The organism is Roseovarius maritimus (assembly GCF_043355895.2).
GTDB classification, from domain to species: Bacteria; Pseudomonadota; Alphaproteobacteria; order Rhodobacterales; family Rhodobacteraceae; genus Roseovarius; species Roseovarius maritimus.
Genome location: NZ_JBHFPF020000004.1, coordinates 1 through 112,336, shown reverse-complemented (window position 1 = coordinate 112,336; position 112,336 = coordinate 1). Strand labels below are relative to the sequence as shown.

106 protein-coding genes, 1 tRNA gene and 5 pseudogenes (1 of these 112 cut by a window edge) are annotated in these 112,336 nt (G+C 60.8%); 46 read left to right on the top strand and 66 right to left on the bottom strand.

All coding sequences use genetic code 11. The features are described 5' to 3' along the window. The 3 genes from ubiB to ACEWPM_RS10125 all read left to right on the top strand — a co-directional run. On the top strand, positions 1-725 hold the 3' portion of the coding sequence (gene ubiB, locus ACEWPM_RS10135; RefSeq protein WP_393962121.1) for a 2-polyprenylphenol 6-hydroxylase. 811 nt of this gene lie to the left of the window's left edge; 725 of the gene's 1,536 nt are visible here — the last part of the coding sequence; its start codon lies beyond the left edge, outside the window; it ends in the stop codon at positions 723-725. A gap of 116 nt (positions 726-841) precedes the next feature. Further along, on the top strand, positions 842-3,037 hold the full coding sequence (locus ACEWPM_RS10130; protein ID WP_393962122.1) for a YjbH domain-containing protein: 2,196 nt from the start codon (positions 842-844) through the stop codon (positions 3,035-3,037). After that, the gene (locus ACEWPM_RS10125) at positions 3,034-3,717 is read left to right on the top strand and encodes a YjbF family lipoprotein (protein WP_393962123.1); all 684 of its coding nucleotides are present in this window, start codon (positions 3,034-3,036) and stop codon (positions 3,715-3,717) included. Before ACEWPM_RS10130 ends, ACEWPM_RS10125 begins: the two co-directional genes overlap by 4 nt. Positions 3,718-3,833: 116 nt before the next feature. Here the strand turns inward: ACEWPM_RS10125 and ACEWPM_RS10120 are convergent, their stop codons facing one another. From ACEWPM_RS10120 to ACEWPM_RS10110, 3 genes are all read right to left on the bottom strand, one after another. Beyond that, a complete protein-coding gene (locus ACEWPM_RS10120) occupies positions 3,834-4,031 on the bottom strand; it encodes a hypothetical protein (protein WP_393962124.1) in 198 nt (65 codons plus the stop codon). Between the two features lie 258 nt (positions 4,032-4,289). Further along, positions 4,290-4,970: a flagellar hook capping FlgD N-terminal domain-containing protein gene (locus ACEWPM_RS10115; RefSeq protein ID WP_393962125.1), complete on the bottom strand. Its 681-nt coding sequence runs from the start codon at positions 4,968-4,970 to the stop codon at positions 4,290-4,292. Positions 4,971-4,982: 12 nt separating this feature from the next. After that, the gene (locus ACEWPM_RS10110) at positions 4,983-6,638 is read right to left on the bottom strand and encodes a flagellar hook-length control protein FliK (protein WP_393962126.1); all 1,656 of its coding nucleotides are present in this window, start codon (positions 6,636-6,638) and stop codon (positions 4,983-4,985) included. Positions 6,639-6,750: 112 nt separating this feature from the next. On the opposite strand from ACEWPM_RS10110, the gene ACEWPM_RS10105 reads away from it, so the two are divergent. The 6 genes from ACEWPM_RS10105 (at position 6,751) to ACEWPM_RS10080 (ending at position 10,122) form a co-directional block, all read left to right on the top strand. Further along, entirely contained in the window at positions 6,751-7,041 is a 291-nt protein-coding gene (locus ACEWPM_RS10105; RefSeq protein WP_393962127.1) for a rod-binding protein, read from the top strand. Beyond that, the gene (locus tag ACEWPM_RS10100) at positions 7,034-7,387 is read left to right on the top strand and encodes a flagellar protein FlgN (RefSeq protein WP_393962128.1); all 354 of its coding nucleotides are present in this window, start codon (positions 7,034-7,036) and stop codon (positions 7,385-7,387) included. The genes ACEWPM_RS10105 and ACEWPM_RS10100 overlap by 8 nt, the downstream gene beginning before the upstream one ends. 207 nt (positions 7,388-7,594) lie before the next feature. Next, entirely contained in the window at positions 7,595-8,470 is an 876-nt protein-coding gene (locus ACEWPM_RS10095; protein ID WP_420768017.1) for a flagellin N-terminal helical domain-containing protein, read from the top strand. Between the two features lie 73 nt (positions 8,471-8,543). After that, positions 8,544-8,921: a flagellar biosynthesis regulator FlaF gene (flaF, locus tag ACEWPM_RS10090; RefSeq protein WP_393962129.1), complete on the top strand. Its 378-nt coding sequence runs from the start codon at positions 8,544-8,546 to the stop codon at positions 8,919-8,921. Further along, positions 8,918-9,322 (top strand): flagellar biosynthesis repressor FlbT, encoded by a 405-nt coding sequence (flbT, locus tag ACEWPM_RS10085; protein WP_393962130.1) that lies wholly within the window; start codon positions 8,918-8,920, stop codon positions 9,320-9,322. The genes flaF and flbT overlap by 4 nt, the downstream gene beginning before the upstream one ends. Beyond that, positions 9,319-10,122, top strand: coding sequence for a DUF1217 domain-containing protein (locus ACEWPM_RS10080; RefSeq protein WP_393962131.1), 804 nt, complete (start codon positions 9,319-9,321; stop codon positions 10,120-10,122). The genes flbT and ACEWPM_RS10080 overlap by 4 nt, the downstream gene beginning before the upstream one ends. A 72-nt stretch (positions 10,123-10,194) precedes the next feature. On the opposite strand, the pseudogene ACEWPM_RS10075 reads toward ACEWPM_RS10080, so the two are convergent. Both ACEWPM_RS10075 and ACEWPM_RS10070 read right to left on the bottom strand, forming a co-directional pair. Then, positions 10,195-11,430: pseudogene (locus ACEWPM_RS10075) on the bottom strand (IS3 family transposase). 143 nt (positions 11,431-11,573) lie between these two features. Next, positions 11,574-12,998, bottom strand: a complete 1,425-nt coding sequence (locus ACEWPM_RS10070; protein ID WP_393962132.1) for a FliI/YscN family ATPase — start codon at positions 12,996-12,998, stop codon at positions 11,574-11,576. Positions 12,999-13,083: 85 nt separating this feature from the next. Here ACEWPM_RS10070 and ACEWPM_RS10065 point away from each other — a divergent pair, with 85 nt between their 5' ends. The 9 genes from ACEWPM_RS10065 to ACEWPM_RS10025 are packed head-to-tail and all read left to right on the top strand — an operon-like array spanning position 13,084 to position 17,689. Then, positions 13,084-13,470 (top strand): FlgB family protein, encoded by a 387-nt coding sequence (locus ACEWPM_RS10065; protein WP_393962133.1) that lies wholly within the window; start codon positions 13,084-13,086, stop codon positions 13,468-13,470. A 12-nt stretch (positions 13,471-13,482) separates the two neighbouring features. Then, positions 13,483-13,872, top strand: coding sequence for a flagellar basal body rod protein FlgC (gene flgC, locus ACEWPM_RS10060; protein WP_393962134.1), 390 nt, complete (start codon positions 13,483-13,485; stop codon positions 13,870-13,872). Between the two features lie 41 nt (positions 13,873-13,913). Beyond that, the gene (gene fliE, locus ACEWPM_RS10055; RefSeq protein WP_393962135.1) at positions 13,914-14,204 is read left to right on the top strand and encodes a flagellar hook-basal body complex protein FliE; all 291 of its coding nucleotides are present in this window, start codon (positions 13,914-13,916) and stop codon (positions 14,202-14,204) included. Positions 14,205-14,208: 4 nt separating this feature from the next. Beyond that, a complete protein-coding gene (locus ACEWPM_RS10050; RefSeq protein ID WP_393962136.1) occupies positions 14,209-14,478 on the top strand; it encodes a flagellar biosynthetic protein FliQ in 270 nt (89 codons plus the stop codon). A 3-nt stretch (positions 14,479-14,481) separates the two neighbouring features. Beyond that, a complete protein-coding gene (locus ACEWPM_RS10045) occupies positions 14,482-15,201 on the top strand; it encodes a flagellar hook-basal body complex protein (protein WP_393962137.1) in 720 nt (239 codons plus the stop codon). A 10-nt stretch (positions 15,202-15,211) separates the two neighbouring features. Further along, complete coding sequence (gene flgG, locus ACEWPM_RS10040; RefSeq protein ID WP_393962138.1) at positions 15,212-15,997, top strand: flagellar basal-body rod protein FlgG; 786 nt, start codon at positions 15,212-15,214, stop codon at positions 15,995-15,997. Then, positions 15,997-16,413 (top strand): flagellar basal body P-ring formation chaperone FlgA, encoded by a 417-nt coding sequence (gene flgA / locus ACEWPM_RS10035; RefSeq protein ID WP_393962139.1) that lies wholly within the window; start codon positions 15,997-15,999, stop codon positions 16,411-16,413. The genes flgG and flgA overlap by 1 nt, the downstream gene beginning before the upstream one ends. Positions 16,414-16,424: 11 nt before the next feature. Further along, on the top strand, positions 16,425-17,153 hold the full coding sequence (gene flgH, locus ACEWPM_RS10030) for a flagellar basal body L-ring protein FlgH (protein WP_393962140.1): 729 nt from the start codon (positions 16,425-16,427) through the stop codon (positions 17,151-17,153). An 11-nt stretch (positions 17,154-17,164) separates the two neighbouring features. Continuing rightward, the gene (locus ACEWPM_RS10025; RefSeq protein ID WP_393962141.1) at positions 17,165-17,689 is read left to right on the top strand and encodes a flagellar basal body-associated FliL family protein; all 525 of its coding nucleotides are present in this window, start codon (positions 17,165-17,167) and stop codon (positions 17,687-17,689) included. Here ACEWPM_RS10025 and ACEWPM_RS10020 read toward each other — a convergent pair. The 10 genes from ACEWPM_RS10020 to ACEWPM_RS09975 all read right to left on the bottom strand — a co-directional run bounded on the left by ACEWPM_RS10020 (position 17,661) and on the right by ACEWPM_RS09975 (position 27,561). Then, positions 17,661-18,095: a hypothetical protein gene (locus tag ACEWPM_RS10020; RefSeq protein WP_393962142.1), complete on the bottom strand. Its 435-nt coding sequence runs from the start codon at positions 18,093-18,095 to the stop codon at positions 17,661-17,663. The two genes, ACEWPM_RS10025 and ACEWPM_RS10020, sit on opposite strands and share 29 nt — an antisense overlap. Continuing rightward, complete coding sequence (locus tag ACEWPM_RS10015) at positions 18,092-19,177, bottom strand: EscU/YscU/HrcU family type III secretion system export apparatus switch protein (protein WP_393962143.1); 1,086 nt, start codon at positions 19,175-19,177, stop codon at positions 18,092-18,094. Before ACEWPM_RS10015 ends, ACEWPM_RS10020 begins: the two co-directional genes overlap by 4 nt. After that, the gene (locus ACEWPM_RS10010; protein WP_393962144.1) at positions 19,177-19,950 is read right to left on the bottom strand and encodes a flagellar biosynthetic protein FliR; all 774 of its coding nucleotides are present in this window, start codon (positions 19,948-19,950) and stop codon (positions 19,177-19,179) included. Before ACEWPM_RS10010 ends, ACEWPM_RS10015 begins: the two co-directional genes overlap by 1 nt. After that, positions 19,947-21,971: a flagellar biosynthesis protein FlhA gene (gene flhA, locus ACEWPM_RS10005; protein WP_393962214.1), complete on the bottom strand. Its 2,025-nt coding sequence runs from the start codon at positions 21,969-21,971 to the stop codon at positions 19,947-19,949. The genes ACEWPM_RS10010 and flhA overlap by 4 nt, the downstream gene beginning before the upstream one ends. A gap of 56 nt (positions 21,972-22,027) precedes the next feature. After that, positions 22,028-22,840, bottom strand: a complete 813-nt coding sequence (locus ACEWPM_RS10000; RefSeq protein ID WP_420768016.1) for a transglycosylase SLT domain-containing protein — start codon at positions 22,838-22,840, stop codon at positions 22,028-22,030. A 79-nt stretch (positions 22,841-22,919) separates the two neighbouring features. Beyond that, positions 22,920-25,163 carry a hypothetical protein gene (locus tag ACEWPM_RS09995; protein ID WP_393962146.1) on the bottom strand — a complete coding sequence of 748 codons (2,244 nt, stop codon included), beginning with the start codon at positions 25,161-25,163 and terminating at the stop codon, positions 22,920-22,922. Continuing rightward, entirely contained in the window at positions 25,163-26,032 is an 870-nt protein-coding gene (gene motA / locus ACEWPM_RS09990; protein WP_393962147.1) for a flagellar motor stator protein MotA, read from the bottom strand. Before motA ends, ACEWPM_RS09995 begins: the two co-directional genes overlap by 1 nt. A gap of 72 nt (positions 26,033-26,104) precedes the next feature. Then, positions 26,105-26,689, bottom strand: a complete 585-nt coding sequence (locus ACEWPM_RS09985) for a MotE family protein (protein ID WP_393962148.1) — start codon at positions 26,687-26,689, stop codon at positions 26,105-26,107. Then, complete coding sequence (locus ACEWPM_RS09980) at positions 26,686-27,051, bottom strand: hypothetical protein (protein WP_393962149.1); 366 nt, start codon at positions 27,049-27,051, stop codon at positions 26,686-26,688. Before ACEWPM_RS09980 ends, ACEWPM_RS09985 begins: the two co-directional genes overlap by 4 nt. Positions 27,052-27,060: 9 nt before the next feature. Next, the gene (locus ACEWPM_RS09975; protein ID WP_393962150.1) at positions 27,061-27,561 is read right to left on the bottom strand and encodes a flagellar basal body-associated FliL family protein; all 501 of its coding nucleotides are present in this window, start codon (positions 27,559-27,561) and stop codon (positions 27,061-27,063) included. A gap of 122 nt (positions 27,562-27,683) precedes the next feature. Between ACEWPM_RS09975 and fliF the strand changes: the two genes are divergently transcribed. Genes fliF through fliP form a run of 4 tightly spaced genes read left to right on the top strand, consistent with a single transcriptional unit; the run spans position 27,684 to position 30,893 of the window. After that, the gene (fliF, locus tag ACEWPM_RS09970; protein WP_393962151.1) at positions 27,684-29,285 is read left to right on the top strand and encodes a flagellar basal-body MS-ring/collar protein FliF; all 1,602 of its coding nucleotides are present in this window, start codon (positions 27,684-27,686) and stop codon (positions 29,283-29,285) included. Next, positions 29,285-29,872, top strand: a complete 588-nt coding sequence (locus tag ACEWPM_RS09965) for a FliH/SctL family protein (RefSeq protein ID WP_393962152.1) — start codon at positions 29,285-29,287, stop codon at positions 29,870-29,872. Before fliF ends, ACEWPM_RS09965 begins: the two co-directional genes overlap by 1 nt. After that, entirely contained in the window at positions 29,869-30,168 is a 300-nt protein-coding gene (locus tag ACEWPM_RS09960; protein WP_393962153.1) for a FliM/FliN family flagellar motor switch protein, read from the top strand. The genes ACEWPM_RS09965 and ACEWPM_RS09960 overlap by 4 nt, the downstream gene beginning before the upstream one ends. Beyond that, complete coding sequence (gene fliP / locus ACEWPM_RS09955; RefSeq protein ID WP_393962154.1) at positions 30,165-30,893, top strand: flagellar type III secretion system pore protein FliP; 729 nt, start codon at positions 30,165-30,167, stop codon at positions 30,891-30,893. Before ACEWPM_RS09960 ends, fliP begins: the two co-directional genes overlap by 4 nt. Here fliP and ACEWPM_RS09950 read toward each other — a convergent pair. After that, entirely contained in the window at positions 30,890-31,657 is a 768-nt protein-coding gene (locus ACEWPM_RS09950) for a DeoR/GlpR family DNA-binding transcription regulator (protein ID WP_393962155.1), read from the bottom strand. The two genes, fliP and ACEWPM_RS09950, sit on opposite strands and share 4 nt — an antisense overlap. A 244-nt stretch (positions 31,658-31,901) precedes the next feature. Between ACEWPM_RS09950 and glpD the strand changes: the two genes are divergently transcribed. From glpD to glpK, 3 genes and pseudogenes are all read left to right on the top strand, one after another. Beyond that, complete coding sequence (gene glpD, locus ACEWPM_RS09945) at positions 31,902-33,497, top strand: glycerol-3-phosphate dehydrogenase (protein WP_393962156.1); 1,596 nt, start codon at positions 31,902-31,904, stop codon at positions 33,495-33,497. Between the two features lie 259 nt (positions 33,498-33,756). Continuing rightward, a pseudogene (locus ACEWPM_RS09940) lies at positions 33,757-34,548 on the top strand (DDE-type integrase/transposase/recombinase); the annotation flags it as partial. 87 nt (positions 34,549-34,635) lie between these two features. Next, on the top strand, positions 34,636-36,135 hold the full coding sequence (gene glpK, locus ACEWPM_RS09935; RefSeq protein ID WP_393962157.1) for a glycerol kinase GlpK: 1,500 nt from the start codon (positions 34,636-34,638) through the stop codon (positions 36,133-36,135). A 21-nt stretch (positions 36,136-36,156) separates the two neighbouring features. On the opposite strand, the gene ACEWPM_RS09930 is transcribed toward glpK, so the two are convergent. From ACEWPM_RS09930 to ubiA, 8 genes are all read right to left on the bottom strand, one after another. Continuing rightward, on the bottom strand, positions 36,157-37,215 hold the full coding sequence (locus ACEWPM_RS09930) for a flagellar basal body P-ring protein FlgI (RefSeq protein ID WP_393962215.1): 1,059 nt from the start codon (positions 37,213-37,215) through the stop codon (positions 36,157-36,159). A 53-nt stretch (positions 37,216-37,268) separates the two neighbouring features. Continuing rightward, a complete protein-coding gene (locus tag ACEWPM_RS09925; RefSeq protein ID WP_393962158.1) occupies positions 37,269-38,279 on the bottom strand; it encodes a flagellin in 1,011 nt (336 codons plus the stop codon). Then, a complete protein-coding gene (gene flgK / locus ACEWPM_RS09920) occupies positions 38,279-39,733 on the bottom strand; it encodes a flagellar hook-associated protein FlgK (RefSeq protein WP_393962159.1) in 1,455 nt (484 codons plus the stop codon). Before flgK ends, ACEWPM_RS09925 begins: the two co-directional genes overlap by 1 nt. A gap of 65 nt (positions 39,734-39,798) precedes the next feature. Further along, positions 39,799-41,103 carry a flagellar hook protein FlgE gene (locus ACEWPM_RS09915; RefSeq protein ID WP_393962160.1) on the bottom strand — a complete coding sequence of 435 codons (1,305 nt, stop codon included), beginning with the start codon at positions 41,101-41,103 and terminating at the stop codon, positions 39,799-39,801. A 117-nt stretch (positions 41,104-41,220) separates the two neighbouring features. Next, the gene (locus ACEWPM_RS09910; RefSeq protein WP_393962161.1) at positions 41,221-42,048 is read right to left on the bottom strand and encodes a flagellar motor protein MotB; all 828 of its coding nucleotides are present in this window, start codon (positions 42,046-42,048) and stop codon (positions 41,221-41,223) included. Between the two features lie 113 nt (positions 42,049-42,161). After that, complete coding sequence (locus ACEWPM_RS09905) at positions 42,162-42,485, bottom strand: hypothetical protein (RefSeq protein ID WP_393962162.1); 324 nt, start codon at positions 42,483-42,485, stop codon at positions 42,162-42,164. Further along, positions 42,472-44,388: an OmpA family protein gene (locus ACEWPM_RS09900; RefSeq protein WP_393962163.1), complete on the bottom strand. Its 1,917-nt coding sequence runs from the start codon at positions 44,386-44,388 to the stop codon at positions 42,472-42,474. Before ACEWPM_RS09900 ends, ACEWPM_RS09905 begins: the two co-directional genes overlap by 14 nt. Before the next feature lie 61 nt (positions 44,389-44,449). After that, positions 44,450-45,421 (bottom strand): 4-hydroxybenzoate octaprenyltransferase, encoded by a 972-nt coding sequence (gene ubiA / locus ACEWPM_RS09895; protein ID WP_393962164.1) that lies wholly within the window; start codon positions 45,419-45,421, stop codon positions 44,450-44,452. A 12-nt stretch (positions 45,422-45,433) separates the two neighbouring features. Between ubiA and ACEWPM_RS09890 the strand changes: the two genes are divergently transcribed. The 3 genes from ACEWPM_RS09890 to ACEWPM_RS09880 all read left to right on the top strand — a co-directional run bounded on the left by ACEWPM_RS09890 (position 45,434) and on the right by ACEWPM_RS09880 (position 48,134). Further along, complete coding sequence (locus ACEWPM_RS09890) at positions 45,434-46,159, top strand: 16S rRNA (uracil(1498)-N(3))-methyltransferase (RefSeq protein WP_393962165.1); 726 nt, start codon at positions 45,434-45,436, stop codon at positions 46,157-46,159. Next, entirely contained in the window at positions 46,156-46,686 is a 531-nt protein-coding gene (locus ACEWPM_RS09885; protein ID WP_393962166.1) for a hypothetical protein, read from the top strand. The genes ACEWPM_RS09890 and ACEWPM_RS09885 overlap by 4 nt, the downstream gene beginning before the upstream one ends. Before the next feature lie 77 nt (positions 46,687-46,763). After that, positions 46,764-48,134 carry a glutamate--cysteine ligase gene (locus tag ACEWPM_RS09880; protein WP_393962167.1) on the top strand — a complete coding sequence of 457 codons (1,371 nt, stop codon included), beginning with the start codon at positions 46,764-46,766 and terminating at the stop codon, positions 48,132-48,134. A gap of 6 nt (positions 48,135-48,140) precedes the next feature. Here the strand turns inward: ACEWPM_RS09880 and ACEWPM_RS09875 are convergent, their stop codons facing one another. The 12 genes from ACEWPM_RS09875 to ACEWPM_RS09820 form a co-directional block, all read right to left on the bottom strand. Next, positions 48,141-48,614, bottom strand: coding sequence for a flavin reductase family protein (locus tag ACEWPM_RS09875; RefSeq protein ID WP_393962168.1), 474 nt, complete (start codon positions 48,612-48,614; stop codon positions 48,141-48,143). 120 nt (positions 48,615-48,734) lie between these two features. Continuing rightward, the gene (locus tag ACEWPM_RS09870) at positions 48,735-50,993 is read right to left on the bottom strand and encodes a TRAP transporter permease (protein ID WP_393962169.1); all 2,259 of its coding nucleotides are present in this window, start codon (positions 50,991-50,993) and stop codon (positions 48,735-48,737) included. A gap of 97 nt (positions 50,994-51,090) precedes the next feature. Further along, the gene (locus tag ACEWPM_RS09865; RefSeq protein WP_393962170.1) at positions 51,091-52,074 is read right to left on the bottom strand and encodes a TAXI family TRAP transporter solute-binding subunit; all 984 of its coding nucleotides are present in this window, start codon (positions 52,072-52,074) and stop codon (positions 51,091-51,093) included. Between the two features lie 214 nt (positions 52,075-52,288). After that, on the bottom strand, positions 52,289-53,620 hold the full coding sequence (locus tag ACEWPM_RS09860) for a sigma-54-dependent transcriptional regulator (RefSeq protein WP_393962171.1): 1,332 nt from the start codon (positions 53,618-53,620) through the stop codon (positions 52,289-52,291). After that, on the bottom strand, positions 53,617-55,392 hold the full coding sequence (locus ACEWPM_RS09855; protein WP_393962172.1) for an ATP-binding protein: 1,776 nt from the start codon (positions 55,390-55,392) through the stop codon (positions 53,617-53,619). Before ACEWPM_RS09855 ends, ACEWPM_RS09860 begins: the two co-directional genes overlap by 4 nt. 60 nt (positions 55,393-55,452) lie before the next feature. Next, the gene (locus tag ACEWPM_RS09850; RefSeq protein WP_393962173.1) at positions 55,453-56,841 is read right to left on the bottom strand and encodes a M20 family metallopeptidase; all 1,389 of its coding nucleotides are present in this window, start codon (positions 56,839-56,841) and stop codon (positions 55,453-55,455) included. Further along, on the bottom strand, positions 56,838-58,415 hold the full coding sequence (locus ACEWPM_RS09845) for a gamma-glutamyltransferase (protein WP_393962174.1): 1,578 nt from the start codon (positions 58,413-58,415) through the stop codon (positions 56,838-56,840). The genes ACEWPM_RS09850 and ACEWPM_RS09845 overlap by 4 nt, the downstream gene beginning before the upstream one ends. Positions 58,416-58,434: 19 nt before the next feature. Beyond that, entirely contained in the window at positions 58,435-59,424 is a 990-nt protein-coding gene (locus ACEWPM_RS09840; RefSeq protein ID WP_393962175.1) for an ABC transporter ATP-binding protein, read from the bottom strand. After that, the gene (locus ACEWPM_RS09835) at positions 59,421-60,428 is read right to left on the bottom strand and encodes an ABC transporter ATP-binding protein (RefSeq protein ID WP_393962176.1); all 1,008 of its coding nucleotides are present in this window, start codon (positions 60,426-60,428) and stop codon (positions 59,421-59,423) included. Before ACEWPM_RS09835 ends, ACEWPM_RS09840 begins: the two co-directional genes overlap by 4 nt. A 4-nt stretch (positions 60,429-60,432) precedes the next feature. Beyond that, complete coding sequence (locus ACEWPM_RS09830; RefSeq protein WP_393962216.1) at positions 60,433-61,329, bottom strand: ABC transporter permease; 897 nt, start codon at positions 61,327-61,329, stop codon at positions 60,433-60,435. A 22-nt stretch (positions 61,330-61,351) separates the two neighbouring features. After that, positions 61,352-62,269, bottom strand: coding sequence for an ABC transporter permease (locus ACEWPM_RS09825; protein ID WP_393962177.1), 918 nt, complete (start codon positions 62,267-62,269; stop codon positions 61,352-61,354). A 95-nt stretch (positions 62,270-62,364) separates the two neighbouring features. Then, the gene (locus ACEWPM_RS09820) at positions 62,365-63,855 is read right to left on the bottom strand and encodes an ABC transporter substrate-binding protein (RefSeq protein WP_393962217.1); all 1,491 of its coding nucleotides are present in this window, start codon (positions 63,853-63,855) and stop codon (positions 62,365-62,367) included. 211 nt (positions 63,856-64,066) lie between these two features. Here ACEWPM_RS09820 and ACEWPM_RS09815 point away from each other — a divergent pair, with 211 nt between their 5' ends. The 4 genes from ACEWPM_RS09815 (at position 64,067) to ACEWPM_RS09800 (ending at position 67,700) form a co-directional block, all read left to right on the top strand. Beyond that, positions 64,067-64,843 carry an IclR family transcriptional regulator gene (locus ACEWPM_RS09815; RefSeq protein WP_393962178.1) on the top strand — a complete coding sequence of 259 codons (777 nt, stop codon included), beginning with the start codon at positions 64,067-64,069 and terminating at the stop codon, positions 64,841-64,843. A 107-nt stretch (positions 64,844-64,950) separates the two neighbouring features. Next, entirely contained in the window at positions 64,951-65,937 is a 987-nt protein-coding gene (locus ACEWPM_RS09810; protein WP_393962179.1) for a TRAP transporter substrate-binding protein, read from the top strand. A 4-nt stretch (positions 65,938-65,941) separates the two neighbouring features. Then, positions 65,942-66,451: a TRAP transporter small permease gene (locus tag ACEWPM_RS09805; protein WP_420768015.1), complete on the top strand. Its 510-nt coding sequence runs from the start codon at positions 65,942-65,944 to the stop codon at positions 66,449-66,451. 1 nt (position 66,452) lies between these two features. Then, on the top strand, positions 66,453-67,700 hold the full coding sequence (locus ACEWPM_RS09800) for a TRAP transporter large permease (protein ID WP_393962181.1): 1,248 nt from the start codon (positions 66,453-66,455) through the stop codon (positions 67,698-67,700). Here the strand turns inward: ACEWPM_RS09800 and ACEWPM_RS09795 are convergent. Continuing rightward, positions 67,697-68,686, bottom strand: a complete 990-nt coding sequence (locus ACEWPM_RS09795; RefSeq protein WP_393962182.1) for a KpsF/GutQ family sugar-phosphate isomerase — start codon at positions 68,684-68,686, stop codon at positions 67,697-67,699. The two genes, ACEWPM_RS09800 and ACEWPM_RS09795, sit on opposite strands and share 4 nt — an antisense overlap. Before the next feature lie 245 nt (positions 68,687-68,931). Between ACEWPM_RS09795 and ACEWPM_RS09790 the strand changes: the two genes are divergently transcribed. The 4 genes from ACEWPM_RS09790 to ACEWPM_RS09775 all read left to right on the top strand — a co-directional run bounded on the left by ACEWPM_RS09790 (position 68,932) and on the right by ACEWPM_RS09775 (position 73,691). Beyond that, a complete protein-coding gene (locus ACEWPM_RS09790) occupies positions 68,932-70,353 on the top strand; it encodes a mannose-1-phosphate guanylyltransferase/mannose-6-phosphate isomerase (RefSeq protein WP_393962183.1) in 1,422 nt (473 codons plus the stop codon). A gap of 118 nt (positions 70,354-70,471) precedes the next feature. Next, on the top strand, positions 70,472-71,587 hold the full coding sequence (gene gmd, locus ACEWPM_RS09785) for a GDP-mannose 4,6-dehydratase (RefSeq protein ID WP_393962184.1): 1,116 nt from the start codon (positions 70,472-70,474) through the stop codon (positions 71,585-71,587). Beyond that, complete coding sequence (locus ACEWPM_RS09780; protein ID WP_393962185.1) at positions 71,584-72,528, top strand: GDP-L-fucose synthase family protein; 945 nt, start codon at positions 71,584-71,586, stop codon at positions 72,526-72,528. The genes gmd and ACEWPM_RS09780 overlap by 4 nt, the downstream gene beginning before the upstream one ends. Continuing rightward, the gene (locus ACEWPM_RS09775; RefSeq protein WP_393962186.1) at positions 72,525-73,691 is read left to right on the top strand and encodes a DegT/DnrJ/EryC1/StrS family aminotransferase; all 1,167 of its coding nucleotides are present in this window, start codon (positions 72,525-72,527) and stop codon (positions 73,689-73,691) included. The genes ACEWPM_RS09780 and ACEWPM_RS09775 overlap by 4 nt, the downstream gene beginning before the upstream one ends. 31 nt (positions 73,692-73,722) lie before the next feature. Here the strand turns inward: ACEWPM_RS09775 and ACEWPM_RS09770 are convergent, their stop codons facing one another. Genes ACEWPM_RS09770 through ACEWPM_RS09755 form a run of 4 tightly spaced genes read right to left on the bottom strand, consistent with a single transcriptional unit; the run spans position 73,723 to position 77,990 of the window. Further along, positions 73,723-74,334, bottom strand: coding sequence for an ABC-type transport auxiliary lipoprotein family protein (locus ACEWPM_RS09770; protein ID WP_393962187.1), 612 nt, complete (start codon positions 74,332-74,334; stop codon positions 73,723-73,725). A gap of 4 nt (positions 74,335-74,338) precedes the next feature. After that, positions 74,339-76,054 (bottom strand): MlaD family protein, encoded by a 1,716-nt coding sequence (locus ACEWPM_RS09765; RefSeq protein WP_393962188.1) that lies wholly within the window; start codon positions 76,052-76,054, stop codon positions 74,339-74,341. Beyond that, on the bottom strand, positions 76,054-76,845 hold the full coding sequence (locus tag ACEWPM_RS09760) for an ABC transporter ATP-binding protein (RefSeq protein ID WP_393962189.1): 792 nt from the start codon (positions 76,843-76,845) through the stop codon (positions 76,054-76,056). The genes ACEWPM_RS09765 and ACEWPM_RS09760 overlap by 1 nt, the downstream gene beginning before the upstream one ends. After that, positions 76,842-77,990: an ABC transporter permease gene (locus ACEWPM_RS09755; RefSeq protein WP_393962190.1), complete on the bottom strand. Its 1,149-nt coding sequence runs from the start codon at positions 77,988-77,990 to the stop codon at positions 76,842-76,844. The genes ACEWPM_RS09760 and ACEWPM_RS09755 overlap by 4 nt, the downstream gene beginning before the upstream one ends. Before the next feature lie 293 nt (positions 77,991-78,283). Here ACEWPM_RS09755 and ACEWPM_RS09750 point away from each other — a divergent pair, with 293 nt between their 5' ends. Continuing rightward, positions 78,284-78,598 carry a TraR/DksA family transcriptional regulator gene (locus ACEWPM_RS09750; protein WP_393962191.1) on the top strand — a complete coding sequence of 105 codons (315 nt, stop codon included), beginning with the start codon at positions 78,284-78,286 and terminating at the stop codon, positions 78,596-78,598. 144 nt (positions 78,599-78,742) lie between these two features. Here ACEWPM_RS09750 and ACEWPM_RS09745 read toward each other — a convergent pair whose 3' ends face one another. Further along, positions 78,743-79,636 (bottom strand): LysR family transcriptional regulator, encoded by an 894-nt coding sequence (locus ACEWPM_RS09745; RefSeq protein ID WP_393962192.1) that lies wholly within the window; start codon positions 79,634-79,636, stop codon positions 78,743-78,745. A gap of 81 nt (positions 79,637-79,717) precedes the next feature. On the opposite strand from ACEWPM_RS09745, the gene ACEWPM_RS09740 reads away from it, so the two are divergent. The 5 genes from ACEWPM_RS09740 to ACEWPM_RS09720 all read left to right on the top strand — a co-directional run bounded on the left by ACEWPM_RS09740 (position 79,718) and on the right by ACEWPM_RS09720 (position 85,296). Next, positions 79,718-80,893 (top strand): CaiB/BaiF CoA transferase family protein, encoded by a 1,176-nt coding sequence (locus ACEWPM_RS09740; RefSeq protein WP_393962193.1) that lies wholly within the window; start codon positions 79,718-79,720, stop codon positions 80,891-80,893. Next, positions 80,890-82,026, top strand: coding sequence for an acyl-CoA dehydrogenase family protein (locus ACEWPM_RS09735; protein ID WP_393962194.1), 1,137 nt, complete (start codon positions 80,890-80,892; stop codon positions 82,024-82,026). Before ACEWPM_RS09740 ends, ACEWPM_RS09735 begins: the two co-directional genes overlap by 4 nt. A gap of 79 nt (positions 82,027-82,105) precedes the next feature. Then, positions 82,106-83,191, top strand: coding sequence for a TRAP transporter substrate-binding protein (locus ACEWPM_RS09730; RefSeq protein WP_393962195.1), 1,086 nt, complete (start codon positions 82,106-82,108; stop codon positions 83,189-83,191). Positions 83,192-83,251: 60 nt separating this feature from the next. Next, positions 83,252-83,749 carry a TRAP transporter small permease subunit gene (locus ACEWPM_RS09725; RefSeq protein ID WP_393962196.1) on the top strand — a complete coding sequence of 166 codons (498 nt, stop codon included), beginning with the start codon at positions 83,252-83,254 and terminating at the stop codon, positions 83,747-83,749. Next, a complete protein-coding gene (locus ACEWPM_RS09720; RefSeq protein ID WP_393962197.1) occupies positions 83,746-85,296 on the top strand; it encodes a TRAP transporter large permease in 1,551 nt (516 codons plus the stop codon). The genes ACEWPM_RS09725 and ACEWPM_RS09720 overlap by 4 nt, the downstream gene beginning before the upstream one ends. A 68-nt stretch (positions 85,297-85,364) precedes the next feature. Here the strand turns inward: ACEWPM_RS09720 and ACEWPM_RS09715 are convergent, their stop codons facing one another. From ACEWPM_RS09715 to ACEWPM_RS09695, 5 genes are all read right to left on the bottom strand, one after another. Next, positions 85,365-86,486: a C45 family autoproteolytic acyltransferase/hydrolase gene (locus tag ACEWPM_RS09715; protein WP_393962198.1), complete on the bottom strand. Its 1,122-nt coding sequence runs from the start codon at positions 86,484-86,486 to the stop codon at positions 85,365-85,367. A 5-nt stretch (positions 86,487-86,491) separates the two neighbouring features. Further along, positions 86,492-87,577 carry an extracellular catalytic domain type 1 short-chain-length polyhydroxyalkanoate depolymerase gene (locus ACEWPM_RS09710; protein ID WP_393962199.1) on the bottom strand — a complete coding sequence of 362 codons (1,086 nt, stop codon included), beginning with the start codon at positions 87,575-87,577 and terminating at the stop codon, positions 86,492-86,494. A 30-nt stretch (positions 87,578-87,607) separates the two neighbouring features. Then, on the bottom strand, positions 87,608-88,024 hold the full coding sequence (locus ACEWPM_RS09705; RefSeq protein WP_393962200.1) for a CopG family transcriptional regulator: 417 nt from the start codon (positions 88,022-88,024) through the stop codon (positions 87,608-87,610). A 786-nt stretch (positions 88,025-88,810) separates the two neighbouring features. Beyond that, complete coding sequence (locus ACEWPM_RS09700; RefSeq protein ID WP_393962201.1) at positions 88,811-89,917, bottom strand: DegT/DnrJ/EryC1/StrS family aminotransferase; 1,107 nt, start codon at positions 89,915-89,917, stop codon at positions 88,811-88,813. After that, positions 89,914-90,327, bottom strand: a complete 414-nt coding sequence (locus ACEWPM_RS09695; protein WP_393962202.1) for a sugar 3,4-ketoisomerase — start codon at positions 90,325-90,327, stop codon at positions 89,914-89,916. Before ACEWPM_RS09695 ends, ACEWPM_RS09700 begins: the two co-directional genes overlap by 4 nt. Before the next feature lie 141 nt (positions 90,328-90,468). Between ACEWPM_RS09695 and ACEWPM_RS09690 the strand changes: the two genes are divergently transcribed. Further along, positions 90,469-90,906: a sulfotransferase gene (locus tag ACEWPM_RS09690; RefSeq protein WP_393962203.1), complete on the top strand. Its 438-nt coding sequence runs from the start codon at positions 90,469-90,471 to the stop codon at positions 90,904-90,906. Here the strand turns inward: ACEWPM_RS09690 and ACEWPM_RS09685 are convergent. From ACEWPM_RS09685 to ACEWPM_RS09660, 6 genes and pseudogenes are all read right to left on the bottom strand, one after another. After that, positions 90,903-91,052 (bottom strand): annotated as a pseudogene (locus tag ACEWPM_RS09685) (transposase); the annotation flags it as partial. The gene ACEWPM_RS09690 and the pseudogene ACEWPM_RS09685 sit on opposite strands and share 4 nt — an antisense overlap. 112 nt (positions 91,053-91,164) lie before the next feature. Then, on the bottom strand, positions 91,165-92,640 hold the full coding sequence (gene tnpC / locus ACEWPM_RS09680) for an IS66 family transposase (protein ID WP_420768019.1): 1,476 nt from the start codon (positions 92,638-92,640) through the stop codon (positions 91,165-91,167). A gap of 123 nt (positions 92,641-92,763) precedes the next feature. Then, complete coding sequence (gene tnpB / locus ACEWPM_RS09675) at positions 92,764-93,117, bottom strand: IS66 family insertion sequence element accessory protein TnpB (protein WP_393964071.1); 354 nt, start codon at positions 93,115-93,117, stop codon at positions 92,764-92,766. Then, entirely contained in the window at positions 93,114-93,503 is a 390-nt protein-coding gene (locus ACEWPM_RS09670) for a transposase (RefSeq protein ID WP_393964070.1), read from the bottom strand. The genes tnpB and ACEWPM_RS09670 overlap by 4 nt, the downstream gene beginning before the upstream one ends. A 554-nt stretch (positions 93,504-94,057) precedes the next feature. Next, positions 94,058-95,167 (bottom strand): o-succinylbenzoate synthase, encoded by a 1,110-nt coding sequence (menC, locus tag ACEWPM_RS09665; protein ID WP_393964069.1) that lies wholly within the window; start codon positions 95,165-95,167, stop codon positions 94,058-94,060. A gap of 200 nt (positions 95,168-95,367) precedes the next feature. Further along, a complete protein-coding gene (locus ACEWPM_RS09660) occupies positions 95,368-96,882 on the bottom strand; it encodes an ABC transporter substrate-binding protein (protein WP_393964068.1) in 1,515 nt (504 codons plus the stop codon). A gap of 289 nt (positions 96,883-97,171) precedes the next feature. Between ACEWPM_RS09660 and ACEWPM_RS09655 the strand changes: the two genes are divergently transcribed. Then, entirely contained in the window at positions 97,172-97,975 is an 804-nt protein-coding gene (locus ACEWPM_RS09655) for an IclR family transcriptional regulator (RefSeq protein ID WP_393964067.1), read from the top strand. Positions 97,976-98,151: 176 nt separating this feature from the next. Here the strand turns inward: ACEWPM_RS09655 and ACEWPM_RS09650 are convergent, their stop codons facing one another. From ACEWPM_RS09650 to ACEWPM_RS09615, 8 genes are all read right to left on the bottom strand, one after another. Next, positions 98,152-98,646, bottom strand: a complete 495-nt coding sequence (locus ACEWPM_RS09650; protein WP_393964066.1) for a GNAT family N-acetyltransferase — start codon at positions 98,644-98,646, stop codon at positions 98,152-98,154. Positions 98,647-98,940: 294 nt separating this feature from the next. Continuing rightward, positions 98,941-99,309, bottom strand: coding sequence for a RidA family protein (locus ACEWPM_RS09645; protein WP_393964065.1), 369 nt, complete (start codon positions 99,307-99,309; stop codon positions 98,941-98,943). A gap of 14 nt (positions 99,310-99,323) precedes the next feature. Beyond that, a complete protein-coding gene (locus ACEWPM_RS09640) occupies positions 99,324-100,619 on the bottom strand; it encodes an NAD(P)/FAD-dependent oxidoreductase (protein WP_393964064.1) in 1,296 nt (431 codons plus the stop codon). Between the two features lie 54 nt (positions 100,620-100,673). Then, complete coding sequence (locus tag ACEWPM_RS09635; protein WP_393964063.1) at positions 100,674-102,233, bottom strand: ABC transporter substrate-binding protein; 1,560 nt, start codon at positions 102,231-102,233, stop codon at positions 100,674-100,676. Then, a complete protein-coding gene (locus tag ACEWPM_RS09630) occupies positions 102,214-103,593 on the bottom strand; it encodes an MmgE/PrpD family protein (protein ID WP_393964062.1) in 1,380 nt (459 codons plus the stop codon). The genes ACEWPM_RS09635 and ACEWPM_RS09630 overlap by 20 nt, the downstream gene beginning before the upstream one ends. Positions 103,594-103,600: 7 nt before the next feature. Next, positions 103,601-105,391 carry an ABC transporter ATP-binding protein gene (locus ACEWPM_RS09625; RefSeq protein ID WP_393964061.1) on the bottom strand — a complete coding sequence of 597 codons (1,791 nt, stop codon included), beginning with the start codon at positions 105,389-105,391 and terminating at the stop codon, positions 103,601-103,603. Further along, complete coding sequence (locus ACEWPM_RS09620; RefSeq protein WP_393964060.1) at positions 105,391-106,275, bottom strand: ABC transporter permease; 885 nt, start codon at positions 106,273-106,275, stop codon at positions 105,391-105,393. The genes ACEWPM_RS09625 and ACEWPM_RS09620 overlap by 1 nt, the downstream gene beginning before the upstream one ends. Continuing rightward, positions 106,272-107,213 carry an ABC transporter permease gene (locus ACEWPM_RS09615; protein ID WP_393964059.1) on the bottom strand — a complete coding sequence of 314 codons (942 nt, stop codon included), beginning with the start codon at positions 107,211-107,213 and terminating at the stop codon, positions 106,272-106,274. Before ACEWPM_RS09615 ends, ACEWPM_RS09620 begins: the two co-directional genes overlap by 4 nt. A 239-nt stretch (positions 107,214-107,452) precedes the next feature. Here ACEWPM_RS09615 and ACEWPM_RS09610 point away from each other — a divergent pair, with 239 nt between their 5' ends. Both ACEWPM_RS09610 and ACEWPM_RS09605 read left to right on the top strand, forming a co-directional pair. After that, on the top strand, positions 107,453-108,238 hold the full coding sequence (locus ACEWPM_RS09610; RefSeq protein ID WP_393964058.1) for an IclR family transcriptional regulator: 786 nt from the start codon (positions 107,453-107,455) through the stop codon (positions 108,236-108,238). 104 nt (positions 108,239-108,342) lie between these two features. Beyond that, positions 108,343-108,501, top strand: a complete 159-nt coding sequence (locus ACEWPM_RS09605; RefSeq protein WP_393964057.1) for a hypothetical protein — start codon at positions 108,343-108,345, stop codon at positions 108,499-108,501. A 185-nt stretch (positions 108,502-108,686) separates the two neighbouring features. Here ACEWPM_RS09605 and ACEWPM_RS09600 read toward each other — a convergent pair whose 3' ends face one another. The 5 genes and pseudogenes from ACEWPM_RS09600 to ACEWPM_RS09580 form a co-directional block, all read right to left on the bottom strand. Then, the gene (locus tag ACEWPM_RS09600) at positions 108,687-110,360 is read right to left on the bottom strand and encodes a flavin monoamine oxidase family protein (protein WP_393964056.1); all 1,674 of its coding nucleotides are present in this window, start codon (positions 110,358-110,360) and stop codon (positions 108,687-108,689) included. A 240-nt stretch (positions 110,361-110,600) separates the two neighbouring features. Then, positions 110,601-110,870: pseudogene (locus ACEWPM_RS09595) on the bottom strand (IS5/IS1182 family transposase); the annotation flags it as partial. After that, positions 110,827-111,389 (bottom strand): annotated as a pseudogene (locus ACEWPM_RS09590) (IS256 family transposase). The pseudogenes ACEWPM_RS09590 and ACEWPM_RS09595, both read right to left, overlap by 44 nt. A gap of 521 nt (positions 111,390-111,910) precedes the next feature. Then, positions 111,911-112,102, bottom strand: a complete 192-nt coding sequence (locus tag ACEWPM_RS09585; RefSeq protein ID WP_420768014.1) for a hypothetical protein — start codon at positions 112,100-112,102, stop codon at positions 111,911-111,913. 55 nt (positions 112,103-112,157) lie between these two features. Next, a tRNA-Met gene (locus tag ACEWPM_RS09580) sits at positions 112,158-112,234 on the bottom strand. Positions 112,235-112,336: the final 102 nt, after the last annotated feature.

Below are 112,336 nucleotides of genomic sequence, written 5' to 3'. Positions count from 1 at the left end.
ACCGGGTGCTGCAGCTTTTTCTAAGCCATGCGCTGCGCGACGGATATTTTCACGCCGACATGCATCAGGGCAACCTGAAGGTCGCGGCAAACGGCAACATCATTATCTATGATTTCGGCATCATGGGGCATATCGACGAATATACCCGCCGCGTCTATGCCGAGATCCTCTACGGCTTCATCAAGCGCGATTATCGCCGTGTCGCCGAGGTGCATTTCGAGGCGGGCTATGTCCCGCCCGACCGCGATGTCGATGAGTTCGCCCGCGCCCTGCGCGCAGTGGGCGAGCCGATCTTCGGCATGGATGCCAGCCGGATCAGCATGGGCAGCCTGCTGAGCTATCTGTTCGAGGTCACTGAACGCTTCGGCATGGAGACGCGGACCGAGTTGATCCTCTTGCAACGCACGATGGTGGTGGTCGAAGGCGTCGCGCGCTCGCTGAACCCGCAGATCAACATCTGGCAGGTCGCCAAGCCGGTGGTCGAAGATTACATCCGCAAAAGCCTGGGCCCTCGCGCCGCTGCGCAAAGCCTGGGCAAGACGTTGGCCGTGCTGGCGCGATTTGGCCCACGCCTGCCCCAACTGGTCGAGGTGGCGCTGGCGCGCAGCGCCTCCACCCCCCCGCCCGAGCCGCCTCGCAGGCGGCGCAGGGATCTGGCGCTCTGGGGCATCGGCGGAATTGTGCTTGGCGCGGCTATGACATCAATCCTAGTACAGCTTGGCTGATGTTGCAGTTGCGGAACTCGCGCCTGTTTGCGGGAGAACCGCAGGGAAAACTCCTGTTGTTCGCTTTCCGGGTTGCGTATGGTTTTCAAAAACAAAACGCCGCACGAGGGACATCCGTGACCAGTAAACAGCCCATCGCAGCCGCCTTGGCCACCTTGATGCTTGGCACAGTGCCCGGCGCCGTCGCGGTAGCCCAGACCGCGCCTGATGTGGATGCCAGCATCGCGCCGCCTCGGCCCGCAGGAAACCTGGTAACCGACCGAAGAAACATCTACGGCACCCCCGGCGGCCTGATCGACATGCCGACCGCAGAAATGGCGCCCGACGCCGAACTGTCGACAACCGTCTCCGTCTACGGTTCGGGCAGCAACATGACCACGCGCACGACGCTCAGCTTTCAGGTTCTGCCGCGCCTCTCGGCCAGCTTTCGCTATTCCGGCATCGGCGGCCTTATGCCCGACCCCGGCCGGCCAACCTTCAGTACGCTCTATGACCGCAGCTTCGATTTGAAATACCGGCTGGTGAACGAAGGGCGCTATATGCCCGCCATCGCTATCGGTCTTCAGGATTTCATCGGCACCGGGGTCTATGGCGGTGAATACCTGGTCGCGACCAAATCCCTGGGCGATCGGGTGCGCCTCTCGGGCGGCATCGGCTGGGGCCGTTTCGGCAGTCACGGATCATTCGGCAGCACCGGTACCCGGCCAACCTCGCTGCTGGGCGAGGGAGGCATTCCGACCTATGACCGCTGGTTCCGCGGCGATGTGGCGGCCTTTGCGGGCCTTTCTTACGCAGCGACGGACAAGCTGAGCTTTGGCGTCGAATACTCGTCGGATGGCTATGACCGCGAAGTGCGCGACGGCGCGTTCAGCCGCGACTCGTCTTTCAATTTCACGGCCAGCTACCGGGCCAGCGACGCGCTCAGCTTCAGCGCCTATTCGCTCTACGGCTCGGAAGTGGGCGCGTCGGTCACGATATCCCTCAATCCGCGCACACCGGCCATCAAGGGCGGAGCCGAAGGCGCGCCCCTGCCGATTGCACCCCGCCCGGTGGGCAGTGCCTCGGATCTGGGATGGACCACCGATGTCGCGCGCCAGAGCAGCGCGCGTGCGACCCTCGCCTCGCTTCTTGAGCGCGATGGGATTGCACTCCATGCGATGGACCTCAATGCAACCAGCGCGCATGTGCAGATTCGCAATCAGCGCTATGGCCAGCGCCCGCAGGCCTTGGGCCGCACCGCCCGCGCGATGACCCGCTCGCTGCCCGGCTCGGTCGAGACGTTCATCGTTACCCAGATGGTCGAAGGTCAACCGGCAGGGTCGGTCACCTTCCGTCGGTCGGATCTGGAGCGGCTCGAAAACGCCCCTGCAACCGACATGCTGGCCGTGACGTCGATCAGCGACGGCCTGAGCTATGCCGACGGCGTCACCCTGGCCGAAGATGCCTATCCCCGGTTCGAGTATGGTATCGGCCCCTTCCTGCGCTTCAGCGTGTTCGATCCTGATAATCCTGTGCGCTTCAACGCAGGCATCCAGGCGCGGGCCCAGTACCATATCGCGCCGGGTTGGGTGGCCTCCGGCTCCGTCTCGCAAAAGGTGTTCGGCGATCTGGATAGCGTCTCGCTGCCCGGTGAGTCAGGCTTGCCCCGCGTTCGCTCGAACGTGTCGCTCTATTCCCAGACCGACACGCCCACGCTGGATCATCTGACGCTGGCCAAATACGGCCGCCCTGCCAAGAACATCTACAGCCGCTTTACCGTAGGCTATCTGGAACGGATGTATGCAGGCGCCTCTGCCGAGATCCTGTGGAAGCCAGTGGATAGCCGTCTCGCCCTCGGCGCAGAGGTCAACTATGTGCATCCGCGCGATTACGATCAGCGGTTCGGCCTGCGCACGCGCGACACGTCGTCGGGCACGATCCCCGAGTGGAACGGGCATGTATCGGCCTATTACGATATTGGCCACGGTTTCCATGGCCAGCTGGACGTAGGTCAGTATCTGGCCGGAGATTTCGGCGCAACCGTCTCGCTGGACCGCGTCTTCGCCAACGGCTGGAGTATCGGGGCGTATGCGACCAAGACCGATGTCAGCTCCTCCACCTTCGGAGAAGGCTCATTTGACAAGGGTATCCGGATCGAAATTCCGCTCGCCTGGGGCGTGGGTACGCCGACCATGCAGAAATCCAAGACCGTCCTGCAATCGCTGTCCCGCGATGGCGGTGCGCGCCTTGAGGTGGATGGTCGCCTTTACGACAAGGTCAAGGAAACCCATGCGCCGTCGCTGGCCAAAACATGGGGGAGGTTCTGGAGATGAGTGTGACCGTTACCGCATTGCGCCGCGCCGCTATTGGCCTTGCCTGCCTAGCCGGCGTTTCGGCCTGCTCGAACGCACCCGACCGGCAGGTTTCGGCGCTGTCGATCGGCAAGTCCATTTTCTCGGGCCGCAAACAACCGCAGATGCCCAGCGCCTCGCAAATCGCAAATGACGTCGCCAAGGCGTTGACCGCCACGGACGCGCCCCTGATCCTGCTGACCGTGCCCAACCGCAAGGCAGTAACCGTAATGCAGCAATTGGAGCAAAACAGAGGTTACAAGACTTTTGGCACGGCAGATCGCCGCAGCTTGACGATGCACGCCGGGATGATGACGGCGACGCGCGGGCTGGGTAACGACATCATGTCTTCGAGGCTGGGGGCGCTGCCTTCGCTGATTACGTCGCGCAACAGCGGCACGGCTGAACGCGAGATGCGGTATCTGGACGGCGAAGAGCTGACTCGCACTCAGATCACCACCTGCACGGTACGGATCGAAGGAATTGACCGCGTGGATCGTGGCTCAAACAGCATTGCAGTGACGAATGTCAGCGAAACCTGCCGCGGCGATGGGGCTCAGTTCACGAACACCTACAAGGTCGGATCGAGTGGCCAGATATTGCAATCGCGACAGTGGCACAGCCCGTTGAACCAGTACTTCCTGATACAGTCCTTGCGCTGATATCTTTTTGGCAGTCATCTCTGGATGCACTCAAGCGCGTCGGATTATGATCATCCAAAGTAAAAGGCGGCCGATGGGCCGCCTTTAAAATTATCATCACCAAAAAGGTGGGAAAATCAGGTGTCGTCGCTGGAGTCGATTGCCGCGATGGCAATGACACCGACCGCGATGCCCGCAGCAATAAGGCCCGGCGAAACTGCCATGGCACCCTGCGAGGAGACGAACGGATCAGCGTTCACATCCTGTGCAACAGCAGGAACTGCGGCGGAAACGGCGAGAGCAGCTGCTGCTGCAAAAGTCGAAATCTTCTTCATGATTATCTCCATTCTGTCTCATGTTCATGCACAAGTACATGTACTATGAGAGATCATCGCACAGCCTGTTCCGAAACGAAACATTTTTTCAGGTCAAATGGGGGATATTCGCTGATCGCGTGTGCAGATCGACTTAAACGCTCAAGTCACTGTTTTTACACGCCTGAAATCACGGGCAATTGTTGCCGTTTTGCAACCTGAAGCGAAACGCCCCAAGCCTGCGGGTCTTCGCCGAGCCATGAAGGGCCGCGGCGGCCATCACTCCGTTTCGGCCTTGCGCAATCCCAATACATCCCGCGCCGCGAGAACCTGCCCCCCCTCCATGACCAGCATCGTCTCGCCTCCGGAAAGCTGCGCCTCGATCACGCGCGACTGGCTTTGAACCGGATCGGATCCCAGAACGTCCTCGCCCTGAAACGAGTCGACGCTCACGTCATACATGCCTTTCGATAGCGCGCGTCCCGCCTCATCTTTTCCGGACCACAGATAGGCGCCGCCTTGCGGGGAAACATCCAGCTCCTGAACGATTCCACCAGAGGCATCCCGCACGACGAGCCGTGCCAAGTCTGCACCTCCTCGCGTACTCAGTGTCAGCGGAACGGGAGAACCATCAAAGGCGACGGGCATCACGGCCCGCGCATCCATCCCGACCCAGCCTTGCAATTGCCCCATGCCCAACACCCCCATTTGTGCGCCCAATCCTGTGAGAAGGTCGTTGGTCAGCACCTGCTGCTCGACCGTCGAAAAGGCTGCGAGTTGTGATGCAAATTCGGTTGAATCAACAGGATTCAGCGGATCCTGATTTTTCATCTGCGCCGTCAGCATTTTCAGAAAGGTCTCAAAATCGGAATTCAGCGTCGTCTTCCCAGCGCTACTTGCTGATCCCGCCGTGATGCCAGCATTCGAAATTGGGTTGTTTACTGTAGAGAGAACGTCCATTCCATGTCCTTCCTAAAAGCGCACGTCAATGCGATCGGCAGCCATGATCGCTACCTGCCCGGCGACTTGAGCCACGGTGATCGGCATTGCGGGCTGCTCGATTGTGATTGTTTCTGAAGGCTCCGATGGTGCACGGCCCTCGTTGGCGCGATCATCCTGCGCGAAAGAGAACTCTGTGCCCTCATGGCCTGCTCCGTCAAACTCTTGGCCGAGCAGATCCTCGTGGCGCCGCATGAGGTCGAGCGTCTCGGCGCGCTCTGCGGCCACGTTCACGATCATTCCCGTCTCGCCTTGCGATAGCGTAATGCGCACTCGGCCCAACTCAGATGGATTGAGGAGAACGTCGATCGCACGCTCCGCGCCACGCCCGATCACCTCAGCGATCTGAGCGGCAACCTGACGGGCGACCTGCGGCGCGGCATCTTGAGTCACGCCTCCGACCCGCAACTCGACATTCGAGAATGGCCTCAGCTCCCCTGACGTCCCGATGTCCTGGGAAATGGCCGACGGTAGTCTTTCGTGACCCGCCGTGTCGCGCAAGACGCAGAGCGACCCCACCATCGACGCCAGTCGCCTTTCGGCCGCACTTTGCGCTCCTGCAGGCAGCGATGCAGCTGGGATGGCCGAGAGGTTGGATTGTATCCTTGCGTTCATATCAACCACTTGCCCTGACAGGAACGAGGGCGATGCGGCCCCCCCGCCAGGGTCAGAAACGTCGTGCGCCCGGCCCATATCCGAATTTGATTGCGGTGTTTTTCCTGGCGGCGATGGATCAGCAACCGGACTCTCCTGCTCCGCCCGGCGGGTGAGTTCACCGTGCAAACCAAGCTGAGACCCTATCGTTTCGGCCCCGCGCGGCGTGGCACTGGTGTCGGACTGACCGCCAAGCGGCGCGCGCGCCGGTTCCGCCCAAACCCCATCGCAGCTTGCGACGGTTCGAAACGCTTCTTGCGTCCCGCCTTCGGCTCGGTCGCGCGCGGTTCCAAGGACCGCCTCAGAAATGACATGAGGCGACAGCGTGCGGGCTGCTACTGATGGCTCTTTACCGCTTTCTTTCCCCGGACGCGCTGTCTGGCCAATACTCAAACCCGCGGCATCACAATCGGCGGCCTCCTCTGAACTAGTCATTTTGTCGTAGGCATGCAGCCCGCCGTCGGAGGCGACCATTCGACCCACAGCGTCTGCCCCATTGTGGTCTCCGACCACGATTGCGGCACTTCCGTTTGGGCCAGCTGCAATCCCAGTTGGCAATTCAGCGCCGCTGGACACGGAAAAACGCAAATTGTTCTTTTGAGACGAGGTTAACCCCACATCAGTTGCACCTGATGAGCCGCTGAGTTCGTTATCTTCACCGACGTCTGAGCTTTCCCTATCCAATGGATCAACACATCGGCAAGACGGTTCATCCTGCGAGGCCGCTGAAATCGTCTCTCCATTCTCATCTTCAACGTCATCGTCTCTGGCCTTTGACCCGCCCGATAGCAATTGCCCCCGGCAGTCGAGCGGTGCGGATCCTGCATTCCGCGATCGGCCCTCGGCCTCACGCTCCTGAAGAATCGACGAGAAACTACGCGCTGCAGAATCGGGCTTGGACCGCATGTCTGCCCAAGCCCCATCGATGCCACGTCCGGCAGCAGTCGAAATTGAATTGGTCACTAAACCGAGCATCTACGCCTCCGGATTTTCTGTTGTCGAATGTCACAATGGCAGCATCTGGTTACCGCTTCTTTACCGGTTTGGGCTCAAATGCTTCGGAGTTCGATAAATTGGAGGTATTCTCGTGACGGATTTTTTACCCGTTTCCCAAACGCTCAAATCAGCACGCCATGGACCGGCGGCGGCTCCGGATCGCGCCCGCGATGCAGCGCAAAGACTGGAGGCAACTTTCCTCGCAGAAATGCTGAAATCTGCAGGCTTCGGGAAAAGCGATGGCTTCGCGGGCGGCATCGGTGAGGAACAATTCGCTTCGTTTCAAAGACAGGCTATGGCGGACGAAATGGTCAAATCCGGTGGCCTCGGGCTTGCCGACACGTTCTACCAATCCATGATGGAGGCACGGCGCGATGCATGATTCAACTCAGAAAATCATAGACGAAATGGACACGCTTCTGGAGGAAGAGCGCAAGGCGCTTCTGAAAGGTGACCTGGAGTCAATCCGTGTGCTCTTGGCCCGGAAGGAAGCGCTGATCGATGAATTGAACGCACTTGCACTGAACGCGCAAGACCTCAAGCATCTTCAGCGCAAGGTTTTGCGGAATCAGGCACTTCTGGATGGCGCGCTGCAGGGAATTCGCACAGTTGCCGGTCGGCTGACGGCCCTGCGGCGCATCCGCCGGACGCTCGAGACCTATGATGGGCGCGGCCAGAAATCGACGATCCTGGACGTCATCGAGCATCAGGTCGAGAGGCGCGCCTGATCCGAATTTGTCTAAAATGCCAACGACATAGAAGGGCGCCCTTAGCATTCCATTAGCACAAATCGCGCCATGATGTCCTTGCATCCGATCTGGATGGCGCAGCGTCGGCTCCTGGCCTGCTGCACTGGTCAGAATGACGTTTGAAACTGCCCCCAGCGGGCGGGATTTGTAAATGGCGCAAAGCGCCGCAAGCCAAAGGAAAATGCTATGTCCAGCATTCTGACGAACAACAGCGCAATGGTTGCATTGCAAACTCTGAAATCGGTCAACAGCAATCTGGCCAAAACCCAAGATATGATCTCGACCGGCCAGGAAATCGGCAAGGCCAAAGACAACTCCGCCATCTGGGCCATCTCCAAGGTCATGGAATCGGATGTCAGTGGCTTCAGCGCGGTCTCCAAATCGCTTTCGCTGGGCGAATCGACCGTCGAGGTTGCATCGGCGGGCGCCGAGCAAATCACCAACCTGCTCAACGAAATGAAGGAGAAAGTCGTCGCCGCCACCGGCGAAAACGTCGATCACGCAAAACTGACATCCGATGTCGACGAGTTGAAAGAGCAGATCGGGTCGATCATTCGGGGCTCTCAGTTCAATGGCACAAACCTTCTCGATGCGGCCGGCGGCGGTATCAACGTGCTGTCGTCGATCAACCGGGCTGCCGACAACAGTGTCAGCAATGCAAACATCGTCGTTGCCAGCGCGGACCTTGAGACCGGTCTTTTGGGCGGCGCGACCGCGGCCACTGCTGGCGCAACCATCGCAGCAGCCAATATCCTGGGCGATGTTGATGTGAGCTCTGCCGCTGCGGCCGCCACATCGCTGACCGCGCTCGAGACGCATATTCAAACTGCCGTTGACGGTGCCGCAGCGCTCGGTGCATCCGCCAAGCGGATCACGGACCAGAACGATTATGTCAGCAAGGTCACCGACGCGATGAAGTCGGGCATCGGCGCGCTTGTCGATGCAGATATGGAAGAGACGTCGGCCAAGTTGCAGGCTCTGCAAGTTCAGCAACAGCTGGCGACACAGTCTCTGACGATCGCCAACCAAGCGCCGCAAGCAATCCTCTCGCTGTTCCGCTGATGAAACCTTCAGGGGTGCTTTCATAGCACCCCTGAGCTTTCACTTCATCTAGTACTTCCAGAAGGATCAGAATGTGAATGCCATTCTCAGGGCGCAAAACGCCTACGGACTGTCCAATCAATCCGCCCGCACGCCGCGCAGCACCGAATACGACGTCGTCGCGCGGATCACGCAAAAACTGAAATCGGCGGCCGAGCAAACACCCATCAATATGCCGGCACTTGCAGCCGCCATCAGCGAAAACAGAGAGCTTTGGACGCTGTTCGCCATTCACGTGGCCGATGGAGACAATGCCCTGCCGAAAGATCTGCGCGCCAGCATCTTTTACCTTTCAGAATTCACCGACGTACAGAGTCGCAAGGTTCTGGCGCGCCAAGCGACCGCAGATGCGCTGATCGAAATCAACACAGCCGTCATGCGAGGACTGCGAGATGGCGGGACAGCCAAATGAGCGGCCTCGTTCTGAAGCTCGCCCCGAAAGAGCGAGTGCTAATCAACGGGGCCGTGATCGAGAACGGCGACAAGCGTTCGCGCCTGTCCATCGTCACGCCGCAGGCCAACATCCTTCGACTTCGCGATGCGATCCATCCCGGCGAAGCGACCACTCCGGTTCGGCGTGTTTGCTACTCGGCGCAACTCGTCCTATCGGGAGATGCCGATGCCGAAGACGCGCGCCTGCCCCTCCTGCGTCACATCGAGGAACTCAGCCAGGTTCTGATTGATCCTGACAGCCGCAGTCATTTGGCCATGGCGACGCAAGCCGTCATGGACGGGCAATTCTATCAATGCCTCAAGGCGCTGCGACATCTGCTTCCTCGAGAAGAACACCTGTTGGCGCGGGGGCCAAGATGAGCTTTCAGCCCATCGTGCCAGCTACCGGGCTGATTGGCTGGAACTACCTGTCCCGCACGCTGGAGTCGCAATCTGAAAACCACTCGAAAACTCCAGAAATCCGGCGTGATACCGAGTATTTCGAGCAGAACATCAAGAGTGTCAACTCGGCCGAGGACTTGGTTTCCGATCGACGGCTGTTGCGTGTGGCGCTTGGTGCATTCGGGCTGGATGCCGATATCGATAGTCGGGCCTTCATTCAAAAAGTACTCGAAGGAGGCACGGAGGAGACGACGTCTTTGGCAAATCGCCTGTCCGACGACAGGTATGAGGATTTCGCAAATGCTTTCGGCTTTGGCAACTCAGGCGGCGTGAGAACAAGCAGTACCACTTGGACCAAGGACATCGTTGCGAAATTTCAGCGCCAACAGTTTGAAGTGGCCGTCGGAGACCAGGATGAAAGCATGCGCTTGGCCATGGATGCCAAGCGCAATTTGCCCGACGTAGCGGATGTTTCGGGCTCGGACGAAACCCGCTGGTACAAGATCATGGGTAATACCGTTCTCAGGCAGGTGTTCGAGACGGCTCTCGGGTTGCCCGCCAGCTTCTCCCAAGCTGATCTCGACACGCAAGTCGCCGAGTTTTCCGATCGCGCGCGTCGCCAGCTTGGGCTGGACGATCTATCCAGCCTAGCCGATCCGGGTGTTCAGGAGTCAATTATTGAACGTTTTCTGCTGCGCGATCAGGTTCAGGCGATTTCCGTGCAGTCGTCAGGAGCCGTCGCGTTGACGCTATTGCAATCGGCACCCAGGTTGTATTGACGGAACCGCTCGCCGGCAATTTGTGAGAAAGAATGAGCTACACCCCATCTCCTAGACAGGATCTGGCCTAATTTAAGCTACTCGTTGCACCTGCTGACCGGGATTGTTGATATCATTTATCTGCCAATAGACCAGCGCCGGTGGCTTGCCGCCGAGAGCTGAGTGAGGGCGCTGGTGGTTGTAGAAGGTCATCCATTTCCTGATGGCCGCTTTCGTTTCTGATCCGGTCTCCCAGCCATGCAGGTAGACGCACTCGTATTTCAGGGTTCGCCAAAGCCTCGCGATGAAGATGTTGTCGAGGAACCAGTCCTTTCCGTCCATCGAGATGCGCAGGCCGCTCCGGCGCAAAAGGTCGGTCCAGGCGAAGGAGGTGAACTGGCTGCCCTGATCGGTATTCACTATCTCGGGCGGGCCGAACTTGTGGATGGCCTCGGCTCAGTGCCTCGACTTAGAAGTCGGCCTCCAGCGTGTTTGAGATGCGCCAAGCCAGCACCTTGCGCGTGTGCCAATCCATGGTCGTCACGAGGTAGAGGAATCTGCGCCGCATGGGCAGGTAGGTAATGTCCGAGCACCAGACCCGGTTCGGACGATCCATCCGTAGACCTCTCAGCAGGTAGGGATATGTCTTGTGCCCCTTCTCTGGCCTGCTGGTGTTGGGCTTCTGATAGAACGGCATGAGCCCCATAAGGCGCATCAGCCGCCGGATACGCTTCTCGTTCACGAGGTGGCCGGCGTTGCGCAGATGCCAGGTCATCCGCTGCCTGGCAGGGCATTGCGTAGCAATGTCCCGAGAGGGTGCCGGACACCGAAGAACGGCGTCTCCAGGAACTGCTCATCGATCCGCCGCATCAGACCGAGGTTCTGTTCGGTCTCTCCCCTCGGCTCGTAGTAAAAAGACGAACGCGAGATCGACAGCAGCTTACACTGCTGACCGATGGACAGCTGGGGGTGGTTGGGCTCGATCATGTCGTACTTCACTTTCCGCCTCAGGGCTTCAGCTTTCGTTCCAAAAAAAAGAGTTGCCCACCGCAGGGGCGGTGTCTCTCGGACCATTGGTGTTCACCCGCCCATTCACCCGATCTTGGCGTGGCGCTCCTTCACCTGCTCCTCGTCGATCTCGGGCTTTTTCCGCGCCCCGCACTCGAACACACCAGAAGCGCCTTCGAGTAGCGCCCGCTTCCACTGATGGATCATCGTAGGATGCATCCCGAACCGGCTCGCCAGCTCGGCCGCCGTTTCCTCACCCTTCAGGCCTTCCAGCGCGACCTTCGCCTTGAACTCCGGCACGTGCTGCTTGCGTTTCGATATCTCTGATCTCCTTCTCGTCGAAGGTCGACCAGACTGCAAATTGTAGCTTATGTGAGTGTCCGAATTTCGCGGGGTAGCTCAGAAGGTCCACGCAAGGAATAGTCTAGTCGCGCCAAAGCAGCGACGTGGGTGCAACTGCAACGTTATTGCAGCCTTACGCCGCTGCTGCGGCTCGGTCCGCCGGCTGTCCGGTCTGGTGTTGTCAGGATCGCCGGACTCTTTGTCTTTCGCGAGCTGCTCTGAGACGCCTCGGCGCGGCGCAAGATCAATCCGAGCTTGTCAAAGCTGTTCTTCGACCCACTCATCTCCTCCTCCGCCAAATAACGGTCAATCTCTGGCCAGGCACGGATCGCGGTGTCGAGCTCTGGATCGCTGCCCGCAGCGTAGAGCCCGGCGCGAATCATCGTCTCGGACCGGTCATAGGCCCCCATAAGACAGCGCGCGCGCCTGAGCAGATCGTTCTCATCATCGCTGGCCGCGCGCGGCAGGCTACGCGAGACAGAGCGAAGAACATCTATGGCCGGATATCGGCCCCGCTCGGCAATTGCGCGGTCCATCACCACATGCCCATCAAGAACGCCGCGCAGGATATCCGCCACGGGCTCATCCATATCCGACCCCGCGACCAGCACGCTGAAAATGCCGGTGATGCTGCCCTCCCCTTCGACACCGGGCCCGGCCCGTTCGCAGAGCGACATGATCATGTGCGAGGTCGAGGCCGGAAAGCCGCGCAGGCTCGGCATTTCGCCGCCAGCGGTCGCAACCTCGCGATGCGCCTCGGCAAAGCGGGTGATCGAGTCTGCCAGCAACAGGACTTCGAGACCCTGAGCCCGAAAATGCTCGGCCACCGTCATGGCCGTCCAGGCGCAGCGGCGCCGCACCAGGGCCGACCTGTCGGAGGTCGCTGCAATGACGACAGAACGGGCCATGCCTTCCGTACCCAGCACGGTTTCGACGAAATCGCGCAACTCGCGCCCCCGCTCACCGATCATGGCAAACACCACCACGTCTGCCTGCATGTGCCGCCCGAGATGCGCAAGCAAGCTAGACTTGCCCACGCCAGACCCGGCAAAAAGCCCGATGCGTTGCCCGCGCACGATGGGCAGGAACGTGTTAAAGACCGTCATCCCGGTTTCCAGCCGCGCGCCGAGCGGCCGCCGCTGCGCGGGGGCCGGCGGATCCGCGCGCAGTGGTCGCGCAACGGGGCCGCGCAGCAACGGCCGCCCATCCATGGGTTGGCCGAACGGATCAATGATGCGCCCGATCCATGCATCGGAAGGCGCAATCGTCCCTGCCCCGCGCAGCGACACCCGATCCCCCAGCGAGACGCCCATAGGCGCCTCGTCAGGCAACATCACGACCCGACTCTGCGCCAGTTCCAATACTTCGCCCCATAGCTCAGTGCCATCACGGCGCCCGATGCGCAGCCTGTCCCCAAGGCTCGCCTCACCGGATAGGCCCGCGATCTCGATCGTGGCGCCCGAAACCGCGCTGACACGTCCGACCGCGTGCACCGCATGCAGTCCGGCGATTTCGGCCCCAAGGCCACCAAGGTCGTTTGCTCGCATCGAACTCTCCAAAAATCTTCTGAAAACAATTTCTAAAGGAATCAGAGTTAATCCTTGGTTGAAGACGACGAGAAAGAGGCAGCCGATGTTCGAAAACCTTCAGATATTCAAAATGGCCCATGCCATGGCGCAGCATGCCGGCGCACGGCAATCTGTCCTGGCCCGGAACATCGCGAATGCGGACACGCCCGGTTACACCGCGCGCGACGTCGCGCCCTTTGCCGAAACCTATTCAGGCACCGCAAGTTTTGCCCAGCGCGCCACACGGCCCGGCCATATCAGCGACAATGCCGGGGGGTTCGCCATCGAGACGCGTGACAGCGAAGCAGGCCAATCCGATCCAAACGGCAACTCGGTCGCGCTTGAGCAGGAGATGCTCAAGGCAGTCGACGCCAAGCGCCAGCATGACCGCGCGCTCGCCATCTACAAATCGTCCCTCACCGTTCTGCGCGCCGCTACCGGGCGCCGTTAAAGGAGACATGTTATGAGCGATTTTTCCGATTCCCTGTCCGTATCGTCGTCAGGATTGCGGGCACAATCGGCGCGTCTGCGCCACCTGTCCGAGAATATCGCCAATAGCGACACGCCCGGCTACCGGCGCAAGACGGTTGCCTTCGAGACCGTGATGCATGGCGGCACGACTGGCGCTGTCGAAACCGGGCGTGTTCACCTTGATCAGAGCGAGCTGGAGGAGATTTACGATCCCTCCCATCCGATGGCGGATGAGAGCGGAAATTACGCCGGCTCGAACGTCGAGCTGATCATCGAAATCGCCGACGCTCGCGAGGCACAGCGCAGCTATGAGGCAAACCTCAAGATGTTCGATCAGGCGCGGCAGATGTCGTCCAGCCTGATGGATCTCTTGCGCCGCTAACCCCCGATTTTATTCACACTCACTCGGAAAGGACTTCCAGAATGGAACTCACAGCACTCAGCGCAGCCGGTCGATACGCCGCCGCCCGCCCTGCCACGGAACCCACGGCAGGCAGCGGCGGCCCATCGCAACTGGCCACGAACCTCGCCCGCGATTTTGCCGCGACCCTGCAGGAAAGCGAGGCGATATCCACTGCCGCCATGACCGGCGATGCCGACCCGCACGCCCTTGTGCAGGCCCTCGCCCAGACCGAACTGGCGGTCGAAACTGCCGTGACCGTGCGCGACAAGGTGGTCGAGGCCTACCAGGAAATCCTGCGGATGCCGGTCTAGGCCCATGCATAACGAAGTGATTTTCTACGACACGCTCAGGCAGGGGCTTTGGGTGGCCGTCGTCATCTCGATCCCCATCTTGACCGTGGCGCTGGTAGCTGGCCTCGTTGTCGGCCTCTTTCAGGCGCTGACCTCGATCCAGGAGATGACGCTTACCTTCGTGCCCAAGCTGGCGGCGATCGTCGCTGTTTTCTGGGTCACGATGGGCTTCATGACCACGGCGCTGGTGTCGTTCTTTCAGGATCGGCTGATACCGCTGATCATAGGAGGGTAGGCTATGGAAAATGCAGGATATACAACGCTGACACGGCAGTCGGGCCTCTTGCGCGAAATGCAGGTTGTCGCCAACAATATCGCAAATGCCGCGACCACCGGCTATCGCCAGGAGGGCCTGGTCTTTGCGGAGCATGTCGCGCGTATCGAGAACGGCCCGTCGCTCTCAATGGCGACGGCGAATGTGCGCAACACCTCGATGCTGCAGGGTGCGATCACGCAAACCGCCGGTACGCTGGATTTCGCGATCGAGGGCGACGGCTTTTTCCTGATCGAAACGCCGGCGGGCGAGCGATTGACGCGCGCCGGCAGCTTCTCGGTCTCGGCCGAAGGCGACATGGTGACCAATGACGGCTACCGCGTGCTGGATGCGGGCGGAGCGCCGGTCTTCATCCCGCCCGATGCCACGGCGCTCAGCGTCTCGCCCGATGGAACGATCAGCGATGATGGCCGCCCGCTAGCCCAGATCGGCCTGGTCACCCCGCTCGACCGGGTCGGCCTGACCCGAGAGGATGGCGTCATGTTCCGCTCGGGCGCAGGCTATGAGCCCGCCGAGAATGGCCGCATCCTGCAAGGCTTTTTAGAGGGCGCGAATGTCGATCCGATCAGCCAGATGGCCCGTATGATCGAAATTCAGCGCGCCTACGAGATGGGGCAGAGCTTCCTCGAAAGCGAGGACAAGCGCATTCGATCCGCCGTCCAGACCTTTATCCAAACCAGATAGGAGACACCTTATGCGTGCCCTCAAAATCGCGGCCACAGGCATGGCGGCTCAGCAAATGCGGGTCGAGACGATCTCGAACAACCTCGCGAACATGTCGACCACCGGCTACAATGCGCGCCGCGCCGAGTTTGCCGATCTTCACTATCAACAGCTTAGCCGACCGGGCAGTGTGAATGCCGCGGATGGCACCATCCTGCCCACCGGCGTGCAATTGGGACTCGGGGTACGCCCCGCTGCCGTATCGGTGCACCTGTCGCAAGGCTCGCTCTCGGCGACGAATGGTGATCTGGATCTGGCCATCGAAGGCAACGGCTACCTTGAGATACAACTGCCGTCGGGCGAAGCGGGCTACACGCGGGACGGCGCGCTCAAGCGCTCGGCGGATGGTGTGATTGTCACCTCCGACGGCTTTCCAGTTGCCCCCGAGATCGTCATTCCCGACGATGCGCGCAGCATCTCGATCAACGCCGATGGCGAGGTATACGCCTATTTTCAGAACACGCCCGAGGCGCAACTCCTGGGCCAGTTCACTCTCGCCAATTTCACCAATCCCAAGGGTCTCGAGGCGCGCGGCAGCAACCTCTTTACGGAAACCGAGGCCTCAGGCCCGGCGCTCAGCACGACGCCGGGTCAGGACGGGCTTGGCACATTGCGGCAGGGCTATCTTGAGGACAGCTCCGTCGACCCCGTGCGCGAGATCACCGAGCTGATCGAGGCGCAGCGCGGGTATGAGCTGAATTCCAAGGTTATTTCCGCCGCCGACCAGATGCTTGGCGCAACGACGCAGGTGCGCTGATGATACGCCTCGCCTTTGCCGCCTGCCTGACGGCCGCACCCGCCGCCGCCGATACCGTTCTTGCGGCGCGCACCATCCGCGCCCAAAGCCTCATTTCGCCGCAGGATCTGGTGGTGAAGAATGTCGACGTAATCGGCGCCATCTCCGACCCGGCGCTGATCGCCGGCCAGGAAGCGCGCGTCGCACTTTATGCAGGCCGGCCAATCCGGCCTGGCGATGTCGGCCCGCCCGCCCTGGTTGAGCGCAACCAGATCATCTCGCTCATCTATGACCAATCTGGTCTCAGCATCACCGCGGAGGGCCGTTCATTGTCGCGGGCAGGGCCGGGGGAAATGGTGCGCGTCATGAACATGTCGTCGCGGGTCACCGTCTCGGGGCAGGTTCTGCCCGACGGCCGCGTTCTCGTATCCCATTAGGAGGCTCACACATGCGTCCCTATCTCACCAGTTTTTGCCTTATCCTGGGCGTCGCCGCTTGTGGCCGCGCGGGCCATATCGGCAAGCCGCCCGAATTCACCCCGCTTAACGACTCGGTCGAGCAGGCCGCGATGTTCAGCTCCGGCCTGCCGGAGACGACGACGTATCGACGCCGCGCCGATCAGGCCTCACTCTGGACTGCCGGCCAGCAGTCACTCCTGGGGGATCGGCGCGCGATGAAGCGCGGCGACATCCTGACCGTTGTCATCGAGATCGATGACGAGGCCGAAATTTCCAATTCGACATCGCGCTCGCGCTCTGGCTCGGAAAGCCTTGGGATTCCGCAGCTTTTCGGCCTGCCGCAACGCGCCGATGAAAAATTGCCCGATGGAGCCAGCATGGCGGATGCGGTGTCGATCAACTCGGCCAGCAAATCCGGGGGCGACGGCTCGGTCAGCCGACGGGAGGAACTGACGCTGCGCGTCGCCGCCACGATCATGCAGGTCCTGCCCAATGGCGTTCTGTCGATCCAGGGCAGCCAGGAGGTGCGCGTCAATTACGAGATGCGCGAGCTGCTGGTCACAGGCTACGTGCGGCCCGAAGACATCTCGCGGCAGAATGAGATCACCTACGACAAGATCGCATCGGCCCGCATCTCGTACGGCGGGCGTGGACAGATCACCGACATGCAACAGCCGCGCTACGGCCAGCAGATCCTCGATGCCGTTCTACCCTTCTGAAAGGTTCTCTAATGAAAAAACTCCTTCCTCTCGTTTTCATGTTGGTCGGGATCGGCGGCGGCGTCGGGGCGGGCCTGGCGCTGCGCCCCAATGCCCCACCGCCTCATGCCGAGGCCAGCGCAAGTGACTCGGAGCATGCGCCAGCAGAGCAAACCGAAGCGGCTGGCGATACCAGGCATGCCGCCGCCGATCGCAGGCACGGCGGAACGGGCGATGTGGACTATGTCAAACTGAACAACCAGTTCGTCGTGCCGGTCGTCGATCGTGATCGGGTCGAGGCGATGATGGTCATGTCTCTCAGCCTCGAGATGGCGCAGGGACAGGCAGACGCCGTGTATCAGCATGAACTGAAGCTGCGGGATTCGTTTCTGCAGGTGATGTTCGACCATGCGAATATGGGCGGCTTTGCAGGCGTTTTCACCGACACGGCCAAGCTCGATACCTTGCGCAACGGGCTGACCGACGTCGCCAACGGAATTCTGGGTGAAAGCGTGAAGAGCGTCCTGATTACGGATTTCGCCCGGCAGCAGATGTAGCCCGGAGCAAAACCAAAGACTGATCGCGCTCTGCGTCGCGGCCCTGTGCACGTTTGCACCGGGCCGTTTTCTCGTGCGCAATCAGTTTGCTGACCGCTTCCGCCTTGCCGAAGGCCTGGCGTAGCGCGTTCATCTTCTCTGCCTTGCGCACCAGCACCTGTGCCAGCTGGATGTTCAGCTCTTGCCGTGTGCGCTGCGTCCAGCCCTGCCACAAAAGGTCTGCTCCGATGGCCCTCGGCGCTGCCAGCTCCTTCTGGGGAAGCGCGCGCGCGGCGACACGCTTGACCTCCAACTCGGAAAGTTCCTTTCGAAGCTCCGCCTCCTGCCGGACGATGTCCTGAACCGTGGCCTGCGCCGCCTGATAGGCCGCATCCATAGCGCGTTTTAGCTGGTGCAAATCGCTCATGGCCGTCCTTTTGCACGGCGGCGCATGGTTTCGGCAAAACGGATGGCCGCGGCGACGGCCCGGTAGTGGTTCGGATCGATCTGCTCGCCAATGCGCGTCGTCGCATAGAGCGCCCGCGCGGTTGGGGGATCATGCCGGATGGGCACGCCATGTTCCGCCGCGATCTCGCGAATCGCCAGCGCCATATGATCGACGCCCTTCGCGACACAGTGCGGTGCGGCGCCCGGCTCGCGGCTCCATTTCAGCGCAACGGCGTAATGGGTCGGATTCACCAGTATCACATCTGCCTTGGGCACATCGGCCATCATCTGTTCGGATGCAATCTGGGCCCCGCGCGCGCGCCGCTCGCCTTTCATGTGCGGGTCACCCTCTTGCTGCTTGGCCTCGTCCCGAAGCTCCTGATGCGACATGCGGTTTTTGCGAAGATGATCGAAATGCTGCCACATAAAATCGATGCCCCCGATCACAAGCGCCACGATGCAGACGACCAGCATGAATTCGATCAGCACTTGGCCAAGCAGCGCGCCGATGCCGCCAGGCTCGGCATAGAGCGAGCCTTCCAGGTCAGGCAGTCGCCCCTTGAGGAAAACGCCGAGGACGATGGAATAGGTGATGAGCTTGACTGCGCTCTTGGCAAACTCGAACAGCCCGCTCGTTCCGTACTTGTTCTTGGCGTTCGAAATCGGATTGATACGCGACAGCTTGAACGCCAGCTTGCCGGGTGAAAACACGAGGGTGCGTGTGGCGAAGAGCATCAACAGCGCAAAGGCCGCTGGCAGGATAAACCATGCGGAGAGGCCAGCGAAGAGCGCGCCCATCATGCCGCCGATGGGTGCGGCGGCATGCCCTGAAAAAATTAGCTGCGACAGACCATCGGCCTGATCTATCATCACCATCAGCTGCGTGCTGACATGTCCAACCGAATAGGCGCCCGCGATCAGGCCCGTTATAAGGAAGCCCCAATAGGCACCCGCCGCAGTCAGGTCCGCCGAGCGCGCCAGCTCGCCCTTCTTGCGCGCCTCATCCAGTTTGTGCTGAGTCGGCTCGTGCGTCTTGTCGCTATCGTCCTCCTGCCCGGACATCAGCGCAGCCCGAATGGGTTGGCGATATACGCCTGAAACGCCGCAGCCCAGACCCCCAGCATGATCGGCGCCAGCAAGAAGAGAAGGACCAATCCGCCCGCCGTGATCACCGGCGCGCCGACAAAGATTACCATCATCTGCGGCATCGCGCGGTTAATGATTCCCAAGGTCAGGTTATAGAGCACCGAGATCAGCACGAATGGCGCCGCGAGACTGAACGCGAGCGAAAAAGCTTGTGAAATCTGTGATATACCCCATTGCGACATGGCAGATGCCGCAGGCAATTGCCCCACGGCGAAGATCTTGTAGGTCGCGATGACCATGGCCGCGACATTCACGTGAAGATGAAGAATCATCGCCAGCGCGATCCCACCCATGGTCAGCAGATGGCCGATAGCCGGAAGCGGGGTCGCACCGGCCGAACCGAGGATTTGCGACAGCGACGTGGCCTGTGCCGCCATTGACCCCGCCATTTGCAGCGCCAGAAGGAACATACGCAAGCCGATGCCGATCATAAGGCCAATTGCCGTCTCGGTGATGATGACCCACGTAAACGAGAACTGCGGACCCGTCATATACGGCATCTCAGACGCTGCGGCGGGAGCTACGATCACGGTAAACGCAAGCGTGGCGACCAACTTGATCCGGACCGGCACATACTGTTCGCCAAAGCCGGGAAAGAGGGCAATGATCGGGCCGACGCGGAGGAAGACGAGCGCATGGAGCCACAGGATGTCCTGGCTGATCTGCAGGAGCTGCGCCAGCCCGTTCATGCCGCGACGACGCCGACCAAGGAAGGTTGAGCATCCACACCAATCTCCTCGAATGACAGCACCGGATTTGCGATATTGCGCGCCGCAAGGACTGTGCGCAGGAACCTGCGCCGCGCCGTTGAGGTCACGATAGCAGGAAATACCCCCATATCGGCCGCACGCGCCACTTCGCTCGACACGGACGCGGTTAGCGAGTTGAACAGTTCCGGCGGCAGCGCCACGTCGAGCCGCCCGCGATCCGAATCCATCTGATAGGTTTGAAACGTATCCTCCCATTCGGGCGCCAACTGGATCAGTGGCAGCGTGCCGTCCTCCCGCTGGAGATTTGCCACCAACTGGAAGCCCAGCCTCTGGCGCACATGCTCGCAAATCGCATCGGGCCCTTGTACGATCTGGCGCGCTTCGGCGGTCGCTTCGATGATCAGAGGCAGGTTTCGCACCGACACCTGCTCGGCCAGGAGGAGCCGCAGAACCGCGTGCAAGAGGTCAGCGGGAACGCGATCCGGGATCATTTCGTCTAGAAGTTTGCGATTGGCCTCTGAGCGCGTGGGATCACTTAGATTGATCATCTCGTCGAGCAGCCTGCGCATCGCCTTCATCGTCAGGAGCCGGCTCAAATTACGCCTGATGATCTCAAGAAGATGTGTCGCCAATATCTCGGTCGGGGCGACAATGGTCGCACCGGAAAGCGCCGCGGCCTCTTGATCCTGCGCGGAGATCCATCGTGCGGGAGCACCGTAAACGGGTTCCGTCACTTTCTCCCCCGGGGGCAGATCCTTGACTGACCCTACGTCAAGCAAGAGCATCTGATCAATCCTCAGACGCGCTTGCCCCTGCTCGACACCCTGAATACGAATGACGTAGCTACCGCTCGGCAAGGAAGGATCATCGGTCAGCCGAATTTCCGGCAGGATCAATCCATATCGGGTGGCAACATGCGTGCGCATATTGGCGATCCTTGCATCCAGACCTGTTCCGGGGTCGAGAACAAGGTTAACGAGGTCCGGCGCAAACTCGACGTGTACATCGTCAAGTTCCAGAATATCGCCGAGGGACTTCTCACGCGGTTTTTCGGCCGTCACGGCCGCTGTATCGATGCCGGGATCGGCAGCTGCCTTTTTGTAATTGAAATAGGCAATCAGTCCCAATGCAACGCCGCCAATCATGAACGGTATGAAGGGAAGCCCAGGCACCAGCGCAAACATTATCATCAGGACCGCTACCGTTCCCATCGCTGCCGGATGGCGACCCAGTTGTGCCGTCAGGGCAAGATCCGTTGCTCCCGTGCTTCCCCCACGCGCAAGCAAGAGCGCGGAGGCAATTGAGATGATGACCGCCGGTATCTGAGTCACCAATCCATCGCCGACCGTTAGGATCGTATACGTCTCAAAGGCCGTTCCCAAGGGCATGTCGTGCACAACGATTCCCATGATCAGCCCCATTACGAGATTCAGCAACGTAATGAGAAGTCCCGCAACTGCATCACCTTTGACAAATTTTGAGGCACCATCCAGCGACCCAAAAAAGGTGGTCTCCTGTTGCTCGCGTTCGCGTCTTTCGCGCGCCTGGCGATGATCAATGGCGCCGGCAGACATATCGCTGTCGATTGCCAACTGCTTGCCCGGCATGCCGTCCAAGGCAAATCTGGCACCGACTTCAGCCATCCGTGCGGCACCTTTGGTTATGACCATGAAGTTGACGATTAGCAGCACACCGAAGACGACGAGGCCTAGGAAGACACTCCCGCTCATCACGAAGCTTGCAAAGCCCTCAATCACGTTGCCGGCCGCATCCGTGCCTGTATGGCCTTGCCCGATGATCAGCTTGGTCGACGATACGTTGAGGGAAAGTCGTAGCATCAACGACGCGAGGAGAATTGTTGGAAACGCCGAGAAATCAAGAGGTCGCTCGATGAAAAGAGTCACCGTGAAAATCAGGATCGCCAATCCGAAGGAAGCCGCAAGCCCAACATCAAGCACCCAGGAGGGCACAGGCAGAATCATCATCACGATGATAGCCATAAGCGCCAAGGCCAGAAGCACAGTTGGCTGAAAGACGTCGCGCACTGAAAAACGGCTCACTTAAGTGCCTCCATTTCTGCAAAAAGATGTCCGCCCGTACCGGCCGCAGCCAAAGGCACCAGCGAGCCAAAGCGCGTTTCGACTTTGGCAACTTTCAAAAAAGGATAGGGGTTCCGGCGACTGGGCTGCGGCTGATTGGTGGTCGAATCCGCCTCAGAGTCTTTCAGCCGAGGTCGAATTACAGCATTCATCGGGCCCGGATTCGGCAATGAAGCCAAAACTTCGTCAAAACGGGCGCGGTACCCGGTCGCGTGCGCTGGTGTCCTGGAATGATAGGCACCCGCCGCTTTTGACCAATCGCCCATCTCGTCCTGGAGGCGCTTCAGGAAACCGGCGGCATAAAGAGCGTTCTCTTCAGGATCGAACATATGATTGATCGAATTAAAATTCTGACCGTGCCACCTGTAATTCACCTGAAAGCAACCGACATCGAAACTGCGCGCTCCTTTTCCATGATTTGAAAATACGTAATTCAAGGCGTCGGTTCGCGTCGAAAACCATTTCCCTACGCCCTCCATATTGACCGTCCATGGCCACGGCTGGAGTTCGCCTGCAACAGTGCGCCCGGTCTCACTCCGCGTGATGGCGCGCAAGACGTCAAGAGGGACACCAGTTCGGCGGGATGCGCTCTGAGCCGCCCGATCACATATTTCTGATGTATTTACTGCAAAGGAGGGCGATGAATGGATCGAAATCAGAATGCTGATAACGCTGGAGCAGTATGGAATACCTAACACCACGGCATGCAGCCGAAGCGCCACTTTCTTCCCAGCGCAAGTAACTCTGGAGAGACGTTTGGATAAGGTCAAAATAAGATTCCCACTTCTACATTGTGCAGTCATGGATCAAATTAGTGGTGATACATTTAAAAAGTGTAAGCAAATTTACTCATCGTGAGGCAGCGGCATCGACAGGTAGTGAACCACTCAAGAGTTGCGAAATTTTATCGCGTGCATTGTTGCTTTGCTCCAGAAGTCGCACGGCGCCCTGCAGCTGCCCATCCTCTGCGCGTTGAACGGTCTGATCCTCTTCAAAAATCACATCCGCCATTATCGGGTCGGCAATATTTCTTGCATCCTTCCAAGCTTCCGCAAGCAGCGCCTCTCTCAGGCCATCTTTTGTATTACCGGCGGCGATGTAAGCTAGATGAGCCGCTCGATGATCACCAGCAAGACTGTGTGCCTGCGCCCGTAGAGTATCTGCTTCAGAGCCACCCACTTCCACAAGGCTACGCAACGCCGCATCAGGATTCGACGATGCGATATGAAGGCTGGCTTGTAATAGCCGGTGAGCAGCCAAGGTTTTATCTTTTGAGCGATCTAGATACAGTTGAGCTTCTTCACGAAATCCCAGACGGAACAGGCGTTGAGCCATCTCAAGTGATGCACTCAATGGTGCCCTTGGCATTTTTGTTGTTTCCTCTATCAGTGCGTATTTCAAGAACACCATGTCGCTGGCATCTTTGACTAGGTTGGCAGTCAAGACTCTCTCCATCCTGTCGCTGCCGTTCGCGACAGACCCTGAACGGCCTTTCAACAGATCGAAAGCTTTTTCAAACTGCCCCAACTCGGCCAAAGCTGCGATCTGAGCATCGAGTAAATCGTCACCAATATCTGCGTCCCTATTTTCTCGGATGTAGCTCTCGATTAGATCAATGATTCTAGGCTCTAGGGGCTCCTCAGCGTCCAAACGTGCCCAGATCATATCAACCAAAGCTTCCACAGAATGTTCACTGTTTTTAGAAACTATATTCTCATACGCCTCTGCTACAGATTCTGAATGTTCAGCGTCCCGCAGCGTTTCAGCGTGTGCCATTTCATAAGCGTCTGTCGCATCATCTGATCGTTGGCTCAGAACACGCAAGATGCGAGTGGAATCATCCTGTCGCCCACGGGCTGAAAATGCTCTCGCAAGACGAGGACCGATCAAAGACCGCAAATGTGACGGATACCCTGTCAGAGTACGCAGCATCGCATTGACGTTTGGCGATTGTTCGAAAGCCTGTTCTGCACTCACCAGCGCGGACCAAAGAGACACCTGCGCATCGCAATCAATCTGATGTGCGAAAGCGTCGCCCCCGCCGGCCTCCTGTTCGATCACTCGGGCCAAAGAAAGCACGGCATCTGCAGCTGGACCTTTCAGGCCAGAGACATCAATGACCTGCATGGCTTCCTTTCCAAAACCAAAATGCAAGTAAAGACGCGCGAGGTGCAGCATTTCTTCAGGCAGGAAACGGTCAAATTCGCCCATGGACCGAATACGCGCATTTCCAATTTGATGCGCGAAAGATGAATTATCACCCCAGTCCTTCAAACTTATCAATTTGTCATCGATACATTGAGTGCCATTTATCGTATGATCGGTTTCCGAGGCGCTGTTCTTTGAATTCAACTCGGCTGCGCTTTTTACGCCATAATTCACTTGGTTATGAGCAAAGGGACTCGAGGAGTCGACATTGGGCTCAGAACTGCTCGATGTGCTTGATATGGAACTCGCGCTTTCTTCCGCATTATCGAGATTACCATCCAGATTGAGCAAGCCCATCGTTGCTGCCTCGGAAAGATCTTGAGCAATAGACGCCCGGATCTCCTCCATAGATTGAGTTGCGCCGGCTGACTTTGGAAAGTCCAGCGAGTAGAACCAGTCCCGCCAGAGTTGATCTGACGTATGTGGCAGCCTACTCGGCGACGCAAGCTCCGGCCCCTCGTCGAAATTTAAGACCTTCAAAGCACCAAGGTCCTGGCCTGAATGTTCTTCTACACGCTCGGGATCAGCGAGGATATCGATTACAAACATTCCAAGACCGTGCCATGCCACATCGGCGATGCAGTCACATGACATTTCCAAAGCGAGCCCCAGCCCATCCGGCAAAGGATCCACAGCCACAATTCGATTATTGGAGAGCCTATCAAAAACCTTATCGACCTTGATTTTACCTGAAACATCTTCAAAACGAATCTCAAGGCGGTTGCCATCTTCACTCATTGTCCACGGCACACGTTTGGGCATATCGACGACAATACGTGAGAAGCCATCATGCTCACCAGATCTGACCATGATATCTTGAGCCAAGGCCGGCGTCATTGCCAAAACAAGGCTGAATAGAACAGCAAATTTATAGCGCGCTGACATCACGCAGCATCCTGCTTCACGGATTTCAAAGCTTCTTCGAGGTCAGCAAAAGAGGGTCGACAATGAGCCGGTGTATTTTGTCGACCGACTTCTATGCAAATGTTGGTCGCATGATTGTGCAAGTTCGCCGCCAAGACTTCACGGATCAAATGATAGAAATGCGCATCTTCTTCGATAACCGCTTTCACCTTGGCGGCGAACGGGCCGACCAAACCGTATGCCAGAAAAACGCCAAGAAATGTTCCGACAAGAGCTCCGCCAATCATTTTTCCCAGAATCTCCGGCGGTTGATCAATTGATGCCATCGTCTTGATTACCCCAAGAACAGCCGCGACAATCCCGAGGGCCGGAAGGCCGTCCGCCATGGTCTGTAGTGCGTGACTGGAGTGCAAAGCATGGTGCAATGTCGCATCCATGCGCTTTTCAAGCACCTCCTCCACCTGGTGCGGGTCATCATAATTCATGGAGGCTGACCGCAACGTATCGCTAATCAATGCGACCGCTTCCTTGTCAGCCAATATCCGAGGGAACTTGCCAAATATTGATGACGTCTCCGGCACTTCGATATGTTCTTCAATGGCAACGGGGTTTTGACGCGCGAGCTTCACCAGCTCGAACAGCAGGCAAAGCAAATCGCGGTAGTCGGACTGCTTCCACTTCGCCCCTTTGAAAACCTTGCCGATATCCTTGATCGTGTGCTTGACACCCGCCATGTCATTGCTCAGCAGAAATGCCCCGGTTGCAGCACCGCCAATCATCATCATCTCGAACGGCAACGATTTCAGAATGATCCCCAGCTTGCCACCGGCAGCAAGATAGCCACCGAAGACCATCACGAAAATGACGACTATCCCGATAAGACCGATCATGTTTCTCTCCGAATTTGGATTCCGATGGCAATTTGCCCGGCGCAGGTTAATATTCGCTGAGTGATCGTCCGATCACTGCTTTGGAGCACCGGCATTCCGGCCTGCCAGAACCACGGAAAATCTGTGCGCGGCCTGCGGGCTGAGCCCGGCAAGAATGCCGGCAGCCGCATCCGGTTTCATCCGCCCTAGAAAACCGGCCGCAAAATCCGGATCCATCTCCTCAAAGAGAGCCGCCGCCTCTTTCGACTTCATGCTCTCATAAACCTTGGTCAGTCGCTCGATATCACTTTCGGCTGCGGTATCCGCGATGGTCAGGGTGCGGCGCAGCTTTTCTTCAGCCGCCTCCAATTGGGCCAGCTTGCTTTCGATCTGACGATCGGCGACAGTCAGCGCCTGCTGGCGGTCCATGATCGCCGCCTCGCGCTGTTTTATTTGCGCTTCGCGCGCCTGAAAACTTTTCAGCATGCCATGGAGATCGTCTTCGGTGGTGCATTCGGATCCGAGCGCCACCTCGCGCTCCGGAGCATCGGACGCCTTGGCCCAGGCCCGCCCCGCATCACCACCAATCCTCAGCACTGCAGACAGTACCATTAGCGACGCCACCAGTGTCAGCGCACCGCGCATGGTCTTGCGGCGCCCTTTCACAGACCGGCTCATTGTGAAAGGCCCGTCGAATCGTGACGGCGAAAGACCGGGCCTAACGGCGATTTCGGCTCGGGCTCGGGCGGCGTCTGAGACGGTAGATCATGCATTGACGCGACCATGAGCTCCAACCGCTTGGCGACGGTTTCCGCGCGCTCCGTCAGCGTCTCAAGCGCCTCACCCGACGCACCTGCCGTGTTGCGCGCAGCTTCCAATGTCTTGGTAAGATCGTCCACCTGAACGGACAAGACCGCGACGGCGCCACCCACGCCTGTCTCGAGATCATTGAACCGGCTCAGCCGACGCCCAAGAACAAAGCAATAAAATCCGGCGCCCAATGCGCCCGCTACCAGCAAGATGTCAGCGATCAGTTCCATGTCAGGTCCTCAATTCAGTACAAATTCCATGATGAGCAGATCTTTGATCCGCCCGTCTCCAGTGACGATCTGCAGACGGCGCAACATATGGGCGCGCAGCCGCACCAGCGCCGCCTTGTCTGTCAGATCAGCCAGTTCAAGCGCGCGTAGATATGAGTTCAGCACATCAACGACGCGCGGCATCAGATGCTCCACGTCAGCGCGGTATGCTGGCACGACTTCAAGCTGCGCGCGAAATCTCAGATGCTTGCCGGTTGCCCCATCCCCCAGAGAGATTACCAGCGGTTCGATGGGCACATAGGCCACTTCGGGAATGGCACTGGTAACAGGATGATCATCCACCTTGTCCGGCGAGTGATCCCCCGCTGATTCGGGCGCGAGGATCAGCCCCGACCAAACGGCGTAGAACCCCCCGCCGCCCCCGGCGAGTGCCAAAACAAGCCCTATGATAATAGGCAATTTCGACTTTTTCGCAGGCGTGTCGCCCGTGTCCTCTTTGGTCTTGGCCATAATGCGAACCTCTTTGCTGTCCCCGGCAACATAACCATCAGGCACTAACCGATTGTTAAGGCTGATGAGCCAAACATGACCTCAACGTCCGGCAGAACGCGGGACTTGAGGAGGCAAAGAAATTGCAGAATATCGCGACCCTTTGGACCGCTCTGGATCCGCGCAAACGCACCATCATCATACTGGCCGCCATCGCGATGTTCGCGGCTATTCTGGGCCTGTCGCGTATGGCGGCATCACCCAGCCTGAACCTGCTCTATGCAGGCCTCGAAAGCGGTCCCGCCGGTGAGGTCGTACGCGCCCTCGAGCAGCGCGGCGTGACATATGAGGTGCGCGGCGGCGCCATCTTCGTCGATTCGGCTCAGCGCGATACGCTCCGCATGACGCTGGCGAGCGAGGGGCTCCCCAGCAATTCCAGCCAGGGGTACGAGCTGCTTGATACGCTTTCCGGCTTTGGCACCACATCCCAAATGTTTGACGCCGCTTATTGGCGCGCCAAGGAAGGCGAGCTGGCGCGTACCATCGTGGCCAACCCGGCGATCATCGCCGCACGCGTCCATATCGCCAACACCGGCTCAAACCCGTTCCAACGCGATGTGCGCCCGACGGCCTCCGTCATGATCACATCGTCCGGCGGCGACCTTCCGGCAAAACAGGCGCAGGCGCTCAAGTTTTTGGTGGCAAGCGCGGTGGCGGGCCTGACGGCGGATGACGTGTCGATTATCGACAGCACTGGTGGCCTGATCGGCGGAGCAGAAGAAGCGCCGACCAATCTCGGCGAAGACCGCTCGGATGCCCTGCGGCAACGCGTTCAACGTCTGCTGGAGGCGCGCGTCGGCCCCGGCAACGCGGTCGTTGAGGTCAGCGTCGATACCGTCAAGACGACGGAACTGATCCGCGAGAAAACAATCGATCCGGACAGCCGCGTTGCGATCAGCACGGACACAGAAGAGCGTACCAACTCGGCCTCTGACCAGGGCGGCGGTGACGTCACGGTCGCATCGAATCTGCCCGATGGTGATGCGGCTGGCGGCGATAGTTCCAACAGCCAGACGAACGAGACGCGCGAGCGCGTCAATTACGAGGTTTCGCAGACTGAGCGCGAGATCACCCAGGCCCCGGGCGCAATCAAGCGTCTGAGTGTGGCCGTTCTCGTCAACGGCACCATCGGTCTAGATGAAAGCGGCGCCGAAACCTACGCAGCTCGACCCGAGGCCGAAATGGAAGCATTGCGGGATCTAGTCGCTTCTGCCGTCGGCCTTGACGAGGCGCGCGGCGACGTCATCACCCTGAAATCGCTTCAGTTTGAACCGTTGAGCATCTCCGGCACCGCGGCCAAGCCCTCCCTCTGGATGACAATGGGCCTCGACATGATGTCCCTCATTCAAGCCGCCGTTTTGGGGATCGTCGCCCTGGTGCTGGGCCTCTTCGTCATCCGACCGATCGTGTCGCAATCGCGAGATGCGAATGTCCCTGCCCTTGAGGCGCCGCGCAGCGGGGCGCAGTCCGAGCCAGCCGCTCGGCCCGCTCTGACGGGTGAGATCGACACCTCCGACATGGACGAAGCCAGCTTGCCCGTCGTTTCAGGCCGAAGCGCCATCGCCGCCAGTCGTGAGGCCGGGGAGGACCCGGTGGCAAAACTGCGGGGCATGATCACCGAGCGGCAGGAAGAAACGGTCGAGATCCTACGCAACTGGTTGGAAGGCGAAGAGGAGAACGCCTGATGAGTATCGCGCATCTGCTGCAAGATTTCACCACCGAGACCGGCGCGCAAAGCCTGTCGATCAGCGACGCCTCGCTCGAGGACGAGAGGCTCGAGGCCTTCGAGACAGGCTACAAGGCGGGGTGGGAGGATGCGGTCAAGGCGGCGCAGGAAGAGGCCGACCGTGTGTCGTCGGATTTCGCGGGCAACCTGCAGGATATCTCATTCACCATGGCCGAGGCGCAGCGCGACCTTCTGGCCGCCTTGCGTCCCTTGATGACTGGCATGGTCAAAAGCGTCCTGCCCAAGATGGCCCACCACACGCTGGGCGACCGAGTCGTCGAAACGCTCGAGGCCATGGCCGGAAACGCAATAGCCGGCCCGATTCGGATCATGACCGCACCGATCAATGCCGAAGCGCTTGAGACGTTGATCGGCGATCGGGAAATCACCGATGTCACGGTAGAGGTCGAGCCGTCTTTAGGCGACGGGCAGGTCCACGTTCGCGCAGCAGGCAGTGAGCAGGAGATCGACCTCGATGCCGTGCTGAAACAGATCGATTCCGCGGTCAGCGGATTTTTCGACGATCACAAAAAGGAGACAGCATGATGGATGCCCCCACCAGCGCGCAGCCGCGCACAACCGAGCAGCCGAACCCGTTTTCATCCGTCCCGATCGAGATCACGATCTCCGTGGGAAAGGCACGCCCGCTCATCCGTGACCTGCTCAAATTGGGCAAGGATGCGGTCCTGCCGCTTGACAAGAGGGTCGATGACCCGGTTGAGCTTTATGTCGGAGATCGCCTGATCGCCCGCGGCGAGCTTGAGGAATTGGAAGGCGATCAGAAAGGCCAGCTTGCGGTGCGCCTCACAGAAGTGGTCGACCTTCAGGATGGTCTCGCATGATACGCGCTTTCGCGCTGGCAGCGACCGGATTGGTGATTCTGGCCGCCCCGGCGGCGGCGCAGGACATCTCCCTCTCACTCGGAGATGATGGATCCCTGTCCGCGCGTACATTGCAGCTTCTGGCCCTGATCACGGTGCTCAGCCTAGCGCCCGGTCTTGCGATCATGATCACCTGCTTTCCTTTCATGGTGACCGTGCTCGGCATCTTGCGTCAGGGCATCGGTCTGCAGCAATCGCCGCCCAACATGCTGATCGTCAGCCTCGCGCTTTTCTTGACCTATTTCGTCATGGAGCCGGTCTTCATGACCGCCTGGGAGCAGGGCATCAGCCCCCTTCTGAATGAGACGATTGCCTTGGAAACCGCTGTGCCGCGCACGCTGGAGCCGTTCCGCACCTTCATGGCCGGTCGCCTTGACGGCGATACCTTCGCCGCGATGGCTGCCCTGCGCCCGGATGCAGCCGGTATCGCGCCCGGACCCGAGGCACCGCTTTCGGTGCTTATTCCCAGCTTTCTTCTGTCGGAAATCGCCCGCGCGTTTCAGATTGGATTTCTCGTCTTCCTGCCCTTCCTCATCATCGACCTGGTCGTCGCGGCGATCCTGATGTCGATGGGTATGATGATGGTGCCACCCGCCATCGTCTCGCTCCCGTTCAAGCTCGCCTTCTTCGTGATCGCGGATGGATGGTCGCTCATCGCAGGCAGCTTGGTGCGCGGGTATTTCTAGTCGCCCGCGCCCAGAATGACCTCAGTCTGCCACGCTTGGCAGTGATCCCGCAGACCCGCGTCAATCGGTCGGTCCGTGAACAACATATCAATCTCGGCAAGGGATGCGATCCGCGCCGGGGCAATTCGCTTGAATTTGCCATGATCGGCAACCAGCATCCGATGGCGGGACCGGCGAAGGATGGCCTGGCTGACACCTACCTCCTGAATGTCAAAGTCGAGGATGTCACCATCCGGGTCAATGGCCGAGCAGCCTATGATACCGATATCGAACTTGAACTGGTTGATCGCTGCCTTGGTGATGTCTCCGGTAAGCCCGCCATCGGAAGGGCGCAGGCGACCGCCCGTGACGACGACTTCGCATTCGCGATTCTGCGCCAATATGTTGGCTACGTTTATGTTGTTCGTCACCACCAGAAGGCCGCGGTGATGGATCAACTCGGCCGCAACGGCCTCGGTACTCGTCCCGATATTCAAGAAGATAGCACTGGAGTCGGGAATACGGGCGGCGCAGGTTCGAGCAATGGCGCGCTTTCGATCCGCGTTAGTCCTGCGCCGCTCCTCATAACCGATATTGATTGTTCCTGAGGGCAGGACAGCGCCACCATGCACCCTTTCCAACCTGCCCAGATCGGCGAGGTCCGATAAATCTCGACGAATTGTTTGCAGGGTGACCCCGAAGCGATCCGCCAAGGCTTCCACCGTCACCTTCCCGTCACGCCGGGCCAGTTCAAGGATTTCAGGATGTCGAAAAGTTTGGGACATGAACCATCCATGAAAAGTGCAAACCGCATACCTGCCGTGCGTTGCGGCTCGCTGCACTCGACTCCTTGTGCCGAGGCAACGCTAACTTACTGACGATCTCCGATTCTGCACAAACAGCCTATCCACTTTTCAGGAAACCGCCACCAAAAATAGAACAAGAAGGAAAGCAGGATATGTTCTTTTTGCGGCGTTTTGCTAATGTGTGCGCGAGGCGCGAAAGCACCTTTAGATGGGAGAGTCAAATATGCCGCACGATGACGATGTTCAGGATCTGCTTGTGATTGGCGGCGGCATCAACGGGTGCGGCGTCGCGCGAGATGCGGCAGGGCGCGGTCTTCGCGTGATGCTCGCCGAGATGTCGGATCTGGCCTCGGCGACCTCCTCGGCCTCAACCAAGCTTTTCCATGGCGGATTGCGATATCTGGAATATTTCGAGTTTCGCCTCGTCCGCGAAAGCTTGATCGAGCGTGAAACCCTCCTTCGTGCCATGCCACATATTTCCTGGCCCATGCGGTTTGTCCTTCCTTATCATAAGGAGATGCGGTTCGAGAGTGACACACCGACGTCCCGGCTCCTGAGTATCGCAATGCCGTGGATGAAGGGTCGGCGCCCGGCATGGCTGATCCGCTTGGGACTGTTCCTCTATGATCACCTTGGCGGCCGCAAGATATTGCCCGGCACCTCGACGCTGGATCTCACCTCCTCTGCCGAGGGCCGCCCCCTGCAACAGCGGTTTACCAAGGCATATGAGTATTCTGACTGCTGGGTCGAGGATTCGCGGCTGGTCGTGCTGAATGCCCGCGATGCCGAAGCGCGCGGCGCGACCATTCTTACCCGGACTCGCGTTATCTCGGCGCAGCAAGAGAAGGGCATCTGGGCCGTCACGCTGCAGGATACCGCCACGGGCGAGATCCGATTGATCTACGCGCGCATCATCGTCAACGCAGGCGGTCCTTGGGTCGGCGACGTGATCCGCGACGCGATCCATTCGCGCAGCAAGGATAGCGTGCGGCTTGTCCGCGGCAGCCATATCGTCACCCGCCGCCTCTTTGACCACGATAAAAGCTATTTTTTCCAAGGCACCGACGGGCGCATCATGTTCGCCATTCCGTACGAGACAGATTTCACGCTGATCGGCACCACCGATCAGGAGCACGAAGACCCAGAGATACCGCCCGTCTGCACTCCCGCTGAGCAGGCCTACATGATCGATTTCGTGAACGCCTACCTAAAAACCCCCATTACCGTCGATGATGTGGTCTGGAGCTATTCCGGCGTGCGTCCGCTTTATGATGATGGCGCCTCTTCAGCCACCGCTGCCACGCGCGACTATACCCTCAAAGTTGATCGCAGCGCAGGCGCACCCGTCATCAACATCTTCGGCGGCAAGATCACGACTTATCGTCGTCTTGCCGAAGGCGTGATGGATCTGGTTGCGGTCGAAATGGACGAGGTGCCACCGAAATGGACCGCCGGCGTGCCTCTACCCGGCGGGGACTTCGCCGTTGCGGACGTCGAAGCCCAGATTTCACGACTGATTGGGAAATACCCGTTTCTGAGCGGTTCTTGGGCAAGGCGATTGATCCGCGCCTATGGCACCGAAGCACACGAAATTCTCCAGGGCGCGCAATGCAAGTCGGACCTGGGCGAGGATTTCGGCGCCACTCTGACCTCCGCCGAGGTCGACTGGCAGATGTCATACGAATATGCCTGCAGCGCCGAGGACATCCTGTGGCGCCGAACCAAACTGGGCCTTCGCTTTAAGGCGGCGCAGATAGATGCACTGCAAAGATACATGGCAGGGCGCCTATCACGTAACGCGGACCCGATGAATGGATGAAAATCAACCTCGCTTGTTTGAGGGGGCGCTCCGTTTGAAAAGTGGAGCCGGTATCCCAAGACATTTTTCATTTGGTCGCATATGAGCGCTTGGGACCACCGACTAAGAGCTAAGCAGAACGTCCTCCAGCGTGCATATAAACTGAGATACCCTTAATTTTGTAGACGCTCTGCTTGGTAGTTTTGGAAGCCAAGGAGGCGCGAGGATCTCATCGCAAAATCGGTTTACGAACGAGTTCAAAAGGGATGCTGTGGCGTAAATTGGTGATTGTGGCTACCCGGTCAGCGAGGTGGCCGAGCGGCCCGGTGTGAGCGCCGACTCGCTCGGCATATGGAAGGCTGGGTTATCGAAGCCCGCCAAAGTCCATAATGCGGAGGCTGATTGGGCGGTTGAGCTCGGCCGGCTGAAAAAGAAGCTCGCCCGTGTCACCGAGGAGCGCGACATCTTGAAAAGGCCACAGCATACTTCGCGCGAGAGTTGCGTTGAAGCATGGTTTCGTTTGTCACCCCGCTAGGCATCGTTGAGGCAACGTTCCGAAACGGGCAAGCGTGCCGACGATCGGCGCGATCAAGGCGAGATACGTTTGAAGAACCCTGAAGGCTGGCTCTATCTCTCTGTCGTGATCAACCTTTTCTCGTACCGTAGCGTCGGGTAATCGGCTCAATCGCGGGTGACGACCGACTTGGCATTGCAAGCGCTGCTGGCCGCCGGCTAATGTCGCAAGCCCAAACACCAGGTCATCGTGCATTCGGACCAGGGATCGCAGTTCATGTTCCGCGAATGGCAATTGTTTCTGCGTCAGCGCAATCTGGATGCCAGTATGAGCTGCGTAAGAATTATCATGACAACGCGGTAGCCGAGAGTTTCTTTTCAGCTCTTGAAACAGGACCGGGTCCGGCGACGGACATAAATAACACGCTAGGCCGCATAGCAGGACGTGTTCGAATGCGTAGAAATATTCTACAATCCGAATCGAAGGCACACGACCAATGGCATGCTGTCGCCCGTTGACTTCGAGATCAGACGGCAGACACTGAAGAAGGCGGGCGTCAAGGAAACCAGGAGCACCTTAGCCCTTAGTTCAGCGACCGCGTCTTGCGGCGCCCCTGAAATTCTGCATCCGTAGCTTCGAGGCTCCATGACCTACATCCTCGCGATCGACCAAGGCACCACCTCCAGCCGCGCCATTCTATTTGACAAGGCGCTGCAGGTGACCGCTGTCGCCCAGGAGGAATATCCGCAACTATACCCGCAGTCCGGCTGGGTCGAACACGACCCCTCCGATTTGTGGTCGACCGTCGCCGGCACGTGCCGGCAGGTGATCGAGCGTGCCGGCATCACCGCAGGCAAAATCGCCGCCATCGGCATCACTAATCAGCGTGAGACGACAGTGGTCTGGGATCGCAAGACCGGCGCGCCGGTCCATAACGCCATTGTCTGGCAGGACAGACGCACGGCAGCGATTTGCGAAGCGCTGCGCGAAGCCGGCCATGAGCCTATGGTGAGCGCGCGGACGGGACTTCTACTGGATCCCTATTTTTCCGGAACCAAGATTAAATGGATACTCGACAACGTCGAGGGTGCCCGCGCCAAGGCCAAGTCGGGTGATCTGCTTTTCGGCACGGTCGACAGCTACCTGATCTGGAAGGCAACGGACGGTATCGCGCATGTCACCGATGCCACGAATGCCGCGCGCACCCTTCTCTATGATATCCATGAAGGTCGGTGGAGTCAGACGATCTGCGACCTCTTGGACATTCCCATGGGGGTGCTGCCCGAGGTTCGCGACTGCTCGGCTGATTTTGGCGTCACGCGAAAAGATTTGTTCGGCCGGCCAATCCCCATCTACGGCGTTGCCGGCGATCAACAGGCTGCCACCATCGGGCAGGCTTGCTTTGAACCAGGTATGCTGAAATCGACCTATGGGACCGGGTGCTTTGCCCTCCTGAACACGGGGACCACGCCTGTGAAATCAAGCAATCGTCTCCTGACCACCATTGGCTACCAGTTGAACGGGCAAACCACATATGCGCTTGAGGGATCCATCTTCGTTGCCGGGGCTGTCGTTCAATGGCTTCGCGATGGCCTCAAGATGATCCGCGCCGCCAGTGAAACCCAGCCATTGGCACAGAGTGCGGATCCGAACCAGAATGTAGTGCTCGTTCCCGCCTTTACCGGCCTTGGGGCACCTTACTGGAACGCCGATTGCCGAGGCGCGATTTTCGGCCTGTCGCGCAATTCCGGACCTGCGGAATTGGCCCGAGCGGCGCTCGAGTCGGTGGGATACCAGACACGCGATCTTCTGGAGGCCATGCATCTGGACTGGGGTGCGTCAACCGATGGCGGCGGCAAGGCTGCAACCTTGCGCGTCGATGGCGGAATGAGCGCCTCTGACTGGACCATGCAGTTCCTCTCGGACATCATCGGCGCGTCGGTTGACCGGCCCGCAACGCTTGAGACTACGGCGATGGGTGCTGCTTGGCTGGCGGGCCAGCGTGCCGGACTTTACCCGGAGCAGGAGGGCTTCGCCCGCATGTGGACCCTGGAACGCACATTCACGCCGAAGATGCCGGAGCCGATCAGAGACACCAAGTACCAGGCCTGGCGGCGCGCTGTCGCAGCGGCGCAGGCCTTCTGAGGGAAGTATCGGCGACCAGGCTCACCGCACCACGAACTCCGCATGAAGGGCCCCGGCCGCCTTGATGCTTTTCAGTATATCGATCATGTCTCGCGGCGCGACGCCGAGCGCAATGAGCCCTGCGACCACCTCGGAAAGGGTTGTGCCGGGCGGCACCTCGGCCAGACCAATGCCGGGCTCTTCATTAATTTCGGCGGCGGTACGCGGGACAATGACAGTCTCGCCTTCTGCAAACGGGTTGGGCTGGACGGCGATGGGTGTCTCGTCGACACGCAGAGTCAAATTGCCTTGGGAGACAGCAATCCGGCTGATCCGCACGTCCTGGCCAATCACGATCGTCCCAGAGCGCTGATCCACGACGACTCGCGCCTTCCGTTCGGGTTCGACCAGCAAATTCTCGATTTGCGCCAAGGCGTGAGCCGGGGAGGGCGCACGTGTGCGCGCGATATCCAGTTGAACCGTGCCGCTGTCAAGCATGACCGCGACGGCCCTACCAAAGCTGCCATTGATGACGCTTTCAATCCGCCCGGCCGTGGTAAAATCGGGCTCCCTCAAAGCCAGTCTGAGCTGATCGAGCGAGTTCAGCTCGAAAGCGATCTCGCGCTCGACCCGCGCCCCTGACGGAATGGTCCCGGAGGTAGGGACGCCTTGCACAACCGTCGCCGCATCGCCTTTGGCCGCAGCCCCGCCCGCGATAATCGTGCCTTGCGCCACTGCATAAATCTGGCCATCAGCCGCGTTAAGAGGGGTCATGACCAGCGTGCCGCCAAGAAGACTGTCTGCGTCTCCGATAGCAGACACAGTGACATCAATCTGTCCTCCTGCACGCGCGAATGGTGGCAGACTCGCGGTCACGAGGACGGCCGCCACGTTCTTGGGGCGAAACTGCTCGCCCGCGACGTTGACCCCCAAGCGTTCGAGGATATTCGACATGATTTCCTCGGTAAAGGGCGCGTTTCTCAGACCGTCGCCCGTCCCGTTAAGACCGACAACCAGACCGTAACCGACCAGGTCATTGCCGCGCACACCGTCAAACTCAACCAAGTCCTTGATCCGAATTGGGCTGGACGCGACCGGCATCGCAAATGTCAGGGTCAGCGAAAAGAAGCAGACAAACCATTGGACCACATGTTTCACAGGAAGTTCACCAAGCTAAGGCGCGAGGATCGCGCTGTGAGCGTATAAATCATCTCGAGTCGCAATTGCGCTTGTTCGAGAGCACTGGCGGTTTCGAATGGATCGACAGCCAATAAATCATTGCGGGCGATTTTCAGGGACGACTGCTCGGCCGCGTTGCGCGTCATGGATTGATCTATGCGCTCTTCCGCCGTGCCAAGATCGGCTCGTAATCCGATCAGCTCGTCGACGCCAACAGACATCGCGGTCCCCGAAGCGCGCATGAGGGTCATGCGCTCATCATCACTCAGCGCGAGCGTGTTGTCTCCGGAGAGTGCAGCCATAACTGTGTTTTTTAACGCCGTCCGTATCTGCGTGTCGTCAGCTCTGATCGCAAGGCTGACTTCTTCGCCATTCCCAAGACGGTGGGGCGAAAGATCATCCGTTCCTCCGAGGTAAATCATCGTCTCGAAACCGCCTCCCGCGGAATCGAAAAAACCATCGAGGGCGGCCATCACGGCGCTTGCATCTGTGGATCCCGCTACCGCGAGCCGCGCCGCGTCCATGATCTGCGCCGAGCTTGCAAGCGGCGCCGTCCTCACAGAACTACCTGCGAAAACCGCACGGCCGGCGACGGTAGTATTGAGTGCCGAAACCATAGTGCCAAGGACCTCCTGTGCACCGTTCGAGACGACGCCAAGTGCCGCTCCTCCGCCGGTGAATCCGGTCTGCATGGCTTGTCCGGCCAAACCCGTCATTTGAATCTGAACTATTTCCAGAGCGCTTTGCATCATCGCGGCCTGCGTGGAAGCCAAGGTGCCGGCGGTACGATACGCCTGCTTCAACGCCAGCTGCGTCTCCATATCCGCCAACTGCCCGAAGCTGCCGCCGAGATGCTGCGAGACATTGGAGGTCTTCCCGGAAGAAAGCTCTTTCGTCAACCGCATGACATCCGACTCGGCCGACGCACTTTGGCGGCGGATGGAGATCGATTGTGCAAGATCGCCTATCGCATGAAACATCATCATCAAATTCCCAGTAGCGTTTGCATCATCTCATCAAGAGTCTGAATCATACGGGCATTCGCGGTATAGGCTTTCTCGATCAGCAGAAGGCGGGCGGTTTCGTCGTCAGAATTGACACCGTCGGCAGCCAACCTTTCGCCCAGGCCGGACTGGCGTACAGCTGCAAAACTGACGGCGCGGCCTTCTGCCAGAGCACTCTGTGCAAGTTGAGAGACCATGCTGCCGACATGCTGCGATAACGATCCAACGCCCCCCCCAAGATCACCGGAGGCCATCGTGCCGCGTGCTGACAGCGCATCGCTCAGCCCCTGCAGGATCGCCGCATTGCCCGTCGGGCCGGCAACCGTTGCGGCCAAACCATCGCGCAGCTTGGCTGGATCGCCGCCCTGCGCCAGATCGACCGCCGCGTTCAGCGTCATCCGGCCTGCTATACCTACCTCATCTGCGGGAGCAAAACGTGCGCCCGAATCAGTGAACAGACCGGCATCCGTGCTGGCGACCGTGGTATCCCAAGCCGGATCCTGAAAACGCTCGATCATGTCCCGCGCCAACGCATCGATTTGCCGTTGCGTATCGACCGCAAGCGAGTCGCGCACCTCGAACAGAGCTGAAAGACGCCCCCCCGCGACGGGACTGCGCATGCCCGATGGAGTAACCTCCCTGCCATTCAGTTGGAGCCCAGAGAGCAAACCGTTTTCGAGGGTCATGTGCGGCGCGATGACGTTGGAGCGCGTGAAGTCCAGCTTCATACTTGAGCTGTCGACCAGGAGCGCACCGGCTGGTGTCATCAGTGCAACGGCGCCATCGTCGCGCGGCACCTCTCGAACCGGCACCATTTCCGCGACACGATCAATGACGACTTGTCGATGGTCAAGCAGGCCGGACGCATCCGCGCCTTTGCGCTGCGCATCCTGGATTTGGATATTGAGCTTGTGAACCTGCTCAAGATCAGCGTTCAGAGCTTTGACGGCGAGAGATATCTCTTCTTCGGCGCGCATGCGCTGGGATTGAATATCGCCGGATATGTCGTTGAAAGCCGTGCTAACCTCCGCCGCGCGCAGGCTGACCTGCTGCAGTCGGTCGGTTGCCTCGGGTTGACTGGCCGCGGTGACGAGAGATGCCTCCAGCGCAGCGATCCGCGCCGAGAGCGAGCCCGTCTCCCCCGGCGTGCCGGTGCTGGTCTGCACTTCTTGCAAGAATTGTGCGCGGGTCTGTGTATGCGCCACTTCACTATCGGCAAGCCGGCGATCAGACAGGACGGCGCCATCGACGTGCCGTGTGATGCCAGTGACGCGCACGCCTCCAAGTCCGGCATATCCGTTGGGCGAAAGTTCAAGTTCCCGCCGCCCGTATCCATCCGTCTGCATATTTGCCAGGTTGGCCGACACCACCCCCGCGGCGCGCGAGTTCGCGGCCAGACCGGACAGGGCGCTAGAGAGGGCGGAGGAGATGCTCATCGGGATGACTTTCTATCAAGATTGGAGAGCCGGGCGCAGGACCTGAGCCCGGGAAACACGGCCTATCAGCGCTTGATGTTGGTGGTTTCCTGCAGCATTTCGTCGACGGTCTGAATGACCTTCGCATTTGACGAATAGGCGCGCTGGGTCTGGATCATGTCAGTCAATTCGCCCGCCACGTCGGTTGCGCTTTCCTCCCGAGCAAAGGCCACCACGTCCCCTGTCGGTCCTTCGCCCGCATTCCACAGGAAGAACGAGCCGCTATCCGGGGAAGGCATATAGGTCTGCTGATCCATCGACACGAGTCCGTTCGGGTTAGGCAGGTCGACAAGGGGAACCTGATAGATGACGCGGGTGATGCCGGTGTCATAGGACGCGTGGACGAAGCCGTTTTCATCCACCTCGGCGGCCGTCATGTTGCCCACGGGCGAACCATCCTTTGAGATCGACAGCGGAGCAAAACTGTCCGAAAGCTGTGTCACCCCGTCGGGTGATCCCAGTTCGCCGATGTTCACTTCGATCGGGCCGCCCGCGACGGTCACGATCAGCGAGCCCGTCGCCGCGTCGTAGGCACCTCCGGCACCTGCCGAAGCCACGCCCAGAAGTGTGCCGCCGGACGCGCGCGAATCATCAAAGTTCAACGTGTATTCACCGATAACGGCGTCACCTTGTGCTGAATCCCGCAGCGTCATTGTCCATTCATTGGAATTTCCGGCCCCCGGGATGGTTGGCGCAAATTCGATCTGCACAGTCTCGGACTTGCCCAGATTGTCGAAATATTCGATCGACAATTGCTGCGAAGCGCCATCGGACTCTGCGTTCGTTTCCGTAGCTGGCAGGTTGAGACCAAGGTTGATCGACGTGGTCGGTTCTCCGGTCAACTGGTTCACGTTGATGCGCACAGGCTCAAGCCCATCCGCGGTGTCGCGCGGAAATTCGGGCACGGTCCCGTCCGGATTGGCGGGCCAGCCAAGCAGGACAAGGCCGCTCTCGGTCTTGAGGATGCCGTCGGCATCTGTGCGAAAAGATCCCGTCGTGGTCAGCAGCATCTGTTGACCGCCATTGCCCAGAGCGACCTCGCTGGCGCGCGCCACGGGCAGCATCCCGCGGCCTCGCACCGCCAGATCCGTCGCGTTGGATGTCGTGGTGAGCGAGCCGCCCTGGTCGATCAAACGCTGCGTCGACGACCGCACTCCACCAGCAGAATAGCTTCCGCCCGATCCGCTGATGACCATCGATTGGAAATCCGTCTCGACCCGCTTGTAGCCGTAAGTCGCCGAGTTGGCGATATTGTCCGAAATAGCCGCCAAGCGGTTTGCGTTCGCGGCAAGCGCCGCGACACCCGCATTGAGCGAAGAAGAGATTGTCATGGATACGCCTTTCTGCTGCATCGACTTTCATCGGTGACCAGACTTACGCGCGCTCCTTTAACATCCGCCTAACAGATAAAATCCAATTTAATCCGTCCCGCAGTTTTCGCAGGATCTTCAGCTTGGCCTGCGCAAGAAGACCATCTTGACCCGATTGTTTCGCACGGCCATCGGATTTCGTACCGCAGGGTCCCGGTCTGCATGGCCGGTCACACGCGACACTCGCTCCGGCGCAAAGCCGCTATTCATCAATAGCCCCCGCATGACCTGCGCCCTCTCGGTCGAGATGTCCCAGGCCCGGTTTTCCCTGAGGACAACCGGCGCGGCGCGCAGATGCGCCTCAACCGCGACGGGATTGGTGACCATCCCGCCGACGTCCACCAGCAGATCCGCCAGTTGCCGTAATGTCGATGTCGCGTTCGCTCCGCCCTCGTCGAAGAGTGGCGCGTCCGCGATATCGAACAACTCGACCACTAGCCCCTCGTCGGTCACGCGGGTGATGATGTGCCGCTTCAATTCCGGCGAAACCATGCTCTCACCATTGGTCGCAGTAAGAGTTTGGTCGATCTTTTTCTGCAGATCCTGCAGGTCCGTATCCACCCCCGTCCGACCACGCGCCATATGCGATTCGGTGGCGCGCATTGCCGATGCGCCAAAGCCCTCACTGGACAAGGTATCCTCGGACATGACGCTTTCGCCGCCAAAATGTCCGTCGCCGCCGCCCGAGATGCGGCTGATTGGCACGACCGGACTGAAATAGTCCGCTAGGCCCTTGCGTTGTTTTTCCGTTGTCGCGTTCAGCAGCCACATCAACAGAAAGAATGCCATCATCGCCGTGACAAAGTCCGCATACGCGACCTTCCAGGCACCGCCATGATGCCCGCCCCCAGCGACGATTTTCTTTCTCTTGATGATGACTGGCGCCGCATTGCCTCGCGCGCTCATCTCACCACCTCTTGTCTCACCCGAGACCAGAGATATCAGTCCGGCTCTTACCGCGCCGTTAACACTTCAACTTGTAACGGTTTTGGTCGGCCAGGATGCGGAAAAGATCAGCTTCAGCCTTGTTCACGCTCGATATGGGCGCGCATGTGCTCGGCCTCCTGCCGCGCCTCGCGCAGCCCGTCCATCGTGGCGGCGAGCTCGGCCTCGGTCTGGACCAGCTGATTGGTCAGCTCCGCCTCGCGCTGCTGCAGATAGGTGATCGCCTGATCGCGCGTCTCCTCGGCCTCGTGCAATTCTTGCGCCATGCGGTCCAGCTCGCCGACATCGGAGTGAGAGACGCGGATGAACCTGTGAACCAGCCAATTGGCGAACCAGCCAAGCGCGAAGGCAACGAAGAGGATGATCGCCGTGGCGATGATAAACTCAGTTCTGTTCATCGCCCGAGCCTTCTGCCGCTTCACCTGTCTGCGTCTCTTCCTGCCCCTCTTCCTCGGAGCTTTCAAGCCCCGAGTTGTCCGGATCGGGCGCGGGTTCGGCCTTGATCAGCTTGAACTCGATGCGCCGATTGGCCTCGCGGCCCTCCTCGCTGTCATTTCCGGCGATGGGTTGGCTCTCGCCATAGCCCCTGGCGGTAAAGCTTGAGGTCAGCACCCGTCGAGCGCGCAGCGCGTCGAGGACGGCATTGGCGCGGCCCTGGCTCAGTTCTTCGTTCATCTCCTCGCGGCCCTGGCTATCGGTGTGGCCGCCGATCTCGATCTGGATCTCGCCGCATTTCCCCAAGATATCGGCGATGTCATTCATGATCGCCGCGCCATTGCCGTCGATATTGGCCGAGCCTGGCTCGAAATTGATCTTGCGCTGATCCTGAATGGCAGCGATCTGCGCGACGCATTCCTCGGGTGTCGGCAGGCCTGCCACCGGATCAAGCGCCTCTTTATAATCAACGTCGATACTGAACTGCGCCGCTTCGCCCAGCTTGTCCGCCAGAAGGCCTGCGATCTGGGCGCCCGCCTCCTTGCGGCCGGTCTGGCCGGTAACGGTCAAATCGGTCGGCGTGACAACAACCGCCCCTTGCGCCAGAAACCCCAGCGCCTCCAGTCCGGTCAGGACACGCACGGGCCATTCCGCCGGCAGCCCCTCGACCACGCGCGCCCGGTTATAGACCGCGTCCGAGCGGAATCGCGCCTTGGCAAAGCTGTCGACCGTGTCGCGCAGGCGCTGGCTGCCCAGCTTGCCGCGGAGCTGAACCAGACCTTCGGGCGACAGGGTGGCGACGAACTCGGGGATGATCGGTGCGCCTTCGGTCTCGGGCGGGGGCAGAACGGCATGGAGGGCAAAGACATCAGGCAAATCGCTGTTAAGACCACCGACGACGTCGTCGAACTTGCCCTCGGGCGTGCCCTGAGCCGCAATCAGCGCGATATCGGCATCGGCGAAGGTGATGCTGCCGCCGCCCAGCTCGCCCAGCGCCTTGATGGCCAGCGCACCGGCCTTGCCCCATTCGGGCGTCGGCACACCAAGGCCGATGGTGCAATCGGCCTCGCCTTCAAGGCCGGCGGCGCGCGCCGCTTCGATGAGGCGGCGCTGCGCCTCGGGTGTATCGGCAGAACAGGCATCAAAGCGTGCGACGCCGTCCTCGATCAGAAAGCGCAGCGTGAACGGCGTGATCACCGGGCGCGGTGCCGAGACATCGACAGACACGCGCAGTCCCGATGGCACCCGGCGCTGCAGGCTTTGCTCCAGCGCGATTTTCTCTTCGGGGCTGTCGGCCATGGTGATGATCGCCACCCGCCCTGCATCGACAGAGATCTTGGCGCGCGGCAACTGGCCCAGCGCGCGCACAGCATAGCTGACGGCCGCATTCCAGCCGCTGGCAACTGGGTAGTCAGCGGCCTCCAGTAGATCGGTCACCTCGGCGCCGTCCGCCGCGTCCTGCAATTCCTCGAGAAACTCCTCGCGATCCATCTCGGCCGGAATGAGGCCGATCAGTGAAATGCCGTGATCGTTTCGCAATATCTCGACCGAAAAGCGCGGCGGCGCGATCTCAGCGCTGTCCTCGACCAGCATCTGGTCGATCACGCGCGCCGCATCCACGATGCGCCCCGCAACACTCAGCGCGGTAAACCTCTTGGCCTCGCTCGGGGCGACGCCCGCCAGGAACACCTGCAGGCCATCGGCATCCACCTCGGTCCAGGTCATGCCTTCCTTGTCCAGCTCGCTGCGCACGGTGTGGCGAGCGTTGTCTTCGATCACACGCACAGAGAACCCGGCGGCAACAAGGGAGAGGATCGCGGCAAGGAAGAACGTTCCGGCAATCGCGAATATGGAAGAAAGGCGCATGAACGGCCCGATCATTGTGAAACCTGAGCCTTTGTTTATGCCTCCGCCCCCCGTAATTCAATCACAGCAGCAGCGCGACGGCGAAAAACGGCAAGGGTAAAAAGCCCGCATCCCGGTTGGACCGAAAGAGGGTCAAAAGGCCCTGCATGTCCTGTGTATCAAGGCGCGTCATCTGCCACAGCAGATGCAGCCCCAGCGCCCATGGCCCCAGAAGTGCGACCAATAGCGCCATCGGATCGCCGCCCTTCGCCGCCAGAATCACCGCCACAGACATCAGCGTCACGGTGGCCACCAGAAACCGGCGCAGCCATATGGGCGAGCGGTCGCCAAAAAGGCGCGCGGTGGATTTCACCCCGATCAGCGCGTCATCCTCGGCATCCTGATAGGCATAGATGGTGTCATAGAACAAAGTCCACGCGATGCCCGCGAGGTAGAGGATCACCGCAGGCCATTCCAGCCGCCCGGTATGGGCCGTCCATGCCAGAAGAGCGCCCCAGTTAAACGCAATTCCAAGGAAAACCTGCGGCCACCATGTGAACCGCTTGGCAAAGGGATAGACCGCAACAGGCGCTAGCGCGAGGATGCCAAGGCCGATGGCCATGGCCGGAAAGGTCAGCAGGATCAGAAAGGCGATCAGCGCCTGCAGCGTCAGCCAGACCATCGCCCCCATCACGCTGACCTGACCCGACGGGATGGGCCGCGAGGCGGTGCGCGCGACGCTGCCGTCGATATGCCGGTCGGTGATGTCATTCCATGTGCAGCCCGCGCCGCGCATCAGAAAGGCACCAATCGCGCAACCGCCAAAGATCCACAGATCGAACCAGCGCGCCTGCCCGTCATGCAGCATGGCCAGCACGAGACCCCACCAGCAGGGCAGCAGCAAAAGCCACGTGCCGATGGGCCGGTCCGCCCGGCTCAGCCGCAGGAAAGGTCTTATGGGAGCGGGGGCATAGCGGTCCACCCAATTGCCGCGCACGGAATCCGCGACAGAATCGCTCGCGGTGCCCTCTGGTCTCGTATCGCCGTCAGTCATATGGTGCGCCCCATGAATACCGCCAAGATCAGATTGTATGTAGAGCAGCCACTGGGGCCGGGGCAAACGGTTCGTCTGGACCAGGGGCAGGCCCATTACCTTTTCGGGGTGATGCGGCAGGGCATCGGCGCGCCCGTCGCGCTTTTCAACGGGCGGGATGGCGAATGGCTGGCCGAGGTCAGCGAGGCCGGGAAAAAGGCGGGCGCGCTGGAGTGCCGCGATCAAACCCGCCCCTTGCAGATGCCGCCCGACCTTTGGCTGCTTTTCGCGCCGATCAAGAAGGCCCGCACCGATTTCATCGTCGAAAAGGCGGCCGAAATGGGTGCCGCGCGCATCTGCCCCGTGCAGACCGACTTCACCAATTCCGAGCGGATCCGGCAGGACCGCCTGCAAGCCCACGCCGTTGAGGCCGCCGAGCAATGCGGCGGCACCTTCGTGCCGCCCGTCGATGATCTAGCCAAGCTGGGCACGCTGCTCGACGGCTGGGATCCCGCCCGCCGCATCATGTTCTGCGACGAGGCGCTGGCAGGCGGCGGCGCGCTGGACCTACCTAAAGGCGCTGGCCCCTGGGCCATCCTCATCGGCCCCGAGGGCGGCTTTTCCGAGGCCGAGCGCGCGCGCCTCGCCAACCTTCCCTACGCCCATGCCGCCCGCCTTGGGCCCCGCATCCTGCGCGCCGATACCGCCGCCGTCGCCGCGCTGACCCTATGGCAAAGCGCGATGGGCGACTGGGCATGAGCCGCTTCATGCGCCCCGAGGCGATGCAATCCCTCAGCCGTTGGCAGGGCGTCCTGATCAGCCTCGGCATCATCGCCATCGGCGTCATGGTCGCGCTTGGCAGCTATGGCATCACCTTCTGGCTGGGCTGCGCCATTGCATTGCTGGGCGCCGTGTCCCTGATCGCCGCGGCACAGCGCATGCGCTTTGCGGGTGGCGCGGGCGGGCCGGGCGTGGTGGAGATCGACGAGGGCGCGATCGGCTATTTCGGCCCGCTGGGCGGCGGGGTCATCGCGCGCTCGGAAATGACGGCGCTGGCGCTGGACCGCACGGGGCAGCCCGCGCATTGGGCGCTTAGCCAGCCAGGGCAGGACGATGTCATGATCCCCCTGACGGCCAGCGGGGCGGATGCACTTTTCGACGTTTTTGCCGCACTGCCGGGCATGAAGACCGAGCGGATGCTGGCCGAAATGCGCCGCAAGGATGCGGGCCGGACCCTGTTGTGGCGGCGCCCCGGCACCGCCGCGCCGCATCTGCGCCTCACCTGAACTTGCGCGGCGCGGGTTGACACCCCCTTGCCCGCGCGCCACCTACTGGGTTCTGAAATTCAGCGGAGGCTCTGCCAATGTCCATTCCACAATCCGGCGGCGGGCCGATCGAGAACCACAGCCAATTGGCCGAATATCTCGAGGCTGGAAACAAGCCCAAGGAAGACTGGCGCATCGGCACCGAGCACGAGAAGTTCGGCTATTGCAAGGACACGCACCAGCCTATCCCATATCACGGTGAGCGCAGCGTTTTGGCCGTGCTTGAGGGTCTGCGCGACGCGCATGGATGGGCGCCCGTCACCGAGGACGGAAACCTGATCGGGCTGGAAAAGGACGGCGCGAATGTCTCGCTTGAGCCGGGCGGTCAGCTGGAGCTCTCGGGCGCCCCGCTTGAGACGATCCACGCCACCTGCGATGAGGTGAACAGCCATCTGCGCGAGGTCAAGGATGTGGCCGACCGCGTCGGCGTCGGCTTCATCGGCCTTGGGGCCGCGCCCGAATGGATGCATGAGGACATGCCGCTCATGCCCAAGGGCCGCTACAAGCTGATGGACAGCTACATGCAGAAGGTCGGCACGATGGGCCGGGTCATGATGCGCCGCACCTGCACCGTGCAGGTTAATCTGGATTTTTCGTCCGAGGCCGACATGGTCAAGAAATTTCGCGTCGCGCTGGCGCTGCAGCCGGTGGCGACCGCGCTTTTCGCCAATTCGCCCTTCTTCGAGGGCAAGCCGAACGGCCACAAATCCTGGCGTAGCCGCGTCTGGCGTGATCTCGATCCGGACCGCACCGGAATGCTGCCCTTCGTCTTCGAGGATGGGATGGGCTTCGAGCGTTATGTGGATTACGCGCTCGATGTGCCGATGTATTTCGTCTACCGCGACGGCAAATACGTGGACGCGCTGGGCCAGTCCTTTCGCGACTTCCTGCACGGCGAGCTTCCCGCTCTACCCGGCGAAAAGCCGACCCTGTCTGACTGGGCCGATCACCTGACCACCATCTTTCCCGAGGCGCGGATCAAGAAATTCATGGAGATGCGCGGCGCCGATGGCGGCCCGTGGCGCCGCCTTTGCGCCCTGCCTGCCTTCTGGACCGGCATCATGTATGACTCAGGCAGCCTTGATGCCGCATGGGATCTGGTGAAGGGTTGGAGCGCCGAGCAGCGCGAGGCCCTGCGCGTCGCGGCCAGCGTCGATGCGCTGCAAGCCAAGACCGATGGGATCGACATGCATGATCTGGCGCAGGAAGTGCTGAACATCTCCGAGGCCGGACTAAAGGCCCGCGCGCGCCCCGGCGCCGAAGGCCTCATCCCGGACGAGACGCATTTCCTCAACGCCCTGCGCGAAAGCATCCAGTCAGGCCAGACGCCCGCGGATGAGCTTCTGGATCGTTATCACGGTGAGTGGAACGGCGATCTCAGCCGAATTTACGGCGAATACTCCTACTGACCGCACTCAGATCGTGATGAACTCGCCCCGGTGATAGCCGAGGGCGGGGCCATCACTGATGGCGGTTTCCAGAACCTCGCCGATCAGGATCACATGATCGCCGGCCTCCACCAGCTTGTGCTGCGCGCAGATCAGCGTGGCGAGCGTGCCGTTCAGCAGCGGCACGTCATGGGTGCCGGCATACCAGTCGGCCTTTGCGAACTTGTCATCGCGGTGCGAGGCAAAGAGCACGCCCATATCCTTTTGCGCGCCCCCGAGGATGTTGACCGCAAAATGCGGCGCCGCGCGAAAGGCGGGGCCGCTATGCGCGTTGTTCCCGATGCAGACCAGCACCAGGGGCGGCTCAAGCGATACCGAGCTGAAGGAATTGGCCGTAAAGCCGCGCGGCGTGCCATCGGCCTCGCGGGTGGTCAGCACTGTGACGCCGGTGGCAAACCGGCCAAAGGCAGCACGCAGCGCGCGGGTATCTGTAACGGTCATGAACGCTCCGGCAAGTGTCGGTGATTAGATAGGGCGCGCGCCGCATTTGGCACGCGCCCCTTCTATAGCCAGGTTCCCGGCGATGCACCCCCTTCCGGTGCACGGCGCGCCGGGCGTGGGTCAATCGCTGCCGCGCACCGCAATCTGCGCATCTGCGGCAGGCGCGAACCGGCGCTGCACGAGATAAAGCAGCACGGTCAGGCCGATACCGACCAGATCCGTAATCAGCCCGCCCGAGATCATGCAGAGTGCGGCCAGAACCAGCCCAACACGCATGAACCACGCCACCCGCGCGCCCGCGAACCAGCCCTGCACCCCCGAAGACAAGAGGAACACTCCGAAAATGGCCGTCGCGCCCGCGCGGATCACCTCAATCCATGTCCCGTCCATCAGGATCGCGCCGTTGTAGAAAAACATGAAGGGCACGATGAAGGCCGAGATGCCGATCTTGAACGAGGCGACCGACGTCTCCATCGGGTTCGCGCCCGATATGCCCGCCGCCGCGTAACTGGCCAGTGCCACCGGGGGCGTGATGGCCGACACCACCGCAAAATAGAAGACGAAGAAATGCGCCGTCAGATGCGGAATGCCCAGCTGCACGAGGCCCGGCGCGACGACCGAGGCAGCCACCGCATAGGCCGCCGTGGTCGGCATCCCCATCCCCAGAAGGATCGAGATGCACATCGCAAAGAAAAGCGCGATGAACTGGCTGGTATCCGCGAGGTTCAGCAGCACCGAGGAAAAGCGCGCGCCGACGCCCGTCAGGCTGATGACGCCCACTATGATGCCCGCACAAGCGCAGACCGCGATGATCTGGATCGACATGATGCCGGCCAGTTCGAACGCACGTGCGATGCTGCGCAGCCCCATCCGGTAGGGCGTCAGCCACGACACGACCGCAGCCGCCGCCGTTGCCAGCGTGCCCGCCCGGATCACCGAATAGCCCATGAAGAGCGCATAGATCAGGATGATGATGGGCAGGAACAGGAATATGCGGCGCACCATGTCGCGGAACTTCGGCAGCTCATCCTCGCGCATGCCGCGCATGCCCAGCTTGGCCGCCTCGAAATCGACCATGAAGTAGATCGAGACGAAATAGAGGATGGCCGGGATGATCGCCGCGATGGCGATGTCGGTGTAGGGAATGCCCGTGATCTCGGCCATGATGAAGGCGCCCGCGCCCATGATGGGGGGCATGATCTGCCCGCCGGTGGATGCCGCGGCCTCGACCGCGCCCGCCGTCTTCTTGTGATAGCCGACCTTCTTCATCAGCGGGATCGTCAGCGAACCGGTGGCCACCACGTTGCCCGCCGAGGTGCCGTTGATCATGCCCATGAGGCCGGAGGCAAAGATCGCCACCTTGGCCGGACCGCCGCGCGCGCGCCCGGCAGCGGCAAAGGCAAAGTTGACGAAATAGTCGCCCACCTTGGACGCCTGCAGAAAGGCCGCGAAGATAATGAAGAGGATGATGTAGGTCGAGGACACCGCCGTGGTCGGCCCCAAGATACCCGCATCGGTATAGACTTGGCTGAAGAAGCGCGTCCACTGGATGTTGGGCGCATTCAGAAAGCCGGGAAGCATGTCGCCCGTGAACACATAGATCAGGAAAATGCCCGCGATCACAATCAGGGCAAGGCCCGCGACGCGGCGCGTCATCTCCATGATCAGGGCGGTGCCCGCCACCGCGGCAAGGCTGATCCCGATGGGCGCAAACGGCGTGCCGGTGGAGTTGCGCATCAGCGTGCCATAGATCGTGATCAGGTAGACCGCAACGGCGACCGCGCAGAGCGACAGCAGCAGATCGGCAATCGCCACCTGCCCCCGCTCGCGGCCGCGTACCCCGCCGATGATGATCCCGGCGGCGGTGGCGACGATCAGCGGCAGGCCGTAGTGATAGATTTCCTGAGACTTGAACTCGGCGCTCATCCCGTTCCACATCACGCCGCTGGCGATCTGGTTGGCGATGCTGAAGGCCGTCCAGATGGCATAGAGAGCCGGCACCATCGCGACGGCGGCCAGTATGTCGAGCGGATGGCGCGCGGACCCGCCACGCCCCTCCTCCAGAAATCCGCGCGCAGAATAGAGCGTGAAACCAAGGATCAGCGCGCCGGCAATATGTACGATCCGGAAATTCCAGGTCTCCATCGGAAAGGTCGGCAGAAGCGGCACATTGATGCCGGTCCATTCGTAAATCGACAGACCGTTCAGCGCCGCGACGTGGAAAAACGCATAGATCGCCGACATGGCCGCAACGATCAAATAGCCCTGCCCCGCGAATATACGCCGGTTGCTCTCGATCGGCTCATCATCGACTCCCTCGACGACGATGGGCCCCTGCGGATCGATCTCTTCGGCTTCGGTGCTGCGTTGGTCTGACATGGAACCCCCTCCCCGGAGTTTTGCAGCCGCAAACGCGGCACGCAAGAATGGCATGCCGCCCCCGGTGGAGGGGCGGCATCCTGTCGATCTGCCAGCGTCAGTTGCCGTAGATCATGTCATCGGGGATATCCGCGCCCGCGTTTTCCTTGAACCACGCGGCGGCACCGGGGTGCCACTTGAGGACTTTGTTCTTGTCCCAGTTCTCGGGCAGCGTGGACCCGGCGGCCTTGTGGATGCCGGTCATGCGCTCGTTATCCGACATCACTACATCGACAGCCGCATTGACGAAGGACGCGGGCAAATCGCAATTCGCGATGGCGAAGTTCCACATCGAGACCGAGCGCGCGTCCTTTTCGAGGGTGCTGTAAGTGCTTGCCTTGATCGAGAAATCCGACACGGGAAAGGCTTCCAGCAGCTGTGCCTGCTCTTCCTCGGTGAACTCGATGATGTTCACGTCGGTCTGCACTTCCAGCTGGCTGACGGCAGGCACGGGCACGCCGGCGGCGAAGGCTATGACGTCCAGAAGGCCATCCTGAAGCTGACCGCCCAGATCGCTCCACCCGCCGTTACGGCGCTCGTAATTCACGCCCAGCGTGTCCATCATGCGCGGGAAATAGGTATCCGATGTGGACCCTGCGGGACCAAAACCGATCTTGGCGCCATCCGGGATTTCGCTGACCGCGGTGATGCCCGAAGACGCCAGCGCCGTTACCGAGAAGGGCGTCTGGTACATCGGGAACATCGCGCAGGCCTGCGTCATCTCAAGGCCGGGGGCGATGGGGTTGGTGCCTGCCAGCGATTCCGCCGCCGGGCCCATCGTGGTCATGCCGAACGCGGCCTCGCCGGTGTGGACCAGCGCCATGTTCTGCATCGGCCCGCCCGTGACTTCGCCGCCGCCGGTCAGGCCCAGCTCTTCGGCCACCAGGTTCGCCCAGCCCGAGCCATACGCGAAATACGTGCCGCCCTGGCTGGCTGTGCCGACGGTAAAGCTGCTGGGCCAATCGGACTTGTCGACATCCTGCGCGAAAGCCGCGCCCGCGGCCATGAGCGTGGTGGATGCAAGAATTGCGGTGAATTTCATGTCTCTCTCCCTTAGGTCCATGAGATATGCGCAGCCCCCTCCCGGTGCCGCGACCATGCGCGACTAGATCGGAGCGCAGAGGCGCGCAGCAAGCGGAATGAGCGGGCAGATGACCGCAGCGTAGCAGAAATTGACCCGCGATGGGTCGAAAAGGGGACATTGGCGCCATGCGGCGTGTCGATTGGCACACATTCCGGCACCGCTCGGCGGGCGCTCAGGTGAATTCGCCCCGGTCCAAACCATGCTTCTGCATCTTCTCATAGAGCGCCTTGCGGCTGATCCCCAGTGCCTCATAAGTCGGTTTCAGCGCGCCGCCATTGGCCCCGAGCGCAGCTGCGATCAGCGCGCGCTCATGCGCTGCGACCTGCGCGGGCAACGACCCGGAGACGTTGCTCTCGGCCGCTGGCAGCTCCTCGGCAGGCAGGCCCAGAACGAAGCGGTCGGCGGCATTGCGCAGTTCGCGCACATTGCCGGACCAGTCTCGCGCGGAGGCCTCGGCCAGTGTCGCAGGCTCCACCTCGGGCGCAGGTCGCTTGTAGCGGGCCGCCGCCTCGCCCACGAGATGCACGAAGAGCAGCGGAATGTCCGGACGCCGTTCCCGGAGGGGCGGCGCGCGCAGGGTCACGACATTGAGCCGATAGAAGAGATCACTGCGAAAACGCCCCTCCTCCACCGCATCTTCCAACCGGTCCTTGGACGCTGCGACAAAGCGCACATCCAGATCGATCGGATCGTTCGAGCCCAATGGCGTGATCTGCCTGCTCTGGATCGCCTGCAGGAACTTGGCCTGCACGCCGGTATCGAGGCTGTCGATCTCGTCAAGGAAAACGGTGCCGCCCCGCCCATGCTCCAGCTTGCCATACCGCGTGCGATGCGCGCCGGCGAAGGCGCCGGCGACATGGCCAAAGAGCTCGATCTCGACCAGATCGCGGGGCAGCGCGGCGCAGTTGATATGAACGAAGGGCTTGCCCTGCCGGGCCGAGGCACGATGCAGCGCGCGTGCGATCACCTCCTTGCCAGTCCCCGTCTCGCCGGTGATCAGCACGTCGGCCTCGGTCGCGGCAACGGCGCGAACTTGTTCGCGCAGGCGCACCATCACGTCCGAACGCCCAATCAGCCGCGCCTCGATCACGTCGCGGCCGCCCACCTGGTTGCGCAGGGCGCGGTTCTCCAGCGTCAGGCGACGTTTGTCGAGCGCGCGCCGCACCACCTGCACCAGATGCGCCGGATCATAGGGCTTCTCGAGGAAATCATAGGCCCCGTCCCGCATCGCCTGAACGGCCAGTTCAACATCGCCGTTGCCGGTCACGATGATGACCGGCAGCGCCGGGTCGATCTCGAGCGCGCGGCGCATCAGCGTCATGCCGTCCATGCCGGGCATGCGGATGTCGGTGATCAGAACGCCCGGAAAATCGCGCGCCAGCCGCGCAAGCGCCAGCTCGGCCTCGCCCACCGCCGAGGCGCTCAGCCCCGCCAGTTTGAGCGTCTGGGCCGCGGAAAACCGCAGTTCCTCCTCGTCATCGACGAACAGCACCTCGTCGGTCATTCGGCTGCCTCCTGCGCGGGCGCCTCGGCTGCGATAAGATCAACGCCGAAAATCGCGCCCCCCTCAGGGAGGCTCTCGCCCCAGAGCATGCCGCCGAAGTCCCGCACGATATTGTAGGAAATGCTGAGGCCCAGCCCTAGGCCCTGCCCCATCGGCTTGGTGGTGAAGAACGGGTCGAACATCTGCTCGGCCGCGCCTTCGGGCAGGCCAGACCCGTCATCGCGCACCGTCACACGCCAGCCACCCCCGTGCCGCGCAACGGCGATGCGCAGCACTCCGCGCCCCGCCATCGCATCGACGGCGTTCGAGATCAGGTTCACCAGCACCTGCTGCAATCGAACATGACCGCCGATCACCCAGGGCGCAGCCTCGGCGGGCGTGTAGACCAGCGTCACCTCGCTCGCCTTCAGCTTGGGCGCGCTGACCGCGAGCGCGTCGTCGATCACAAGATTCAGTGGCACCGGGCCGATCGCCTCACCGGGCCGGCGGGCGAAGTTGCGCAAGTGCCGCGAGATGGCGGCCATGCGGTCGGCCATGCGGCTGATCCGCCCGATATTGTCGCGCACCTCGCCCGTCTCGCCCCGGTCGAGGAAGGTTTGCGCGTTTTCGGCATAGGCCTTGACCGCCTGAAGTGGCTGGTTGAACTCGTGGCTCAGCGCCGCCGACATCTGGCCCAGCGCCGACAGCTTGCCCGCCTGCACAAGGTCCGCCTGCGTGCGGCGCAGCTTCTCCTCGGTGCGGCGGCGCTCCTCGACCTCGTGGCGCAGGGCGGATGTGCGCTGCTCCACGCGCTGCTCCAGCATCTTGTGCACCTGCACGCGCTGCGCGGCGCGGTGGCGCAGATAGGCGACGATGCAGATCGTCAGCACCGCCAGCAGCGCGATGGCGGCAAAGACTGTCGCCGCCTGCAGCCGCGCGGGCGCGGCGCGGCGCAGCGACGTGACGGTCCATCCCGCACTGGCCAGCGCATCGCCGGAGGACGCGATGTACTCCGTCCCGTCGATCACCTCCAGGTCGACGCCCTTTTCCGAACGCGTTCTGATATCGAGAAGGGCCAGCCGATCCGCCGGATATTGCTGGTTGGCGTGGATCACGCTGAGCCCGCGGGGCGTCAGCGGCACGCTGGCCCGCATGCGCCAATCCGGGCGGCTGGCCATGAAGATGATGCCAGCCGGATCGGTTACCATGACATCGGACGACGCCGCCCGCCAGCCGTGTTCGAACGCCTCGACCGTGAACTTGACCGCCACAACGCCCAGAATATACGGCCCGTCCCGGACCGGTGCGGCAAAGAAATACCCACGTTCGCCCGATGTGATCCCGAACGCGAAGTATCGCCCCAGCCCGCCCGCCGCGGCTTGGGTGAAATAGGGGCGGAAGCCGAAATTTCGCCCGACAAACGAGCGCTCCTTGCGATATGAACTGGCGGCCAGCGTCAGCCCCTCCATGTCCATCAGGTAGACATCCGAGGCCGTGACGGAAATGGCCGTATTCAAGAGCAGATCATTGACCATCTCGGCCGTGCCGGCGTCGTCCGGATTGCGCAAGAGCTCGGCCAGTTCGGGGCGCGCGGCGATCAGATGCGGCAGGGGCGCGTAACGGTCCAGCGCGGCGCGCAGGCCGTCGCTGACCAGTTGCAGCGTCACGCGGTTCTGAGCGGCGGCATCGTGCAGGAAATACCGCTCGACCCGCGGCCAGACCAACGTGGCCAGCACGACGGCAGCCAAGCCCAGTTGCAGGGCCAGCCGCCATCCCGCCGAAATCTGTGACATGCGCCCGAACATGGGTGGCAGACTAGCGCGCCATATCCGGCTTAGCCAGATGGCGCGCGTCTATGCCGCCGGGGTATTGCCCGCGCCAATGTCCCAGAAAATGCCCGCCATCACCCGCAGCGCATCACGGCTAAGGGGTTTCAACACATGCTCGTTCGGCGCGTGTTGCGAGCAGCCGCGATAAGAATGCGGCACCCAGACCGTGGGCAGCCCGAGGATATCGGCAAAGCTGTCATTCGGGAGCGATCCAGCGAGGTTGGGCAGCACGTGGGGCGGCTGGCCCGCCGTCTGCTCGATCGAGCGGGTGACGAACTGCACCCACGGGTGTTTCGGATCCAGCCGGGTCGCAGCAAAGAAACCGCGATCATGGGGCACGATCTCGATCTGCTGGTATCCGTGCTTGTCAAGGTGGCGGCGCAACGCGGGGATGATGTCCTCGGGATCGGTGCCGACAACATAGCGCAGCTGGCAGGTAGCGCGCGCGGAGGCGGAAATGGCGTTGACAGGCGCCTCGGGAACGCCGCTGGTCATCGCCAGCACGGCAAAGCTGTTCCAGCCATAGACACGCTCGGCGGGGGTCAGGCTTTCTTCGCCCCAATCCTCGTTCACCTCGGGGCCGTCGCCACCCGTCACGGGCAGCCCGTCCAGCGCGGCGCGCACATCATCCGTCAGGCTGTCCGGACGCCATTCGGGAATCTGGATCTGTCCGCGCCTGTCGGTGATCGAGGCCAGTGCATGTGCAAGGATCATGGCCGGGTCGGCCAGAAGACCGCCCCAGTTACCCGAGTGATGCGCGCCATCGCGCAGATTCAGCTTGAGATCGAAGGTCACGCCGCCGCGCGAGCCCATGAAGACGGTCGGCACCTCGGGTTGCAGGCGCGGCCCGTCCGAGGCGATCAGCACGTCGGCGGTCAGCCGGTCCTTGTGGCTATGAAAAACCTCGGCCAGACCGCTCGAGCCGACCTCCTCGCTCATCTCCAGCACGATGCGGGTGTTGAAGCCGAGGCTGCCGCGCGCGTCCAGAACCGCCTCGAGCGCGGCGATGTTGATCAGATGCTGGCCCTTGTTGTCGGCCGTGCCGCGCCCATAAAGGCGATCACCCTCCTCGATCAGCTCGAACGGCTGCAGCCCCTCGCGCCACATGCCCTCCTGCGCGCGGATCACGTCACCATGGCCGTAGGTCAGAACGGTCGGTAGATCATCGCCCTCGCGCCGTTCACCGATCAGAAGGGGGCCGCCGCGCGGATCTGGATTGTCGATGATCTCGCACTCGAAGCCCATCTCTTCCAGCCGGGGCTGCATCGCCTCAGCCAGATAGCGGGTCAACTCGGGGCCGGTGCCTTCCTTCTGGCTTTCGGTGCGGTAGCCGACCAGATCGGCCAGTTCGGACTTGAAAGCGCCGTTGTCGAAGTAGGTGGTGACGGTGTCTATCGCGGTTTCGCGGCTCATTGGCTGGTGTCCCCTTTTTCAAGCGCGGCGTCGCCCCAGGGCGACATGATCTCGGTGCAGCCGGTGTTGATGTCGCCGTCGCGCATGACTCCGGCAGGGCAGGCGAAGGCGAAGGGAAAGACGGTGCGCGGGGCTGTGACCACGTCATTGCCTTCGCGCAGTCGGTCCAGCACCTCAGGCTCATGCGCCTCATCGGCGACCACCTTGGGCCCGCCCGAGACGTCGATGCGCGGATGGTGGAACGTCTCTTCGATGTCCATGCCGAAATCGGTGACGAAGGACGCCATCTGTGTCATGGCCGAGACGATCTTGCGGCCCCCCGACGCGCCAAAAGCAAAGCGGCGATCGCCCTGCTCTCCCAGCACCGGGCAGACATTCATCAGACACCGTTTGTCTGGACCCAGCGAGTTGGGGCGCCCCTGCACCGGGTCGAACCACATGATCCCGTTGTTCATCAGGAAACCCGTTGAGGGCGACACGACCCGGCTGCCAAAGATCGAGAGCAGCGTTTGCGTCTGGCTGACCATGTTGCCGTCGCGGTCAACGACCGAAAAATGCGTGGTGCAGCCGGGCGCCTCGGGGGACTCCCCGGTGTCGCCCATCGTGCCCAGCCGCGCGGCATAGGCGCCGTTCAGCGCCTCGGCATAAGCCGCAAACGCGTCGGGCTTGGAGCCAAGGTCGCGGGTTTCAAGATCACCCATCGCATGGGCAAAGGTCGGCCCGGCGGTCAGCCCGTCCACCAAGTGAAACCGCGCATCGCGGTAGGTCATGCTCAGCGGTGCCTGCATCTGTGCGCGATAGCTGCGCAGATCGTCATGCGCGAGAAACCCGCCCTTGTCCTGCACGTCCTTTGCCAGCGCCGCGCCCAGATCTCCATCATAAAGCGCACGAGCACCGTCCTTCGCGATAATGCCAAGGCTCTCGGCCATGCGGCTCTGATCGAGACGCTTCTCGGCCAGCGCGGTCCAACCCGAGATGATCGGCCATTGTCCGTCCTCAAGGAACATCGCGGCGGCATCCGCATCCTCGGCCAGCGCGCGGGTGGCCGAGGCGATGACCAGCGCCGCGTACCAGTCTACCAGCATTCCCTGCTTGGCATGGGCGATCGCGGGGGCCAGCAGATCGGCCCATTGCATCCGACCATAAGCCTCATGCACCTGCCCCAGCCCGTCGACGACGCCTGGCACGGCAATGGCCTTGGCACCCTGCACGTTGACGTCGCCTGTCACATGCTCCCACGGGAAAAGATCGCTGGCGACGCCGCGGCCCGAAAGCGGATAATCCTCGACACGCAGCCCCTTGGGCGAACGCATGCCGTGGTTCACCGCCACAGCCTTTTCCTCGCCCGCGCGCCACAGCATCATGGCGCCGCCACCGGCCGGACCGCTCATCCACGGCTCGAGCACGCCGACGACAAAAGAGGTCGCGATGGCGGCATCGACCGCATCGCCCCCTGCCCTCAGAACCTCAGCCCCTGCCTCGGCGGCAAGGCGATGCTGCGAGGCGACGACGCCGCCCTGTGTCTTGATGACGGTCTTGCTTGTGTGCGCCGTGCGCGACAGGGACGAGGCCATGGGCATTTTCCTTTGCAGGTCAGACAGTGAAATCGGGGCGGTACATCTTGCTTTCCGGGTCATGCAGGTGGCACTCCACGAGGCCGCCATCGCGCGGAACGGGGCGCGGCGCCTTGGTCTTGCACTCGTCCTCGGCAAAGGGGCAGCGCGGGTGGAAATGACAGCCAGAGGGCGGCGCGATCGGGTTCGGATAGGCCGCGCCCAACTGCGTGTCTGGCACGCCTTGTGACGGGTCCGGCGTCAGCACCGAGTTGAGCAGCGCGCGCGCATAGGGATGGCGCGGCGCATCGAAAAGCCCTCCCACCGGCGCCTCCTCGACGATGCGGCCCAGATACATGACGGCGACGCGAGTGGCGAGGTGTTCAACCACCGCCAGATCGTGGCTGATGAAGAGATAGGTCAGCCCGAATTCGGCGCGCAGATCGTTCAGCAGGTTCAGGATCTGACTTTGCACCGACACGTCCAGCGCCGATGTCGGCTCGTCGCAGATGACGATTTCTGGGTGCATGATCAGGGCGCGCGCGATGGCGACGCGCTGGCGCTGGCCGCCCGACATCTGGCTGGGATAGGTGTTCAGCACGCGCGCGGGCAAGCCGACCAGATCCAGCGTCTCGCGCACGGATTTCGCGCGGCTGGCGGCGTCGCCGATACCGTGCACGCGCAAGGGCAGCGAGACGATATCGGCAATTGTCTTGCGCGGATTCAGCGACGAATAGGGATCCTGAAAGATCGGCTGGATCCGCCGCGCCAGCGCGAGGCGATCCTGACCGCCGATCTCCTCGCCATCGACCAGCACCTTACCCGATGTGGGCATCTCAAGGCCCAGAAGGATCTTGGCCAGCGTGGACTTGCCACAGCCGGACTCGCCGACAAGGCCCAGAACCTCGCCCCGGCCCAGCGTCAGCGACACGTTATTGACGGCGGTCAGGGGTTTGGCCTTGCCAAAGAGGCCCTGCTTGACGCGGTAGGTCTTGGCGACGTTTTGCAGCTCCAGAACAGGGGCGTTCATGCAGGTTCTCCTTCGGCGGCGCGGGCGCCATCGGGGTGCACGCACAGGAATTGATGGGGCGGCTCGCCACGTTCGGGAATGGCATCGCGGCAGGCATCCACCGCGTGGGGACAGCGGGTGCGGAAGGCGCAGCCCTGCACGTCGCCCACCAGCGAGGGCACGATACCGGGGATGGTCCCCAGCTCGGTCCCGCGCTCGGTCTTGCCGGGCTGCGGGATGCAGCGCAGCAGGCCGCGCGTATAGGGATGTAGAGGCTTTCCGAAGACATCGCTGGCCGGGCCAGACTCCACCAACTCGCCCGCATACATGACGCCCACCTTGTCCGCGACGCGGGCGACGACGCCCAGATCGTGGGTGATGAGAATCATGGCCACGTCCATTTCCTTGGTGAGATCCACCAGAAGGCGCAGGATCTGGGCCTGGATGGTGACGTCGAGCGCCGTCGTCGGCTCGTCCGCGATGATAAGCTCGGGCTCGCACATCAGCGCCATCGCGATGACGACGCGCTGGCGCAGACCACCCGACAGCTGGTGGGGATACTGGCTCAGACGGCTGACGGCCGCGGTGATACCAACCTTCTCCAGCAGCTCGACCGCGCGCTTGCGGGCGGTATCGCGGCTGACATTGCGGTGCAGTTGCAGCGCCTCGATCAGCTGGTCGCCGATCGTGTAGGCCGGGTTGAGCGATGTCATCGGCTCCTGAAAGATCATCGCGATCCGGTCGCCGCGCAGCGCGCGCATCTGACGGCGCGACGCCTTGGTCAGCTCGGTTCCGTCAAAATCCATCCGCTCGGCCGAGCGGCGGATGTTCTTGTCGAGAAGGCCCATGATCGCCAGTGAGGTCAGGGATTTGCCCGACCCGCTCTCGCCCACGATGCACAGCGTCTCGCCCCGGTGCAGATCGAAGTCGATGCCGCGCACGGCGTGGAGCATCCCGCTAGCCAAAGGAATGTCCAGCGTGAGGCCCCGCACCGACAGGAGGGGTTTGGCGTTTGCGTCGCTCATCAGGTCAGCTCCGGTTTTCGGGGGCGGTGACGTCGCGCAGACCGTCGCCCATCAGGTTGATCGCCAGCACCAGCACGAAGAGGACAACGCCCGGGATCAGTACCAGCCAAGGCTCGAAGAGCATCATGTTCTTGCCCTCGCTGACCATCAGGCCCCAGCTGGGCGTGGGCGGCTGAACGCCAAGGCCAAGGAACGACAGCGCCGCCTCCAGCAGAATCGCGTGGGCCATTTCCAGCGTGACGATCACGATCAGGTTGTTGACGATGTTCGGCATGATTTCCGACAGGATCACGCGCGGCGTCGAGGCGCCGATCGCCTGCGCGGCGGCCACGTATTCGCGCCGGCGCACCTGCAGCGTCGAGGCGCGCATGACCACGGCGAAGCGGTCCCACAGCAGCAGGCCCAGCACGCCGATCACGACCTGGAGCGAGCCACCGAGGATGGCCACCACCGCCAGCGCAACCAGCACCACCGGCATGGCAAGGCGCACATTGATGAGGAAGGTCACGACCGCATCCACCTTGCCGCCGAAATACCCGGCGGCGACGCCCATCGCGGTGCCGATCACGCCTGAAATCAGCGCGGCAACCGCGCCGATCAGCAGCGACACGCGCGCGCCGTAGATCAGGCGCGAGAGATAGTCACGTCCCAGATGATCCGTGCCAAGCGGATGCTCCCACGTACCGCCCATGAAGACGGGTTTGATCATGCGCTGCGTCAGATCCTGCAGATAGGGATCGTGCGGCGCCAGCACCGGAGCGAGGATCGCGACGATCACCAGCAAAAGCACGACGCCGAGACCAAAGATGAGGCCTGTATGGCCCACGACCCGCTTACGCAGGATCTGGCGTGGTGTCGGTCCCTGGATTTCTTCCAGCAGCGGATCGGTCGTGCGATTGATCGTTGTCTTGTTCATCGCCATGTCACGAGCTCCTCATACGGGGGTCGAGCCAGGCGTTCAGCACGTCGGCCAGGAAGGTAAAGATGATGTAGAACATCGAAAAGATGAGGATCAACGCCTGCACGGTCGGCAGGTCGTTGCGCGCGATGCTCTCCCAGGCCAGATACCCGGCACCATGCAAGGCAAAGACCGACTCGACCACGATCGAGCCGCCCAGCATGAAGCCCATCTGCACGGCCGCGAGGCTTACCACCGGAATGATCGCGTTGCGCAGCGCATGCTTGAAAAGGACGCGCCCCTCGGCGGCGCCCTTGGCGCGTGCGGTGCGGATATAGTCCGAGTTCAGCACTTCCAGCATGCCTGCGCGCGTGAGGCGCATGATGGCGGGCATCGCGTAATATCCCAGCACGATTGTCGGCATGATGAAATGTCGCCAGCTATCGGCGCCCGATGGTGGCAGCCAGCCCAGCGTGATGCCGAAAAGCACGATCAGGATCAGGCCGAACCAGAAGCTGGGCATTGCCTGCCCCGCGACGGACAGGAACAGTGCCACGCGGTCGATGATCGAATTGGGCCGGATTGCCGCCGCCACGCCCAGCGGCACGGCTGTCAGCAGCGCAAAGGTAATCCCGCAGACGCCCAGCGTCATCGTGACCGACAGCCGGTCCCCGATCAACGAGGCAACGGGAAGTTTGAAATAATAGCTTTCCCCGAAATCCCCCCGCAGCGCGTTCCACAGCCATTCGCCATACTGCACCAGCATGGGACGATCAAAACCATAGAGACGGCGCAGTGCTTCGATGTCTTCGCCGCTCGCCGTCTCGCCCGCGAGGGCCGCCGCCGGATCGCCCGACAGGAAAAGCAAGGAAAAGCTGATGAAACTGACCGTGAATGCCACAAGAAGGGCAAGGCCCAGCCTCTTGAGTATGAATGGCAGCATGTGCCGCTATCTCCCTGCCGGTTTTGCGATTGGTTTGATTTCGAAAACGCAAAGGCCCGGAGGATCGCACGGATCCTCCGGGCCCATGATCAGGTTCAGTTCCAGGTCATGTCCGTAAAGCGCAACACCTCGTCCGCCGTGGGGGTGTAGGCCACCTCCTTGGTCATCACATAGTTGGTGTTGTAGCTGAACATCGGCGCCCAATAGGCCTGATCCGCGATGCGCTGCAGCGCCTTGCGGTAGAACTCCTTGCGCTCTTCCGGGTCGGTCGAGCTGTCGGCCACGTTCAGAAACTCCAGCACCTGGTCGTCCTGCGCATCATCGAGGCTGCCATGCTTGAAGAACTGGCTGACCATCGCCGAGGCGTCGTTCACCGAGAAGCTGCCCCATGTCAGGAATGCCAGAGGCACTTCGCCTTTCATGTTGAGCTCGCGCAGGGCGGAATACTGCAGCAGCTTGAATTCGGTCTGGATACCGACCGCGTTCAGATAGCTGGTCACAGCCTCGGCATATTCACGGTCGCGATAGGCATAAAATTCAGTGCTGAAGCCATCAGGATACCCTGCCTCGGCCAGCAGCGCACGGGCCTTTTCAGGGTCATACTCGTAGCTGGTCACATCCTGCGCACAGCCGAACTGGCTGGGGAAGCACGCGGTCGAGACGACCTTGGACTTGCCCTTGAGCAGGTTGTCGACCAGCGCCTGGCGGTCGATCGCATGGTTGACGGCCTGCCGCACCTTGAGGTCGGTGAAGGGATTGGGGTCCATGCTGGACCGGCCCGCGGCATCCATCGACAGATATCCGACACGCATGGTCGACTCGTTCAGCACGGTGAAACGATCATCCATCTCGGCCATCTTTTCGGCCTGATCCGCCGGCACCTGCCAGATCAGGTCCAGCGAGCCAGAGAAAAGCTCGGCCAGCTGGGTATTGACGTCAGGAATGGTGCGGATGTCGATATTGGTGATGGTCGGCTGGCCCTTGGGGCTGTCGTGGTAGTCCTCGTATTTCTCCAGCACGAAATGCTGGCCCGGCTCAACCTCGGTCACCTTGTAGGGGCCGGTGCCCACGGGTTTGAGGCCCATGCCCGATGGCCCGACCTCTTCGTAATAGTCCGAAGGGTACATCGAGACGGGGCCGGACAGAAACTCGATGGCCGCAGGAAATACGTCCTTGGTGGTAATCCGGACGGTGTAATCGTCGATCTTCTCGGCCGAGTCCATCCAGTTCACGTTGCGCTGCGTCTTGACGCCGCTTTCCTCCTTGGCGACGAAATTGACCGTTGCGACCACGTCATCGGCGGTGAAATCCGAGCCGTCGTGGAATTTGACGCCCTCGCGCAGTTTGAATTCCAGCGTCTTGTCGTCGATCCATTCCCACTCGGTGGCCAGATTGCCCTTGTACTCGTTGGTCTCGGGATCGCGGTAGATCAGGCCATCCCAGACGGCGCGCTGCATCACCACGCCTTCTCGCGACGAGTTGAAGAAGCTGTCGACATTCTCCAGCTCCTTGGTGAAGGCGACGCTCAGCGTATCGTTCGCCTTGTCGGCCATCGCGGCGCCGCCGGCGCCCACTGTCAGCGCCATGGCAAGCGCGGTGGATTTCAAAAACGTGGCTCTCATTTGCTGTTCTCCCTGCCGCATGATTTCGCGGTGTTTCGTTTTCCGTTGCAAAAATGCAAATATCATATAGTGATACGGTAGATCACGATGTAATTATTTGAAACCCGCACCCGCAGGGAAATCAAGCGCCAATTTACAGATTATTCGCTAAACCGTTACGCAGACGCGAGATTTGATGACCAAGACCAAACAGAATACGCTTTTTGTCAGTTCTCTCGCCAAGGGTCTGCGTTTGCTCCACGCATTTGACGAGACCCATACCGAGCTGTCCCTCGCCGGGCTGGCCCGGCTGACCGGCCTCGACAAGAGCGCAGTTCAGAGACTGGCCAACACGCTCCACCTCGAAGGGATGCTGGACAAGGATCCGGTCACGCGGCGCTATCGCCCGTCCCATGCGTGGCTGCGACTGGCCTATGCCTATTACTGGTCCGATCCCCTGATCGCGCGCGCCATGCCCAAGCTGATTGACCTGTCGCAGCGACTGGGCGAGACGGTGAACCTGGCCGAACTTTCGGGCACGCATATCATCTATGCCGCCCGCCTGCCCTGCACGCGAACGATCTTTGCAGCCTCGGTGCCGGGGCGGCGGGTGCCCGCGCTCAGCACCTCGGCCGGGCAGGCCATCCTTGCCACCTTCCCCAAGGCGGAATCGGACGCGGCAATCTATGGCTGGCCGCTGGACGCACATACGCCCCAGACCACCATGGACCGCGGCGCCATCGCCGATCAGATCGCCGTTGCGCGGAAGGCGGGCCATGCCATCACGCATGGCCAGATGATCCTCAACGAGATCGGCATCGCCTGCGCGATTCGCGGTCCCGACGGGCGCGCGTGGGCGGCGGTTCATTGCTCGGTTTCGGCGCATCACTGGACCGACGAGCGCATCCGGCACGAGATTCTGCCGTGGCTGCAAGACACCGCGAATGCCATCTCGCCGCAGATGCGGTCCTGACGCCTCGGCGCGGAATCAGTGCCTTCCCGTTCCCTCCTCCTGCCCTTGCATCTGGCGCGGCGATCACGCCATAACCGCGCGTCACATGATCATTTGGGAGGAATCCGATGAAAAACCTGTTCAAAATTGCCGCCGCCGCGATCATCGCCGCCGCTGCGGGCGCCCTGCCCGCCGCCGCCGAGATCGAGCCGGTCAAACTGCGCCTCGCGCATGTCGTGAACGAGCAGGATGGCTTTCACGCCGCCGCCGTCAAGTTTCAGGAACTGGTGGCCGAACGCTCAGACGGCGCGATCGAAGTCGAGATTTTCCCCAACGCCTCGCTGGGCGATGAGCGCACGCTGCTGGAAGGCATGCAGATCGGCACCGTCGACATGGGCGTGATCACCAACGGCCCCGTGTCGAACTTCCTCGAGGAGATCGCGGTGTTCGAGCTGCCCTTCCTCTTTCCGTCGAACGAGGCAGCCTACAAGGTGCTGGATGGCGAGATCGGGCAGGAGCTGCTGGATCGTCTTTCTGAGGTCAACCTCAAGGGCCTCGCCTATGCCGAGCGCGGCTTTCGCAACCTGACCAATTCCGAGCGCCCCGTCGCCAGCCCCGCCGACATGGAAGGCATGCGTATCCGCGTCATGGAAAACCCCGTCTATATCGACACCTTCCGCGAACTGGGCGCCGACGCCATCCCGATGGCCTGGACCGAGGCGCTGACCGCGATGCAGCAAGGCACGATCGACGGGCAGGAAAACCCGGTGAACGTGGTCCATTCGTTCAAGCTGAACGAGACGCAGACCAACATGACCATGACGCGCCACGCCTATGCGCCCGCAATCTTCGTCATGGGCCTGCCGGTGTGGGAAAAACTGTCGCCCGAAGCGCAGACCATCATCGATGACGCCGCGCAGGAGGCCGCAGAGTATGAGCGCGCCCTGAACGCCGAGCAGCAGGAAACGCAACTTCAGGAGCTGCGCGATGCGGGCATGGTCATCAACGACAGTGCCGATCTCAGCGTCTTTGCCGAGAAGGTGAAGCCCGTCTACGAGAAATACGGCGCCAAGTTCGGTGACTACCTGCCGCGCATCCAGGAGGCGCTGAAGTAATATGATGACGGGCTTGGGAGGGATCGACCGATTTCTGGGCGCCGTTCTCAAGCCCGTCGTCTTTGCCGGGATGATGGCGCTGACCGGCGTCATCACCCTGCAGATCGTCTCGCGCGTATTCTTCACCTCGGTCGCCTGGACCGAGGAGGTCGCGCGCTTCCTGCTGATCTGGATCACCTTTCTGGGCGCGGCCCTCGCATGGCAGCAGGGGCGTCACCTGGCCGTTGCCATGCTGCGCCATAGCCTGCCCGGACCCGCGCGCCGCATCGTCACCGGCGCGGCCCTGCTGGTCAGCCTCGCGTTTCTGATCGCCCTCACGGTGATCGGCATCCGCTATATGAACGTCCAGAGCTTTCAGAAATCGCCCTCGCTGCGCCTGCCGATGAGCTATGTCTACGCCGTCATGCCCATTGCCGGCGCCCTGATGGCGACGCTGTCGGTGATCGACCTTCTGCGCGTGATCGCGGGCCTGCCGCTGCGCGACGATGCGCCCGACCTGCCCGAGGTTCAGTGACATGAGCCTCGTCCTTGCCGGCCTTTTCATCCTTTTCCTGCTAATGGGCATCCCCATCGCCGTCGTGATCGGCGCGGCCACGATGGGCGCGCTGAACCTCTCGGGCGTGCCCTTGATGGTGGTGCCCCAGCAGATGTTCTCGGGCATCAACAGCTTTGCGCTGGTAGCCGTGCCGATGTTCGTTCTGGCCGGCGACGTGATGGCGCAGGGCGAGATTTCCAAGCGCTTGGTGGCCTTTGCCGATGCCATGTTCGGCTTCATCAAGGGCGGGCTTTCCATCGTGTCGGTGCTGGCGGGCATGTTCTTTGCCGCCATCTCCGGCTCGGGCGCGGCCACGACCGCTGCGGTCGGTGCCAGCCTTGTCCCCGAGCTGAAGCGCAAGGGCTATGATCCGGCCGCCGCCGCGTCGCTGATCGCCGCGTCGGGCACGATCGGCGTGGTCATCCCGCCCTCGGTGCCGATGATCATCTACGCTGTCATTGCACAGGAATCGGTCGCGCGCCTCTTTCTCAGCGGGATCATTCCCGGCATCGCCATGGGCGTCGGCCTGATCATCGTGGCGCTGATCCAGGGCCACCGCCGCGCCTATCCGCGCGGCACCGCATTCAGCCTGCGCACCATCTGGCGCACGCTGGCCTCGGCGATCTGGGGGCTGATGGCGCCACTGATCATCCTTGGCGGCATCTTCTCGGGCATCTTCACTCCCTCCGAGGCGGCCGTGGTCGCGGTGAATTACGCCATCCTCATCTCGCTTTTCGTGTACCGTGACCTGACCTTCGCGCAGCTCTACCAGATTGTCATCCGCGCGGGCGTGACGACGGCGGTGATCATGTTCGTCATCTCGGCGTCGTCGGTGCTCAGCTGGGCGCTGAGCAGTTGGCAGGTACCGGGGGCGATCGCGGATTACGCGCTGGCCCTGACCAGCAACCTCTACATGCTGCTGCTGGTGATCATGCTGATCATCCTCGTCACCGGCGTCTTTCTGGAAACCGCCTCTGCCCTCGTGATCCTCACGCCCATGCTGTTGCCACTGGCGCTGCAACTGGGCCTTGGGACGGTGCATTTCGGGATCATCATCGTGGTCGGCCTTGCCATCGGGATGGTGACGCCGCCGGTCGCGATCAACCTCTTCGTCGCCTCGACCACGGCGGGCCTGCCGATTGAGCGGATCACGCGCGCGGTGCTGCCCTACCTCGCGATCCTCGTTGTGGTCTACTTGCTGATCGGCTTTGGCCCTCTGGCCTTCTAGACGACACCCGCGCGCAGAAGGTCATGCAGGTGCAGAACGCCGACGGGCCGCATGTCCGCATCCGCCACAATCAGCACCGTCAGCGCGCGGCTGTTCAGAAGGGCCAACGCCTCGGGCGCCGAGCAATCGGGGGCGACGCTGAGCGGCTGCTTGGTCGAAACGTCGCAAGCACGGCGCTCCATCAACCCCTCCATGTTGCGGCGCAAATCGCCATCGGTGATCACGCCGCTGATAATGCCGCCGCGCGTCAGGATGCAGACGCCAAAACCCTTGGAGGTCATGGCCAGCAGCACATCGGCCATCGGCGCATCCTCCTCCAGTACGGGCAGCGCGTCGCCGGAATGCATCAGGTCGGCGACGCTGCGCATCTGCGCGCCCAGCTTGCCGCCCGGATGGTAGACGCCAAAATCCTTTGGCGCAAAGCCGCGCCGCTCCATCAAGGTCACGGCCAGCGCATCGCCCAAGGCCAGCGTCAGCGTGGTCGAGGTGGTCGGGGCCAGGCCGATGGGGCAAGCCTCGGGGCATTTGGGCAAGGTCAGGCGGTGGTCGGCCGCCTTCATCAGCGTGCTGGTATCATTCGAGGAAATGCCGATCATCGGGATGGTGAACCGCTGCGTATGATAGACGATATCGCGCAGCTCTGCCGTCTCGCCCGAGTTCGAGATCAGGATGCACACATCCTCGGGGCCGATCATGCCCAGATCGCCATGGCTCGCCTCGGTCGCGTGGACGAAATAAGCGGGCGTGCCGGTCGAGGCGAGGGTCGCCGCGATCTTGCGCCCGATATGGCCCGACTTGCCGATACCCGAGACGATAACGCGCCCCTTGCAGGCCATCACCGTCTCGACCGCCGATGCAAAATCCGTCGGCAGGTTTTCGGACATGTATCGCAGCGCTTCGGCCTCGATCTCCAGCACCTTTCGGGCAGCCGACACGCTGCTGGCCCGGTGTTCGGGCGAGGGATCGGTCACGGGCAAGGAGCGCATGGCAAGACTTTCGAAGCTGCGACATGGGGCGTGGCGGCACTCTAGAGGAACGGCGGAAGACAGGCCAGACCAGGTGCGATGTGCAAATTGGATGATCTTTAGCGCACATGGCGCTAGAGCTTTGACAAGGCCTTCGCTTCTGGCAGGCAATTTTGTTAAACCGAGCACAGGCAAGAGCCGTGATCTAGGACGAAGTCAAACGCTTGCGCCGATCCAAGGCCGGTTTCGGAATGAATGGAAGAAGAATGATCAACCCTGTCCTTCTCTGCGGCGGCTCCGGCACGCGCCTGTGGCCCCTGTCGCGCAAATCCTACCCCAAGCAATTCGCACGTCTTATGGGGGACGAGAGCCTCTTCCAGGCTTCGGCACGTCGGCTGTCGGGCGATGGATTCGCCGCGCCGCTGATCGTGACGGGTGATCCCTTCCGCTTCATCGTGACCGAACAGTTGGCCCAGATCGGCGAGGCACCCCAAGGCATCCTGATCGAGCCCGAGGGCCGCAACACCGCGCCCGCTGTCCTCGCCGCCGCGCTCTGGCTGGCCGAGCGGGATGCGGAGGCGCTGATGCTGGTCGCGCCGTCGGATCACGTCATCCCCGATGCGGATGCGTTCCGCGCAGCGATCACGGCGGCCGCTCCGCGCGCGCTGTCGGGCGATCTGGTGACCTTTGGCATCGCGCCCACCCGGCCCGAGACGGGCTATGGCTATCTGGAACTGGCCGCCGGTGCGGATACGGGCGCGGCCAGCCCGCAATCGCTGGCCCGATTTGTTGAAAAGCCCAACGAGACGCGCGCACAGGCCATGCTGGACGCGGGAAATTTCCTCTGGAATGCCGGCATCTTCCTTAGCTCCGCCAAAGCCATCATCACCGCCTACGAGGCCCATGCACCAGAAATGCTGAGCGCCGTGCGCGCGGCGCTGGCCGGGGCCGATGTCGATCTGGGCTTCACCCGCCTCGCCGCCCAGCCCTGGGCGGGCGCCGACGATATCTCGATCGACTACGCGATCATGGAGAAGGCGCAGAACCTTGCCGTGATGCCCTATGCCGCCAGCTGGTCCGATCTGGGTGGCTGGGATGCCGTCTGGCTTGAATCGGGGCCGGACGATCAGGGCAATGTCTGCTCGGACCACGCCACCGCGATTGCCTGCGAGGATTCTCTCCTGCGTTCCGAAAGCGCGGATGTCGAGCTTGTCGGGATCGGGCTGAAGGACGTCATCGCCATCGCCATGAACGATGCCGTGCTCGTCGCGCACAAATCCGAGGCGCAGCGCGTCAAGGAAGCGGTCGTCGCCCTCAAGGCACGCGGCGCAAGCCAGGCCGTGCAACTGCCCCGCGACTATCGCCCCTGGGGCTGGTACGAGTGCCTTGCGCTTGGTGGGCGCTTCCAGGTCAAGCGGATCGTGGTCAATCCGGGCGCCAGCCTCAGCCTGCAGAGCCATCATCACCGCTCCGAGCATTGGGTGGTTGTCGAGGGCACCGCGCGCGTCACCGTTGGCGAGGAGGTCAGCCTCTTGGGCGAGAACCAGTCGATCTATATCCCCCTCGGGGCGATGCACCGCATGGAGAACCCGGGCAAACTGCCGATGGTGCTGATCGAGGTGCAGACCGGCAGCTATCTGGGCGAGGACGACATCATCCGTTATGAGGACGTCTATGCGCGTAAGTGACCAGTTGGTCGCCCCGACCCCCTGCCGCCTTGCATGGCCTCATCAAGTGTCCTATTCGAATGGCGAAAATCAGGGTGTTTCTGATTGCTGGCCCATGTGAAATCAAACGGAGACCTTGATGAAAAAGGCCTTTATCACCGGCACGACGGGTCAGGACGGCTCTTATCTGGTCGAATTTCTTCTGGACAAGGGCTATGAAGTGCATGGGCTCAAACGCCGGGCCTCGTCCTTCAACACCCAGCGTGTCGATCACCTTTTCGAGGATATCCACGACAAGCCACGCTTTCGCCTGCATTACGGCGACCTGACCGACAGCTCGAACCTCACGCGCCTTCTGTCGGAGATCCAGCCAGACGAGATCTACAACCTCGGCGCGCAAAGCCATGTGGCCGTCAGTTTCGAGGCACCAGAATATACCGCCGATGTTGATGCGATCGGCACGCTGCGCCTGCTTGAAGCCATGCGTTTTCTGGGGATGGAGAAGACCTGCCGCTTCTATCAGGCCTCCACCTCCGAACTTTATGGTTTGGTGCAGGAAACCCCGCAGAGCGAGACGACGCCTTTCCACCCGCGCTCGCCCTATGGCGTGGCAAAGCTCTATGCGTACTGGATCGCGGTGAACTACCGCGAGGCCTATGGCATGTATGCGTGCAACGGCATTCTCTTCAATCACGAGAGCCCGCGCCGGGGCGAGACGTTCGTCACGCGCAAGATCACGCGGGGCTTGGCCAATGTCGCGCAAGGTCTCGATGACATGCTCTACATGGGTAATATCGACAGTTTGCGCGACTGGGGCCATGCCCGCGATTACGTGCGCATGCAGTGGATGATGCTGCAGCAGGACACGCCCGAGGATTTCGTGATCGCCACCGGCGTGCAGCATTCGGTGCGCGACTTCATCACCTGGGCGGCCGCCGATCTGGGCATCACGCTGGCCTTTGAAGGCAAGGGAGTGGATGAGGTGGCGATGGTCGAGCAGGTGGAGGGCGACAAGGCCCCCCATGTCAAACCGGGCCAGGTCATCATGCGGATCGATCCGCGCTATTTCCGCCCCGCCGAGGTCGAGACATTGCTCGGCGATCCGTCCAGGGCCAAGGCCAAGCTGGGCTGGGTGCCCGAGATCACCGCGCGCGAGATGTGCGCCGAAATGGTCGAAGCCGATCTGAGCGCGGCCCGCCGCCACGCGCTGCTGACCGCGCATGGCTATGACGGCGCGCAGGGGTTCCGCGAATGAGCGAGGCACCGCATCGTGGCCGCATGCTGCTGACCGGTGGGCGCGGCATGGTTGGCAGCAATATCCGCGAGCATGCCCGCGCCGCCGAGTGGGAGATCCTGGCGCCGACGAGCGCCGAACTGGACCTGACCGATAGCGCCGCTACGGCGGATTACATCGCGCGGCATGCGCCTGATATCGTGGTGCATGCGGCGGGCCGCGTAGGCGGCATCCAGGCCAACATGGCCAATCCCGTCGCCTTCCTCGACATCAACACCGCCATAGGGCGGAGCGTCATCATGGGCGCGCGCGCGGCCGGTGTGCCGCGCCTTCTCAACCTTGCCTCCACCTGCATCTACCCGCGCGAGGCGCAGGGTCCGCTGGCCGAAGAGATGGTGCTGACCGGCCCGCTGGAGCCAACGAACGAGGGTTACGCGCTGGCCAAAATCATGGCCCTGCGCCTCTGCCAATACATCCGCGCAGAGACGCCGGAGATGCAGTACAAGTCGCTTATCCCGTGCAATCTCTACGGACGTCATGACAGTTTCGACGCCGCTGCCTCGCATATGGTGCCTGCGGTGATTGCGAAGATTCACGCGGCCAAGGTGGCGGGTCACGACACAGCCGAGATCTGGGGCGACGGCACCGCCCGGCGCGAGTTCATGTATTCCGGGGACCTTGCCGATGCCGTTCTGCGCGCAGCGGCGGATGTGTACGCGCTGCCGGACTTGATGAATGTCGGTGTGGGCGCGGACCATTCGGTGAACGATTATTACGCCGCCGCCGCCGAAGTCATCGGCTGGGCCGGCACCTTCGAACACGATCTGACCAAACCGGTCGGCATGAAGCGCAAGCTGTGCGATACCACGCGCCAGACCGACTGGGGCTGGACCCCGCAAACCGATCTGCAGGCCGGCATGGCCGCGACCTATCAATTCTACCTCGAAAGGCTGTCCCAATGAGCGCGCGTTTCCCCCTTGCCACCTCCTCCTGGGATCAGGCCGAGCAGGACGCGCTGCAGCGCGTCATCGCCTCCGACCGCTTCACCATGGGCGCCGAGGTGGCCGAGTTCGAGCGCCGCTTTGCCGCGCATTTCGGCAGCAATCACGCAGTGATGGTCAATTCCGGCTCCTCCGCCAACCTGTTGATGGTTGCAGCGCTGGCCTATACGTCGAATCCCGATCTGCGGCTGAAGCCCGGCGACGAAGTGATCGTGCCCGCCGTCAGTTGGTCGACCACCTATTACCCGCTGCATCAATACGGGCTGAAGCTGAAATTCGTGGATGTCGATGCCGGGACGCTCAACTACGATCTGGACGCGCTGGCGGATGCCGTCACGGACCGCACCCGCGCGCTGATGGTCGTGAACCTTCTGGGCAACCCCAATGATTTCGACGCTATCGCCCGGATCACCGAAGGGCGCGGCATCGCCATGATCGAGGATAACTGCGAGTCGATGGGCGCGCGTTTCGGCGGTAAGCAATGCGGCACATTCGGTGTCATGGGCAGCTTCTCGACCTTCTTTTCGCACCATATCTCAACCATGGAGGGCGGCGTCGTCGTGACCGACGATGAGGAGCTTTACCACGTCATGCTCAGCCTGCGCGCGCATGGCTGGACGCGCAACCTGCCGAAAGAGAACCACGTCACCGGCACGAAAAGCGACGACGCCTTCGAGGAGAGCTTCCGCTTCGTGCTGCCAGGTTACAACCTGCGCCCGCTGGAAATGTCGGGCGCGCTGGGGATCGCGCAGCTGGCCAAACTGGACGGGCTGATCGCCGGGCGCCGGCGCAATGGCGATGCCTTCGTCGCGGCGATGCAGGACCATCCCAAGTTCCGCATCCAACGCGAGATCGGCGAGAGCAGCTGGTTCGGCTTCAGCCTGATCCTGCGTTCCGATCTGGAGATGAGCCGCACCGATGTGGTGCGGGGCCTCGAGGCCGCAGGGTTCGAATGCCGCCCAATCGTGGCAGGCAATTTCGCGCGCAAGGAAATCGTCAAGCATTTCGATTTCGACATTCACGGCGATCTGCCCAATGCCGATTACCTCGACACGCGCGGCCTTTTCGTGGGCAACCACCACTACCCGATCGATGAGGCCATCGAGCAGCTGGCAAAGTTCTGAGGCGCTGACCCGTCTTAGACGCGGGCGCCTCTTACCCGGTGGCGGCCCAGTTCGCCATCTGGGGCAGGTGCGCGTCGAGAATGGCCTGGAACGCGGCGACGATGGCGGTTGGCGTATCATTGGCCGCGGCCACCTCGTTGCGGAAGACCGCCGTCTTGATCACGCTTTGATCCCTGTCGCGCAGCAATGTCAGGCTGATGTCGATCTTGGCTACTGCGGCCTCACCGGTGATCTCGACCTGAAAGGCGTCGATGCGCGGCAAAAGCGCCAGATCGGGCACGGGCCCGGCCTCGTTCGGGCCGACATATCCCATGCGTCCGGTGCCCGCGATCGAACGCACCAGCAGCGATTGCACCAGCGCGGGCAATTCATCGGACCAACGCGCATCAGGAAGGTAGGTGACCGCGGCCGCGCCCGGTTTCACCATGATCCGATCGCTTGTGATCGACGCGGGCGCATTGGGCAAGGCCACCAGCAGCGTGCGGCCTGATCTGCGGCCCGCAGTCGATCCGGCGGCGGGCGACAGATCATAGGTGTCCAGCGGCGTCGCCGCCGCGTTGAGCGACGACAGCGCACTGCAGCCGCCAAGGCTGGCAGCGGCGCCCAGCATTGCGGCGCGGCGGGTGAGGGTCAGCATTTGCATCTTGTCATCTCCGGTATTCGGGCACGCGTTCATCCAAAAGGAACCGTGCGGGGTCTCGTTCGATGCGGCGCACCAGTTTTTCAAGGGATTGGACCAGCACGCGGGCCTCGGCGCTGAGGCGCCCCAACTCGTTCAGGCCGTTGCCGGTGAAATTGCGAATGCCCGGCGCGGCGTCGGCGACCGTGGCCTGAACCTGCGCGACCACATCATCCGCGCGGCCGATCAGGGCGCGCAGATCCGTGGTGATCTGTGGCAGGTCGGTCGAAATCTGATCGGCGGCGCCGCCGATCTGCTCCGTCGCCGCGCGGATGTCCGACAGCACCGGGCCCAGATCGGTCGAGATCACCTCGTCGGCGCTGTCGAATGCCTTCTCCGCCGAGCCGAGCGCCCGATCCGCGGCGACCAGCGAGCCGTCGATGCTGGCCAGCGTGATGTTGGCCCGCTGGAAAAGATCCGTGGCGGCGTTGACCGCCGTGCGCGTGTCCTCCGCCAAGGGTGTCAGGCCATTGGTGAACTCGGTCAGATCGCGCGCCGCATTGTCCACCGCGACCGAGGCCGAGGATACGGCGCCGCGGATATCCTCCACAACGGCGGGCACGTCCTGATCTATGACCGTCTCGATTTTGGAGATCGCGCTTTGCGCACTGGCCAGAACCTCGCGCGCATCCGCCACCAACAGCGTGCCGTCACCCGCAACCAGCGTGTTGACGCTGTTCGAGGCGTCGGTCACGGCGGTGAAGGAGGTGCTGGCATCCGACAGCGTCTGCTCCAGCTCCTGCAGCCGCGCGTTCAAGAGGGCCGCCGTCTCATCGAACCCTTCCAGCGTGGTGACCGACCGCTCGGATATATCGCCGACCGCCTTGTTCAGCGCCTCGACCGTCTGCGAGATCTGCGTGGCGATCTGCGGCACCTGATCGCGCATGAGGGCCTCGGCCTCGGCAAAGGCGGCGCCCGCGCTGTCGATGGCGGTGCCGGTCGTGTCGATGGCCGCCTTGGCCGAGTCGAACGCGCCGGTGGCCGAGGTCAGTGTCTGGTCCGCATTGGCCAGCGTCGTCTCGGCCGCCGCGCCCAGCGTGTCGAGGCGCGCGCCGAATCCGGCAATCTGTTCGGTCGCATCCGCCACGGTCTTGGTGATGTCCGAAAAATCGCTGAGTGCCTGCTCCAGGCCACCGGACGCATCGCTGAGATTACTGAGTATGTTCTCTACATAAGCCTGGTTTTCGGGCCCCGCGATCTGCTGAAACTGTTTCAGCAGGTCGGTCGCTTCGGTAATCAGATCGGGCGCATCCTCGACCAGCTGCTGCACGGTCGAGCGGCGCGAGGGAATGATGGGCGGCGTTCCATCATCCGAGGTCAGCGGCGCTGCGTCGGCGCTCCGGTTTGTCAGCGAGATATAGGCAACCCCGGTCACACCGGACGTGCTGAGCTGCGCCACGGTATCCTCGCGCACCGGCGTCGTCGCGTCGATCTCGATCCCCACATAGACCTTGGACGGGTCAGGATCGTGGATATGCACGTCGATCACGCGGCCCACATTGATGCCGTTGAAGACCACGTCCCCCGCAGAATCCAGCCCCGACACATCGTCGAACAGGATGCCGTAGTAAGCGTATTGCCGGTCCAGCTGAACGCTCGACAGCCACACGGCGAATATCAGGCTGCCGATGATGCCCAGCAGCGTGAAGGCGCCGATCAGGATGTAATTCGCGCGGGTTTCCATCACTGAACCTTTTCGTCTTGTTCGGTTGCCAGGGCTGCCCGGGCGCGGGGGCCGTGAAAGTACTCGTGGACCCAAGGATGATCCACCTTCATCAACTCGGCCATGGTGCCGACCGCCAGCACCTTCTTCTCGGCCAGCACGGCGATACGGTCGCAGATCGCATGCAGCGAATCCAGATCATGTGTCACCAGAAAGACAGTCAGGCCCAGCGCAGCCTGCAATTTGCGGATCAAAGTGTCGAAGGCCGCCGCGCCGATCGGGTCAAGCCCCGCCGTCGGCTCGTCCAGAAACACGATTTCGGGGTCGAGCGCGATGGCGCGGGCAAAACCGGCCCGTTTGCGCATACCGCCCGACAGCTCGGACGGGAACTTGGTCTGCGCGACCTCCTCCAGTCCGACCATGCGCACCTTGATCCCGGCCAGTGTCTCGCGCAACGCGTCCGGCAGATCCAGCTGCTCGCGCATCGGAGCCTCGACGTTCTGGCGCACGGTCAGGGACGAGAAGAGTGCGCCGTCCTGAAACATCACGCCCCAGCGGCGGCGCAGTTGGCGATAATGCTCGGGCGACGTGCCTTCAACGCTCTGGCCAAACACCTCGATACTGCCGCCATCGGGCTTCAGAAGACCGACAATCTGCTGAAGCAGCACGGATTTGCCTGTACCCGAGCCACCGACGATGCCGATGATCTCGCCCCGGCGCACATCGAGGTCCAGCCCCTCATGCACTTTGTGGCTGCCAAAGCCCTTGGTCAGGCCGCGCACTTTTATGATCGGCTCCGCGTCGTTCATCATATTCCTATCAGCGCAAAAACCACCGAGAACATGGCGTCCGCCACGATCACCATGAAGATCGAAAGCACCACCGAGGTCGACGTCAGCCGTCCCAGCGATTCCGCATTGCCGCCCACCTTGAGACCCTCATAGCAGCCGATGATCCCGATGATCATGGCAAAGAAGGGCGCCTTGATCATGCCAACCAGAAAGTGCCAGACATCCGTGTTGCTGACCAGCCGAGCCTGAAAGACGGCGGGGGATACGCCCAGCTCGATCCAGGACATCATGGCGCCGCCCACCAATCCCGATATGTCCGAGATCAAACCGAGGACCGGCAGCATGAGAACCAGCGCCAGCACTCGTGGCACGACCAAAATGTCGATCGGATCAAGGCCGAGCGTACGCATGGCATCGACCTCCTCACGCATCTTCATCGACCCGATGGCAGCGGTATAGGCCGACCCCGACCGGCCAGCGACGATGATCGCGGTCAGCAGGATACCCAGCTCGCGCAGCACCGAAATGGCAATGAGGTCCACGACAAACACCTCGGCCCCGAACTGACGAAGCTGGACCGAGCCCTGAAATGCCAGCACCACACCGATCAGAAACGACATCAGCGCAACGATGGGAATGGCATTCCAGCCCACCTCCTGCATGTGATGCACCAGCGAGGTCAGCCGCAGGCGGCGCGGATGGATCACCATGCTGCCCAGCGCCGCGATGACTTGCCCCAGAAAGCCGGTCAATTCGACGGCAATCCGTGCACTGGCGGCTGTTTTCCGGCCCAATGACTCGATCCGGTCTGTTAGCGAGATGCGCCTCGCACTCCCGATATCTTCCGGCGGCATGTTGCGGCGGACAACCTCGATCAGTTGCTCCTGCATGTCGTCGGCGCCGAGAATGGACACCTCGGCCTTTCCGCCGGCCAAACGCCGCTGCGCATCCACGATATACCACGCGCCGGCAGTATCCATGTGGCTGACACGCGTGATATCAATGGCGCTCGCGCCCTGCCCCCCGCACTCCAGCGCCGCGACCGTGTCGATCAGCAGCCGACCGGACAGGATCAGGTGGCCCTCCTCCACCTTGGCGGTGGGCGCGGCATCTTCCGTCTGGCCGCCGGACTGTCCCAGAGGCATATCTTCGCTGTGCTGAACCATCGCTCGCCTCTACCCCGTCCGGATCTGCCTGCGGTCGTGATCGGGCCGCCACGATCCGCGCGATCCGGTCACGAGGCGTCGACCCTGCCGCGCAGAGGCCGTGTCCACAGAGGATCGAGTGAAACTACCATTCCGGGTCCGGGCCATCAACACTGCTGCGAGGTATCCTTTCCTGCACCCCCACCTATGCCTTGTCTTGGATAGATGGCGCAGCCGCCACCTTGATTGACTCAAATCAAGGCTGCATCCTTTACCGTGATGCATTCTCATCCAAATTCAAAGGAGAACGCAACATGGACATCGCAAAACGCGAAACGACCCTGCGGGAGCGGCGGGCAGAACTGACCAAGCATCTGGAGACGGTCGAGCACACACTTGACGAGGTCCAGCCGAAGGACTGGGAGGACCGTTCGTCCGAGCGGCAGGGTGATGAAGTGCTGGAGTCGCTTGGCCAGGCGGAGCTGGCGGAGGTCAGGCGGATCGATGCGGCGTTGGACCGGATCAAGGCCGGGACCTACGGAGTTTGCCAGTCGTGCGGCGAGGACATCTCGACTGCGCGGCTCGACCTGCTCCCGGCGACGCCCTTTTGCAAGAACTGTGCGACCTGACCGGATACGCGGTGTGATGAGTTGGGGATTACGAGGCATCGGATCAGGCAACGGCCCGGTAACGCGAAGCCGCTAGGAGAGTCCCCAAATTCGGTCCCGGCAGGTTGATGAGTTTGAAGCCTTCGGGCTGGGCAGCGTTTCGTCTCACCCTTCAAAAAAATTGGCGGCATAGCGGCAGAATGCCTGCGTAACGGCATCTGTCTGCAGCCGCTTTGATCTGACAAGGGCGATGCGGTGCGCGACCAGATCACCCGCAAGGGGCATTCGGATGATTGCGCCCCCATCATACGCGGTGCCGTGCGGAATATCCGTTGCCATCAACCCGACACCCATCCCGTTCGCCACCATAGACCGCAACATCTCGACCGACCCGGTCTCATAAGCGATCTGCGGGGTGACGCCGTGCATCTGGGCCAGCGTCAGAAAATAACCACGGCTTTGCGGCAGGCTCATCAAGATCAGCGGGTCGCAGAGCAATTCCGCAAGTGTGACTTCGTTTCGCCCGGCCAGGCGATGACCGGCGGGTAGCAGCCCGTAGGGCCGTACATTGGCAAGCGGCATGATGTGACATGTCGAGGGCAGGCCGAAATCATAGGTCAAGGCGACGTTGATCTGGCCACTTTCCAGCCAGTTGGAAAGCGCCTCGATATCTCCCTCATGGAGGCGTATCCGCGTGCCCGGATGGGCCTGTTCAAATCGACGCACCAAGGCCGGCGCATATCTGGGCCCCAGCGTTGAAAACACTCCCAGATCCATCACATCAGGCGTGGCATCGCCCACCACAAGCACCCGCTCTGCCCTCGCGCGCAGCTGCCTCAATTCGCCCAGCTTGAGGCGTCCGAACGCGGTCGGTAGCACGCCTTGCCCCGCAGCGCGGGCAAAAAGCGGGCGGCCCAGATGCGCCTCGACCTTGGCGATGGCCAGCGACACCGAAGGTTGCGAGACGCTGAGCAGGCGCGCGGCGGCGGCGGTGCTGCCGGTATCGGCGCTGGCGATCACATAGTCGATCTGGCGCAGGGTGATTGGTATAGGTTTCATTAATTCCCATATTTTCAGACTGTATTTCTAGTTATAGCTTCGCTCCCGATATCTTCCAGCCAGATTAACGGGAGAGGTATCATGCCACCCGGCACCACAGACAATTCCACCAAACCGCTTGCCGGTCTGCGCGTCCTCGATTTCACCCGGGTTCTGGCCGGACCCTATTGCACCGCGATGATGGCGGACCTCGGCGCGGAGGTGATCAAGATCGAGACCGCGCAAGGCGACGATTATCGCCATATCGGCCCGTTTCTGGATGGTGAAAGCCTGCTTTTCCAGACCGTGAACCGGGGCAAGCGGTCGATCGTTCTGGACCTCAAGACGGCGGAGGGCATCGCGACCGTTCGGGCGCTCCTGCGTGATACCGATGTTCTGGTCGAGAATTTCCGTCCCGGCGTTATGGACAAGCTGGGCCTTGGCCACGCCGCGCTGATGGCCGAAGATCCGGCGCTGGTCTATGTCTCGGTCTCTGGCTTCGGGCAGACGGGGCCGAACGCCAAAAAACCCGCCTATGACATCATCATTCAGGCGATGAGCGGCCTCATGGACGCAACGGGCGAGCCCGATGGCCAGCCGACCATGGTGGGCGAGGCGCTTGCCGATGTGGCGGGCGGGCTCTTTGCTGCCTGGGGCGCCATGGTCGCTCTTTTCGACCGCAGCCGCACGGGCAAGGGGCGGTATGTGGATGTGGGCCTTTTCGACGCGCTGACCTCGATGATGCCGGTCCTTGCCTGCCGGACGCTGATGGGCGGCGAGACGCCCACGCGCACGGGCAATCGCCATCCCCTGTCGGCGCCTTTCGGAACATATCTTGCGCAGGACGGCCATTTTGCCGTTGCCGTGCTGAATGACAGGCTTTTTGCGACCTTCTGCGACGTGATCGGCAAGCCGGAACTGGCCGGCGAGGCGCAATTCGCCAGCGATAGCTTGCGCCGCACGAACGAGCCTGCGCTGGCCGGGCATATCGAGGCATGGGCCGCCCTGCACCCCGCGTCCGAGATCGTCCAGCTTCTATCGGATGCGGGCATCCCCGCTGCCGAAATCCAGTCCGTCGCCGAGGCGTGGAATTCGCCGCAAGCGATGGATCGCGGTTTGGCCTCGGACGTGAATCATCCGCTGCTGGGCCGTCTGCGCGTGCCCGAACAGCCCATCCATTTCAGCGGCGCGGCACGCGCCGGCCGCCAAGCCGCACCAGCGTTAAACGCGGATGCGGCGGAGATCCTCGCCTCGCTCGCCACAGGAGATTTTGCATGACCTATCCCATGACCGACGACGAACGCGCCGTGATCGACCAGATCGAACGCTTTGCCGCCGAAAGGCTCGCCCCCGAGGCCGCGCGCCTCGACGAGGAATCGCTTTTTGCCACGCGGCACCTGCCCGCCATGGCCGAGATGGGCCTCATGGGCATGAACCTGCCTGAGGCCTATGGCGGCCTCGGCCTCTCCGGCCCCGCGCTCTATGCGGCGGTCGAGACCATTGCCGGTGCCTGCGGGTCCACCGCGTCGATGCTGACGGCGCATTTCCTGGCGACCGACGCGCTCCTGCTGGGCGCGGACGAGGCGATGCGCGCGCGCGTCCTGCCGGATGCGGCGGCGGGCAAAACATTGGGCGCGTTCGCGTTGACCGAACCGCAGGCAGGCTCGAACCCTGCCGACATGTCCACCTTCGCGCACCGCGAGGGGGATGGCTATCGCATCAAAGGCTCCAAATGCTTCATCTCCAATGCGGGGGCGGCGGATTTCATGGTGGTCTTTGCCAAGACCGACAGGCAGGCGGGCGCACGCGGCGTCAGCGCGTTCCTCGCCGAGCCGAAGATGACGAAAGGTATCGAGATCGCGCCGAATGAGCGGACGATGGGCCTCAAGGGCGGGCATGTCTTTGGTATCTCGCTGGATTGTCACGTGCCGGGCGAAAACCTCCTCGGCCCCGAGGGAAGCGGGTTCAAGACCGCTATGAAAGTGCTCGACAATGGCCGGATCGAGGTGGCCGCGCAGGCCACCGGCATCGCCGCTGCCGCCCAGAAAGCGGCAATTTCCTACGCCAGGGAGCGCAAGGTGGGCGGTCACCCAATCGCGGATTTCCAAGGTTTGCAATGGATGCTGGCCGACAACGCGACCGAACTGGCCGCCGCGCGCGCTCTGGCAATGCAGGCTGCGGTCAAGCGCGGCTCGGGAGAGCGGTATTCGACGGAATCGGCCTTTGCCAAGCTCTATGCATCGGAGGCGGCTTGGCGCATTGCCGACCGCGCGCTGCAGATCCACGGCGGATATGGCTATACTCGTGATTTCCCTTTGGAGCGCTACCTGCGCGATTTGCGTATTTTCCGCATCTACGAGGGATCATCGGAAATTCAGCGGACGATCATCGCGCGGGGATTGCTGGCCTGACGATTACATGCCTAGATCAAAGATCAAGTCCGACACAGTCATAAACCGGGCCAGACAGCCAACCAACAAGGAGAGACCCATGCAAAGACGTAAGTTCCTTCAGGCCAGCGCAGTAGGCGCCGCCGCAACGGCGCTGGCAAGCCCGGCAATCGCGCAGGACAAGCGCCAGTGGAAAATGGTCACCGCATGGCCGAAAAATCTGCCCGGGCCGGGTGTGGCGGCGCAGAACTTGGCCGACCGCATCACCGCGCTGTCGGGCGGGCGGATCGAGGTCAAGCTTTATGCCGCAGGCGAATTGGTGCCAGGGCCGGGCGTTTTCGACGCGGTCAGCGAAGGCACGGCCGAGCTTTATCACGCTGTACCCGCCTATTGGGGGTCCAAATCCAAGGGCATTCTTCTGTTCGGCTCGCAGCCCTTCGGCCTGCGCGCGGACGAGCAATTCGGCTGGCTGGCGCATGGCGGCGGTCAGGCGCTTTATGACGAGATGTATGGCCGCTTTGGCATCAAGCCGTTCCTGTGCGGCAATTCCGGCCCGCAATGGGGCGGATGGTTCCGCGAGGAATTGAATTCGGCCGAAGACCTCAAGGGCATGAAGTTCCGCACCACGGGCCTCGCGTCCGAGATGATGACCAAACTGGGCGTCGCCGCTGAGGCGATGAGCGGGCCGGCCATGTTCCAGGCGCTGCAGACCGGCGCGCTGGATGCGGGCGAATTCATCGGCCCCTGGACTGATTCCGCGCTCGGTTTCTACCAGGTGGCCAAGAATTACTACTGGCCCGGCGTAGGCGAGCCGTCCTCGGCCGAGGAATGCGGCGTCAACAGCGCGGCCTATGACGAGCTGCCCGAAGACCTGAAACAGGCGGTCGGTTTTGCGTGCGAGAGCCTCTACAACCCGGTCTGGACGGAATACACGACGAAGCACGCGCTGTCGCTGAAATCGCTGGTCGAGGAGCAGGGTGTGATGGTCAAGATGTTCCCCGAGGATGTCATCACCGCGATGGGCAACGCCGCCAAGGAAGTGATCGACGAGCTGCGCCAGAACGATGACGAGCTGGTCCAGCGCATCACCGAGAGCTTTGTCGCCTATCGCGACAGCGTCGGCGGCTATATGACCTATGCCGATAACGGCCAGATGAACGCCCGCGCGGGCCTTTTCGGCTATTGATCCGATAGCGGTGCGCGGGGAAATCCGCGCACCGCTACGGCCACGAAAACAGGGGCGCACATGATCCGTATCGCAGCCGCGATCAACAGTCTGAATTCCGGCGTTGCGCATGTGGTGCGCTGGCTCGCGCTTTTCATGGTGCTGATCCAGTTCGCCATCGTGGTCGGGCGCTATGTCTTTGGCGTCAACTCCATCGCCGCACAGGAAAGCGTCCTGTACCTGCACGCCACGCTCTTCATGCTGGGCGCGGGCTATACGCTGCTGGTGGACAAGCATGTGCGCGTCGACGTGTTCTTTGCCAATCTCAGCGCCGCGGGCCAGCGGCGGATCGACATCTTCGGCCATCTCTTCCTGCTGCTGCCCTCCATGGCCGCCCTCCTCTACTGGTCGTGGCCGTCGGTCCGTAATTCGTGGAAGATCCTTGAGGGGCCCATTTCCGTTGGCGGGATCGAGGCGGTGTTTCTGCTCAAGACGCTGATCCCCCTCTTCTGCATTCTGGTGATGCTTCAGTCAGTTGCGCTCCTGATCCGTCTTTTGGCCCCGAAAGCGCGGCAATGACCGAATATCTCGACCTGATCATGTTCGCGGCGCTGATGGTCGCCATCCTGTCGGGCTTTCCGGTGTCCTTCAGCATCGCGGGAGTCGGGATCGCCTTTGCCTATCTGGGCTGGATGCTGGGCGTCATGGATATCTCGCTGCTGGGGTCGATGGGGCAGCGGGTGTTCGGGCTGATCAGCAATCAGGTGCTGATCGCCATTCCGCTGTTCGTGCTGATGGGCGCGCTGCTGGAGAAAAGCCGCATCGCCGAGGAATTGCTGGATACGATGGGGCGTCTTTTCGGCCAGCTGCGCGGCGGACTTGGCATCTCTGTCGTGCTGGTCGGCGCGCTATTGGCGGCCTCGACCGGCATCGTCGGGGCAACCGTTGTGGCGATGGGCATGATCGCACTGCCCACGATGCTGCGGTCCGGGTATGATCCGCGCGTGGCCAGCGGGATCGTCTGCACCGCAGGCACGCTGGGCCAGATCATTCCGCCTTCGACGCTGCTGATCATCCTTGCCGACGTCATGTCGAACGCCTTTCAACAGGCGCAATACGAGCAGGGCAAGTTCTCGGTCGAGGCCCTGTCAGTGGGGCAGTTCTTTGCTGCCGCAATCGTGCCGGGGCTGGTGCTGGTGTGTCTTTACCTCGTCTATATCGTGGTGCGCGGCGTGTTGCGCCCGCAGGACATGCCGCCCGTCGCGCTTGATCAGCCAAGACCGGACCGCGCCGAGGTCATCGGCGCGATCATCCCGCCGATCCTGCTGATTTTCGCCGTTCTGGGTGCCATCCTCGGCGGTATCGCCACCCCGACCGAGGCGGCCTCGGTGGGCGCCATCGGCGCGCTGCTGATGGCTGGCATACGGCTGGGCGTCAGCGCCAAGCTCATCATGCTGGGCACCGCCGCGCTGGTCGCGCTGGGCATATTCGCCGGGCTGTTCCCGGTGCGGCTGCAGCGCAGCGATCTGGAGACCGCTTCGTATATCGCGGGCGGATTTTACGTGGTTCTGGCCATCACCGGTGGCATCGCCATCGCCCTTGCCCTCCGCTCGGCGCTGCGCAAGGATGTGGTGCAGGAGGCGGTCAATTCGACGCTCACCATGACGTCGATGATCTTTGCCACGATCCTTGCGGCTGGGATCTTCTCGCTGGTGTTCATCGGGCTGGGTGGCGAGGACCGGGTGGCGCATCTGCTGCTCAGCATGCCGGGCGGGCCGACCGGCGCACTGGTCTTCAGCATGGTGTTCATCTTCGTGCTCGGGTTCTTCCTCGATTTCGTCGAGATCTCGGTCATTCTGCTGCCGCTGGTCGTGCCGCCGCTGATCGTGATGGGTCATGATCCTATCTGGCTGGGCATCCTCATCGCGATCAACCTTCAAACCAGCTTTCTGACGCCGCCCTTCGGATTTTCGCTGTTCTACCTGCGCGGCGCGGCACCGAAGGAGGTGACCACCGGCCATATCTACGCGGGCGTTATCCCTTTCATCGGCTTGCAGGCGTTGGGAGTTCTGCTGATCTGGTTCGTCCCGTCCTTGGCCACATGGCTGCCAGCGTTTGTTTTCTAACGGGGGGCGGGCCGCAGCACGCCCCCGCTCAGACGGATTTTGCCCCTGCCCTTGAGGACCCCAGCCGCTCAGGTAGCGGTCGTGCCGCACAGATAGGCTGCAATCGGGCGTCCGTTGCCAGCGGCGTAGTCCCGTCCAACCTGCATCCAATCCACTTGCGCAGCTAGAGACCAGTCTATTTCGGCGCCCCACTCATGGCTCAGATCCGGAGGAGCGGAGCCAGACGCAAAATCAATGGTGCTCTGGCCCTCTTCGAACCGCCCAAGGCTCTGGTGCCAGTCCTCGTCCGGCCAGATCAGGCGAAGGGACCGCGCATCAGGGTCATACTCAGCAGTAAAGAGCGTGCCGAACCCTTCAGCGAAACGGTCCTGCCTCAGGGGGGCACTGGTGAAGGCGATATGCAAGTCCCGCGCGCTGGATGGAAGCGCCTTCAGATGCGTGTGCCGCTCATAGGTGCGGGTGAAAGGGGCCTGATCCGGCAAGGACGCATCGCTTTGATGGTTGGTCGCGATGGCATGCGGCATCCGCTTGGCCCCGCCGCCGGGGGCCAATTCCACGCTGGCCGTCGCGCCCGATGCATCCGCCAGAACGATATTATAGGCCATGTGCGATGGAACCCGGTCCAGCACCGCCAGCGCCTCATCGACGCTTTCGCATACTTCCAGCACGTAGCGCAGAATGGTCGTGACGCCAAAGCCCGCGCCGGTTTCGGGCCGTCCACCATAAGCCAATGCGATGCTAAGCCCGGCATCGTTGATGCCATCAGACAGCCCCCAGAGAAACTCCACCATGCCCATGACCGGCCTGCCGGTCCACTCGCTGCGCAAAAGCAGACCCTCGTTCAGATCCGGCGACAGATCGTAATTGCGCAACAGGCGCACGTCATTGCCGTCCGACATCGCCGCGAGTGAGCAGCCTCCAAGGTAGCGCGGCGGGCACCAGGTGGAGAGGAATCGCGCGGCGCGATCCCCGCCGCCCGCTATCGCCACAAGCTGATCGTAGACCGGCAACAATTCCGGCATGTATCGCCCCAGCGCGGATCGGCAGGCGCGCCTGTCCGGCCCGGCATCGCCTCCGTGGGCGACGAACCAGGCCTCATAGGCGGGCCATGAGCGAAGCCAGCGCTTGTGCCACTTCTCGGCGGGGGCCTTCTCGCTGATGGCGTCGAAGGTCAATGTCATCGGTGTCATGTCAATCAATCCTTGGTGTCAAAGAAGAAGCGAACCATTTCCGCACTCGCGTCGGGGCCGCGTCGGTCAGTGTAAGAGCCGCCGGGCTGCCCGCCCGACCAGGCGTGGCCGAGGCCGTCGATCACCCAGTGCTCCAGATGGTTGCGCCCGTCCGGCCCGATGCTGGTCGTCACGGAATAGGCCCGGCCTGATGCGCTGCCGTTGTGCGTCGTCTGCACGATCTGAGACGGTCCGGCCCGCTCGTCGGCATCTCGAATTATGGCCGCGCCGTTGGCAGGCTGAACCGTGCTGTCGGCGCTGCCGTGAAAAGCGATCGTGCGGGTGTGCGCGGCGTTGCGCGTAACGTGCTGATGCTGCCCCTGCCCCGCCATCGCGGCAAAGGCGGATGCGACATCCTTCGCGGCCCCATAGGGCAGACCCGAATGTGCCCCCACGGCCGCAAAGACATCCGGGTGGGTCTGCCCGAGGATCACTGCCATCGCGGCCCCTGCTGACAGTCCGGCGACAAAGATGCGCGTCGGCGGGACGTCATGGTCGGACATCGCCTTGCGGGCGATACCGGCCAGTATCTCAGGCTCGCCCCGGTCGCGGCGCTGATCATTGGGGCTGAACCAGTTCCAGCAGGTCTGCGCGTTCGCGCCACGTGACTGCTCGGGGTAGATCACGATGAACCCACCCAGGTCGGCAAGCGCGTTCATGCCGGTGCCGATCGCGAAATCCTCGGGCGTCTGCGTGCAGCCATGCAGCATCATCACGATGCCCGAGACGCCCGCCTCGGCTAAGGCGGGCACGTAAGTGCGATAGGCGCGGCTACCGCTCCTGCCCTGATGCGTTGCCAAGAGGAACTCTGCACCCTCCGGAATCAGCAGGCTCTGCGGCGACGCGCCGGTGCCCAGGTCCAGCCCAGCCTTGGGCAGCACGTTCTGCAAAAGGCCCGTCAGGCCCTGTGCGCCGTGCTGCGTCGGGCTGCCCGAGGGCACGAGCCCGTGCCTCGCAAGAGTGCGCTGCACCAAATCCTGAGCCGCGGCACGCCGCTCCAGGCGTGCAGCATCGTTCACCGGGCGCCCTGCGCCGGCGTTGAAATCGAACATGTCTTTATCCTTGTCTAAGGTTGGTTTGGCTCAGAGGATGCGGTCTGCGAGCGCCTTCTTGATTTCAGGGGACGCCTGCAAAGCGCCCAGAACGGTGATCGACCCGATGGTTTGCAGCGCCAGATCCGGCGTCACGTCGGGACCGATACGGGCCAGGCCCACAACCTTGACATGCAGCACCTCACCGGCGTCGCGCAAAGCCTCCAAATCAGCCTTGGTATAGTCGCGCAGGCCCAGCTCCATTGTATGGCGCTCGACAGACTTGCTCACGATCTCGGCGTGACTGTTCAGCTGATTGCGGATCGCGGTGCGAATGAAGTCGCTGCGATTGGAGTAGAACCCCTCCTGTACCAGCAGGTCGATCCGCCCCAGATCGACATAGCCGAGATTGATGGTGATTTTCTCGCTATCGGGGATCTTGTCCCGCAGCTGTCTGACATTGCTCATATGATTTCTCCATCCATATGGATGGTATATGGATGTTTTTCGTAAAGAGCAACACCTGTAATGTTCATGTGCACGTTTAGCTGGTCAGAAAGTGGCCTCCACTCGTCTTCCCGGCTGCTGGCTCAGGTCGGAAGAAAGAACAACCCTTGCTCGGAAGAACGCAGAGGCAGGACAGTCATGAGACCGCATGGTCAGGCCTTTCCTGGCTCACGGCAGCATCTTTGAGGCAAGGTCACCGCAAGTCGTTCCCGGATGGTCGACAGGACTAGAGAAAAACACGTATCAGGTCGCTCGGACTGAGAGTCAGATCAATCAGGAAAGCCATGCGCACCACAGACGCTGAATCAGTGATCTCGCGGCGACCGTGCCGGATGAGGACGTCTCCGGCCGCGCCAGAGAGGAGCTGCACAGCCTGACCGACTTTGCCGTTGTAGATTGGGACGGCGTCAAACGGTACTACCTACTGGAACTGCGTGGTAAGCTGTTGGAACTTCTGGAAACGACAAAGCCCGCCGAAGGGCTGGGCTTGGCTGGTTGCGAGAGTTCGCTAAAGTTGGTTGCGGGAAGGTGCATTGACCTAGAGCGAACAACGGGGGTGCTTCACCTATGTAGAGGAGAGCGGTGACTACGACACAGGAGGTGTTGTCGCTAAAAAAAACTCTCGGTGATTTGGGTGCCGATCATCGCACGCCATGCTGGATCTGGTCACAACACGTTCCCTTTGCATCTCAAGCGCATTATCTCACAGCCACGGCTCCGGGACGACGCTTGTGGACTTTTCCAAGCCTACAAATCAATCAGGATTTTGTTTACGGCGGAAATGACCTGGAAGCTCTGCCGCTCGCTTAGGTGCGGCCCAATGGGTAAGCTCAGAACTTCACGGGCCAATTGGGTTGCCAAGGGAAGCTCCTGGTCTGAAAGTGCCTGACTTGCATAGGCGTTTTGCGCATGTGGCGGGATGGGATAGTGAATCTGCGTCTGAACACCCATATCGGCCAACCGTTGGGCCAATGCATCACGACGCGGATGGCGGATGACGAACAGATGCCACGCTGAGGTCGCGCCAAGGGCGATCTGAGGCAAGATGAGATCTGGTCCCGTTAGCCCGTCAAGATAGGTTTCAGCAACTTTGGCGCGGCGGCAGTTCCATTCTTCCAGGGCTTCCAGCTTGACCGCCAGAAAGGCGGCCTGCACCGGGTCCAAGCGGCTGTTCAGGCCTGCATAATCGTTCCGATATTTCTCTCGCGAGCCATAGTTACGCAGCATTCTCAGTCGATCAGCCAAGGCATGATTGTTGGTGGTGATCCCGCCAGCATCGCCGACGGCGCCGAGGTTCTTGCCAGGATAGAAGCTCCAACAGGCCATGTCGCCATGGCCGCCGATGCGCTGGCCGTTCCAAGCGGCGCCATGCGCCTGCGCTGCGTCCTCTATAACACTGAGTTTCAATTCCGTCGCTGCAGCGCAGATCGCTGTCATGTCGGCAGGTTGGCCGTACAAATGTACGGGAATCACGGCCTTCACTCCGGGCTGCATGGCGGCGCGGATGCCTTCAGCGGTTATGTTGTGGGTGGCCCGATCGGGTTCGACCGGGACTGGGATGGCGCCACATTGGCTGACTGCCAACCAAGTTGCCACATAGGTATTCGATGGCACAAGAACCTTGTCGTCCGGACCGATCTCGAGGGCCATCAGGGCAAGACGCAAGGCGTCCAGCCCATTGGCAACCCCTATTGCATGGCTAACACCGCAATACCGGGCAAAAGCCCCTTCAAAGGCTTCGACCTCGGGGCCGAGGATGTACCAGCCCGATCGCAGCGCCCGCAACATCGCCGGCTCGGCCCGCCCAGCCAGTTCGTCATAGGCAGCCTTCAGGTCAAGAAATGGAACTCTCATCTCGGGGTCTTTGCTGCGGCTACGAACTGATCATAATCGTGAATGTAATCGCTTTCGTCATAGGTGGTTGAGGCCAGCACCATGCAGACCGCCCCGGAGGAAAAATTGTCCAGATACCGCCACATCATCGGGCAAATGTAGACCCCGAAGTAGGAACGATTCAGGTGAAATCGATTCTTGTTCACGCCATCATCGAGCACCACGTCAAAGCTGCCGGACATGGCGATCATAAACTGGTGCAGCCCCTTATGCGCATGCGCCCCACGATCCGATCCGCCCGGCACATCGTAGAGGTAATAGACCCGTTTGATGTCAAATGGGATGTGGTTCATCCCCTCGATAAAGGTCAGGTTGCCGCGAGCATCCTCGATTTTGGGCAGGTCAATGAAACGGCAATCTTTGAGAGGCATTCGGGAAGGTGTCTCCGGTCGCTGTCGGTGGCCCCAGATCACTTAGCTCAGTGCGTGAGGCGCGTATGATATTCTTGTTATGCCTCAGTGTTTCAAATAATGCCATTGGAAGTCATTGGGTAAGTGACATTTCGCTTGGAGATGTCGCATCTTCTCGATCCATCCCGAGGGTCAAGGGTGCGCAGCCATCGCAAGATCATTTTCGTCGGGGGCGTTCATCGCTCGGGGACAACCCTCTTGCAGCGGATCATGGGAATCCACTCCGAGATCTTTGCCGGACGCGAACTCGATTTCAGGAAAGACATCGTCGCCCTGCGCAAGCGTCTGCTGACCGGGTACACGCAGACTGAATTGACCCAGCCGATCACGGCGAGCAACCTTGGCCCCTACAAGACGATGCTGTCGGACATGGAGATCGCCTTGATTGAACGCTATGCGTTGCGGCATCCCGTGGTCGCGCGATATTGTCTGGGCGACGCCTCACCCTCCTTTTCAGAATTTCTGGCGATGGTTTGGGAACGGCTGAAAGCCGCAAGTATCGTCCAGAAGCTCCGCGCCAAGCGAAAAGCTGGCGCATAACGCGGCTTCGGTGCCACACCATTGCGGCGCGCCACGACCGAGATGCTGGCGGTCTCGTCCAGTGTCTCCTCGACGATCCGCAGCTTCTCGGACGACGTCCAGCGACGCCTGCGGACGCCATCAGTGATGATTTCATACTCAGACATAAGCACGTATTCAGGGCTATCCCTAAGCCTCCATGGTTATGCCTGACTGTCCGGTCAAAAAGGGGGCCAGTTCAGTAAGCGTTGTAAGCGGTCGCGAGACAGCACTGTCGGTTCAGCTTGACGTCCTGAAGTTCCACGGCAGCAGATCGTCGATGCGGCTTTGCGGATGGTCTTGGGCAATGGCTGTGAGGGTTGCTTTGAGATATGCGAATGGTTCGACGCCGTTGATCTTGCAGGTCTCAATCAGTGAGGCGATGCCGCCCTCGTCGTGACCTGCGAAGAGCGCATTTTTCCGATTTAGAGTGATAGGGCGGATCAGGTTTTCGACGCAGTTGTTGTCGATCTCGACGCGGCCATCGGTCAGGAAAGTCTGCAGCCCCTCCCAGTGATTGTGGATATAAGTCAGCTTTTCGCCCAATCGGGATTTGGAAGAGATCTTGCGGCGCTCAGCCTGCAGCCATTCATTGAATGCTGCGACCAGCGGGGCACTGCGAGCCTGACGGGCAGACAATCGCTGGCCGGGGGAGATACCACGAATGTCAGCTTCGACGGTATAGATTTCGGCAATGCCGCGCAGGCCTTCGGCGGCGATTTCTGAGCCATCGCGGTCGAAGACTTCCTTCAGCTTGCGGCGCGCGTGCGCCCAGCAATGGGCCACCCGAATGGGGGCACCGCCCTTGCGCGTGGGTTTAGTCAACCGATTATAGCCCTGATAGCCGTCGATCTGAAGGATGCCGTCGAAGCCTGTCAGGCAGGTTTCGGCATTCGCGCCCGCCCGACCGGGGGCATAGAAGTAAACCACACCGGGCGGATCTTCACCGCCCCATGGTCGGTCATCGCGGGCCAGTGCCCAGAGATATCCTGTCTTGGTTTTGCCGCGCCCCGGATCCAGCACCGGGGCTGTGGTTTCGCCCATGAACAGTTTGTCGGATCGTTTCAGGTGTTCGGCCAGTCGGTCGACGACGGGCTTGAGGTGGAAGGCCGCCTTGCCGACCCAGTCCGCCCGCACAGCGCGGTGCAGATCAAGACCCGCCCGCGCCAGGATCTGGCTTTGGCGGTATAATGGCAGATGATCCGCATACTTGCTGACCAGCACATGGGCGATGGTGGCCTCGGTCGGCAGGGCACCCATGATCCGGTGCGATGGTGCGGGAGCCTGGGTCACGCCGTCGGTGCAGGTCCGGCAGGCGTATTTCGGGCGCACGGTGACAATGACGCGCAACTGCGCGGGCACGATGTCCAGCCGCTCACTGCGGTCTTCACCGATCTTGTGCATGATACCGCAGCCACAAGGGCAGATCAGACTGTCAGGCTCGATAACCTCTTCGATGCGCGGCAACGCGGCCGGGAGATTGCCAATCGTGCGCTTTGGCGCAGGCTTGGTTGTCGTCTTGTCACCTGTCTTGGCGGCCAGATGCTCCTTCTGCACCTCGACTTCAGCCAGTGCGATGGACAGATCCTCAAATGCCAGCTGCCGCTCATCCTCGGTCAGCTTTTCCGACCGTTTGCCGTGCAGGGCATGGTTCAGTTCGGCGATCAGATGCTCTTGGCGCTGAGTGATTTCCGTGAGCGCCGCTACCTTTTCCATCAACGTCAAAACCGCCGCACGCTGCGCGGCAGGGATGGTGGATAGGTCAATGGCGGGTGTCGTGATCATGTCCTCAGGATACGATAAAACCCCAGTAAAAACACACAAAAGACAGCGATTGATTCACTCTGCCGCAGCAGGTGGGCGCATCTCCAAGGCCTTGACCTTTCGCCAGTCCAGCCCGGCAAACAGGGCCTCGAACTGGGCATGGTTCAGTGCCATCATCCCATCCTTGATCGCCGGCCAGGTGAAGGTTGTCTCCTCCAGCCGCTTGTAAGCCATCACCAGTCCGGTGCCGTCCCAGTAAAGCAGCTTCAGTCGATCCGCCCGGCGCGACCGGAACACAAAGACCGTGCCGGTGAATGGATCCTTGCGCAGCACCGACGACACAATTGCCGTCAGTCCATCATGACCTTTCCTGAAGTCCACAGGCTGCGTCGAGACCAGAACCCGCACGCGGTTTGACGGGAACATCATGGGCTGGCTTCCAGGCCACGCACAACCGAAACAATCCGCTCCGCCGAGGCCTCGGATTCCAGCCGGATCATCACTGCGCCCATGACAATCTCTGGTCGATCCGCCGCGCCAGCCTCTTCACGCGACGCATCTTCAAACGGACCGACGATCAGCGACGCGAATTCTACAGGATCTTCCGGCGCAGGCAACACCAGCCGCCCGGTCCGCGCCAGCGTCCGCCATGAGGACAGGTGGTTCGCAGGCACACCATGCCGCCGCGCCACAGCATTCACGGTGGTGCCCGGCACCAGCGTTTCCGCTACGATCCGCGCTTTCAGTTCACCCGGCCATTTCCGGTTGCGGCGACCCCGGCCGCCAACCGGGAGAACCTCCAATGTAGTCTCCATGGAGAAAATCCAGTCTAACAATCAACAGGGTCCAATGAACCCATCATGATGACAGACGGAAGGTGGCAGGCAGGAAACGCTTACTAAGCGTTTGTAGTCTTTGAGGAACGTGTTGCACTGGCTTGCGACACGCCAAAAACACGAAAGCCGCCCTGAGGGCGGCCTAAGTGTCTGGTATCTTGTAAATAATTTTGGTTGCGGGAGTTCGATTTGGACACTGTTTCTCGAAAATCTGTGAAAGCCGGAGCGCGCGGTAATGGAGACGCGCAGTACAAACACGGGGCCAAAGCGCTTTGAGGTACCGCCCGTCTGCAGCTTATCCACCGCCTTGGCCGACGGCGCAGCCTTGACGTGATCGAATAAGCCACTTTTAAATGGCTGAATTAGTTCACTAACCGCCGCCTTCTGGCAACAATCCGAAATATCCCATCGGCCGAAGCTGAGGCGAATTTCCAGGCAACGCTGGAAATATCTAAACTACCTGTATCACAAAAACGAAACCGGCTTCCGGAAAACCAAGCGCAGTCTTGAGAAGAAAGGTCAATTGCTCATCCTCAGCGCTCGATACATGCAGTCGTAGTTTCTTCGATAAAAGCACGGTTGAGGGTCACTCCGATACCGGGACCCGAAGGGAGGGGCATCAAGCCGTTATCTGTCTCGAGGGGCTCGTTCACGATATCAGTGCTGAAATAACGGCTGGAACTGGAGGTGTCGCCGGGAAGGATGAAATTGGTGAGGCTGGCCAAATGTATGTTGTGAGCACGGCCCACTCCGGCCTCCAACATTCCCCCGCACCAGACGGGAGCGTTGAAGGCTGCGGCAACATCATGGATGCGCAGCGCCTCGCCAAACCCGCCAACGCGGCCCACCTTGATGTTGATGACCCGCGCCGCATCGGTCTGCAAAGCTTTGCGCGCATCCATCGCCGAGCGGATGCTTTCATCCAGACATATCGACGTTCGCAGCCTAGCTTGTAGGGTAGCGTGGTCATGCAGATCATCGTAAGCCAAGGGCTGTTCGATATAATCCAACCGCACTGTATCGAGCCCATACATCACATCCATATCGGACAATGAGTAGGCGGCGTTGGCGTCCACTGTCAGTGGAGTGTTGGGCAGCGCGTCTCGCACCGCGCGGACAAGCTCGACATCATGTCCCGGCTTGATCTTGAGTTTGATCCGTCGATAGCCTTTCGCTGCATGGTCTTGTGCTTTCTTCACGGTGGCATCGATATCGTCTATTCCAAGTGATACACCTACCGGCACCGCGGTTCGCACTCCGCCCAAGAGGGTGGAGAGCGGCACACCAAGCGATTTAGCCCAAAGGTCTCTGAAGGCCATCTCGAACATCGCCTTGGCCATCCAGTGTCCTCGCCACGGCGCAAGCACCTGCTCGAATACTGCCGGATTGTCGAAGCTTTGCCCAACAACAGCCGGTAGCAGTGCATTTTCAGCCAGATCCAATGCAGCCGGAATCGTATCCTCCAAATAGCTTGGCAAAGGGTCCATCACACCTTCGCCATACCCCTCCAGTTTGCCGCTCCGCAAGGTGAGCAACGGGAACTCCTTGTGATGCATTGTGCCGCTCGAAATGGTGAACGGGTTGATCAGTGGCAGCCGGATCGAACGGATTTCAGCACTTTCGACAGTAAGTGAATGGGGCATCTAAACCTCGAGAAGGGATGAAATGGCAGCAACTGGTCGCAGACGCCGCCATTCTGGAATGGTGTTTGGACCTAGCGAGCGAAATCGGGCCGATCTGCCGCAAAGACGCGGGTCGAAAGTCTTTGCTTCGACGACTGTTGAAAACCGTCCGCGACCAAGCCCGAAGGATCTGCGCGGATCCCCCGGGCTAAACTTCAGAGTCACTTCCAGCTGGCTTCGTTGAAGCGCAGAACCTCATCAGTCGTCGGCGTATAAGAAACCTGTTCCGTCATGATGTAGTTCGTATTGTATGAGAAGAGAGGCGCCCAGTACGCTTGCTCTGCGATGATATTCAAAGCGGTTGCGTAGTTATCCTTGCGCACTTCAGGGTCGGTCGAACTGTCGGCGGCTTCCAGTGCGGCAAGAACGGCATCATCGCGCGCATCATCCTGATCCCCATGTTTAAAGAAATGACTGACCATGGCGGATGCATCGTTGATCGAGGATGATCCCCAAGTCAGCGAGCCGATCGGAACTTCACCTGAACTGTTCAGGTCACGGAGCGCCGAATACTGCAGCATACGAAAGTTTGTCTTGATCCCGACCGCGTTTAGATAGCTGGTAATGGCTTCGGCATATTCACGGTCGCGGTAGGCATAAAAATCGGTAGTGAAGCCACTGGGGTAGCCCGCTTCAGCCAGCAATGCCTTGGCCTTTTCTGGATCATAGGGATACTTCTGCACATCCTCCGTGCAGCCGAACTGGCTTGGAAAGCATGCTGTCCAGATAACTTTGGATTCACCCTTGAGCAAGTTGTCCACAATCGCTTGTCGATCGATCGCGTGGTTTACTGCTTGGCGCACTTCAAGCTTTGTAAATGGATTGTCTGCGCCAGTTCTTCCGGCGGCATCCATCGGCAGATAGGCAACCCGCATCGTGCTTTCGTTCTTGACGACAAAACCCTCGCGCCCCTCCATTTTCTCGGCCATATCCGCTGGCACTTGCCAGACAAGGTCCAGGTTGCCGGTAAACAATTCGGCCAGTTGCGCATTCACGTCCGGAATTACGCGCACGTCGACAGTGCTGATTTGCGCGTTTTTCTTGGGGCTTTCGAAACGGTCTTCGAACGCTTCCAGCACGAACCGCTTGCCCGGATCAACCGAGGTCACTCGGTACGGTCCGGTGCCGACGGGTTCCATGTTCATGCCATCAGCGCCAACTTTGGCATAGTATTCATCCGGATAGATTGCGATCGCCCCTGACAGGTACTCCAAAGCAGCAGGAAACGTCGTTTTGAGATTGAGACGGACGGTATAGTCGTCAATCTTCTCCGCGTTTTTCATCCAGTTCACATTGCTCTGCGACAGCACGCCATTTTCGACATTTGTCACGTAATCGATTGTGAAAACGACATCATCGGCATTGAAGGCTTCGCCGTTGTGAAACGTAACGCCCTCACGCAGTTTGAACTCGATGGTCAGGTCGTCGATCCACTCCCACTTCGTTGCAAGGTTTCCGCTGTACTCATTCGTAACTGGATCCCGATACAAAAGATTGTCCCAGATTGCTCGGCTCATCACCATGCCTTCACGGGAGTTGCTGTAATAGCTGTCAAGGCTCTCCAGAGATTTCGCGATGGAGACGTTCAGCGTATCGTTCGCTTTGTCGGCATAGCCCGCATTGCCAATCACGACAAACAATGCCGCAGCTAGAGAGATGCAATTTGATTTGTCCATTCAAGACACTCCTGAGTTAGATGCGATGTTCGCGAGTTGATGGCTGCAGACCGGCCACTGATGGATTTGAAAAATTACCCTTTCGGCCCACGGGCAGTCAGACCACGCCAAATTCTGGAAGGAAACGCGCCGTCCCTACGTGCGCGAGGTAACAACCTTCCATTGATAAGAAGATATTTTGCGATCCTTGCATGACGTATTAAATAACGATACAGTATATTTAACTTTAATTCAAGCATAGCGCATTTGCGCGTGTCAAGAGCGCTGGCGCGATTTCAGGAGCCCCTAGATGGACAACTCACCCAACGCTCTCTTCGTTGGCTCTCTCGCAAAGGGCCTGAGGATCTTGCGTGCTTTTGACATGAATGAAACAGAGATGTCCCTGAGTGAGCTGGTACGCAAAACTGGGCTCGACAAGAGCTCAGTGCAGCGGCTAGCGAACACGCTGTTTCTTGAGGGGTTCTTGTACAAAGACGATGTGACGCGGCGGTTCAGGCCGTCTCTCGCATGGCTGGAAATGGCGAATGCCTATTATTGGTCCGACCCACTTGTGGCCCTTGCCATGCCCAAACTGATCGACTTGTCGAGAGATATTGGCGAGACAGTCAACCTGGCCAGGCTATCCGACGGCCACATCATTTATGTATTCCGTCTACCCAACACGCGATCCAGATTTGCGGCCACGATCGCGGGAAGTAAATTGCCTGCACTGGGGACCGCTTCTGGTCGAGTAATTCTTTCCACGTGGGATCAGGTAAGCCGCGCAGAAGCCCTGCGGGATTGGCCGACATACGCAGTTACTCCTGCTACAATTCTGGATCGCGACCAGATCGCGCGTGAGGTGGACGACGCCGCCCGCGAGGGATATTCGATTACGCAAGGACAAGCGTTAGTCAATGAAATCAGCATCGCAGCACCTATACGCGACGCAAGTGGACGCGCCACAGCGGCCGTCCAGTGTTCGGTTTCAGGACTGCAGTGGGATCATGATCGCATCACCGCCAAAATTGTTCCGGCCCTTACCAACACCGCCAATAGTATTCTTATACCTTCCCGTGCCGGCTACCAAAATGTCGACCGGGACAATCAATAACTGCTTCACTGACAGGTTGTCAGACCAAAAGAGTGCTTTTCGAGATAGGTGATTTTCAGAACATGCGCCACCAGTTGATACTGTTGAGCAGGCCATCACCGCTGTGGTCACATCGCCAATTCCAGGTGAATACAATCGCGTCATGTATCATGAAAAGACGCATTTATTTTCGATCTTCAAAGTTGGCTCCATGCCCTCTCGGTCAGCGCTTCGAGAGCTGCGCCGGTTAAAATCATGTTTGTTTCATCGGTCGATGCGATGAAGCCGAGCCGGTCGTATGCTGCGCGCGCGCCAAGGCTGTCATGGTAAACCGTGAGTTTCAGAAATTTTCCGGCATTCCGGCTTCTACCCTCCCGAATGGTCGCGGCCAGCAGTTGCCGGGCCAGTCCCAGACCACGCGCACTTTCCGCGACCCAGAGATCGCTGACGAAGATGCCCGCTCCACCTTGGCTAGTAGAGAAAGCTGGCGCAGCGAGCACGGCAGCCACCGGTTTGGCACCTTGAATGGCGAGCAGTGCAATGCAAGATGCTGTGGGACCGCAGACCGCTTCGGCCAATGCCGCGGGGTCGGCGGTGTAGGGATCACCCAATTCAAACGCGAGCTGGCGCAGGGCAGAATCCAGCATGTCAATTTGGTCTGGCATTACTGGTGCCATCGCGATCTCGCCCACAGATCAAGCCCCCTCCACGCCGAGTGAACACGTGATGCTAGAGCGAGACCGTAAACCTCGTGCATGACGATGAATAAGGTTATGTGATCTTCGGCAAGCCGCCTTATTACGAGGATCACATCTTCTACCAGTTTGGGAGCCAGCGCCGATGTTACCTTTCAGAATCTCCAGAACCGCCTTCACGTGAGCTCCAGCGCGAGCTTCTTGTATTGGGACATCATTAATCTCTTTCTCATCAAAGATTAGCAGATTGCAAGTCGCAGCTTGTTTCAGTGAGAAATTACTACGGATGGCTCAGGTATCACTCAGAGTGGCTTCGCCAAGAGCTGCAGTGACCATAATTTCCACGCGCATTTCGGGGTCGCCCAGCTCGACCGCACAACAACAGCGAGGAGGTGGATTGCCCGGAGTTACCCACTCTTTCCAGACCGCATCCATGGCGGGAAAATCTGCCATGGTGGTTATCCATATCTCGGCTGTCAGCAGTCGTGACTTATCCGTTCCCACCCGGGCTAGTAGATCGTCAATCTTGGCCAGTGTCTCGCGGGTTTGCATGGCCACGTCTCCGGCGTTGTCTGAGAACTGCCCCGAAAGGTAGCAAATACCGTTGTAAGTTGTCATGCGGCTGCGACGGGAATTAACGTCAAATCGCTCAAGTTTCATTGTCTGCCCTTTCGTCAGGTTTCGCGCCCGGCCTTGCGGCTTTCCAAGGCGGATATGATTTGGAAGCCGATGCTTCGAAACGGCTCTGGTGCGATCAGGCTCGCGGTGCCCATGGCTTCGGTGACTGCCTCAGGTGTGCCGGCGCCGGTCATCAGCTCGGCCAAATGCCGACCCAGCATTGTACCCTTGGCTATGCCGCTACCGTTGCAGCCGCCCGAAGCGAAGAGCCCAGGTTCCAGTCGACCCCACCAAGGAGCCCCGTTCATGGTGAAGGCTGTCGTGCCGCCCCAGACATACTCCAAATTGACATGCGCAAGGTCTGGCCATCGGCTTATGAACCGGCTGCGCAGCTTGGAGATTGCTTCATCTTGGCTTACCTCAGATTCGTATGCATAAAGTGATCGCACCATCAGCCGATCTCGTCCGATGCGCCGAAGCGTGGTGCCCAGACGGTGTGCTGGCAAAAGACCCCAATTGTCCGCACTGCCCAATTGACCAACATCAGCCGCGGAAACCGGGGCGGTGATCGCAGCATAGGTGTAGATCGTTGCCATACGCAATTTCAGATAACCAAAGCTGCGAATGAAGCTGTTATTGGCCAGAGCGACTTGACTGGCGCGGATAATGCCTCCGTTGGTCGTCAAAGCCCAGCCGGTGTTCTCACGTGTCATCCCAAGAACCGGAGAGTTCTCGTAAAGCGACACATTTTCTGGCAAAGTGTCAGCCAAGCCGCGGATAAGGGCGGCTGGTTGTAAGAGATAGGTGTCATTCACATAGATGCCGAGACGATAATAGTCCGATCCGATCCGATCTGCGATTTCAGCCTGATCGAGCACCGTATGTTTTATCCCGTTAATCTGCGCGACCTCTATCACGTTGCGCAGCGAGACCTCGCCGGCTTCTGTCGCGGCGGCGCGGATGGACCCCACTTTGCGCATATCGCAGTCGATGCCGTTTTCTTCGATCAGACCGGTTAGCCATTGGAAGGCTGGTCCAATCAGCGCGCTCTGCCGTCGTGCGGTTTCAGCGCCCTTCATGGTTGCAGTACGGGGCAGGACCTCTGCGGCGGTAAAGCCTGAGTTGCGCGCGGATGAGCCTTCACCGACCGTGGTGGCTTCCAGAACTGCGATCCGCGCCTGAGGATCCAGTTCGTGCAAGCGACGCGCGATTGCCAGCCCGGTAAAGCCTGCGCCGATCACAGCGTAATCAAAGGTTTGATCGCCCGCAACGGGAGTATGCGGACGACGGGTCGGCAACATGGCGTTCCAACCGCAGATATTGGAATAAGTCGGGAATGGAAGCTTGGACATAAGCGCCACATGTCAAGAGAAAGGGCCGCGGTTTCCCGCGGTCCCTGTGGTTTATTAATCGGTGAAGTGCGTCTCTTCAGTCACGAGCGGACCAAGGGACATCGACCCATTGAAGTCATGACCCCAATTGAGGTTTTCACGTCGCGCCCAGACCCCGGCGGTCTCGGTCACCGGGATCGCGCAGACCTCTTCCAAAATCACGCGCTGCGCTTCTTCCCAGAGTTCGATCTGCCGCTCCTGATTGGTTTCCGTACGTGCGGCTTCGATCTGCTCATCGGCCACGTCGCAATGACTAAAATTGGTCACTGCGGTTGGCGTGCCAACAATGGCGTCCGAATGGAAAAACTGGCTTAGATAGACATCCGCCACCGGGAACCGCGCCGCGCCATAATTCACGAGAGGGCTTAGATCCTGGCGGATCATCTGATGCCAGGTCGCGTGTTCGACAGGCTCCAGTTCCAACGTGATACCTACCTCAGAAAGCTGTGCCTGCAGGACCTGGTTAGACGATTCATAGCTCGGAAGCTGGCTCCCGATCATCGGCACTGTCAGCCCATCGGGATAACCCGCTTCGGCCAGTAGTTCGCGAGCGCGGTCCGCATTGAAGCTGACATGGCCATTATCCTCAGTGTAGCCGAGGTTGTTCGACGGAACGACGGATTTCGCCACCCTAGTGAAAGCGTCGCCGCGGTATTGTGCGATCCGACTTGGATCCACGGCATAGGCCAGAGCTTGGCGCACGCGGATATCGTCGAAAGGCTCGCGTGTGGTGTTTATGTGCAAAAGAGAGAGTTCTGCCGGGTTGAAAATGTCGACAGTTGCTCCGTCGATCGCAGTCGTGCGCTCCAACCAGCGTGGATCCGCAAGCCCGGTAATTGCATCGACTTCACCTGAAAGGAAGGCTAGATCGCGTGCCGAGGCCGCGGAGAGGAAGCGATAGGTAATCTTCTCGAGCTCGGGCGTGCCACGGAAATAATTCTTATGTGCAGTAAAATGGACTGCAACACCCGGCTCAATGGAATCGAGTTGGAAGGGGCCAAAGCCAACGGGACGACGCGAAAACGCATCGCCACGCTCTTTATAGGCGTCTTCGCTTATGATGAAGCCGCCAGCGTAGTTGGCCAGCAATCCCAGAACGCTGGGTATCTGCTGGTTCAGCGTAATGCGGACGGTGTGGGAATCGACAGCCTCAACGCTTTTGATGGCGGAATAATCGCTGGCAAAGGCCGAACGCTCAGAGTCCGCAGACTTGTTAAGACTAAAGACCACGTCATCGGCTGTAACCTCACCATAACCGTGATGCCACTCCACACCTTTGCGCAGCTTGAAAGTCCAGACAAGGTTGTCCTCGCTGGCTTCCCAGCTTTCAGCCAAATCGGCTTCGATTGTTGCTGGATCAGTAGAGCCGGGCGCAAAACGAACGAGGCCACCAAAAACCCAAGCAACCAGCGTCCTGTCTGTAGTGCTGGATGAGTAGTGCGGGTCCAGGTTGCCGATATCGGCGGCAGCAGCCCCAAGCGTTAGCTCTGTATTGGCAAACGCAGACATTGGTGCAATCGCTGTTGCCGCAAGAACGGCGGCGAGCATGTGCCCCTTAGGAAAAGAGAAGTTCATCTTTATTACCTCCTTGTTGATGAATCGTTTGGTCAATCTGCGCAGCATCCGCATCAAGAGCCGCAAAAAGCGGCGCAAATCCATGGTCCATAAGCCCATCGAGCGCATTGAGAATTGTCTCTTGGCGTGCGACGGTTACATTTGCAGCGCCAATGCGGCGGAATTTGTCGATAACTTGTTCGCGCGACATTGGGTTGGCCACATCCCCCAAGGGATGCAGCACGGTCAAACTTTGCGGACCCTCCCCCTGATCCATGATGACACGACAAGGTGTTCCGACGGGAAAGGAGCAATCAAAATCTTCATGCGCAGCCAGCTCAATCCGTCCAGCCAACTCCAATACTGCAGCATCGGTCAGCCAAGCTGGATCAACTGGCTGGAGAGCAGCGGAACCTTTCAGCGCAGCCAGAGCGCAACTAAAGTAGTAACTGTATTGCCCGGCTTCGAGCGTCGCCGGAGTGCGGGAGTTTGACAATTTCAATCCCTGCGGGAAGGTTTCGATCCGCAGGCTGATAATGGGCTTCCCAGCGTGGCGCAGCTCAGTGATCGCATCCACTGCGGCATGCATGTAGCGGCAGCACGCGTAAGGCTTCAGATAACACTGGTGTAGCCACCACTCCTCACCCAAGCCATCAGTCAGGGTAGCGCGCTTGAACCGGTCTTCGCGGTCCAGAAGATCGATCGGCCCGGTCGCGCCGGCATGGGCCCTGAAGGCGCCTGTCAGCCCAGCAGTGACAGCGGGCGGGATTCCCTCTTTCACAGTGCTGCCCTGGTATTTCGAACTACCTGTGGGAAAGCTTATGGGACCCTCGGCGCCAGCGATGCCCATCGCATAGGCCATCTTCCGAGCATCAAGACCCAGAAGCCGTCCGGCTGCTACCGCAACGCCATAACCGACCCAGCGACCGCTGCTATATGTCTCGAAAGTTCCCGTCGGTCGCGAAGTGGCGATACGCAGCGCCACGTCATAGCCGAGCGCAATCGCATCAAAAATCTGAGCATCGCTCGACCCGAGCGTCTGCCCCACAGCTAGCGCGGCGGGGATAACTCCCGCACCCGCATGGCCGGCGGCGCCGCGGTGTCCATCATCGATATCGAGAGCACTTGCAGCGGCTGCGTTGACCATGGCCGCTCCGGCAAGCGAGAGCTTGAGATCAGTGTACCAGACCTGTGCCGGCCCGCTACCGTAGAGCACGGGCGCCGCCGCTCGAGCTGCCGCAGAGAGCGGCATCTGCAACCCGGCAGCAGTGGCGGCCAGCAAATCTGTCACGAGTAATGAAACCCCCGCGCTGGCTTCTCGGGGGAGGCAACCCTGCGGATGATCGGCCGCGAAGGCTGCGAGTTCCTCTATCGCATGCATATAAAACCTATTTATTTAAGACGTCAGACGGGGCCCGACGAATGAAGTGGTTCTCGCCAGCCACATCCCATTCCGGCGCGGGGTGAAGATAATCCAGCGGCTTGATCGGGCTACGAGGTGCTGTGGAATCGAGTGTGGGAAGAACGCGGGTGTCGCGCTGGTCGGGATGGGTGATAGGAATGGCCGACAGAAGGCGCTGAGTATAATCATGCCCGGGTCGCCCTATCACGTCGTTGCGATTGCCTATCTCGACAATTTCGCCGAAATACATCACCGCAACGCGGTCGCAGATCCTTTCAACCGCAGCCATATCGTGGCTGATGAAGAGATAGGAGACTCCGAATTCCTCTTGCAGATCGATCATCAGTTCGATGATCTGCCCCTTGATCGATACATCGAGCGCTGAGACCGCCTCGTCTGCGATGATCAGTTTCGGGGACATCGCTAGTGCCCGTGCAATGCAGATCCGCTGGCGCTGCCCGCCTGAAAACTCGTGCGGCAGGCTTGAGGCGCGGGCGGGGTCGAGACCGACGCGCTCCATCAGCCATTCCATTTTGTCAACGGCCTCGCGGCCCTTGGCTAGACCATGTACAAACATCGGCTCGATGATTGCTGACCCAATAGTTTGTCGGGAATCCAGCGAACCATATGGGTCTTGAAAAATCATCTGCACATCACGGCGTAGCCGTGCCAGGCTGCGCGGATCATGGTAGTTGATGGGCTGCTCCAAGACGCTTATCTGCCCGGAATGAATTGGGGCAAGGTTGATGATCGCCTTACCAATCGTAGATTTTCCTGAGCCGGACTCACCCACCAAGCCCAGTGTCTCTCCCTTCCCAATTGCAAACGAGACATCGTCGACTGCATGGACGATGCCCGTTACCCGACCAAGAAACCCGCTGTGCATCGGGAAGCGGACCGACAGATCGGAGACTTTGAGAACGGGTTGGTCACCAGAGAATGATATTGGCACGCCATCCACTGGGCGAGCGGGTATGGTGCCATCAACGCGCTTTCCAGCGACGCTGGGCGCGGCTTCAATCAAACTCTTCGTATAAGGGTCCTTGGGATTTGAGAATACTTCGTGAACCGTGCCACTTTCAATCTCGCGCCCATGTCGCATGACCAAAACATGGTCAGCGACCTCGGCGACGACACCCATATCGTGAGTAATGAAAAGAACTGCTGCTCCCGTCTCCCGCTGCAAATCCTTCAAGAGCGCCAGCGTTTGGGCTTGGACTGTTACGTCAAGCGCAGTGGTCGGCTCGTCCGCGATGATCAGCGCCGGATCGCAAGCGAGCGCCATGGCGATCATCACGCGTTGGCGCATACCACCCGAGAAAGTGTGTGGGTACTGACGCATGCGAGTTTCAGGATCGGGGATGCGCACCTTTTTCAGCATCTCAAGGACTGCCGCTTTCAGCTGGGCGCCCTTCAACCCCCGGTGGATGCGAATGACCTCGCCCAACTGATCTCCAATCCGCTGTACAGGGTTTAGAGAAGTCATAGGTTCTTGAAAAATCATGCTGATCCGATCGCCACGAACTTGACGCATCTCGGATTCCGGCAGTGTTAGAAGCTCTCGATCATCAAACCTGATCGATCCCTCTGTCCGGCCAACGCGATCGGGTAGAAGCCCCATGATTGCCAGGGAGGTGACGGATTTACCCGACCCCGATTCGCCAACCATGGCAAGCGTGCTGCCGGGCGCGATTTCGAAGTTTAGGTCGTCTACAACGGTCGCGCTGCCAAAGGAGATGTTTAGATCACGCACGGAAAGGATAGAATCTGTTGGCATTAGGAGGCATCCTTTAGACGCGGGTCGATCGCATCTCGGAGACCGTCACCGATCAAGTTGAAGGCGAGAACCAAGATAAGGATTGCCATGCTGGGCATAAGCGCCAGATGAAACGAGTTGAGAATGTTGTCGAAGCCGTCTCGCACCATGCCTCCCCACGTTGGGGTGGGCGGCGCAAGCCCCAGTCCGATGAATGCGAGTGAAGCTTCCGTTCGCACGGCCGTTGCCATCCAGAGCGAGGCCATGACCATCACTTCGGGCAGTATTGCAGGAGTGATGTGACGAAAGAGAATGCGAGGTCCCGAAAATCCCATCGCGAGACACGCCTCCACATACTCCCGATCACGCTGTGCAATGACGCCCCCGCGCGCGATTCGCGCAAAAGCCGGGGTCGCGGTGAACGCAATGGCGATAATGATATTTGTCAACGTGGCCCCAAGCATCGCCACCATCGCAAGGCCCAAGATCAATGCGGGGAAGGCCAGCACGACATCCATAATCTGCATCAGGATGATGTCGATCCGCCCGCCCACATAGCCCGCGATCATGCCGATCAAAGTGCCTACAACCATAGCGATGACGATTGCAAAGAAGCCGATCGTGAGGGAATAGCGTGCCCCGTAGATGAGCCGCGACCAAATATCCCGACCAAACTGGTCAGCACCCAAGAGGTAGTCCGACCCAGGCATGGCCAACGTATCCATGATGTTCTGTCGAGCCGGATCATGCGTGGCCAGCAGCGGCGCAAAGGTAGCCATCAATATCAGTGCAACGACGATGATGAATCCGATCCAAGTCGAAACATTCAGTTTGCCAAAGAAGCTCTGGAAACCACTGTGGCGAACGACTGGCTCAGGTATGGGAGTAGAGACTGGTTGGGTCATTTGTATTTGATCCGCGGGTCAAGGAAACCATAGGTCAAGTCGGTCAACAGGTTCACCACGACGACCATCAGCGTGTAGATGACAATCATCCCCTGCAGCAGCGTGTAGTCGCGTTGCGTCAAAGCGGTGAGAATAAGCTTACCGAGGCCGGGCCGTGAAAAGACGATCTCGGTTAGAACTGAATTACCGATCAAGATCCCCAGATAGAGACCTACGACCGTGGTGATCGGGATCATGCAATTACCAAGTGCATGGGTCCAGATGACCGTAGTTGGACTGGCACCTTTGGCACGCGCCGTACGTACGAAATCCTGGTTTAGAACCTCAAGCATCGCAGAGCGGGTAACACGAGTGATGTAAGCCATCATGATCAGCGCCAGCGCCAATGTTGGCAAGGCCATTTGGCGCAGTCGATCTGCGATCGTATCGCCGGTGCCTGCACTGATGACCGGAAACCACCTGAAATGAATCGCAAAGACCATCAAGAGAACTATTGCTGCAACGAACGCCGGCAGCGAAAGCCCCAAAAGCGAGATGAGCCGCAAGACATAATCTGGAAGTCGGTTGCGTCGCACTGCAGCCCAGACCCCGGCCGGAACGCCGAGCATGACGCCGAGAAGCAGCGCGGCGATGGTCAACTCCAAGGTATATGGCAGAACCGCCAGAATCTCTTCCATGACTGGCCTTCCAGTAACCAAGGAGTTACCCAAGTCGCCCTGCACTGCATTGAGCAAAAATGTCCCGTACTGCACGAGCAGCGGCTGATCCAGGCCGAGCCGATCACGCAACGCCTCGATATTGGCGGCACTTGCTTGGTCACCCAAGATCACCATTGCCGGGTCGCCAGGCAGGATGCGCACGAGGATGAACACCAGCGTCAGAGCGCTGAAGAGAGTGATCGTCGCAAAGCCAAGACGCTTGATCAGAAATGGCAGCATTTGTCTCCCCCTCGCGTTGCTGGGATGCCCGGCAGTCACTTCACGTGAAAATCCAGAGCGACACCCTTCCCACATTGATTGTGAGATGCGGAAAGCCACTCCGGTAGACGAGCCCATATCGCGAGCTCATCCAACCTCCACGTCGATACAAGACAAACACACACGCGGCCTGTCAAATTATTCCTTCTATCGGAACGAAAATTAACGTATTGTTCCAATAAACGGAATATTGGTAGAGTATGACCGCTTCTAGAACATCGTCTCTCAATGCCGAGCGTGCGCTCGATATCCTGCTTGCACTGGGAGAGGTTGGACCTGAAGGACTCAGCCTTTCCGGGATCGTGCAGCGGATCGGTGGCGGGAAATCAGCGGCGCATCGCTCCATCGCCTCTCTCCTGAATAAGGGCTTCGCGGAACCGACCGGGCGCTATGGCCACTATAGGCTTGGCCCCGCAATCTCGATGCTCGCCCAGCGACAGGAACGACTTGAGCCGCAGATCCAAAAGCTTCGTCCTGGCATGACAGAATTTGCGCGCCGAACAGGTTTTACAGTCTTTCTAATGGTTCAGGCCGGTGTCGATGCCGCGTGTGCCGAAATGGTCAGCCGATCCTCGCGCCGACACTTTTCACTCGGCTTAGGAGGGCGGGTACCGATGGGCGTAGCTGCGGGTAGCCTAGCGCTTTTATCGATCCTGCCCGAAAAGGCCGCCGTTCAAATTATCGAGTCCAATGCCGAACGCTACCTGCGTCATCCATCGCAACGGTACATCGACAAGATGGTAATCGCGGAGCAAGTGGGCGAGGCACGGCGGCGCGGTTATGCCGTGAACATGGCGTACTATCTTCCAGGGGAAGGTGGTCTGGGCCTGCCGATTCCGCGTAGTGATTCATCCGAAGTAGATTTAGCCGTCTCTTTCAATGCACCTTTGGAAATGATGAACGATGAATGGATCGAGGAGATCGTTAAGGAACTCCGGGAGTGCCTGAAAGCATCGGCCACGCACCAAATGCGTGAATCCGGTTGATCTCAGATATCGCACGAGCAACCATGATCGACGAAGTTTGCTTGTAGATATGGCCGTTGCTCGCGGGACATTTTCGTAAACCTCCCAGGTTTGGGAAGAAGGAAATGCTCATCACCAACGATCAAAGGAAGATTCAAGCCAATGCGATCAACTTCCTTGAAAAGTTCCCATTGCGCATCCGCGAAATCAGGGCGGATACCTACACCATTTCTCGGAACGCTATCGCAGCGGACGAGCTAATCAACGACAGAAAGCCTCTATAGCCTACGGCTCAGCCCAACTCCTGAACAGGCGATGTCGCGTCCACGACAACACCGTCAGGCCGCACAGTGCCTTGCGCTGCCGTCCACTGCGCCAGAACACAGTGTTTAGATGGACCAGACCGATGATGCATTCACAATCAAAACCGTCCACCCGATAACGTCAAACCAAGCGGCTCGGAGCAGTCTCAGTCGCCAAGATCGATCGGCCCGTGCTCAGCATAGAGATCGCCCGGCCCGGGGTTGGATCCGGGCGATGCGCCGCCCATGTGGTTCATCACCCCCCAGACCGCATTCAGCGCGGTCTGAACGGCACCCTCGACCCAGGCCGGCGTCCAGCTCACCCCGTCGCCGGCGATGAAGAGCCCGCGCTCATGCGGCGGCATCCCGGACTGCATGAAATGCCCGAACATGCGGTAATTGTAGCGGTAATGCCCGGGCAAGGCGCCCTTGAACGCGCCGAGGAAGTTCGCGTCGCTCTCCCAGCTGACCGTGATGGGATTGCCGACGATATGGCGCGCGATATCGACATCGGGATAGATCTTGCGCAGCACATCGAGGGCCAGCTCGACACGCCGTTCGACCGAGAGAGGCTCCATCTTCAGCGCATCCGACATCCACGAATAGGTCAGGCAGATGACTGCGGGCTCGTCAGGGCCGTTCTCGAAGAAATACGTGCCGCGCGTCATCCGGTCCGTCAGGGTCACGCTCATCCGCTCGCGGCCGGTCCTTGGATCGCGGTCCCGCCAGAACGGACGGTCCACCATCACGAAGGTTTTTGAAGACTGCATGTAGCGGGTCCGATCGAGCGCCATCCACATCGACTGGCTGAGCAGCTTTTCGTCGAAATCGATGGCAGTGCTGAGAACCCAGCTCTGACAGGTACTAATCAGGGCGTCATATTTTTCCGTGCGCCCCCACCGGTCGCGGACGATGAAGGGGCCGGTCTCGCCCTCGCGGTGAATGGCAACAACGCCCGGCAGCGTGGAGCCGCCATGAAGCTTTTGCAAAGATGTGCCGGCGGGCCAGTGGGCCATGCGGTCCGGCGCTCGTTTCCAAAGGCCTTTCGGCACCTGCTGAACGCCGCCGACAATGTAGCGCTGATCGTCATCGAAGCCGAGCAGATTGACCCGCAGGATTTCCAGCATGGTGTTGCCGAAATCGCTGTCCCAGCCGCCCGTGCCGAAGCCGACCTGACCGAAAACCTCGCGGTGCCGGAAGGACAGGCGCCGGAACGCGTCCGAAGACGCGATGAAGTCATAGAAACTGCGATCGTCCCAGTCCCGGACAATGGGGTTCCACAGCTCTTTCACCCGTGCGGCATCTCGGTCCTTCACGGCGGCGCGCAGCTCGGAGAATTGCGCATGATCCTCCAGCGCCTGGTCATAGGCGGCGCTCACCTCGCGATAGAGCGGTGGCAGGTCATCGAGGGATTCGGCGTAGAGTGTCTCGCCCGCAAGGTCGATCACCGTCGATCCGGCCGCGTCGGTCAGCGGGTTGGGAAAGGGACGGGACTCAAGACCCAAGGTGTCAGCATAGTGATAGAAAGCAGTCGAGGAGATCGGAAACCTCATGCCGCCGAGCTCTGCGATCGCGTCATTGGCACCTTCGAAGGCCTGGCTGCGCAACCGCCCACCCAGTTGCCCGGCTTCATAGACAACCGGATGCAGGCCGAGTTTCATCAACTCGTAGGCGCAGACCATCCCGGCCATGCCCGCCCCAATTACACCGACCTTCTTGCCGTGGTTTTCTGCAGGAAGACTGCCGATGCCGTCAGCATGGGTTATCCATGAATCATAGGCGAAGGTGAAATCGGGACCGAAAGCGGTCACCTCGGGGCGCGGTCTGCTGTCTTCAGTCATATATGGTCTCATCCTTGGTGGGCTAAGATAGCTTCAGGTCGAGTAGCCGGTCCCGACGATGGGCCCGCCCTTTTCGTACCGAACGATGCGAGGCAAGGCTAGGGTGGCGGCGCTCAGGAAAGCCCACCTACCAATGCCGGCGAGATCGCCTCTCGCAAGGTCACGAATGCACGAAAGCCCACAATAGACTCTGTTGCACAAATCGGGTGATGGCCGTGCTGCCCCTTTCCCCGGACAGACCTATTCTACAGCTTTCGTGACGGGTATGCCGAGCGCGGTGTAGCCGTTGAGGACGGCAATGCGGACTTGGATTTCGGCGACCTGACGATCGAAGTCCCGCGCCATGAGGCGCTGTCCGAGAAGTTCCATGCAGTCCATCTTCGTTCCGACGCGGCTTCGACGGTGGTATCCGCTCCAGTTTCGCCAGATCGCGCGACCGAGGTATTTCGAAGCTCGCAGTGCCTCGTTACGCGCGATTGCGCCCGCTGTCACGGGCGTCCAGGCGTGTGCCGCGCAGGCCACGATCGGCGAGAGAGCGCAGAAACTCGTCCCAGGATACCTCGGCTTCGCTGGACTGGACGGCGATGCCCAGAACCTCGCAGCGGCCGTCCAGGTTGACGGCGACGGCCACTATGGCCGCAACGCTGACGATCCGGCCGCCCCGGCGCACCTTGATGTAAGTGGCGTCGAACCAAAGGTAGGGCCATTCGCGTTCCAGCGGTCGCCCCAGGAACGCATCGACCCTTTCGTCGATCTCGCCGCAGAGCCGTGAGACCTGGCTCTTGGACACCCCGGTCATGCCCATCGCCTTGACCAGGTCGTCCACGGAGCGTGTCGAGAGGCCCTGGACATAGGCTTCCTGGATGACGGCGTCATGGCCGTCTCCGCTGCGCGGCGGGGTTCCAGGAAGTCGGGTAAGTAGCTCCCCTTGCGCAATTTCGGGGTATTCACATCGACCCTGCCTGCACGCGTCTCCCAAGCCCGGGGCCGGTAGCCGCAGTGGTTAGACAGCTGGCCTCGCCGTTGCATCAGATCGCTTACACATTGCCCAAAGTTTGACGAGAGGGACACCCTCTCGCCGCTCTCCCGATCCCAGCCTCCGTTTTGCCGCGCGCTTCTTGCGACGCGCAGCAAAACGGAAGCTTTCTTCATAAGGTTTCCACCGCTGGTGTCGATTTTTCACACCAAGGAGACCCAAAATGTTTCACCAACCCCAACCTCTCTTTCCGGCTGCCGACTGGGCCACCAACCCACAGCGCGGCGATGTCGTTCTATTCCGCTTCCCGATCGCGGACGGCACCGACCAAAGGAATGCGCCCAAAAGGCGGCCCTACCTGGCCCGCAGGAAGGCCGAGAAGAAAGAACGCGATGATATGTTGCGGCTCCAGGATCAGAGCATCCGGCAGTTGGAGGTCAGGCACGCAAACCTGATGAAGGCCGTTGAGGATGGCGACTATTCCGCGCCGATCATCGCCCAGCTCAACAGGGTGGATGCGGATCTGGCGGAAGCGCGCGCGAGACGTGCGACAGAGGCACCAGAGCCGGTCGAGTTACCCGAAGATCTGCCGGGGATCTACCGAGCCCATATTGATGATCTTGCGGATACCTTGTCCGACGAGGATGTATCGGGGCGCGCCAGCGAGGAACTGCATAGCCTGATCGACACCGTGGTGGTCGATTGGGACGGCGAAGAACGGGTTCACCGTCTGGAATTGCGTGGCAAGCTGTTGGAGTTGCTGCAAACAAAAAAGCCCGCCGGTGCGGCGGGCTTGGCTGATTGCGAAAGTTCGCTAAAGTTGGTTGCGGGAGTAGGATTTGAACCTACGACCTTCAGGTTATGAGCCTGACGAGCTACCGGGCTGCTCCATCCCGCGCCAATTTCCTCACGGGTTGCGGTTTTGTGAGGAATTTCATCGAAAGAGAGATACGTTTATCTCAAGGTTTTACTAGGTTTGGCGACGACCTACTCTCCCACG

Bases quoted from the DNA above. Each gene is read 5' to 3' on its own strand.
- tnpB (WP_393964071.1), bottom strand. From the start codon at position 93,117: ATGATGTTCCCGTCAAACCGCGTGCGGGTTCTGGTCTCGACGCAGCCT.
- ACEWPM_RS09635 (WP_393964063.1), bottom strand. From the start codon at position 102,233: ATGAACTTCTCTTTTCCTAAGGGGCACATGCTCGCCGCCGTTCTTGCG.
- ACEWPM_RS09700 (WP_393962201.1), bottom strand. From the start codon at position 89,917: ATGAGAGTTCCATTTCTTGACCTGAAGGCTGCCTATGACGAACTGGCT.
- ACEWPM_RS09915 (WP_393962160.1), bottom strand. From the start codon at position 41,103: ATGACAATCTCTTCTTCGCTCAATGCGGGTGTCGCGGCGCTTGCCGCG.
- ACEWPM_RS09865 (WP_393962170.1), bottom strand. From the start codon at position 52,074: ATGAAATTCACCGCAATTCTTGCATCCACCACGCTCATGGCCGCGGGC.
- ACEWPM_RS09745 (WP_393962192.1), bottom strand. From the start codon at position 79,636: ATGAAACCTATACCAATCACCCTGCGCCAGATCGACTATGTGATCGCC.
- ACEWPM_RS09845 (WP_393962174.1), bottom strand. From the start codon at position 58,415: ATGGCCTCGTCCCTGTCGCGCACGGCGCACACAAGCAAGACCGTCATC.
- ACEWPM_RS09985 (WP_393962148.1), bottom strand. From the start codon at position 26,689: ATGAGCCGGTCTGTGAAAGGGCGCCGCAAGACCATGCGCGGTGCGCTG.
- fliP (WP_393962154.1), top strand. From the start codon at position 30,165: ATGATACGCGCTTTCGCGCTGGCAGCGACCGGATTGGTGATTCTGGCC.
- ACEWPM_RS09910 (WP_393962161.1), bottom strand. From the start codon at position 42,048: ATGAGCGCGCGAGGCAATGCGGCGCCAGTCATCATCAAGAGAAAGAAA.
- ACEWPM_RS10120 (WP_393962124.1), bottom strand. From the start codon at position 4,031: ATGAAGAAGATTTCGACTTTTGCAGCAGCAGCTGCTCTCGCCGTTTCC.
- ACEWPM_RS09900 (WP_393962163.1), bottom strand. From the start codon at position 44,388: ATGCGCCTTTCTTCCATATTCGCGATTGCCGGAACGTTCTTCCTTGCC.
- ACEWPM_RS10100 (WP_393962128.1), top strand. From the start codon at position 7,034: ATGCATGATTCAACTCAGAAAATCATAGACGAAATGGACACGCTTCTG.
- ACEWPM_RS09800 (WP_393962181.1), top strand. From the start codon at position 66,453: ATGAGCCTCGTCCTTGCCGGCCTTTTCATCCTTTTCCTGCTAATGGGC.
- ACEWPM_RS09855 (WP_393962172.1), bottom strand. From the start codon at position 55,392: ATGTCACAGATTTCGGCGGGATGGCGGCTGGCCCTGCAACTGGGCTTG.
- ACEWPM_RS09885 (WP_393962166.1), top strand. From the start codon at position 46,156: ATGAGCCGCTTCATGCGCCCCGAGGCGATGCAATCCCTCAGCCGTTGG.
- ACEWPM_RS09640 (WP_393964064.1), bottom strand. From the start codon at position 100,619: ATGTCCAAGCTTCCATTCCCGACTTATTCCAATATCTGCGGTTGGAAC.
- ACEWPM_RS10080 (WP_393962131.1), top strand. From the start codon at position 9,319: ATGAGCTTTCAGCCCATCGTGCCAGCTACCGGGCTGATTGGCTGGAAC.
- gmd (WP_393962184.1), top strand. From the start codon at position 70,472: ATGAAAAAGGCCTTTATCACCGGCACGACGGGTCAGGACGGCTCTTAT.
- ACEWPM_RS09660 (WP_393964068.1), bottom strand. From the start codon at position 96,882: ATGGACAAATCAAATTGCATCTCTCTAGCTGCGGCATTGTTTGTCGTG.
- ACEWPM_RS09870 (WP_393962169.1), bottom strand. From the start codon at position 50,993: ATGTCAGACCAACGCAGCACCGAAGCCGAAGAGATCGATCCGCAGGGG.
- ACEWPM_RS09795 (WP_393962182.1), bottom strand. From the start codon at position 68,686: ATGCGCTCCTTGCCCGTGACCGATCCCTCGCCCGAACACCGGGCCAGC.
- flgA (WP_393962139.1), top strand. From the start codon at position 15,997: ATGATACGCCTCGCCTTTGCCGCCTGCCTGACGGCCGCACCCGCCGCC.
- tnpC (WP_420768019.1), bottom strand. From the start codon at position 92,640: ATGGAAAAGGTAGCGGCGCTCACGGAAATCACTCAGCGCCAAGAGCAT.
- ACEWPM_RS09805 (WP_420768015.1), top strand. From the start codon at position 65,942: ATGACGGGCTTGGGAGGGATCGACCGATTTCTGGGCGCCGTTCTCAAG.
- ACEWPM_RS09790 (WP_393962183.1), top strand. From the start codon at position 68,932: ATGATCAACCCTGTCCTTCTCTGCGGCGGCTCCGGCACGCGCCTGTGG.
- ACEWPM_RS10070 (WP_393962132.1), bottom strand. From the start codon at position 12,998: ATGCGAGCAAACGACCTTGGTGGCCTTGGGGCCGAAATCGCCGGACTG.
- ACEWPM_RS09965 (WP_393962152.1), top strand. From the start codon at position 29,285: ATGAGTATCGCGCATCTGCTGCAAGATTTCACCACCGAGACCGGCGCG.
- ACEWPM_RS09645 (WP_393964065.1), bottom strand. From the start codon at position 99,309: ATGAAACTTGAGCGATTTGACGTTAATTCCCGTCGCAGCCGCATGACA.
- ACEWPM_RS09600 (WP_393964056.1), bottom strand. From the start codon at position 110,360: ATGACTGAAGACAGCAGACCGCGCCCCGAGGTGACCGCTTTCGGTCCC.
- ACEWPM_RS09780 (WP_393962185.1), top strand. From the start codon at position 71,584: ATGAGCGAGGCACCGCATCGTGGCCGCATGCTGCTGACCGGTGGGCGC.
- ACEWPM_RS10045 (WP_393962137.1), top strand. From the start codon at position 14,482: ATGGAAAATGCAGGATATACAACGCTGACACGGCAGTCGGGCCTCTTG.
- ACEWPM_RS09840 (WP_393962175.1), bottom strand. From the start codon at position 59,424: ATGAACGCCCCTGTTCTGGAGCTGCAAAACGTCGCCAAGACCTACCGC.
- ACEWPM_RS09775 (WP_393962186.1), top strand. From the start codon at position 72,525: ATGAGCGCGCGTTTCCCCCTTGCCACCTCCTCCTGGGATCAGGCCGAG.
- ACEWPM_RS09730 (WP_393962195.1), top strand. From the start codon at position 82,106: ATGCAAAGACGTAAGTTCCTTCAGGCCAGCGCAGTAGGCGCCGCCGCA.
- ACEWPM_RS09980 (WP_393962149.1), bottom strand. From the start codon at position 27,051: ATGGAACTGATCGCTGACATCTTGCTGGTAGCGGGCGCATTGGGCGCC.
- ACEWPM_RS10020 (WP_393962142.1), bottom strand. From the start codon at position 18,095: ATGAGCGATTTGCACCAGCTAAAACGCGCTATGGATGCGGCCTATCAG.
- ACEWPM_RS09715 (WP_393962198.1), bottom strand. From the start codon at position 86,486: ATGACACCGATGACATTGACCTTCGACGCCATCAGCGAGAAGGCCCCC.
- ACEWPM_RS09860 (WP_393962171.1), bottom strand. From the start codon at position 53,620: ATGACCGACGAGGTGCTGTTCGTCGATGACGAGGAGGAACTGCGGTTT.
- ACEWPM_RS09890 (WP_393962165.1), top strand. From the start codon at position 45,434: ATGAATACCGCCAAGATCAGATTGTATGTAGAGCAGCCACTGGGGCCG.
- ACEWPM_RS09605 (WP_393964057.1), top strand. From the start codon at position 108,343: ATGCTCATCACCAACGATCAAAGGAAGATTCAAGCCAATGCGATCAAC.
- ACEWPM_RS09755 (WP_393962190.1), bottom strand. From the start codon at position 77,990: ATGGTTCAGCACAGCGAAGATATGCCTCTGGGACAGTCCGGCGGCCAG.
- flhA (WP_393962214.1), bottom strand. From the start codon at position 21,971: ATGGCTATCATCGTGATGATGATTCTGCCTGTGCCCTCCTGGGTGCTT.
- ACEWPM_RS10125 (WP_393962123.1), top strand. From the start codon at position 3,034: ATGAGTGTGACCGTTACCGCATTGCGCCGCGCCGCTATTGGCCTTGCC.
- ACEWPM_RS09705 (WP_393962200.1), bottom strand. From the start codon at position 88,024: ATGAGCAATGTCAGACAGCTGCGGGACAAGATCCCCGATAGCGAGAAA.
- ACEWPM_RS09610 (WP_393964058.1), top strand. From the start codon at position 107,453: ATGACCGCTTCTAGAACATCGTCTCTCAATGCCGAGCGTGCGCTCGAT.
- ACEWPM_RS09950 (WP_393962155.1), bottom strand. From the start codon at position 31,657: ATGTCCCAAACTTTTCGACATCCTGAAATCCTTGAACTGGCCCGGCGT.
- ACEWPM_RS09760 (WP_393962189.1), bottom strand. From the start codon at position 76,845: ATGATGAACGACGCGGAGCCGATCATAAAAGTGCGCGGCCTGACCAAG.
- ACEWPM_RS09930 (WP_393962215.1), bottom strand. From the start codon at position 37,215: ATGCCGGTCGCGTCCAGCCCAATTCGGATCAAGGACTTGGTTGAGTTT.
- ACEWPM_RS09810 (WP_393962179.1), top strand. From the start codon at position 64,951: ATGAAAAACCTGTTCAAAATTGCCGCCGCCGCGATCATCGCCGCCGCT.
- ACEWPM_RS09630 (WP_393964062.1), bottom strand. From the start codon at position 103,593: ATGCATGCGATAGAGGAACTCGCAGCCTTCGCGGCCGATCATCCGCAG.
- ACEWPM_RS10015 (WP_393962143.1), bottom strand. From the start codon at position 19,177: ATGTCCGGGCAGGAGGACGATAGCGACAAGACGCACGAGCCGACTCAG.
- ACEWPM_RS09975 (WP_393962150.1), bottom strand. From the start codon at position 27,561: ATGGCCAAGACCAAAGAGGACACGGGCGACACGCCTGCGAAAAAGTCG.
- ACEWPM_RS09880 (WP_393962167.1), top strand. From the start codon at position 46,764: ATGTCCATTCCACAATCCGGCGGCGGGCCGATCGAGAACCACAGCCAA.
- ACEWPM_RS09615 (WP_393964059.1), bottom strand. From the start codon at position 107,213: ATGCTGCCATTTCTGATCAAGCGTCTTGGCTTTGCGACGATCACTCTC.
- ACEWPM_RS09690 (WP_393962203.1), top strand. From the start codon at position 90,469: ATGTCGCATCTTCTCGATCCATCCCGAGGGTCAAGGGTGCGCAGCCAT.
- flgK (WP_393962159.1), bottom strand. From the start codon at position 39,733: ATGAGCATCTCCTCCGCCCTCTCTAGCGCCCTGTCCGGTCTGGCCGCG.
- ACEWPM_RS09925 (WP_393962158.1), bottom strand. From the start codon at position 38,279: ATGATGATGTTTCATGCGATAGGCGATCTTGCACAATCGATCTCCATC.
- ACEWPM_RS09765 (WP_393962188.1), bottom strand. From the start codon at position 76,054: ATGGAAACCCGCGCGAATTACATCCTGATCGGCGCCTTCACGCTGCTG.
- flbT (WP_393962130.1), top strand. From the start codon at position 8,918: ATGAGCGGCCTCGTTCTGAAGCTCGCCCCGAAAGAGCGAGTGCTAATC.
- ACEWPM_RS09655 (WP_393964067.1), top strand. From the start codon at position 97,172: ATGGACAACTCACCCAACGCTCTCTTCGTTGGCTCTCTCGCAAAGGGC.
- ACEWPM_RS10115 (WP_393962125.1), bottom strand. From the start codon at position 4,970: ATGGACGTTCTCTCTACAGTAAACAACCCAATTTCGAATGCTGGCATC.
- ACEWPM_RS09815 (WP_393962178.1), top strand. From the start codon at position 64,067: ATGACCAAGACCAAACAGAATACGCTTTTTGTCAGTTCTCTCGCCAAG.
- ACEWPM_RS09695 (WP_393962202.1), bottom strand. From the start codon at position 90,327: ATGCCTCTCAAAGATTGCCGTTTCATTGACCTGCCCAAAATCGAGGAT.
- ACEWPM_RS09960 (WP_393962153.1), top strand. From the start codon at position 29,869: ATGATGGATGCCCCCACCAGCGCGCAGCCGCGCACAACCGAGCAGCCG.
- glpD (WP_393962156.1), top strand. From the start codon at position 31,902: ATGCCGCACGATGACGATGTTCAGGATCTGCTTGTGATTGGCGGCGGC.
- ACEWPM_RS09850 (WP_393962173.1), bottom strand. From the start codon at position 56,841: ATGAGCCGCGAAACCGCGATAGACACCGTCACCACCTACTTCGACAAC.
- ACEWPM_RS09740 (WP_393962193.1), top strand. From the start codon at position 79,718: ATGCCACCCGGCACCACAGACAATTCCACCAAACCGCTTGCCGGTCTG.
- ACEWPM_RS10065 (WP_393962133.1), top strand. From the start codon at position 13,084: ATGTTCGAAAACCTTCAGATATTCAAAATGGCCCATGCCATGGCGCAG.
- ACEWPM_RS09725 (WP_393962196.1), top strand. From the start codon at position 83,252: ATGATCCGTATCGCAGCCGCGATCAACAGTCTGAATTCCGGCGTTGCG.
- ACEWPM_RS09905 (WP_393962162.1), bottom strand. From the start codon at position 42,485: ATGAACAGAACTGAGTTTATCATCGCCACGGCGATCATCCTCTTCGTT.
- ACEWPM_RS09625 (WP_393964061.1), bottom strand. From the start codon at position 105,391: ATGCCAACAGATTCTATCCTTTCCGTGCGTGATCTAAACATCTCCTTT.
- flgG (WP_393962138.1), top strand. From the start codon at position 15,212: ATGCGTGCCCTCAAAATCGCGGCCACAGGCATGGCGGCTCAGCAAATG.
- ACEWPM_RS09825 (WP_393962177.1), bottom strand. From the start codon at position 62,269: ATGCTGCCATTCATACTCAAGAGGCTGGGCCTTGCCCTTCTTGTGGCA.
- ACEWPM_RS09620 (WP_393964060.1), bottom strand. From the start codon at position 106,275: ATGACCCAACCAGTCTCTACTCCCATACCTGAGCCAGTCGTTCGCCAC.
- glpK (WP_393962157.1), top strand. From the start codon at position 34,636: ATGACCTACATCCTCGCGATCGACCAAGGCACCACCTCCAGCCGCGCC.
- ACEWPM_RS09710 (WP_393962199.1), bottom strand. From the start codon at position 87,577: ATGTTCGATTTCAACGCCGGCGCAGGGCGCCCGGTGAACGATGCTGCA.
- menC (WP_393964069.1), bottom strand. From the start codon at position 95,167: ATGCCCCATTCACTTACTGTCGAAAGTGCTGAAATCCGTTCGATCCGG.
- ACEWPM_RS09875 (WP_393962168.1), bottom strand. From the start codon at position 48,614: ATGACCGTTACAGATACCCGCGCGCTGCGTGCTGCCTTTGGCCGGTTT.
- ACEWPM_RS09835 (WP_393962176.1), bottom strand. From the start codon at position 60,428: ATGAGCGACGCAAACGCCAAACCCCTCCTGTCGGTGCGGGGCCTCACG.
- ACEWPM_RS09750 (WP_393962191.1), top strand. From the start codon at position 78,284: ATGGACATCGCAAAACGCGAAACGACCCTGCGGGAGCGGCGGGCAGAA.
- motA (WP_393962147.1), bottom strand. From the start codon at position 26,032: ATGATCGGTCTTATCGGGATAGTCGTCATTTTCGTGATGGTCTTCGGT.
- ACEWPM_RS10010 (WP_393962144.1), bottom strand. From the start codon at position 19,950: ATGAACGGGCTGGCGCAGCTCCTGCAGATCAGCCAGGACATCCTGTGG.
- ACEWPM_RS09670 (WP_393964070.1), bottom strand. From the start codon at position 93,503: ATGGAGACTACATTGGAGGTTCTCCCGGTTGGCGGCCGGGGTCGCCGC.
- ACEWPM_RS09820 (WP_393962217.1), bottom strand. From the start codon at position 63,855: ATGGCGCTGACAGTGGGCGCCGGCGGCGCCGCGATGGCCGACAAGGCG.
- ACEWPM_RS09735 (WP_393962194.1), top strand. From the start codon at position 80,890: ATGACCTATCCCATGACCGACGACGAACGCGCCGTGATCGACCAGATC.
- ACEWPM_RS10095 (WP_420768017.1), top strand. From the start codon at position 7,595: ATGTCCAGCATTCTGACGAACAACAGCGCAATGGTTGCATTGCAAACT.
- fliE (WP_393962135.1), top strand. From the start codon at position 13,914: ATGGAACTCACAGCACTCAGCGCAGCCGGTCGATACGCCGCCGCCCGC.
- flgH (WP_393962140.1), top strand. From the start codon at position 16,425: ATGCGTCCCTATCTCACCAGTTTTTGCCTTATCCTGGGCGTCGCCGCT.
- ACEWPM_RS09720 (WP_393962197.1), top strand. From the start codon at position 83,746: ATGACCGAATATCTCGACCTGATCATGTTCGCGGCGCTGATGGTCGCC.
- ACEWPM_RS09995 (WP_393962146.1), bottom strand. From the start codon at position 25,163: ATGTCAGCGCGCTATAAATTTGCTGTTCTATTCAGCCTTGTTTTGGCA.
- ACEWPM_RS09770 (WP_393962187.1), bottom strand. From the start codon at position 74,334: ATGCAAATGCTGACCCTCACCCGCCGCGCCGCAATGCTGGGCGCCGCT.
- ACEWPM_RS10110 (WP_393962126.1), bottom strand. From the start codon at position 6,638: ATGCTCGGTTTAGTGACCAATTCAATTTCGACTGCTGCCGGACGTGGC.
- flgC (WP_393962134.1), top strand. From the start codon at position 13,483: ATGAGCGATTTTTCCGATTCCCTGTCCGTATCGTCGTCAGGATTGCGG.
- ubiA (WP_393962164.1), bottom strand. From the start codon at position 45,421: ATGACTGACGGCGATACGAGACCAGAGGGCACCGCGAGCGATTCTGTC.
- ACEWPM_RS10050 (WP_393962136.1), top strand. From the start codon at position 14,209: ATGCATAACGAAGTGATTTTCTACGACACGCTCAGGCAGGGGCTTTGG.
- ACEWPM_RS10025 (WP_393962141.1), top strand. From the start codon at position 17,165: ATGAAAAAACTCCTTCCTCTCGTTTTCATGTTGGTCGGGATCGGCGGC.